The organism is Veillonella parvula (genome assembly GCF_042850485.1).
GTDB classification, from domain to species: Bacteria; Bacillota; Negativicutes; order Veillonellales; family Veillonellaceae; genus Veillonella; species Veillonella parvula_Q.
Genome location: NZ_AP031417.1, coordinates 1,002,741 through 1,118,083, shown reverse-complemented (window position 1 = coordinate 1,118,083; position 115,343 = coordinate 1,002,741). Strand labels below are relative to the sequence as shown.

Sequence of the window (115,343 nt, the reverse complement as noted above, 5' to 3'; positions counted from 1 at the left end):
CTCTAATGGTAAGGTATTGCATCTAAAAGATGTTGCTCGCATTCAAATTGGTGCTAAAGGATATGACTTTATTGCTAAGTCCGCACATAAAGAGGTAGCAGGTTTTGCTATTTCCTTACAAAATGATGCCAATGCATTAGAAACTATTGCGAATGTTAAGAAGGTACTAGATGAACAATCTAAATCCTTCCCACCAGATATGCAATATAACGTAGTTGTAGATAATACTAAATTCGTAAGTGCCTCTATTAATGAGGTAGAGCATACCTTTGTAGAAGCATTACTACTCGTTCTTTTTGTAGTATATGTATTCTTACAATCCTGGCGATCTACAATTATTCCTATGATTGCTGTGCCAGTATCTTTGCTTGGTACATTTGGGGCATTCGTATTATTAGATTTCTCCATCAATACATTAACTCTATTTGCCATGGTATTGGCTATCGGCCTCGTAGTTGACGATGCTATCGTAGTAGTAGAAGCGGTAGAGTACGAATTACAATATAATGGTTTGTCTCCTAAAGAGGCGGCTATTAAAGCGATGGAAAATGTACAAGGCCCTGTAATTGGTATCGCCTTTGTATTGGTAGCGGTATTCGTACCGGTTGCCTTCATGGGTGGTATGACAGGTATCCTTTACAAACAGTTTGCTTTAACAATCGCTGTATCTGTTGTTATTTCTGCGATTGTCGCTCTTGTTTTGACACCAGCCCTATGTGCTACGATGTTAAAACCTCACACACCTAAAGAGCGTGAAGACTGGGTACATCGTCAGTTAAACAAATTTAATGCAGCTTTAGAGCGTTTTAGCAATTGGTATGGTATCCAATTGGCTCGTTTAAGCCATCGTTTGAGCTTAACTGTTATTGCATTATTAATCTTTGCTGGTGGTACAGGTTTAGTATTCCACTTCTTACCAACATCCTTTGTACCTGCAGAGGATAGTGGTTACTACATGATTGCTGTTAATGAGCCACCTGGTGCTACATCAGAACGTACTATGGCTACACTTGAAAAAATCGCATCTTTCTTGGAAGGTAAAAATGATCCTGAAAAGCCTAAGGATGAACAATTATTCCAAGAAGTATTTACTGTAGCAGGCTTTGACCTTTTAGGTGGCGGTCAAAAATCTAGTGCTGGTGTAATTTTTGCAACCATGTCTGACTGGAAGTATCGTACAACACAAGCTACATCCATTAATGCTATGATTGGTCAAACATTTGGCTTTGCTGCACAAGGTGTTCCTGAAGCTACAGTTATTGCATTGAATCCACCATCTATTCCTGGTCTTGGTACTACTGGTGGTTTTAGCATGTACATCATCAACAAAGCTGGTGATAGCCCACAAGTTATGGCGGAACGTGCTAATGAATTCTTAGCAGAAGCTCGTAAGAGCCCTGCCATTCAATCTGTTTACACTACCTTCGATACATCTACACCATCCTTACAATTTGATGTAAACCGCGAAAAAGCGGCCCAAGATGGTGTGGCATTAGCAGATATTTTTACTACATTACAAGGTTTCTATGGTAGTATTCAAGTCAATGACTTTACTACATATGGTAAAAACTACAAAGTAGTAGTTCAAGCTGAAGACGCTTATCGTCAAAATGCAGATCAGCTTAATATGTTAGCTGTTCGTAATAGTAAGGGCCTTATGGTTCCAGTTTCTAACTATATTACGAAGGAACAAACTGGTATGCCATCTAGTATTACACGTTTTGATAATGCTATGGCTGTACAAATCGGCGGTTCTCAAGCACGTGGTTACTCCTCTGGTGATGCTATTAATGCATTGAAAGAGGCGGCAGCTAAAACGTTACCAGCTGGTTATACATATGACTGGGCAGATCAATCTCGTGAAGAATTGAAAGCTGGTTCTCAAACCATCATGATTCTTGGTTTAGGTCTAGTATTTGTATTCTTAATCTTGGCTGCTTTGTATGAATCTTGGAAGGTTCCATTTGCCGTATTGTTCTCTGTACCATCTGGTATGATTGGAGCTTCTTTAGTTCCATTCTTGTTGAATTTTACAGGTAGATATTCCTTAGCTAACGATATTTATATGCAAATCGGTCTTTTGACCCTTGTTGGTTTGGCCGCAAAAAATGCGATCTTAATCATCGAGTACGCTAAGATTCGTGTAGACGAACGTGGTATGAACGTTGTTGATGCCGCTATCGAAGCTGCAAAAATTCGTTTACGTCCAATCTTGATGACATCCTTTGCGTTTATCCTTGGTGTATTGCCATTGGCATTGTCTTCTGGTGCTGGTTCTGGTGCTAGAACAACTATGGGTATTACAGTAGTAGCAGGGATGACAACAGCAACATTGTTTGGTATCTTTATCATTCCAATGTTGTTTATCATCATTGAAACACTTGGGCCTGGTTTATTGACAAACCGCAAAAAAAAGCACGACTAATCATCTACATTAGATAATTTTGTAGAATGATAAAAACACGCCACTACTTAGTAGTGGCGTGTTTTTTTATATAATTTATGATATAATAATAGAGTTAAAAATCGGATTGACGTAAGTCGATATTAAGTGTGAAATTAATATAAAAGAGGTATATTATGAGTGAAGTAAAAACATATGTAGCAGGTCATAAAAGCCCTGATACAGATTCCATTTGTTCTGCTATTTCTTTTGCTAATTTGTTAACTCAAATGGGTACACCAGCAACTCCAGTATGTGCAGGTGAAGCGAACAAAGAAACAACATACATTTTGAACCATTTTGGTTTTGAACATCCACAAATCGTTAAGAACTGGGAAGAATTTGCTCCAGAAGGTGGCAACTTATACCTAACAGACCACAATGAATCTAAACAAATCATTGACGGTTACAAGTCTATGAATATGTGCGGTGTTGTGGATCATCACCGCATTGGTGATTTCGAAACTGATGGTCCTGTATTCATGCGTTTAGAACCAGTAGGTTGCTCTAATACAATCATTACTAAATTATACATAGAAAACAATCAAGAAATTCCTAAAGGTATTGCTGGTTTGATGTTATCTGCTATCATTTCTGATACTGTATTATTCCGTTCTCCAACATGCACAGAAACAGATAAAGAAATGGCTCATAAATTAGCTGAAATCGCTGGTGTTGACATCGAATCTTATGGCCTTGATATGTTAAAAGCTGGTGCAGACATTTCTGATTTGACTAATGATGATATTGTTCGTACTGATATGAAAGAATTTTCTGAAGCAGGTAAAACAATTTCTATCGGCCAAATTTCTGTTATGGATACAACAGATGTATTGGCTAAACAAGGGGAACTTGTAGCGGCTTTAGAAGCTCTTCGCAGTGCTAACAACTACGATGCATCTTACATTATGGTTACAAATATTCTTGATGAAAGCACTACATTGCTATTCAGTGGTGATGTTGAGGCTGTAGTAACAAAAGCATTCGAAAAAGAAGTTAAAGACAATGGTGTATTCTTGCCAAATACTATGTCTCGTAAAAAACAAATCGTACCACCAATTCTTGGTGCTATGAAATAGTATAGTAGTATACAAAGATAAAGAACGTTGCTTGCAACGTTCTTCTTCTCTATTTATATGATTATCAAACTATAGTATTTGTAAGGGCGATAGGGGTGTTCCGATGAATTCATTACTAACAGGTTTAAATAAAGAGCAGCAACAAGCCGTTCAACATACGGAAGGCCCTTTATTGATTTTAGCTGGTGCTGGATCTGGTAAAACAAAGGTGTTAACCGTTCGCATTGCACATTTATTAGCTCAAGGTGTTAATCCATATGAAATCTTGGCGATTACATTTACCAACAAAGCGGCTAAGGAGATGAAAAGCCGTGTAGAAGGTCTTGTTGGTGATGTAGCCAATCGCATTTGGCTCAGCACATTTCATAGCTTCTGTGCGAAATTCTTGCGTTTTGAATTAGATAACTTCTTAGGTTATAACAGTAACTTTACAATCTACGATACATCTGACTCTCAAGCTGTTATTAAGGCTGCTTTAAAAGCATTAAACCTCGACGATAAATACTATCCTGTAGGTGCTATGATTGGTGCCATATCTGATGCAAAAAATAAATTGTTATTTGCCTCAGATTTTAGAAAGCAAGCAAGAGACTTTTACCAAGAAAAGGTTGCTGATGTATATGAGTATTATGAACGGGAATTGCGTAAGAATAATGCTCTAGATTTTGATGATCTTTTATTGGTAGCTGTTAAATTATTACAGTCCAATGAGGCTGTGTTAGATAAATATAGCAAACGTTTTCGTTATGTTATGATCGACGAATATCAAGATACGAACCATGCTCAATATTTATTGGCTAAATTATTAGCCTCTCATTGGAAAAATATTGCCGTTGTAGGTGATGCTGATCAAAGTATTTACGCATGGCGTGGCGCAGATATTCAAAATATCTTGGACTTTGAAAAGGATTATCCGAACTGTACATCCATCAAGTTGGAACAAAACTATCGTTCTACAAAGATTATTCTTGATGCAGCCAATGCGGTAATTGAAAATAATGAAGGCCGTCCTAAGAAAAATTTATGGACAGATAAGACAGAAGGGGCTAAAATTCAGCATTTTACGGCTCAGTCTGAACATGAAGAAGCTGCTTTCATCGGCGATACTATCGCTAAAAAGCACGATATTCATGGTGTGCCTTATGGTGATATGGCTATTTTGTACCGTACAAATGCTCAATCTCGTGTACTTGAAGAAGCGCTGATTAAACGGGCTCTGCCATATACGATGGTAGGGGGCACGAAGTTCTATGATCGTAAAGAAATTAAGGACGTTTTAGCTTACTTACGCGTGTTATATAATCCATTCGATGATTTGAGTTTATTGCGCATCATCAATGTACCTAAGCGTAGTATTGGTGCTACTACAGTGGCAAAACTACAAGATTATGCTCGCGCAAATGGCACGTCCTTGTTTATGACATTAACACAGTTGCATCTAGTAGATACGATTAAAGGTAAGACAAAGGAAAAGTTAGAGGAATTTGGTATCCTTATCTTTACTCTCGTAGCTGAAATGGAAGATAAAACGGTACTTGATATCTTAGAATCTATTCTCGATAGAACCGGTTACTTGGCACAATTAGAAGAGAGTACAGATCCACAAGATCAGGCTCGCGCTGAGAATATCGGTGAACTTTTATCTGTAGCTAAAGACTTCCAAGATACAAATCCAACTGGTACAGTGGAAGACTTCTTGGAACAAGTAGCACTTGTAAATGATGTTGATTCTTTCGAGCAAGAAGAGTCTAAAGTTACATTGATGACATTACATGCTGCGAAAGGTTTGGAATTCCCTATTGTATTCTTAGGTGGCTTGGAGGAAGGTTTATTCCCTCATAGTCGCACCTTGATGAACCCTGAGGAAATTGAAGAGGAACGCCGCCTTGCTTATGTAGGTATTACTCGTGCTGAAAAGGAATTATATATTTCTAATGCCACTACGCGTACCGTATTTGGACGCACTAGCAGCTATTTACCATCTCGTTTTATCGATGAAATTCCAGAAGAGTTAGTAGATGGCTTACGTGCTAAGCGTAAAGTGCCTGATGATATTAAACGTCATGTACCTCAACATATGAGTGTTACTAGCCGCCCCGTGACGAAGCCAATCGTACGCAATGAAGTAATTGCTGACTGGAAGGTGGGCGATACGGCGATTCATAGTAAATGGGGGAATGGCAAAGTAATCAACGTAACTGGTGAAGGTGCTGGTATGAAATTGACTATTGAGTTTCCTACACAAGGTGTGCGCGTTGTAATGGCAAAATTTGCACCAGTTAAAAAGGGATGATTATCCTAATTATGTATATGGTTAAATGGGGAACATATACAATTATTTAAATAACTATATTTCTGTAAAAAAGGATATAAAATGGATCCGAAAGATAGAATTAAAGAGTTGCAACAGGAACTCACTCATGCGCAGTACTTATACTACGTAAAGGATGCTCCTACTATGAGCGACTTTGAATATGATAAAAAATATCGTGAGCTTGTGGAGTTAGAAACAGCTCATCCTGAATATATTGTGCCATCTTCTCCAACACAACGGGTTGGTATGAAGGTGGAAGGCTCCTTTGAAAAGGTCGTTCATGGACGTCCTATGTTAAGCCTTAGTAATGTATTTAATGCTGATGAAGTACGAGCATTTGGAAATCGTGTAGAAAAGGAACTTGGCCATAAGCCTTCTGCGTATGTGGTAGAACTTAAAATCGATGGCTTAGCGGTTAATTTACATTATGAAAATGGTATGTTTGTCCGTGCTGTTACGCGTGGTGATGGTCGCGTTGGCGAAGATGTAACAGCTAATGTACGTACCATTAAATCTATTCCATTATTTTTAGATAATGCACCTGAGTTTATTGAAGTTCGCGGTGAAGCATATATGCCTCATAGTGAATTTAAACGTATTAATGAAGAACGTGATGAAGAAGGTCTCCCAACCTTTGTAAATCCCCGAAATGCTGCAGCAGGTTCCTTACGCCAACAAGACCCAGCTATTACTGCTAACCGGAATTTAGCATTTTTCGCATATGCTATAGGTTCTGAAGTGGGAGCCAATATTCATAGCCAAGAGGAATTGCTTAAGAGCTTAGAGAACTTTAAGTTCTCTGTAAATCCTCATTATCGTGTATGTAAAACAATTGATGAAGTAATTGAAGCCATTAATTATTGGGGAGATAAGCGCCATGAACTTCCATATGATACAGATGGAATGGTTATTAAGGTAAATAGCTTTGATGATCAAGAGGTTCTTGGTAGCACTGCAAAGGATCCTAAATGGGCCACTGCGTACAAGTATCCACCTGAAGAAGTGGAAACAATCCTTAAAGATATTACCATTAATGTAGGTCGCACAGGGGTTCTAACTCCTACTGGTGAGCTTGAATCCGTATTTGTATCTGGTACGAACGTAAGCCGAGTCACATTACACAACCAAGATTTTATCGATGAAAAGGATATTCGTATTGGGGACCACGTTATCATTCACAAGGCGGCGGAAATCATTCCGGAGGTTATCCGTGTTGTTCCTGAAAAGCGAAATGGTTCTGAAATTCCTTTTACAATTCCTAATACATGTCCTGTATGCGAATCTCCTGCAGTTCGTCGTGAAGGAGAAGCGGCAGTTCGATGTACGAATAAACATTGTCCAGCTATTGAAAAGGAACAAATTATCCACTTTGCCTCTCGTGACGCTATGAATATCGATGGCCTTGGTCCTAGTATCGTAGAAAATTTGATCAACAACAAGTTAATTACAAATGTTGTTGATTTATATCATTTAACTGTAGACCAACTTGTTACGATGGACCGTATGGGTAAAAAATCTGCAGAAAATTTGGTGAAAGCTATTAATGATTCTAAATCACGCGGTTTGGATCGAGTCTTATATGGTTTAGGAATCCGTTTAATTGGCTCTAAGGCTGCTACCACTATAGCTAATGTAGTCAAATCTATGGAACGGTTCATGACTATTACTAAGGATGAGCTAGTTGCAGTTGAAGAAATCGGTCCCACAATGGCAGATAGCATTATTGAATATCGTCAAGATCCATCACATGTGGCAATTATTGAAGGCTTAACTCAAGCAGGTCTTAAGATGACTGTAGATGTAGTAGAAGCTGCAGGCAATCAATTGGAAGGCGAAATCGTCGTTCTCACAGGCAAGCTTGAGGTGATGGGACGTACTGAAGCGGGTAAAATCCTTGAAGCTCATGGGGCTAAGGTTACTGGTTCCGTTTCTAAGAAGACAACACTTGTTATAGCTGGTGAAGATAGTGGTAGTAAACTCACTAAAGCAAATGAATTGGGTATTCGTGTGATAAACGAAGAAGAGTTCGTAGAGCTATTAAAAGAACTTGGAAAAGATATTTAATTTTTTATGGGCCCCGTTTTATTAGCATTAATTAGTAAAAAAGGAATTACTATACCTGCTTGCTCCGTCCTACGTAAAGTCGCTGTACAGGTATAGTAATTCCTTTGAAAATAATACATCTATGCTTTATAATAAGTAATTATGAAAGGATGTGTTCCGATGAAAATCAGCCAAGAGGAAATAAAAAAAATCGCCTTGCTTTCACGTTTGGAAGTTAAAGAAGAACATATGGCACATGTAGAAAAAGAGTTGTCCGACATCTTGACCTATGTTGCTGAACTAGATGCATTAGAACTAGATGGTGTTGAACCAATGGCTCATGCTGTACCTTTACACAATGTATTTAGAGAGGATGAAAAGAAACCATCCCTTGATCATGAGTTAGCTTTATCCAATGCTCCAGAAGCAGAAGATGGGTACTTTAAAGTGCCTCGTGTTGTACAAGAATAGGAGATTTTGCTGTGCCGACAATTCATGAATTACATAAAAAACTTGTGAATAAAGAAATCAGTGCCGTTGAATTGACGAATGCTGTTATTGCTCATAAAGCTAAAGTGGAACCGACTGTGCATGCGTACTTGTCCGATTCTCATGACCGTGCTTTAACTATAGCTAAGGTTGTAGATGAAGCAATTGCTAAAGGTGAAGCGATTTCTCCACTAGCTGGTATTCCTGGTGCAATTAAAGATAATATTTGTATCAAAGACGAACCCGCAACTTGTGCGTCTAAAATGTTAGAAAACTTTGTGCCTCCATATAATGCGTCTGTTATCGAGCGATTACAAGACAATCATTATATTAGCCTTGGTAAACTTAATATGGATGAATTTGCTATGGGCGGTTCTACAGAGAATTCTGCATTAGCAAAAACGACTAATCCATGGAATATTGACTGTGTACCGGGTGGTTCTTCTGGTGGTAGTGCAGCTGCTGTTTCCAGTGGTTCTGCAATTTGGGCTCTCGGTTCTGATACAGGTGGATCCATTCGTCAACCAGCCTCTTTCTGCGGTGTAGTTGGATTGAAACCAACCTATGGTAATGTATCCCGTTACGGCCTTATTGCTTTTGCATCTTCTTTAGATCAAATTGGACCTGTTACACGGGATGTAACGGATGCTGCATTGGTATTGAATGCTATTTCTGGTTACGATGCAAAGGATTCCACATCGATTCCAGGGGCTCGCGTAGATTACACTACAGCTCTTGTAAATGATGTACAAAATCTTAAAATCGGTGTGCCAAAAGAATTCTTTGGCGAAGGTCTCAATAGTGAAGTTCGCAAAGCTATAGAAGAGGCTATCGAAACATATAAAAAATTAGGTGCTGAAATCGTTGAGGTTTCCTTGCCTAACTCTAAATATGCATTATCTGCGTATTATATCATCGCATTAGCAGAGGCAAGCTCTAACTTGGCTCGTTATGACGGTGTAAGCTATGGTATGCGCGTACCGGCGGATAATTTAGTAGAAATGTCTACTAAAACTCGTACAGAAGGATTTGGTCCAGAAGTACAACGTCGTATTTTGTTAGGTACATATGTATTGAGTGCTGGTTACTACGATGCTTACTATTTGAAAGCATTAAAAGTTCGCCGCCTCATTAAAAATGAATTTGATGAAGCATTCTCCAAAGTGGATTTGATCTTAACACCAACTGCACCTAATACGTCTTATAAATTTGGTGAAAAAGCAAATGATCCATTGGCAATGTACTTAGAAGATATCTGTACAGTACCAGCAAACCTTGCAGGTATTCCAGGTATTAGCATTCCAGCAGGTATGAGCAGCAGTAATTTTCCAATCGGCTTACAATTGCTTGGCCCTGCTATGGGTGAAGAAACATTGTTACGTGCCGCTTTCACATTTGAACAAGCACGTCCAGACTGTCAATTAGTAGCACCAACTGGGGAGGTTTCTCTATGAGTAGTAAATACGAAACAGTCGTTGGTTTAGAGGTTCATACAGAGCTTAAGACTAAGTCTAAAATCTTCTGTGGTTGTACCACTGAATTCGGCGGTGATCAAAATACACATGTATGCCCAGTGTGCCTTGGCTTACCTGGTGCAATGCCTGTGTTAAATAAACAAGTAGTAGAATTTGCTATTAAAGTAGGTTTAGCATTGAATTGTGAAATCCTTAACTTTAACAAATTTGACCGTAAAAACTACTATTATCCTGATTTGCCTAAAAACTATCAAACATCTCAATATGATTTGCCAATTTGCCTAAATGGTCATTTAGATATTGAGGTTAATGGTGAAACTAAACGCATTGGTATTACCCGTATTCATATGGAAGAAGATGCAGGCAAACTCGTCCATAGTGGCAACACTATTTCCGACTCCAAATCTTCTAATGTTGACTACAATCGTACGGGTGTACCTCTTCTTGAAATCGTATCTGAACCAGATATTCGTTCCGGTGCAGAAGCGAGAGCATACGTTGAAAAATTACGTTCTATTTTACAATATTTAGAAGTATCTGACGGTCGTATGGAAGAAGGTTCTTTGCGTGGTGACTGTAACGTATCCGTACGTTTACGTGGCACTACAGAATTTGGTACACGTACAGAAACTAAAAATGTTAACTCTTTAACTGCAATTCAAAAAGTTGTTGAATATGAAGCGTTGCGTCAAGCTAAGTTAATCGAAGCTGGCGGCAAAGTAGATCAAGAAACACGTACTTGGGATGATGCACAAGGTATCACGCTTGGGATGCGTAAAAAAGACGAAGAAAACGATTACCGTTACTTCCCAGAACCAGATTTGGTACCAATCGTAATTACAGATGAAAAAATCGAAGAAGTACGTCGTGCACTGCCAGAATTACAAGATGCTAAGATTGAACGTTTTGTATCTGAATATGGCTTGTCTCGTGAAGATGCAACTATTCTTACTGTATCCCGTAAAACAGCGGACTTCTTAGATGCTACTGTAAAAGCAGGTGCAGATCCTAAAACTGTGGCTAACTGGATGCTTGGTGACTTGTCCAAGATGATTAATGAAAGCGGTTTAACATTTGCTGAATCCAAGGTAAGTCCTGAAAACTTGGCTGGTATGATTGCCCTAATCGACAAAGGTACAATTTCCGGTAAAATCGCGAAAAAAGTTATCGTATCCATGTGGGAATCCGGCAAGGATGCTGATACTATTGTAAAAGAGGAAGGTTTAGTTCAAATTACAGATACTGGTGCCATTGAAGAAATAGTTAAGCAAGTTATTGCTAATAACCCACAACCAGTGGCAGACTTCAAGAGTGGTAATGGTAAGGCTATAGGCTTCTTAGTTGGTCAAGTTATGAAGGAATCTAAAGGCCGAGCTAATCCGGGAATGGTAAATGAATTACTTAAAAAATTCTTAAATGACTGATATGAGTGTTAACATATATTAGCATTAAGCAATATAAAAAATAATCCCTTCAGATATATGGCTTTATATCTGAAGGGATTTCTATTTGCCATTATGATGGTAAAATATGGTATAATAAATTGTATAAAATCAATTAGTATTTGTTCATATAAAGGAAATACATATGAATGATCAACACAATATAAACAATAATCAAAATACATATAGAAATGGTCAATCAGATGATACTTATAGTCGCAGTACTTATTCTGGTGAACCTAATACACGCGTATTATCCGACGATGAGAGACGAGAATTTGATGGTGTAACTATTGAAGAGGTAGGCGATTCCGTCCATGTAGATTCAACGCCAACTAATATCAATGACGAGCAACAATATTACGATGAAAACAATCAATATGAACCGAAAGTTAAGGTGTATAGCTTTAATAGTACAAGCTGGCTTAGTCGCATCATTTTGATTATCATATTAGCTGTTGTTTTAGCAGCTGTTGTATTCTTCGGTGGCATTATCCTCTCTGTAGTAGGGGTTGTCATTTTAGTGGGTGCTATTGTTTCCTTTATCTTTGGGCTCTTTTAATGGTATAATATGTGTATTATGACTAGACGGTGGCTGAGCCATTCGATGATATAAAGGGGACCTATGAACGTAGTTTTATCCACATTAAACTCAAAATTTATACATTCCTCCCTGGCTTTGCGGTATCTCAAAGCCTACGGGCATGCTCACGGACAGGCATATGATATAGTAGAATATACTATTAATATGCCTGTTTTACATATTCTTAGCGATATTACAGAGCGTAATATAGATGTATTGGGCTTTGCTTGCTATATCTGGAATATTGAGATGACTTTACATGTAGTAGACATGGTGAAAGCTGTGCGACCAGATATTAAAATTATTTTAGGTGGGCCGGAGGTGTCTTTCACAGCCGATGAAATCTTAAATCGTTGTGCTGCTGTGGACTATGTCGTACAAGGTGAGGGGGAAGAAGCTTTTTATCAACTTATTAGTGCACTAATCGCTGGCAAGGATGGCTTAGAAGAGCAGATTCCTGGCGTACGTGGTCGCCACATTTCTGGCCGACTCCTGGGCTCTACTGATACGGTGGAGGTAAAAGATCTTAGTACCATACCATTCCCTTACGTAGAAGAGGATATGGTCGATTTAGAACATAAAATCATCTACTATGAATCCTCTCGAGGGTGCCCATTCTCTTGTCAGTACTGTTTATCTGGCAATAAAAATACAGTTCGCTTTTTCCCGCAGGAAAGAACTTTTAAAGAACTACAGTGGTTTATCGATCATAAGGTAAAACAAGTTAAATTTGTTGATAGAACTTTTAACTGTGCGCCACATCATCATCGACCTATGATGGAATTCATGCGTGATGCTGATACGGAGACGAATTTCCATCTAGAAATGGAACCAGAGCTAATGACGAAATGGGAGACAAATATTCTCTGTGAAACACCACCAGGCCGTATTCAAATTGAGGTAGGGGTTCAAAGTACACATAAGAAAACCTTGGATGCTATTAATCGATATAATGATTGGCCGTATATTCAAAAGGCTATTCGTCCTATCATTGAAGCAGGTCGAACTCATGTACACATGGATTTAATCGTAGGCTTGCCTTATGAGAATAAACAGCGATTTGGTTTATCCTTTAATGATCTTTTTAGTTTACAACCTCATGCGTTACAAATAGGGTTCTTGAAACTTTTAAAAGGATCTGGTGTACGTCGCATGGATGAGTATCAATATATTAGTGATCCCTTAGCGCCATATGAGGTATTAAGTACTCACGTGCTCCCTTATAGAGATATACGTTTCTTAAAACACTTTGAAGATGTCTTTGAACGCTTTTATAATAGTGAACGATTTAGAACTGTGTTTGGCTATATTGGTAGTAAGCTTATAAAAGAACATACTGATACATCTATAACTGGGGAAGATACAGAAACTAATCATGTACCACCTATGAAAAAGTATGATCCTTCTAAAGTGGAGACAAAAAAAGATGCTTTTTCCTATTTTTGTGACATGACACAGGCTTGGCTCGATGCAGGTAATCATAAGATTAATTTGAAAGATATAGATCAAATAGAGTTCTTGTACAATTTTTTCTTGTCTAAAGGTGATACAGTAGCTGCCGAATTATTACAATATGATACACTCGTTAGCTATCGTGGTAAGGTCCGCAGTGAAGCCGTAGGTTTACCAAAACAGACAAAAGAACTTTTACAAGAAGGGGAAGCATTTTGGCGCAATGAAGAAATTGCATCTCAGTATATCCCTAACTATACATTTAAAGAGTGGCGCAAAATTCGTCAACAATATGTAGAAATGCCTATGTCTGAAGATACGGCTAAAGTGTTAGGTATAAAGAATGTACCAAATGTACCTTTTACAGTTGTAATCGACGTAAATAAAGAGGTAAAACCTTTTATACGTCCTGAAATAGAGGCTTGTTAGTAATATAAAAATAGTTTATCTAATTTTTTATAATCAAAAGATTAGAGAATTTATGATAGTTGAAATATTACATAATAAGCGATGATTGGTTAGTTTAATAGGAGTATTATGACCGATACAACGAGATCAAAACGATACCGCATGGTATCTAAATATTATAAAGAAACATATGGGGAAAAGGTTTATAAATTACCTGTAGCACTACCCTTGACCTGTCCTAACAGAGATGGTTCGGCTGGTGTTGGAGGCTGTACCTTTTGTGGTGAAATTGGCGCGGGATACGAAAATCGTCCTGCCTGGATGACGGTGCGCATGCAATTAGAGGAAAATATTGCTCACATAGGCCCTAAATATAAAGCAAAGAAGTTCATCCCTTATTACCAAAACTTTAGTAATACCTACTTGAATCTTGATGATTTTAAAAGCTATATTGAACAAGGTTGTATTGATAAAGCCGTGGGCATTGCTATTGCAACAAGACCCGATTGTATTGCCGATGAATATCTTGAGATATTAGCTGATATTAGGGATCGCTTTCATAAGGATATCTATATTGAGCTAGGTCTTCAAACGGTTAACTATGATACATTAGAGAAAATTAATCGCGGTCATGATTTAGCCCAGTTTATTGATGCCGTATTACGGATTAAGCGATATGGATTTAACATAACTACTCATATGATAGTTAATTTACCATGGGATACAATGAAGGATACAATCGAAGGGGCTCGTATTTTATCTGCACTCGGTGTTGATCAAGTGAAACTACATGCTTTGTATATTGTAAAAAATACATTGATGGCCAAGTGGTATCAAGAGGGTCAGTTTACCCTAATTAGTGCGGAAGAATATGCTGATCGGGTTGTTAATTTTGTACGTCATTTACATCCTGACATTGTTTTACAGCGTCTTGTAGGGAGAGCACCTGAAGATAATACGCTTTTTACAAACTGGTCTATGGGTTGGTGGCGCGTACAAGATTTAATTGATGATAAACTAGACGAACTAGATGCTCATCAAGGTGATCTCTGTGATTACCTAAATGGTAAAGCAGTTCGTAAATTTATAGATTAGGAGGTTGTATGAGCGAACAAGTATTTACATTTCCTACATATGACCTAGCACAATCCATACTAGGTCAACATAATCGATATCTGCATATGATGCTTGAAGTCATCTCTGCAGATGTAGTGGCACGAGGTGATACGGTAGTTATAAAGGGCGATGAAAAACAAGTAGAAGCTCTCTATCGTACCCTTGAAGAATTAGTATTCCTTTACCGTGAAGGTAGTACCATAACTGAGTCTCAAGTGCGTATTGCGGCTAAACTTGTGGCTAATGGTAAAGCTGATGCCGTACATACTATGTTTGAGGATACTTTATCCGTTAATATGCGTGGTAAAAATATTACGCCTAAAACGGAAGGTCAAAAATACTATGTAGATAGTATCCGAAAAAATACTATTACTTTTGGTATTGGTCCTGCTGGTACAGGTAAAACATTCCTAGCAGTAGCTTTAGCTGCATTCTATTTAAAAAACCGCAATGTAGATAAAATTATTTTGACACGCCCTGCTGTAGAGGCAGGTGAACGGTTAGGCTTCCTACCTGGTGAATTACAAGACAAGGTTGATCCTTATTTAAGACCTCTTTATGATGCATTACATGAAATGTTTGGTATCGAGCAAGTACAACGTTTTATGGAACGTGGTACTATCGAGGTAGCACCACTAGCGTATATGCGTGGCCGTACATTGGAAAATGCCTTCGTCATTCTCGATGAGGCTCAAAATACGACGGCAGAACAGATGAAAATGTTCCTAACTCGTCTAGGCAACAACTCTAAAATGGTAGTCAACGGTGATAAGACACAAATTGACTTACCTCCACGTGTTGTGTCTGGCCTCGGCGAGGCTGAAAAGGTATTGCGTCATGTACCTGGTATTAATATGGTTTACTTTAGCGATCAAGACGTTGTTCGTCACGATTTAGTAGGTCGCATTGTAAAAGCTTACGATGCATATCACGAACGTAAGTTAGCTGGTGAGACTACAGAATCTAACGCAGTATCCAAAGAGAATGTAGCGAAAGGATAAGTATGTATATACACATTAGCTATGATGAAGGAATTCAAGAGGATTCCAATATTGAGGCTGTTATACGCAAGGTCTGCGATGAAGTGAGTCGCGTATATGGCCTCGAAGAAGATGAAATGAGTATTTTACTCTGCAATAATGCTAAAATTCACGAGCTTAATAAGGAATATCGAGGCATCGATAGACCAACGGATGTATTGTCCTTTGCCCTCAATGAAGGGGATGATTACGAAGGTAGTAAAGAGGAACATCACTTACTTGGTGATATGATTATTTCCTTAGAGCGTACTCGTGAACAAGCTATTGAATATGGACATAGTTTTGAACGGGAATTAGCATATTTAACGACTCACAGTTGCTTACATATTTTAGGCTATGACCATATGAACGACGAAGATAAAAAAGAGATGCGCACAGAGGAAGAATTTATCCTAGGTAACTTGGGTTATGTGCGGGAGGATGCACCATATAATGAATAAGAACGAACATTTTAAATCAGGCTTTGTTGCCGTTATAGGACGCCCTAATGTAGGTAAATCTACCTTAATCAACGCTCTTATTGGCGATAAGATTGCTATCGTATCCGATAAGGCTCAAACAACGCGTAACCGTATCATCTGCGTATATACGGATGAATCCAAACAAATCGTATTTATGGATACACCTGGTGTGCATAAACCTAAGCACAAGTTAGGCGAATTCATGGTAGATGCTGCTATTGAGTCCTTAAAAGAAACGGAAGCCGTTTTATTTGTCGTAGCAGGCAATGAAAAACGTGGTCCTGGGGATAATTTTATTATTGAACAATTGAAACGTGTAAAGGTTCCTGTATTTTTGGTAGTCAACAAAATTGATACACTCAAAAAAGAAGAGCTTTTAGAAGCAATCGTTTCTTATCAAGATGCATATCCTTTTGCAGGTGTCATTCCTATTTCTGCAAAAGATAAAGAGAACTTATCTGAAATTCTTAAGGTTCTAGAGGAAACCTTGCCGGAAGGTCCACAATATTTTTCGGAGGATATGATTACGGATCAACCGGAACGCCTTATTATTTCCGATATCATTCGTGAAAAAATCTTGTTAGCTACACGAGATGAGATTCCTCATGCTATCGCTGTAGACGTAGATGAAATGAAAACACGTGATGATGGTACTACCTATATCCGCGCTACAATCTACTGTGAAAGAGACTCTCAAAAGGGAATTATCATCGGTAAAAAAGGTGCTTTGTTAAAACAACTTGGCGCTGAAGCGCGCGCAGATATTCAAAAGCTATTAGCTACAAAGGTGTACTTGGACCTTTGGGTTAAAGTAAAAAAAGATTGGAGAAATAAATCTGGTATGTTATCTGAACTTGGTTATAGAAAATAATTTGATATAATAAAAAGAAATAAGTGTTTCCATATTCATATGAAAGGAATAAAGATGGATAGTGTAGATGGCCTGTTACCCATAGGGTTTGGTCTGTTATGTATTTTTTTAATTAACTTTTTTGTGGTTGCAAAGTTCTCCTTTGCACGCCTTCGTAAAGAACATGTAGAGGATATGGACATCCTCTTGGAGAAGGATAGAGAATTTTTATTAAAGCTTTATCAAAATCCTGAGTATTTTTTAAATACTACACAGTTTTTGATTCTATTCTTTATTTTGGCCCTTGCAGGCACAGGTACTTTTGTATTTGATAATATTGTTGATCGTATAGTGGCGGTTCTTAATATTCATAGTACTTGGATGCATTTGGTACTAGATATTATTCTATTACTATTAATTAGTTTAATCGTCCTAATTTTCGGTGAAATTGTACCTAAAGCATTGGGCTTATCCTTCCCTACAAAATACGTAAATACCTATAGCCGTATCGTCGTGGCTGCAGGTAAATTGGTGTATCCATTTATTTGGATTGCTAGTAAAATCTCCAATGTTATTTTAGGCTTTTACAAAACAAAATATTTAACAGAGCTTGATCTTGTGTACTCAGAAGAAGAAATTCGCATGATGATTTCTCGAAGCCACGAGGAAGGGCAACTGGACCAAGTAGAGTCTGAGTTAATCGATAATGTTTTTAACTTCGTAGATCGCATGGCGAAAGAGGTTATGGTGCCTCGTCAAGATGTAGACTGCGTATTCGTTGAAGATGGTTACGATGAAGCGATGAAGGTTATCCGCTCTAAAGTACATACACGTTATCCACTCTGTGTAGAGGATAAGGATCACATTATTGGACTCGTTCATATTAAAGATTTAATGGAACGCCCTAATCAAGCCCGTAAGGATTTGCGCAATATTAAACGAGACATTCTTACTGTTCCAGAGGTAATGAAATTATCTACCTTGTTGCAATATATGAGAACGCGCCGTATATATCTAGCTGTAGTAGTAGATGAATATGGTGGCATGGTTGGTCTAGTAGGCTTAGAAGATATTATCGAAGAGTTGGTTGGGGACATACAAGATGAGCATGAGCCGCATTTACCAGCTACGATGTCCTATGCAGATGGTTCCTTCGAGTTTGATGGCAAGGTCCTCGTAGACGAAGTAGAAGAAATTATGAATATTGAAATTGATAATTCTGATTCTGATACAATAGGTGGCTATGTCTTTGGTTTATTAGAACGTACACCAATCGTAGGTGATACGGTGGATGCTCATGGTTACACCTTTGAAGTTACTCAAATGCAAGGATATCGTATCTCTCGCATTAAAGTAACACCTATACCAGTAGAGGAACCAACGGAAGAAGAAAATGAAGAAGCTTAATGGTGGTTTTAATACGCCAGCCATCGTCATAAGTCGAAAAAAGTATAAGTTGTATTCCGTATTTACGTTTATTACGCCTAGCTTGGGACTTATTAAAGCATCGATTCCACATAAGCGAATGATGACGATGCGCAACAGCTCCTATTTACGTCCATTTAGTGCCATGTATATTACAGTTGTACCGGATGGGGAATATGTAAATGTTACGCAAATTGATGGCTCCTATGTGGTGGAATCCTTAGATGTAAACCTCGATAATATTGCTTATGCAGCAGTAGCGAGTGAGCTCATTCAAGAGTTATTTGCCATGTATGACGTAGATCGCAAGGTCTTTGATACTGTTGTAAACTATTCCAAGCAAATTCGACGTCGCAATGTACAATTGGGAACGATAATGCTCGGATGGCAACTATTATCTCTCGCAGGGGTTGTCCCTAGTGCTAATGCTTTTAACCATCAAGACGGAATTGAGCCATTCTGGATGCAGGTGCGGGAAACTACAAATCTTAGCATTTCTCGTTCTGTGAAAGCTACATTACCTCAGATTCTAGCTTACCAGTGGGGTGAAGATACGCCTTTAGAATTTCCCAAAACAATTTGGAAGGAACTTGAAAAACTACTATTTGCCTACTGTGAGCAAGAAATTGGTAAACCATTACAAAGCGTTAAATTTTTAAATTCCATAATTTAATGACAGTAAAAGGCAGTTTGAGACATCAAACTGCCTTTTATTGAAATGTATTATGAGGTACTATATGGATATAATATTTTCTTCGTTGCCTATAGACAAAATAAATAAAGATAAAACTTTAGATTTACAAGAAATTCAACAAATATATAATTTCCTTTTAACTAATGACTATTATATATTTTCTGATTATGCGTTAGTAAATAAGTTATTTCAAATCATGGTTTTAAACAATCGTTGGGATTCCAAGATAGCACTTAGATACTTTGAATACTTATGTTTTCTAAGTTGGGAATATGAAGCCATCATTGTTAGAGACCTTTTATTAGATAATCATGTTAGTTTAGCTGGTGAATTTTGTTTAGATACAGAATTAGTTAAAGATGGACTAAGTTATTTTAGAGATGATGCCATTTGGAGGGGGAAAGATTATGATAGTGACACTATTCCGGCATGTATGTCTAAATGGGCCATTTACTATGATGAAGAAGAACAAAGGTTTCATAAAGTAAAACCATCAATGATAGAAAATATTATTATTGAGGTAGTTGATGCTGAACAGGGACTCTATATTATTGGAAAAAAATAATTCAAATAGACAAATGTACATCTGTAATTGACACTTTTAATAACAATTATTTATAATATAACAATGTTATATTATGTATTTTTACAGGAGGTCATTATGCAGCTTTTGGGAAATCTCAAAATACATTTTCTAGCGCTCGTACTAACTGTAGTCGCTGAATTTATAGGCATAAAAAAACTAGGTCCTGTTGTATTATTGCCATTATTGTACACATTGATTCTAGGTTTATTAATTTCTATTCCTAAGTTTAAAATTCTTACGATTAAACAGATGGAAAAATCTGCCGATTATATCGGTATCGCCGTTATGATCTTGATGGTAAAAGTAGGACTTGGTATCGGTCCAAATCTTGGTATTCTTACAAGTGCTGGCTGGGCATTGTTATTACAAGAGCTTGGTCACTTCTTCGGTACTATTGTATTTGGTTTACCAGTAGCTTTGCTAGTAGGCATGCGTCGCGAAGCAGTAGGTGCTTGTTACTCTGTAGACCGTGAGCCAAATGTAGCGATTATCATCGATAAATTCGGTTTTAGCTCTCCAGAAGGCCGTGGCGTTATGGGCATGTACATCTGTGGTGTTCTTATCGGCGCTATGTGGTCATCTGTATTGGCAGGTATGTTAGCACAATCTGGCTGGTTTCATCCTTTGGCATTAGCTATGGGCGCTGGCGTAGGTAGTGCTAGTATGATGGCGGCAGCTACAGCTCCAATCATTGCAGTATATCCTGATTACGAACAACAAATTATGGCTCTTGCAGGGGCTGCAAACTTGTTGACTACTGTTCTAGGCGTATACTTTGGTTTATTTGTTTCTTTACCAGTTATGGAGAAAACATACAACTTCTTTACAGGTCGTACCCGGGAACAAGATTTAGCAGAGGAGGCAGCACATCATGAGTAAAAGTGAAAGATTAACACAGTTTGTCATCGTTATCTGTATTGCTGCTATCATCACTGCAGTCGGTAATGTAATGGATGGTAAACTTCTATTTAGCGATAGTTTAGTTGGCGTAGCTATCTTGGCAGCTCTTGCTACAATCGGTGCTTTGATCTCTAACTTGCCATATGCTAATAAATTGCCTATGGTATTCTGGGTGTCTTTAGTTGGTGTTATTGCATCCTTACCAGGTATGCCTGGTCAAGAATGGATTATCGCAAAAACTAGCCAAGTTACATTCTTAGCTACTACAACACCTGTACTTGCCTATGCAGGTTTATCCTTAGGTAAAGACCTTGGTGCATTCCGTCGCTTATCTTGGCGTATTATCCCTGTTGCACTAGCTGTAACAGCAGGTACTTTCATCTGTGCAACAGCATTAGCCCAATTAGTACTTCATTTAGAAGGTTTAATTTAATACTAAATCATAATGTTAGATGTCTAAATTATGTTAAGATATAATTATAGAATTATATTTTAGAAGATATCTATACATCATGATGACATGATCGACCGTATTTTATACGGTCGATTTTATAAAGGAGATAGTATGAGCCGTATGACAAAGGAAGAAGTAAAGCAACGTGTTTGTAAAGCTATTGTTGATGCACAACCGCGTTTACGAGAATTGGCTGAATCTATTATGGCTGAACCAGAATTGGGTTTTAAAGAGGTAAAAACCTCTAAAAAGGTTCAAGCTATGTTTGATGAACTTGGCATTTCTTATACTACTGGCCATGCATTGACAGGTGTAAAAGGTAGAATGAAAGGTCGAGATAGTAAATATACGGTTGCAATGGTGGGGGAATTAGATGCCATTCTCTGTCCTCGCCATCCTCGTGCCGATGATTTAACAGGGGCCGCCCATTGCTGTGGTCATAATGTACAAATTGCGAATATGTTTGCTGTCGCTATGGGTTTACAAGCTGTGGTGGACGAATTAGCTGGCGATGTTGTATTATTTGCTGTTCCGGCAGAGGAAATGATTGAAATTGATTACCGCAATAAATTGCGTGAGCAAGGTAAGCTTAAGTATATGGGTGGTAAGCAACAGCTCATCTATGAAGGAGCTTTCGACGATATTGATATGGCTATGCAAATGCATGTGGAGACAGCCAAAACACCAGCTGGTGAAATGGGGCTTGGTAGTACCTCTAATGGTTTTGTATCTAAACTGATTGAATATCACGGTAAGGTAGCCCATGCAGCACAAGCACCTCATGAAGGCATCAATGCTCTTAATGCTGCTTTGATGGGGGTTATGGGGGTTAACTCCATTCGTGAAACTTTCAAAGAAAGCGATTATTTCAGATTCCACCCAATCATTAATCAAGGTGGTACATTGGTAAATTGTGTGCCTGATTATGTTCAAGTTGAAAGTTACGTGCGTGCCTCTAATATTGAAGCTATTGTAGATGGCAATCATCGTGTAAACCGGGCCTTAAAAGCCGGTGGCGATGCAGTAGGAGCCACATGTGTTATCCATGACCTACCTGGTTATTTACCGATGCGTAATGATGAACGTATGAATGCTCTATTACGAGAAAATTCAAATCCTATCTTTGGTGAAGCCAATATATACCAAGGCCCACATATAACAGCTAGTACAGATATGGGGGACGTATCTCACTTGATGCCGGTCATCCATCCATGGGTTGGTTGTATAAGTGGTGTACTACACAGTGCGGAATATGAAATCTCTGTACCTGATGTAGCGTACATTAAAACAGCACAAGCATTGGCTATGACAATCGTAGACTTACTATACGATGATGCAGCAGGTGCTAAAGATATATTAGACAACTTTACACCAGCCTTAAATAAAGAAAGCTATATTGAACTCTTAGACCGTATTGCTAAGGGTGAATAAAATAAACCGCCTATCGAAGATGAATTGATTTATCTTTGGTAGGTGGTTTTACAGTTTAAACTCTCTATTGACTGTCAAGATAAAAACATAATAAAATATAAAACAGATTTATATTTTATTACAAAAGGAGCAATATGAAAAAGAGAGAGTTATTATTCTGTCTAAGTTTAGTGTGTATGGTACCAATACATATTTTGGGTGCTAAACCTATTGATACTCAAGAACAACTAGATAGATCGAGAGAACAACAACTAGCGAGAGAGGCGCGGCTTGGAGAGGGACGAATTACAGTACAAACAGGTGGAATAGATTTTTCATCTGGTTCTTTAACACCACAAGATGGTTATACAGTACCGGCACAACAGCCAGCACATGTAGAGCCATCTTTTTTTGTATCTCATATCCGTGTTGTTGAAGAACCTATTAGTCAGTCTGTAGAATTAACATATAGTAATATGATAAATACTACTATGGATCAGACGACATTTGTGGATAATAGTTCTGCAGCAAGTGTACGATTAATTAAAGGTCCATTATATTATGAAGCACAAAAAAAGAAGATACAATTAGATGTGCCTAACGAGTTTACGTTTCTACGTAAAACAATTAAACCATTTGTAAATCGCAAACTTACAGTTGAAGATGTAAATAGATTATCTACTAGCTTAAATACTGCACTTATAGAACATGGATACGTCACGTCTCGGATTGGTATTCCATCCCAATCATTAGCTTCAGGTAATCTACAATTTAATTTACAACTCGGTCGCGTAGAGTCTGTCTTATATAAAACGTATGCACAACCATTGCCATGGCAAAATGCATTTCCTATTCGTGAAGGGGATATCCTTAATATTCGAAATATAGAACAGGGGATAGAGCAAATGAAGCGAATTGGTTCTCAAAATGTGTCTGTTGAGCTTGAGCCAGGAACAAAACCGTTAGCTACGAATATTGTACTTGAAACTACTAAAAAACCACCAATTCATGGAATGATATCCATAGATGATTCTGGACTAAAAGATACTGGTAAACTGCAGTGGACGGCTGCAATTGGAGTTGATAGGATATTTAATGCTAATGATTCATTAAACTTAAGTATTAATCGAGATGCTGCTCAAGATGGTGAACGAAAAGGTAGTCGAAACCATACTATTTCTTATTCAATACCTAGAGGGAAGGATACCTTTAGTATTTCCTATAGTGATATGAAATATCATCAAACGATTAATTCTATGTCTACTCCATTTATTAGTTCTAGTCATGCCAAGACTGTAAGAGGTTCGTGGAATCATGTATTTCATCGAGATCGAACGACTAAGCGTAGTTGGGAGATTATTATCAGCAAGCGTAATGCTAAAAATTATATTAATGATGTAGAAATTGCTGTACAACGTGCTAATACAGCTTCTTTAGAAGTAGGTATATCAGAACGAAGATACATAAAGAAAAATACATTATACTCTAGAGCAGCTATTAAACAAGGGGTTGGTTGGTTTGGTTCGCAACCAGAATATGGTAATGGCGCGCCTAGTACTCGATATACTCAACTATTGTTAGATGTCGATTATCAAATTCCACGTATATGGGGACATAGACCAGCAAGTATTACTACATCTTTCTATGGACAATGGACATTAGGGGATAAACGTTTATTCTCTAGAGATATGATTAGCCTTGGGAATCGATATACTGTACAAGGATTTGATGGTGAAAATACACTAATGGCTGAAAGTGGCTGGTATATGCGTAATGAGGTTGCTAGTTACATCCCTAAATGGAAATCAAGTGTTTATGCTAATATTGATTTTGGCGCCGTATATGGTCCAAGTACAGAGGTATTAACAGGAAAATTTATTGCTGGTACTAGTCTTGGGATAAGAGGGCAATTTAAATCTGGATTATTCTATGATGTATTTGTTGGGGCTCCTTTATATAAACCAAGTGGTTACAAAACTGATTCTGTAACCGCAGGTTTCCAAGCAGGTGTGCGGTTCTAATATAGTATACGTATTAATTGAGAGAGTAAATATGAAACAAAAACGATTACAATATAAAATTGCAGTATGGCTTACTATGGGGTTAATAATCGTTGATCCTTTAGTCGTACCGTTTGTATATGCAGAAAATCCTATAGAGGTAGATCGAAATGCGCCACATGAAAGACAAGCCATGATTGGACAAGCTGCTAACGGTGTCACATTAGTAAATGTCGTAGGTCCTAGCGCTGGTGGAGTATCTAGAAATGATTATACTAACTTTAACGTACCACAAAATGGTGTAATTCTTAATAACTCTTACCAAATGTCTAATACCAAGCTTGGTGGATATGTTCCTGGTAATACTAATATGATGCGTGGTTCTGCCAGTGTCATTGTTAACGAGGTTACTTCACACAATCCAACCAATATGAACGGGTTTATTGAGGTAGCAGGTCGTAAAGCTTCAGTAGTTATAGCAAATCCTAATGGTATTACTGTAGATGGTGGTGGATTTATCAATACAGATCGAGCAGTATTAACTACAGGTAAACCTGAATATGATTCATCAGGAAATCTAAACTCATATCGGGTGGAGCGAGGAACTGTTGCTATTAATAGAAATGGTCTTAATGCCAAAGAGGCTAACTCGTTACAAATTTTAACAGAAGCAGCGAGTGTAAATGCTGGAGTCTGGGCAAATTCGATTGAAGCTCGCACTGGTAAGAATAAAATAGTTGCTAATACATTAGACACACAAAAGATTAGTAATTCTAATAATATTGGCTTAGATGTCTCTGCTATTGGTGGTATGTATGCAAACTCTATTACTCTGAAAGGTACCAACACTGGTCTTGGTGTAAATGTTAAAGGTGTAGTAAGTTCTACACAAGCCTCTAGTATTACTAGTGATGGTCAAATTATAGTTGATGGTGGTGTTACAAGTAATGGCAATACTATTTTAGATGGACAAAGTATAGCAATTCATTCAAATGGCGTGGTTCAAGGTGATTCCTCTACAACTGTACATAGTCAAGAAAAGGTAAACAATAATGGTCTTATCAACTCTGGAAATACTACAACTATAAATGCTAAATCTATAGATAATCATGAAGGTGGACGTATTTATGGTGATACAGTAGATATTAAAGCTAATATAGTTACAAATCATACTAATAGTGAAATAGAAGAACGCTATCATAAAGCTGGTAAAGAGCTAGAAAAGGCAAAAAATGAACTTGATGCTGAATGGAATGCTGATATATCTAAATATAAGACCAAGCCTGAGTTAGACGCACATCGTCAACGGATTAATGATTTAACAAAAGCGTATGATGATGTACAAGAGAAAGTTACTGCTCTTAAGGCAGAACTAGATTCTCATAAGTCTGGTGTAATTGCGGGTCGTAATCACGTTAATATAACTTCAAATACAATAGATAATACTGGTAAAGGTCTCATTTATAGTGGTGGAACTATGGACTTTATTGCTAAAGATGGTATACATAATAAAGGGGCGACTATTAAAGCTACAAAGTCTATTAAACTTGATACTCCTACAGTAGAAAATAATAATGTTGCGTTAGGAACCAAGCGTGTTTCAGATGGGATTACTAAAAATCCAGATAAAATAAAAGTTACTCATCCAAATCATAAATTAGAAGGTCAGGTATTTGATAAGTCTGAGTTCCCATATGCTGATGATTCAAGTGGTTATGGTACACCGCATGTAAAACCAGTTAAAACGCCTGAAGATGAAGCTTATAATAAGGAAATGAATAAGAATGAGAACCGAATAAATCAGTTTACAATCATTAGAAGTGAAGCCGAACAAACTCACAAAAAGATTACCAATGATGATCCAGGTATCATTAGTAGTGGTGGTGATTTAGTAACTACTGGTATACTTTATAATGATAATAGCAGCGTGATTTCAGGAGGAACTTTTAAAACAAAGGGCTCTATACAAAACATATCAGATATGATTAGTGATAAAACCTTTATTACTGGAACTACTCAAGAGAGTAGAACCGAAAAGAAAAGGAAACGTCATGGTTATAGAAGTAAACGTATACGTGTTTGGGGCCCTGAAGTCTTTATGACACCGTCGATTACTGAAGAAAATGTAAAACCAATTGGTACTCTAAAAGAGCACGCTGAAGATAAAGTATCCAAAGCTACTATTGCAAAGGTCAATGATAGTTTAGATCCATATGGTCTGGGTGGGGGCAAAGGTAAAGCAAGTCAAACCATAGATGGTTTATCGTTACCAACAGAGGCACTATATGATATTCATCCTGCTATTACGGCTAATGCTTTGATAGAGACTGACCCTGCTTTTACTAATCGAAAGAATTTTTTATCCTCTCAATTTATGATTGATGCGTTGACAAATAATCCTGAAAGAAGATTCAAACGTTTAGGTGATGGATTCTATGAACAGCAACTTATTAATGAGCAAATAGTATCAGCTACAGGTAAACAGTATTTAGAAGGTTATACAGATAATGAAGCTGAATATAAAGCATTATTAGAGGCTGGTGTAGCTTTTGGTAAAGCTTTTAAATTAACACCTGGAATTGCCTTATCTAAAGAACAAATGAAAGCTATAACGACTGATATGGTGTGGTTAGAAACTAAAACAGTTGTAGTAGATGGAAAAGCTCAACAAGTTCTATATCCTAAAGTATATTTAGCGAAACAACCTGCAAAATCTGTTGATGCAATGGGTGGAATCATAAGTGGTAAAGCTATTGTTAGCAACACTAATGCAGATATTCTAAATCAAGGCATTATGACTGCAGATACAATTGTATTAGGGGCTAATGATGTAGAAAATACAGGTCGTATAGATGGACGTAAAGTGACTATTAAGGCATCACAAGATGTAATGAATACAGGCAATATTCATGGTGATAAACAGGTTACTATTAATGCTGGTCGTGATATTAATGTAGGTGCTCATGTAGATAGACTAGAACATCACGATATTGTTAGTCGTCAAGGTACTATTGGTGTAGCAAAAGATGGTGATTTAGTTTTATCTGCTAAACGAGATGTTAACCTTAAAGGTGCTATTGTTCATACTGGAGATCATTCTAAAGCAACCATTGATGCTGGGCACAATATTAATGTAACAACAGAGGCATTGTCTTCTAAAAAGGATATGACTGTTAATAGTGATAATTATAATCGCACTGATCGTCGTACTGAATTAGGTACAGCTATTTTAAGTGATAGTCATGTTAATTTACATGCAGGAAATGATGTAAATATCCGCAATGGTATTGTTAATAGTGAACATGGTGTCACATCTGTTGAAGCCGGAAATGATGTTACTATCACTAATGGGAACAGTTATAGTCGTGATGAATATGGTCTAAAATACAAAGAAAAAAGTTTACTATCACGTACAACTAATATCATACGTACAGATCATGAACATACAGGTGTTTTATCTTCAACAATTGGTGGAGATACAATTAATGTAAAAGCTAATCGCAATGTTTCGGTAACAGGTTCTAATATTTTAGGAACAAAAGATGTATCCGTATCTGCAGGTAATGACGTGCGTACGGATTCAGGTGAAGAATCACAACGTGATGATGTATATCAATATAGTAAAAAATCTGGGTTAATGGGCGCTGGTATAGGATTTACTATTGGTAGTAAGAAAGTGACTGATACAACAGATGGAAGGTATAAAAATCAAGTTGCTACTAATATTTCTTCCTCTAAGGGCGAGATAAATGTTAATGCTGGTAATTCAATCCACAGTACAACAACAAACTATTTTAGTAATAAACCGATAGACTTATCTGCTCGAAATGTAACGGTTGATGGAAAACATAATACTGCACATGTAGTGCAAAGTCACGAGGAGAAGCGTTCCGGTCTTACTGTAAGTGTTGGTGGTCAGATTGTTAATGAATTAAATAATATTCAGCAACTGGGTAAACGTGCTAACTCTAGAAAAAATAGCAACTTATCAACATTAGAGTATCTTGAGGCTGCAAATACTTTAAAACATGCTTATAATGATGGGTCTTCTTATAAAAATGCTAAGATAGAAAAACTTGTAGAAAAAGAAATAGATATACTTGCTAAGGCTGATGAACTTAATAAAGCATATCAGGCTGAACATCCTGAAGAGAGCAATGCTATGCATCCAGATGTAAAATCAGCGATTAATAATGTAAATAATAGAGCTAAAAAAGATCGTTTACTCAATATACAAGTAGGTATTGGTTCAAGCAAATTTAAACAAGTTAGTGAACTTAATCAAGAGAACTATATAGGTAGTTCTATAGGGAGCAAAAATAAAGTAAATATTACTGCAGATAGTGATAATAGTGACAAAGGTAATATTCAGATTACAGGTAGTGTTGTAGAGGCTCCACAGGTTAATTTAAATGCATCAAATAACCTACGTATAGATGCAGGAACAAACTCTTTAGTACAACTCGACACATATACAAGCTCAGGATGGTCTGTTGGTGCTACAGTTAGTCCTCATGGTAATGGTGTTATTGGTTTAGATGCTAATGTGTATAAAGGTAAAGAAAATGCATTAGAGACAACTAAGACGCATACTGGAACTGTTATTCGTGGTAAACAAGTCAATACTGTCTCTGGAAATGATACAGAAATTATTGGTTCTAAGGTCATCGGTGAAAGTGTGACCACAAAAGTTGGACATAATTTGAATATTGAAAGTTTACAAGATACGAATGACTACCATAAAATAAGTAAAAATAAAGGTATATCTGTATCTTATGGAATGAGTGGACCTGTAAGAGTTGGATTTGATAATTCGAGAGGCACTACAGACAGTCACTATGCAAGTGTTACAGATCAGGCTGGTATATACGCAGGTGATGGTGGATATAATGTACAGGTAAATAATGCAACTACACTTACAGGTGGTATAATTAAAGGGAGTCCTGATAAATCCAAGAATAAATTATCCTCTAATTCTTTAAAAATGAATGATATTCAAAATAAAGCATCCTATTCAGCAAAAACTTCTGGATATAGTTTATCTACAACTAAACGCTCTAAAAATAATCCGATAGGTATTACTGGCAGCCCTAAAATGGGGATTCCTGTGAAAGGTAATTCTAAATCAACTACTCATTCTGCCATCAGTGAAGGTATCATTGAAATTGCTGAGAAAGAATCTTTAGAAAAGATTAATCATGATACGGAACAAGCATTAAATAAACTAGCACCGATTTTTGATAAGAAAACAGTAGAAGAAAAACAAATTCTTTTATCTAAAATTTCTGATCATGGATATAAATTAATTGGTGATATTGCTGTTAGCGAACAAAAAAAATATGTAATATTAGCTGAATCTGCTGAAAATGCTAATAATGAAAAATTAGCAAAAGAATACTTGGACAAGGCTAAAAAATGGGATGATGGTGGAATTTATAAAGTTGCTTTACATGGTGCGCTTGGTGCAACTATATCGAAGCTTTCTGGATATGATTCTTTTAATGGATTTAAAATTAGTGCAATAAATGAAGTTACACAACCACTTCTAAGAAAAATCGATAATCCTGACATGCAAAAGTTAGTTAGTATAATTTTAGGGAAAAGTATTAGTGATCAATCAATAGCAGTGCCTTTGATAAATTCAGCCGTTGATAATAATTGGTTGACCCATGACGATCAGCTAAACTTGTTACGTGATTATAGAAGTTTTAAGTATGGAGAAATTAGTTTAGACGAATGGGTTAGAAAACTTGCTTATTATGATACCCTTATGTGGTATGAATACAATCATAATTCAATCTATAAAACTAATAATGAAACATCCATACTTTTAAATGGTGAATTGGAAAGTAGTATACCAGAAGTAATTGGATCGGGTTCATTCCAAGATATTATGAACAATTTAGTATATAAATATGTTACATCAAATGGCCTAGAAGATTCATTTAGTATGTACAAACAAGAGGCTAGTTCTAGAATTGTTTCTTCTAATAAAGCATATGAAGACTCCTTGCTAAATGACTATATTGATAAATATGGTGTAGAAAAAGGGCGTGCATTATATGGATATGAAAAACAGAAACGTGATAGAATCAATAATAATTCTATTAATAATTTAACTTTAAGTGTTGATAAAGATATTTTATATAATAACCACACTAGTACACCCAAAATATTTGACTATAATTTAAATTCTAATAATCCTAATGATACTATAGAAGTTAGTAAACCTACTAATAGTATAAGTACTAGAGATTTAGAAAAGTCGGTTTTAACTAATACTACATCTGAGTTGACCAATCAACCTTTAAAGGGGTATTTATATTATACTGAGAATGCTAAACCTGCTTTTAGAGTAGTTAATAGATTGGGGGGGGGTTTTTAGTATAGGAAGCATGACAAATGATTTTGTGCAAGACTATTATACCTATAGTGGAACCAATTTAGTTAAAGCTTGGGGGACAAATTTAATTCCTCCAATAGGCTCTGCAATAGGAGGTGCTTATGGTACTGCAGAAGGATTCAAACTAGGATATCCTTATGGACCAATTGCGACAGCAGTTTCATCTTATTCTTTAGGAACTTTAGGAAGTATTTCCGGTGGAATAGCAGGAGATATAAAAAAAATGGAGCTACGACAAGATATTCCGACAGATGAAGAGATTAGAAAACGAGGTGAAAATAATAAATGAAATTAGTATATTATTTTGCTACTATATCCTTGTTTTTAGCATTTGCCTATAGTGTAATTCAATATATTCGAAGATCTAATGAGGACATAAATGAAAAATATAGATTAATTAGTTTAGGAATATTTTTAGTTGTATTTTTTGTGGATTTTAAGTTCTTAGATGATATAAATAAACAATTTAAATATCTAGTTGAGTTTTTACTATTATCATTCAGTACCTACTTGTTTTCGCTAATATTTAAAAATAGTAACCATAAATGGATTTACTATTTATTTACTTTCTTTACTATATTGCTATTTTTAATGGCTATCTTATTTTCTATATAATTTTATTCAAGTTATATATTTAGCTAGATATAGGTATTAATTTATTTTTCAACATATATTTGGGGTAAAAGTTTTAGATAATAGTTTGACATTCATCCCTCTCTATTGCTACAATATTGTGTATAATATATGCGATGAAGCAGAGTAGTAAACCTCTCTAGCGAGTGAGGATGGTGTAAGCTCACATTTGGTTGAAGGCGCTGTAGAGCATTGGCAGGAACGCAGGTATCTGTTAGTAAAGGCCAACATAGAAAAAAGAGGGCGCAAGCCAAATAGGGTGGAACCGCGGGTATACTCGTCCCTGTAACGTTTTTCGTTACAGGGACTTTTTTGTTTGTAACGAAATGGTTGATTTTATGTCGGTTGTGTAAAGTGGAGGCAGCAATGACATTTCAAGAGATTATTTTAAATCTACAAAAATTCTGGAGCGATCAAGGTTGTATCGTTCAAAATCCATATGACATCGAAAAGGGCGCAGGCACAATGAACCCTGCTACATTTTTGCATGCTATTGGTCCTGAACCATGGGCTGTATGTTATGTAGAGCCTTCTCGTCGTCCAGCAGACGGTCGTTATGGTGATAACCCTAACCGTTTGTTCCAACATCACCAATTCCAAGTTATCGTGAAACCATCTCCAGATAACATCCAAGAATTGTACTTACAATCCTTGGCTGCATTGGGCATTCACGCTGAAGATCACGATATCCGCTTCGTAGAGGATAACTGGGAATCTCCAACATTGGGTGCTTGGGGTCTTGGTTGGGAAGTATGGCTCGACGGTATGGAGGTAACTCAGTTTACATATTTCCAACAAGTTGGTTCTATCGACTGTAAACCAGTGTCCGTAGAAATTACATACGGTTTAGAACGTTTGGCTATGTACATTCAAGGCGTAGAAAACGTTTATGATCTTAAATGGAATGAAAATGTTACATATGGTGACGTTTGGCATGCTAACGAAGTTGAACAATCCGTTTATAACTTTGAATTAGCTGATACAGATATGCTTTTTAAATTGTTTGATATGTACGAAGCAGAAGCAAAACGCGTTTGTGCAGCCGGTTATGTATTACCAGCTTACGACTATGTATTGAAATGTTCCCACACATTCAACTTGCTTGATTCCCGTGGCGCTATTTCTATCAGTGAACGTACTGCTTTCATCGGCCGCGTACGTGCATTAGCTCGTATTTGTGCACAACAATACCTTGCTAAACGCGAGGAATTAGGTTTCCCACTTTTGAAAGGAGATAAATAAGATGGCAAAGGATTTATTATTTGAAATCGGTGCAGAAGAAATTCCTGCCGGCTTTATGCCACATATCTTAGGTCAATTGAAACAATTGGCTGAAACAAAATTAAATGATGCCCATCTTCCTTTTGAAAGCATCGCGACATACGGCACACCACGTCGTTTGGCTCTTATCGTGAAAGGTCTTGCTGACACATCTGCGGAAATTAGCGAACGTCATAAAGGTCCTTCTGCATCCATTGCATACGATGCTGACGGCAATGCTACAAAAGCAGCTATCGGTTTTGCTCGTGGTAAAGGTCTTGATGTAGCTAACCTAGTTGTAGAAGACGGCTATATTTATGCTGAAACTAAAACTGCTGGTGTACCTGCAAAAGATATCGTAACAGATATGTTACCACAATTAATTACAGGTCTTAATTTCCCTAAATCCATGCATTGGGGCAATTTAGATGCTAAGTTTGTACGTCCTGTACGTTGGCTTGTAGCATTACTTGATGAAGAAGTAATTCCTGTAGAATTTGCTACTGTTAAATCTGGTAATGTAACACGTGGTCATCGATTCTTAGGTGCTGATGAAATCACTATCAAAAATGCATCATCCTATGTAGACACATTAAAAGAAAACTTTGTTATGGTTGATCAAGACGCACGTCGTGAATTGATTTCCAAACAATTACATGACATTGCAGCTTCTAAAAATGCATCTATCGTTTGGGATGATGATTTGTTAGAAGAAATCAACTATCTTGTTGAATGGCCTACAGCATTGTGTGGTGGCTTTGAAGAGTCCTACTTGGCACTTCCAGATGCAGCTATCATTACACCTATGAAAGACCATCAACGTTACTTCCCATTAGTTGACCAAGACGGCAAATTGTTGCCAATGTTCTTAACAGTTCGTAACGGCTCCGATCATTCTATCGAAGTAGTTCAAGCTGGTAATGAACGTGTATTGCGTGCACGTCTTGATGATGCTAAATTTTTCTTTAACGAAGATCGCAAGAAACCTCTTATCGACCGTCAAGATGGTTTGACTAAAATTGTATTCCAAGAAGGTCTTGGTAACTTAGCGGATAAAACTGAACGTTTACTTAAATTGGGCCGTGTATTTGGTGAAGAATGTGGTTTACACGAAGATGCAGCTGTTGTGTTAGAACGTGCTACAGAGCTTGCTAAAACTGATCTTACAACAGGTATGGTTACAGAGTTCACTGAATTACAAGGTGTAATGGGTAAAGAATACGCTTTACTTGATGGTGAATCTCCTGAAGTAGCAGAAGCTATTTTCGAACAATATTTACCACGTTTTGCAGGCGATGTATTGCCTCAAACTGAAGCAGGTAAAGTATTGTCCATCATCGATAAAGTAGATAACATCGTTGCCACTTTCAGCCGTGGCCTAATTCCTACAGGCTCTCAAGATCCATATGCATTGCGCCGTCAAACAATTGGTATTTTGAACATCTTGCTTGGTAGCGAATGGAATATCAGCTTACGTCCAATCTTCAAAGCATCTATGGAATTGCTTAATGTACCAGCTGAAAAACAAGACGAATTGCTTGGCCAAGTAGAAGAGTTCTTCATGCTTCGTTTGAAAAATATCTTCCTTGATCGCGAAGTTCCTCATCATGTAATTGACTTATTGTTATCTAACAACGAATTGTCCGTTGCTGATGCTGAAGGTCTTGTAAATGCATTGTTAGCTAACCGCATCGATGAAAACGTTGAACTTGTTCAAGCGTATACACGTATGTACAATCTTGTAAAAGATGTGGAATATACTGGTGTTAATAATGATTTGTTGAAAGAAGATGCTGAGAAAGCATTGTTTGAAGCTGCTTCTAAAGCATCTGAAATAAGTAGTGCTGCTTGGGAAGCTGGCGATTATGATGCAGTCGTGGCAGTTCCAGCTACTTTAGTTCCAGCCATCAACAAATTCTTTGAAGATGTAATGGTTATGGATAAAGATGAAGCTATTAAAGCTAACCGGTTACAACTCGTTCGTTTAGCGTACAACGTAATGGCTATTATTGGAGATATTAGCGCATTAAAATAACATATTTTAGTAAAAGTTAAATTTTTTACAATGATATACAGGAGAAGAGGTACCGTGCGTACCTCTTTTTTGCTTTTACGAAGAATATGCAAATTTTATGCAGGATTTTTAGAGACTATGGCGAATACTTTATAATATACAAAGTTGTATGAGGAGATAGATGATTATGAATCATGATGAATTATATAAAGCCTTATGTAAGGTGCCAAGCGGCAAAGAAAAGTCTCGTGATAGAATTATTATTGAATTATATATGCGTTCCCAAGGAGCATCACAGAAGCAGTTAGTAGATGCTTTAAATATGCGTCCCGCTACTGTGTCGGAGCAGACAGATATTCTCATTGAATTGGGATATGTTACAAAACATATTGATTATATGGACAAACGTATATCTGTAATAACATTAACAGATGAGGGGAAACGTTTAGGCAAAACTCTTTTACATACATATAACGAATTTCTTAATGTAATGTTCTCTGATTTATCGGATGAAGAACAGGAGAATTTATACCGCTTATTAGGTAAGTTAAAACGACCAATTATACGTAAATAATACGTAAATATTTGGATTATTAAAATAATATAGAAAATACTTGCTAACAGTACGTGATTTATGATACTATATTGCTGTTAATTTGAGACAGTCCGCTGCCTATAAGGTGTAGGTATTGAATGTCTGCAAACAGGAGGAAACAATGAACATTATTAACGTACTTGAACAAGAACAACTTCGTACAGACATCCCTACTTTCCGCGCTGGTGACACAGTTCGCGTACACGTAAAAGTAGTGGAAGGTACTCGTGAACGTATCCAAGTGTTCGAAGGTTTGGTAATCAAACGTCAAAACGGTGGCGTACGTGAAACTTTTACAGTTCGTCGTATTGCATCCGGTGTAGGTGTAGAACGTACATTCCCACTACACAGCCCACGTTTAGCTAAAATCGAAGTTATGCGTCGTGGTGTTGTTCGTCGTGCTAAATTGTACTACTTACGTAACCTTACTGGTAAAGCTGCTCGTATTCGCGAAAAACGCTAATGTTCATAAAAGGCTGCCGTTGGCAGCCTTTTATTTTTGCTAAGATTAGATATGAATAGTTCTATTTTATTATTCTATGAATTAAAGAGTTATAATAGAGGAATATAGAGCTGTAAAAAGATAAATATAAAATATACTAAGTATCTCTATGAGATGTATATAAAGTATGTAGAAAGGATATAAAATGGCAGATTCACCTATCGTACATTGGTTCCCTGGGCATATGGCGAAAGCTACTCGTATGATTACAGAGTATATCAAGAAGGTAGATGTTGTTATCGAGTTATTAGATGCGCGTATTCCTCGCTCTAGTGCGAATCCTGTGATCCTTGAACTCGTTGGTCAAAAACCACATATTGTACTGTTAAATAAAGTTGACTTAGCTGATCCTAAAGCCACAAAGGAATGGACTGAATTCTTTACTAAACAAGGCATTACAGTATTGGCTATCGATTCTAAATCTGGCAAAGGCAATAAAAAATTATTATCTACCGTAGAACGTCTAAGTAAACCTATCATTGATCGTTGGGTAGCGAAAGGTATTCGCAGTCGTTCTGTTAGGACTATCATCTTAGGCATTCCTAATGTTGGTAAATCTACATTGATTAACTCTTTAGCTGGTTCTGCTGCAACGCGTACAGCTAATAAGGCAGGTCATACACGTGGTCAACAGTGGGTTAAAATCGGTAAAAATCTTGAATTGCTTGATACACCAGGTGTATTATGGCCAAAATTAGAGGACCAACGTGCAGCGGCTCGCCTCGCTATGACAGGTGCCATTTCCGATGATGTTTATGATTTAGAGCATGTTATAAAACAGCTATTAAATTACTTATTGACGAACACGCCAAATATTTTGGTAGAGCGTTATAAATTAAAGGAAGAAGAGATGACCGATGTTGATACGATTCTTGAAAGCATCGGACGTCGTCGAGGTTGTCTTGTAAGCGGTGGCATTGTAGATTTTGACAAGGCTCGCCGTATTATCTTGCAAGACTATCGCAATACTAAGTTAGGTACAATTACTCTCGATCAAGTTGATGAAGAACCGTACTACCCTGCAGATGGTGAGGAGAGTCATAATGGATAAGGATATATTTTCTAAGTTAAAAGTAGCAGATATTAAAGCTCTCTTTGAAACTGAACAAGCCTTAGAGATTTTGTCTTTTGCTCAAGAGGATACTCGTAGTTCTGTACAAAAATTGGCTGCTTCTTATATTAAGCGGCAAGAAAAAGAGTTAAAAGAACAGCAACGCCTCATGGGTATGTATGACTATGAAGGCATGTTCTATGATCAAGGTATCTATCATGTGGCTGGCGTTGATGAAGTGGGGCGTGGCCCTATTGCGGGTCCTGTAACGGTAGCTGCTGTTATCTTGCCACCTATGACATTAATTCCAGGCCTTAATGACTCTAAAAAGCTAACGGAAGAAAAGCGTGAAGCGCTCTATGATATCATCATGGACGAAGCTGTTGCTGTTAGCTGTATTTCCTACGGCCCAGAAAAGATTGATGAACTCAATATTTATGAAGCAACGCGACAAGCGATGTATGAGGCTATTCGTACGCTCAGCGTACCAGCTGAAGCAGTAGTGGCTGATGCTATGAAATTGCCTGATTTAACGATTCCTGTTGAATCCATTATTAAGGGCGATAGTAAAAGCGCTAATATTGCTGCTGCATCCATCATTGCAAAGGTTACGCGAGATCGATATATGAAGAGCCTTGATGTTGAGTTCCCTGGTTATGGCTTTGGTATTCATAAAGGTTACTATACGGAATTACATAAAGAAGCTATCGAGCAACAAGGGGTAACACCGCTTCATCGTAAGAGCTTTGAGCCTATTAAATCTATTGTGCGTTGGGTTAAACCTGAGTAAATCTTAGTTATTTATATATGGGTAATAGATTTACTTTATGATTCGACTATTAAGTTAAGTCCTATAGTCGTATTAGTTTTATTCGTTATATCATTATAAATTGCATATAGTTTATAACCGTAAAGAGGTTCCTATTGGTCACTTATGTGACTATTAGGAACCTCTTTTGTATTTACTTTTACATCTTACGTATCTTACTCTACAAGTAAGTATTACCTGTTGAAAGATTAATATAGTGTAGATATTAAAATTCTATGAGTTGTTGTTGCAGATACACCTTATTAGGAGGTATATATGAAAACGATTAGTACTGGTAAAGCATTTAATGAACTCGATTCAAAAGAACTGGGCAAATGGGGAGAACGAGTAGCCACTAACTATATTGAAAAAATAGGACTTACGGTAGTAGATACAAATTATCGAACCCGATTAGGGGAAATCGACATCATTGCTAAACGTGATTTAGTCTATCATTTTATAGAGATTAAAGCTCGCCGAGGTATGCAACATGGACTAGCACGTGAGGCAGTTACCAAGAAAAAACAAAAGCATATTAAACGAGCTGCTATGTTGTTTCTATATGATTTAAATCAAAAAAAGCGCCGTTGGAAGGAAATATCCTTTGATGTAATAGAGGTGTATTTACACGAAGACTTTCAAAGTTCTATTCATTATTTACCACAGTGTTTTTAGTGAGGTCTGTTTATGTACGCAAAATTATATGGAGCCACCTTACACGGCATTGATGGATGCATCATTACTGTAGAGGTCGATATATCACAAGGTTTGCCGGTCTTTGATATCGTTGGACTACCTAATCAATCGGTTAAAGAGGCTCGTGAACGTGTACGAGCGGCCATTAAAAATAGTGGATACGAATTTCCAATGAGACGCATCGTAGTCAATTTAGCTCCGGCTACAATTCGTAAAAGTAGTGCTGGACTCGATTTAGCGATCGCTTTAGGGGTTCTGCTTGCATCAGGACAGATAAAGGGGCGTAAAGCTAAAATTTCGGCTTTATTTGATAAGAGTTTGTTTATGGGAGAATTAGCGTTAGATGGTTCGCTATTACCGACCTTTGGGACTTTAGCTATGTCGTTAGCAGGATTAGATGCTAATTATTCAAAAATTTATACAAGTATTGAAAATGGTAAAGTGCTACAGTCTATTCCTAATTTAACTATATATGGTGGATTATCACTACAAGAAATTATTACTATTTTAGAGGAACAAATTAAGCCAAAGGTAGTTGATAAAAATAAACAAATAAGTATCAAAACAGAACATGTAGATAAACATAATACCAATAAATCAACTCTAGAGTCTATGCCATTAACTGGCAATAATGAAAATGTAGATACAATCAGCAAACCGCAAGTAACTATGATTAGTAATAATTGTGTTGATACGTCTGTTACGGATGAAAGTATAACTATAAAGACTAATCAAACATATACAGTTGATTTTGGTGATGTACAAGGTCAAGAGTTAGGCAAACGAGCCATGCTCATCAGTGCTGCAGGTCATCATCATTGTATTATGATAGGGCCTCCAGGTGGGGGTAAAACGATGATGGCCGAAAGATTGCCGACCATATTGCCTCCTATGACTTGGAATGAAATTGTTGAAGTGAGTCGTATACAAGATGTAATAGGTTTGCTGGGCGATAATGGGCTAGTTACATCTAGACCTTTTAGACATCCTCATCATACGGCTACTTTGGCTAGTATGGTCGGTGGAGGAATTCAGGGACGTCCTGGAGAGGTAACATTAGCTCACGGAGGTGTATTATTTATGGATGAAGCGCCTGAGTTTCAACGCCAAGTAATCGATGCATTACGACAGCCTTTAGAGTCTAGAACGATTACTATAAATCGGTCTCAAGGAAATTATATATATCCAGCTAATTTTATTTGTATTCTTGCGGCCAATCCTTGTCCTTGTGGGTATTACCATGATCCTCATAAGGAATGTGTTTGTACAGAAACGATGGTTAAAAACTATCAGCAACGGTTATCAGGGCCGATTATGGATCGTATTGATTTGCATATTCCCGTTGAGAGACCGACCCTTGAACAGCTGTTAGATACATCATCTTCAAATATGACGAGTGAAAGTATGAGACAACAAGTTATCATGGCCACTGCTATGCAACAGAAACGATATGAAAGTTTTGACTTTAATTCGAATGGAGCAGTTCCTCATAAGGCAATTAGTGAACTATGCAATATTACAGATAAGGCTTGGAGTGTTTTAGGCAATATATTTGACCATTTTCATTTAAGTGGGCGAGCTTTTGATCGCATATTAAAGGTGGCTCGTACAATTGCTGATTTAGAAGAAAATCCAAAAGTAGAACCACATCATATTTCTGAAGCAATGTTATTTAGAACTGGCAAATAAAGTAAGTATCTCATAAATTTAGTAGTTGTTTATTTGCCAAAAGTAGTTGTTTGATTCTATATAAAATTAATGATTATATACTTAGAAAGAATTACTAGGTGTTTATATGATTAGATACGATGACAATATTTATATTGCAGGATTACAAAGCTTATACAATGTTGGAGCCACATATGTAAGGCGATTTATAGAGGATTTTGGATCCCCTTATAATGCGTGGCAAGCTATTAAGAATGTAGAAAACTTAAAATCTTATACACATATTTCTGCATCTGATAAACGTGCCATTTCAGCATCGGCTAAAGATGAAAAATTAGATTATATTATCCATAAAGTAGACGAATACCAGATGGATTTTACTACCTTTTTAGACAAAGACTTTCCGTCTATTTTAAATCATATATATAATCCGCCAGCCATTTTATTTATGAGAGGTAATTGGGCACTCTTAGATGGACGCTTAAATCGTATTGCTATTGTTGGAGCAAGGAGTTGCTCCTTATATGGTCGGAATGTGGCGAGAATGCTCGGCAAGGAATTAGGTAAATATAGTACCATTATTGTTAGTGGTGGGGCGCGTGGTATAGACTCACATGGTCATGAAGGCCTTCTGGCTAGTCAGGGGTATGGAATCATTGTTATGGGATGTGGTTTAGATATTACCTATCCTCGAGAAAATGCAAAATTATTTGATCGTATATTACAAAATAATGGGTTACTTCTCTCCGAATACCCGCCAGGTACACCGCCGTCCGCAAAACATTTCCCAGCACGGAATCGTATCATTAGTGGATTATGCAGAGGTGTTATCGTAGTGGAGGCCAAGTCTAGTAGTGGTTCTTTGATTACGGCAGATATGGCGGTTAGTGAAGGTCGAGATGTATTTGTGGTACCATGTAATCTATTAGACCATACAGCAGATGGAAATAAATTCTTAATGAAAAATGGTGCATATGTACTTACTGGTTATGAGGATATAGTTGAACAATACCATTTAACAATGCGGGAATATTTTTCTAGTGAACATAAACTTTTACCAACAAATAATAAAGGTAATAAAGGCGTAAAAGCTAGCGTTCAAATAGGGAATCATAGTCAAAGTGTTGATAGAAAAGGGTGCTCTATGTTAAGCTTTAATGTGGATAGGAGTGTAATATTGAATGAAATACCTCATGATCGATGTATTACGGTTAGTGATATTTTGAAAGCGACTCGTATTCCATTACAACAACTACAGCCCTTATTACTAACATTAGAAATGGAAGGGGCTATAGAGAATCATCCGCCGAGAGGCTATATTAATATGACTAGGAGTGATATACTTGTCCATTAAACGATCTATCGTTATTGGCGAGCCGAAAGCAGCTAGTACTAGTAAAGATACAGAAAAGAAAAATACTAAGAAAGAGAGTACTACTATAAAGCGTAAGGTTACTAAAGAAGCCCTTACTCCAATGGGGATTGTACGGGATAAATCTGTACTACAAACTTCTGTGCCACCGGAGCAACGGGAACCTCGCGTATATAATCCGAACGGCAAAGTCTTGGTTATTGTAGAATCTCCTGCTAAATCTAAAACAATTGAAAAATTCTTAGGTCCTAACTATGTGGTAAAAGCAAGTATGGGCCATCTACGAGACTTGCCTAAATCTCAAATGGGCATCGATATAGAGCATGGCTTTACACCGCGCTACAGCAATCTTGTAACTCGTAAAAAGGTTATAGATGAACTCGTTTCCTATGCTGATGAAAGCAGTGCCGTATTGCTTGCAACTGACCCTGACCGCGAAGGGGAAGCCATTTCTTGGCACTTAGCGTACATTCTCAATGTAGATCCTAAGTCTACATGTCGTATTACGTTTAATGAAATCACTAAAAATGCCGTAGCAGAGGCTTTGGAGGCTCCACGTACCATCGATATGAATATGGTAGATGCTCAACAAGCGCGCCGTGTATTAGATCGTATCGTAGGCTATAAATTGAGTCCATTACTTTGGAAAAAAGTATGTAAGGGTCTCAGCGCTGGTCGTGTACAATCTGTAGCAGTTCGACTCATCTGTGAACGAGAGCGCGAAATCCAAGCCTTCGAACCACAAGAATATTGGACTATTAAAGGTAATTTTGAAACACCTAAAAAAGAATCTTTCACAGCGGAGTTGACACATATTAAAGGCGAGAAAATCGATATTACTACTGAAAGCGATGCACAAGCGGTGGTTGATGCTATTGGCGGTGAAGATGCAGTAGTGACAAATATTGAAAAGCGCAAACGTTCTCGTAAAGCGGCACCTCCGTTTACAACATCTACGTTGCAACAAGATGGTGTGCGTAAATTGAACTTTGGTGCTAAGCGTACGATGATGATTGCCCAACATTTATATGAAGGTTTAGAAATTGGCTCCTATGGCCACGTAGGTTTGATTACGTACATGCGTACAGACTCTACGCGTATTTCTAAAGAGATGCAAGTTATGGCTAAGGACTTTATTCTTCGTAACTATGGGGAGGAATATTATCCATCTAAACCAAATGTGTACGGTTCTAAAGGTTCTGCACAAGATGCGCATGAGGCGATTCGTCCTACATCTCTCGAGTTAACACCTAAAATGGTGGAACCATTCTTGAGTCGCGATGAACTTAAGCTATATACGTTGATTTGGAATCGTTTTATGGCGAGCCAAATGGCGCCTCAACAAAATGAATCCACAACGATTGAGTTGAATGTTAAAGATGACTATACCTTTAAAGCAACTGGCTCTCGTGTTATCTTCCCAGGTTTCAGTGCCGTTTATGAAGATGTGAAAAAAGAGGATGCACCTCAATTGCCAGCTCTGAAAAAGAATGATGCTGCCCATACGGTAGAGGTATTGCCTGAACAACATTTTACACAACCACCTCCACGTTACTCCGAGGCGAGTCTTATCAAGACATTAGAAGAACTTGGCATTGGTCGCCCTAGTACATACGCACCAATTCTAGATACTATCGTAAGCCGTAACTATGTGGAAAATACGAATAAACAATTCGTGCCTACAGAGTTAGGCTTTGTGGTGGTAGACTTCTTGATTACATATTTTGAAAAAATCATCAATACTGGCTTTACCCGTGATTTAGAAGAAGAACTTGATGCTATCGCATCTGGTAAGGATACGTATGTAAAAGTATTATCTGATTTCTACGAGGTCTTTGCGCAAGAACTAGAAGATGCAAGTGATGTAGACCGCATTGAAATTGCATCTATGGAAAGCGATGAGATATGTGAACTTTGTCATAGTCCAATGGTATATAAATTTGGTCGATACGGTAAGTTCTTAGCATGCTCTAATTTTCCAGAATGTAAAAACACAAAACCTATTACAGTGGGAACTGGGGTAACGTGTCCTAAATGTAAAGAAGGGGAAATCGTAGAACGTAAGTCTCGTCGTGGACGCATTTTCTATGGCTGTAATCGATACCCACAATGTGACTTTACACTATGGGATAAGCCAACCCATGATTTCTGTGAAACATGTGGTTCTATAATGGTTGAAAAGACATATAAAAATGGTACAGTTAAAAAGTTCTGTTCCAATGAAACTTGTCCGACTCGACCACCAAAGAAAACAAGAAAGAAAAAGAGCGAAGCTAGTGAAGAACCTGTAAAAGAATCTAAAAAGTCTAGTAAAGCTAAAAAAGAGGAAACTACAATTGAATAATAAAAATGTTATTGTTATTGGTGCAGGCCTTGCAGGCTCCGAAGCGGCTTGGCAACTCGCTAACCGAGGTATTCATGTAGACTTATATGAAATGCGCCCTGTGAAGAGTTCTCCGGCGCACCAAACAGATCAATTTGCAGAGCTCGTATGTAGTAACTCGTTGCGTGCTGGTAATATTGAAAATGCGGTAGGCCTTTTGAAAGAAGAAATGCGTCGTTTAGGTTCTATCATTATGGAATGTGCCGATGCAACTGCTGTACCTGCCGGTGGTGCATTAGCCGTTGATCGTCATTTATTTAGTGAAATGGTGACTAAGAAGGTAAAGAGCCATCCTAATATTACAGTTCATCACGAAGAGGTAACTGAGATTCCTACAGAGAGAACTGTTATCTTTGCTTCTGGTCCACTTACGTCTGAAGCATTAGGAGATAAGATTAAAGCCTTAACTGGTGAAACAGGCTTTTACTTCTACGATGCTGCTGCACCTATCGTAACGGCTGAATCTTTAAACTACGATAAAGTTTTTGCTGCTTCTCGTTATGACAAAGGCGATGCGGATTATCTTAACTGTCCTATGACAGAAGAGGAATATAAAGCGTTCTGGCATGAGCTTACAACAGCTGAAGCTGTACAGCCAAAGGATTTTGAAAAAGAAATCTACTTTGAAGGCTGTATGCCCGTAGAAATCATGGCAAGCCGTGGTGAAGATACATTACGTTATGGACCATTAAAGCCTGTAGGCTTAGTGGATAAACGTACCAATGAGGAATCTTACGCAGTGGTACAATTGCGTAAGGAAAATAAGGAAGGCACCATGTTTAACTTGGTAGGCTTCCAAACTCATTTAAAATGGGGTGAACAAAAGCGTGTATTCGGTATGATTCCAGGACTCGAAAATGCAGAATTTGTTCGTTATGGTGTTATGCATCGCAATACATATATCAATTCTCCTGAACTATTAAATCACGCATTTCAACTAAAAAAAGAACCACGTCTATTCTTTGCTGGTCAAATGACAGGTGTAGAAGGCTACTTGGAGTCTGCTGCTAGCGGTCTCATGGTAGGTCTTCAAGTAGCTCGCTATTTAGAGGAAAAACCGTTTATTGAATTCCCTAAGACGACGGCTATTGGCTCTCTTAGCCACTATATTTCTAACTACGAAGGCTCTAACTTCCAACCAATGAATGTCAACTTTGGCATTATGGAGTCGTGGCCTCAAAAAGTACGTAAGAAAAAAGAAAAAAATGCACTGATTGCAAATCGTGCTTTAGAAGAACTGGAAGCTCTAAAAGCTAAAGAAAATTTATAAGAAATATCCTTATAGAAAATAGCCTTTTAAGAAATAGTTTTATTTCAAAAAATAGTAAAAGTCCTACGTTCAATGGTAAAACCAATGAATGCAGGACTTTTCTTTTTATATGTAATTTATTTACGTTTTTTAGTTTTTACTGTTGATTCTATATCAACAAGTACCTTTTGATTTTTCTTTTCTAGATAGCCTAGATAGATGAATACACAGATACCGACAATGATAGCTATTAAACTCGTCATTTGAGCAGATTTTAGACCTAGCGTTACGTTTACGTAATCGCCACGTAAGAACTCTAAGAAAAAGCGAGCCGTAGAATAGAGAATGGCATATAGTACGAATACTTGACCCTTAGCATGCTTAAAAGATCCAAATAATAGAAGGGCCACAAAGATAAGAATATCGATTTGACCTTCCCATACTTCGGCAGGCCATAGTGGTTGATTACCGTAGGTGCGGTATGCAAGGGTACTTTCAGGATAAATAATACCATAATTACCGCCCGTAGGATGACCAAAAGCATCACCGTTTAAAAGGTTTGCCATACGACCTACGGATTGAGCCAAAATCAATGCAGGGGCAAATAAATCGGCAAAAGCCCAAAAGTCAATCTTGTTTTTATGAAGATACCAATAGCCCGCAATTGTGCCTAGTACTACGCCACCTTGAATGGCCATGCCTCCTTGCCAAACAAAGGGAATTTCCAATAAATGATTACCGTAATAATCCCAATCAAAGAAAAAGACATCCCATAGGCGAGCACCGATGAGACCAGCTACGGCAACAGTAATGGAAAAGTCGATGATGTGTTCATGCCAACCGCGGCCATCTTTTTTCAAAAGTACATAGGCAACAGAGGCACCACAGATGATAGCCAAAGCCAACATGGTACCATAGGCTCTAATAGGGAAGTCCCCTATGAAAAATAAATATTGATGCATACAAAACTCCTTATGTGATAATTTTTATTAGTACATAGATTAAATTATAAATTACATATATCCTTCGTGCAAGAAAAGAGATGAACTATATATAATATGGTATAATATAGAAATTGGTATTGTATCCCAGTATGGGACCTAGAATTAGGAGAGTACATGATTCGTAAATCTACTATTATAAAATCGTTAACGGCTTTAGTAATGTCCGCATTATCAAGTACATTCGTACATGCAGAGGTATTGGTTCCATTAGATCAATTTTTAGCTAATACTACACGTCATTACGAAGCAAATCAATATAAAACATCATATACCGTGTATGTTCCACAAAGTGAATTACAAGGTGATAAGGTTGTTTTAAATCCTACATCCGTAGGTGAACCTGTTAAATTGCCCATTACCAAAAAAGATGGTCTATCCTATGTAGATATTGAGTCTGAACCAGCTATGCTGGGTGTTAGTTATACAAAAAATAATGGTCAACTTATTTTAGGCCCTGCACCAGAAGCATCTACGGTGAAAGCGCCTTATACATTGCAAACACCATTGGCGTGGGCTTTTGATCCATGGACAGCGGAGGGCGCTCCATATCAGGCAAAACTCAATACGAGTGGTGATAATATCATTTCTCCAAGTTGGTTTAAATTGCATAGCTTAGGTTTAGAAGCAAGTCCAAATATTAATATTGATTATGTGAAAGCGTATAAGAATAAAGGCTATCATATTTGGCCGTTGATTACTAATCGGTTTGACTCTAATTTTACAAGTGGTATTTTGGCGGACCAATCGGTATGGAAGAAATATGCTCATAATCTTGTTCAATATGCCTATATATATGGGTTTGATGGTTATAACTTTGACTTTGAAAACATCGATTATGCTGACCGCAATCGTTTAACAACATTTGTAGCATATTTGTCTAATCATTTACATCAATATAATATTAAAACTTCTATCGATGTGACTGGCTATTCTGATAGTCCAGAATGGTCATTAGTGTATAACCGCAAAGCTTTGGCAGATACTGTCGACTATGTAGTTCTTATGGCATATGACGAAACTTGGGCTAAGAGTACTACTGCAGGTCCTGTTGCAAGTTATCCTTGGGTTCGTAGCCATACAGAAAGAATGCTCTCTGAAGTTCCTTCTCAAAAGCTAATATTAGGGGTACCATTCTATATGCGCTTATGGCATGATACAAATGGTTATGCTAAGGGTGAAACACTGGCTATGAAGAATACAGGGAATTACTTTACTAATTACAGAGATAAAATGACTTGGGACGATCGATTAAAGTTATACTATTTATCTATTCCAACAGCTGCTGGTTCAGATCGTATTTGGTTTGAAGATAATACATCGTTAGGCTTAAAACTTGATCTGGTAAAAGAATTACACCTTGGTGGGTTTGCAGCATGGCGTAAAGGGTTTGAAGATATTTCTACGATTACTATGATTCAAGAAAAAGACTTAGGACGTGGTATTCCTAAATCTCCTACAGCAGTTGTTCCTGAACCTGTAGTTGAAGAAGCTAAACCATTAACTAAGCTTGAACAATACAAATTACGCTTAGAAGAAAAAGAAAAAGAAAAAGCAGCTAAAGCAGAAGCAAAACGGAAAGCTAAAGAAGAGAAAGAGGCTGCTAAACGCAAAGCAAAAGAAGAAGCTGAAAAAGTAAAAGCTGAGAAAAAACGCTTAGAAGAAGAGGCTAAAGCTAAAAAAGAGCATAATAAACAAACAGTTAAAGAGCAAAATGACTTATATACTGGTTATAGTTCGGATCAAAATACAAGCCCTAAAAATGATTTAACAAAAACTATTCAAGTCGTAAAACGCTAGTGTTTGACTGCTTTTACAGTACGTAGTAAAATAAAAACATTAATTATAAAATGGCAACTTATGAGGTTGACCATATGAGGAGGCCCCTACATGAACAAAAAATATGTAGCCCAAGATATTGAAAAAAAGTGGCAACAGTATTGGGAAGATAACCATACGTTTAAAACAGAATATGATGAATCAAAAGAAAAATACTATGTATTAGAAATGTTCCCGTACCCATCTGGTAATTTACACATGGGGCACGTGCGTAACTATTCCATTGGTGACGTAGTAGCTCGCTTCAAGAAAATGAAGGGGTTCAACGTGTTGCATCCAATGGGGTGGGACTCCTTTGGTATGCCTGCAGAAAACGCGGCGATTAAACATGGCATAGCACCTAAAACATGGACTCTTGATAACATCGAGAACATGAAATTGCAACAAAAAGCACTTGGTTTGTCCTATGATTGGGACCGCGAAGTAGCAACATGTAAAGAAGATTACTATAAATGGACTCAATGGTTTTTTGAACAGTTTTATAAAAAAGGCCTAGCCTATAAAAAGGAAGCAAAAGTAAACTGGTGTGAAACTTGTCATACTGTATTGGCAAATGAACAAGTTATCGATGGTGCTTGTTGGCGCTGTGATAACCCTGTTGAGAAAAAAGATTTGTCGCAATGGTTTTTACGCATCACTGAATATGCAGATCGCTTGTTAGCTGATTTAGATACTCTAGATCATTGGCCACAACGCGTTAAGTTGATGCAAAAGAACTGGATTGGTCGTTCTGAAGGTACAGAATTTTCCTTTGAAGTGCCATCCATCAATGAACGCGTATCTGTGTATACTACACGTGTTGATACTATTTACGGCGTAAGCTATGTAGTATTGGCTCCTGAACATCCATATGTGGAACGCCTCATTGAAAATGCTCCTAATAAAGCTGAATTAGAAGCTTTCATTACGCGTATGCGCAATATGAGCGATATCGACCGTACATCTACAGAGGCACCTAAAGAAGGTATGTTCACTGGTTCCTATGCAGTAAACCCAATGTCTGGCGAACAAGTTCCTGTGTGGATTGCAAACTATGTATTGGTAGACTATGGTACTGGTGCTGTAATGGGTTCCCCTGCGCATGATGAACGTGACTGGGAATTTGCTCATAAATATGATTTGCCTATTAAACAAGTTGTAGCTTGTGAAGGTGAAGAATACAGCCTTGATAAATGGCAAGAATGGTATCATGAAGATGGTATCCTCGTTAACTCTGGTGAATATAATGGCCAAACATCTGAAGAGGCTCGTAAAAATATCACGGCAGCTCTTAACGAACGTGGCATTGGTGAAGGTAAAGTAAATTTCCGTCTTCGTGACTGGTTGATTTCTCGTCAACGTTACTGGGGCGTGCCAATTCCTGTAGTATACTGTGAAAAATGTGGGGAACAACTCGTTCCTGAAGAAGAGTTGCCAGTACGCTTGCCAGAGGATATTAAATTTGAATCTGGTGCTGTATCTCCATTAGCTACATCTGAAAACTTCCTACATACTACATGTCCTAAATGTGGCGGTCCTGCACGTCGTGAAACAGATACAATGGACACATTTATCGATTCCTCTTGGTACTTCTTGCGCTATACAGATGCTAAAAATGACCAAGCTCCATTCGATAAAAAAATTGCTAATTACTGGATGAATGTTGACCAATACATCGGCGGTATTGAACATGCTATCTTGCATTTATTGTACTCTCGATTCTTTGTGAAAGTTATTCATGATTTAGGCCTTATCGATGCAAATGAACCATTCCGTGGCTTGTTGACACAAGGTATGGTTCTTAAAGAAGGCAGCAAAATGTCTAAATCTAAAGGTAATGTAGTTTCTCCTGAAGAAATTATCAATACCTATGGTGCTGATACTGCTCGCTTGTTCATTTTATTTGCAGCTCCTGTAGATCGTGACCTTGATTGGTCTAACCAAGGTGTTGAAGGTTCCTATCGTTTCTTAGGCCGTGTATGGCGTATTGTTGATGCGTACAACGAAGAGGCTAAGAAAAATGTAACTGGTGATCTTACAAAAGACGAATTCGGATTGCGTCGTGAATTACACCGTGTTATCAAAAAGGTAACAGAAGACCTCGATAACAACTTCAACTTCAATACTGCTATTTCTGCTATCATGGAACTTGTAAATGCTATGTACGCTCATAAGGATAAAGCAGAAACAATCAATAGCGCATTAGCTAATGAATTGACACATTCCTTATTGCTTCTTTTAGCACCATTTGTTCCTCATATGACAGAAGAGTTGTGGCATGAATTGGGTGAAACTACATCCATCCATACTGAAAAATGGCCTGTATACGAAGAATCTGCTCTCGTTGTAGATGAAGTAGAAGTAGTATTACAAGTAAATGGTAAAGTTCGTGATAAACTTACTGTTTCCGTAAATATTACAAAAGAAGAATTAGAAACATTGGCCAAAGAATCTAGCCGTGTTCAAGAATTTATAGAAGGTAAGAATATCGTAAAAGTTATTTACGTACCTGGTAAACTTGTAAATATCGTTGTTAAATAAGGATATTCTATTTGTTTAATATTGTAAGCCCCCAACTACATAGGTAGAAGGGGGCTTATTTTAAGTGAGGTAATTATGGCAAAACGTAGCGATTATATTTCCTGGGATGAATACTTCATGGGTGTTGCCATTTTGGCAGCACAACGTTCTAAGGATCCAAATACACAAGTTGGTGCATGTATTGTTAGTAATGATAATAAAATCTTGTCCATTGGTTATAATGGTATGCCTTTGAATTGCAGTGATGATGATTTCACATGGGAACGTGATACAGCTGATGATAATAAGTATTTCTATACCGTACATAGTGAACTGAATGCAATTTTGAATTATCGTGGCGGTTCTTTAGAGGGCTCTAAAATATATGTAACGCTTTTCCCATGTAATGAATGTGCGAAAGCCATCATTCAAAGTGGTATTAAAGCCGTTATCTATCGCGATGATCTCTATAAGGATACAAAAGAAGTAAAAGCATCCAAACGGATGTTGAAAACCGCAGGTGTAGACATTATTGAATACAAATCTACAGGCCGCACATTGAATATTACATTGTGATATAATAATTTTTTACCACTAATAAGAGCCCCTATATACGCTTGTATATAGGGGCTCTTTTATATGTAGCTTTCAATTATAAATTGCTATCTAATAGACAAGTTAGATAGGAAGTCCAGTTTTTATGGGAACGTTTCACTTGTTTATACTTGTAAACGGCCATCAATCATAATGTCTACTTCTTGACCGTCACGAGTGTAGCCTTTAATATTCATATGTTCATGACCAATCATAAAGTCTACATGTGTTAAGGAGTAGTTAAGGCCACGTTCTTTTAATTCTTCTTTAGATAAACCATCACTATCTTTGAGGCATGTAGGATAAGATGCACCAATCGCTAAATGGCAGGATGCATTTTCATCAAACAATGTTTCGTAGAAAATTTGGTTAGATTGGCTAATTGGGCTGAAGTGGTCCACCAAAGCAACTTCGCCGAGGTAGAGGGAACCTTCATCGGTTTCTATTAACTCTTTTAATACTTCATAACCTTCTTTTGCAGTATAATCAACGATTTTACCTTCTTTGAAAGTAAAGGAGAAATCAGAAATAGTATTACCCTGGTAAATTAAAGGTTTTGTGCTGTATACAATACCATTAACACCATTATATTGGGGTGCGGAGAAAACTTCCTCTGTAGGAATATTGGCATTAAAAATAGTGCCATCTTTTGAAGATTCTTCACCACCTAGCCATATATGACCTTCTGGTAATTCTAATAAGAGGTCAGTACCATTTTTACAAGTATAACGCAATGCCTTTAAGTCTAATTTATTCAATGCTTCACAGCGGTGACGCAATTTTGCCATGTGATGACGATATGTGTCTTTCGGTTCTACACCTTCAATACGGCAAAGTTTTAATAGGGTAGCCCATAGTTGTTCAATTTTCTCTTCATCTGTACCTTCATAGCCAAGTAAATCTGCCCATAGAACAGTTGGTACAGAAGCAACGCACCATGTAACAGAGGAGTTCATAATCGCTGTATGGTAGAAGGATAAAGCTTTATTTAAGTTACGAGATTGTAGTGAAATACGATTTGTTGGAATACCTTCTAACGCTTTTGGATTCGCACTAATCAAAGATAAGAAAGCGGCCTTATCATCGATGTATTGCTTATAGAATTCAGGAATCCAGTTAGCAGGTTTTTCTAAGACTGTTTCTTTGGCATGCATTAAACGTTGACGTGCAATAGGTGAACAGCGCCAGTTGAGGACAACCTCTTTAGCCCCCAATTGATAGGCTTCTTCTGTAACGATAACTGCAAAGTCTTTATTTTCCACATCAACAGAAATAACTAAAGTTTGATCTTGTTGTAAATTTACGCCGTATTGTAATAATGTACGGGCATATTTTCTTAATGTATCTTGATTCATTGAGTCTCCTTATATTCGACATCAATTATAAAACTCCTGCTTGTGTGACCAATAGAGTCAACGGTAGGAGTTTACTTTTATATTGGAAAATCCTTTAGTAGGAGGTGCATTATGAAAAGTAAATTGAAGCCGTATACGATAATTATATTAATCCTATGTATTTTAGTAGGAATTTATTTCCTATGGCCTATTATAACAGATGAAAGCGATTCTGTCCTAGCTGAAGGGGCAATAGATGGAAATTCTTCTATATCAAATGTAGAACAATTGCCCAATAAACCAATTGCGTATATTACAGGTGCTGTTGTATCACCAGGATTGTATGAATATGAAAATTCAGCTACTTATGGAGATATGGTAAAGCTTGCAGGTGGGCTACTACCTTATGCTGATATAGAATCAGTCAATATGGCAAAACCAGTAAATGCGGGAGATCATATCCATATAGTATTTAACTTCCACGGCAATCCAGAGGTTTTATTGCGCGGTAACAAAATTAATATCAATACAGCTTCTGCAAAAGATCTTGATGCATTACCAGGCATAGGACCCGCTATGGCAAAAAGAATTGAAGAGTATCGTTCACAAAAAGGACCCTTTACATCCGTTGAAGGTATCAAGGGGGTGAAGGGCATCGGTGATGGCGTATTTAAGAAGATTAAAGATAAAATTACAATCTAAATTTAGGAATACAGAACGAGCGTTTGAGGAATCAATCTTCAATACTCAAGTTTTAGTTAATACAAAGCCATTTATAACTTATAGCCAATGGGCACATACTATATTGGGATCTATAATAATTGGCACTATATTAGGATATGGTAAATATTATCCCGTACTTAGTCAAATGCATTATATTTTTGCGATTGCCTTAGCTATTATTGGTGTAACTGTTATTAAAATAATGCAATCTTATTGTAGGTGGCGTTTATATGCCAATTTATTAATATTAGTTTTTGCTGCAATGGGATTATCCTATTATCATACAGACTTACAAATTATTAATTATAGTAGCTATACATCATACTATTTACAGCAAGAAGGAGAATATCTAGGTACTGTTGTATCATCTCCTGAAATAGTAAATCTAGATGGACAGGAATATTACAAATATAATGTAGAGTTACATGGATTACATCCCTATAAAGATTCTGCTAAAAATGACTATATTAAGGCACAGGGTCGATTACAGATTTACTCAAAGGTATCTGCTACAAAGTATACAATACGGCTAGGGGAACAAGCAATAATTGAAGGTACACCAAAAAGCTTATTTCTCATTGAAGAGGAAGGACGCATTAATCTTAGAGGCAGATATATGAGCTCTAATACAAGAGGACGAATCTACGATGGAGTTTATCGACCTGCCAGTGCTAAAGATTTACAAACATTTTCATATAAAAAGAGTATTTATGAAGAAATATATAGGAGAAGTTTATATTTATGTGGTCAAATACGAGAATCTATTGAAAAAAATATTGCTAGTAATCTAGATGGCCCACAAAAGGTATTAGCACAAGCCTTATGCTTGGGTGGTCATTATAGTGAGCTAGGGGAAGAGCGAATAAAAGATTTTGCTTATACGGGTCTCATCCACATTCTTTCTATCTCTGGCTCACATATTGCACTGCTATTAGCCTTAATTTACGGTTTAGGAAGACTCGTTAAATTACGGAAGCGCACATGCTTAATTTTAGGTATATTAGTAGCTTGTACATATTGCTGTATCATTGGTGGAGATGCACCAGTTATACGTGCAACGATGATGAGTATACTCATGTGCATGGCTTATGTAAAAGGACGATTATATCAAGCTAAACAGGCTTTATGTATATGCGCTATTATATGTCTTGTATATGATCCTTTTTCTTTATTTGATGTAAGCTTTCAGTTATCCTTTGGTGCAACCTATGGTTTACTCATATGGGGAAAGGTACTATATGAACGGATACAGTGGTTACCAAGGTGGATAAAAACACCTTTTGTATTATGTGTATCCGCACAGTTACTCATATTGCCATTACAACTCTATTACTTTCACTATATTAGTATTGCTAGTTTGCTAGCAGCCTGTATAGTAGCGCCCCTATTAGATATATCCATAGTTTTAATTTTTGTAAGTACTTTAGTCAGTTACGTATTCCCTATATCGTTAATATGGTCTTTAGTAGATGTACTATTGCGAATATCTTTATATTTAAATCATGTGTTAGGACGTAGTTATAGTCTACTTTGGCTTGGTATGATGCATCTTTATTGTGTTTATATATATTATGCTCTATTAGGTTTATTTACGTATTTTTTGACACATAAGAATAAGTATACTGTATATATAGTGATGTCCTTATTATGTATGGTTGCAACCTTTGGTGCTTCATACTATGTGACTCAGTATCATAAGGACACAATAATCCATTATATTCCTATGAAACAGTGTAATGTGTTACTTTGCATAGACCCAAACCATAGAGGAGCATATCTATTAATCGATGCACCAGATTATATTAAAACTATACCTAATGAAAGACTTATTAATCAGGCCATAAGGGCATATGGTGTAAAGCCTAAAGATGTAAAAGTTGAGTACTTTCACAGTAACGGTTCTGCACAGGTGGTATATAAAAATGGTATGAACCAAATCGTCGTATATAATGGACAAAGTAGAGAAAAAAATCTAAAATTAAATGATAAGACTAATGTGTTATATATAACGAGTCGATCCAGTGTAATGAATGAAATAGGGCGTATTTCACCTCATAGTACAATTCTATTTGGTAGTCCCCACGGTGCGTTACGCGATGTGGATCCATCAACAGAACATATGTATATAATGGGATACGGCTATATCAAAGATATCTATCTGTGAAAGGAGGAAACATGGCACATATTCAACTCATTTATGGCGATGAGCCACAATTAATTGAAGAAGAGAAACGCAAATTTTTAAGTGCCTATCCAGACCTTCCAGTGACCGTATTAGACGATGAGGCGGGCCCACAGAAGATTAGTGAAAAGCTCTGTGAAGATTCACTCTTTGGGGATCAAAAAGTGTTTTGCTTAGTTAACTTGCCCATTATTCGTAAAAGCGGCAAAAATAGTGATGCTTGGGTCCCATTATATGAGCTCATCATGGAATATAATGGGGATAATCCAATTGTTTTGATTTATCATGACATGATAGATAAACGAATCAAGCAGAATAAAGAGCTTTTAAATAAAATACCGAATCTTGAATGCAAGCGCCTTGAAGGGGCAGACCTTGTGATGTGGATTCGTCAATATTGTACATCTCATGGCTTTAACATGACGCCTGATGCACAAGAATACGTAGCTCATCTCATCGATTTGTGGCAAGATGTACCTGTTTCTTTTATGAGAACTGAGTTTGACCGATATTTCTTGCAAATTACTGGGGAAAAAGTAATTACCAAAGAATTCCTAGAGGAAAATGGCAGTGACTATGGTGCTAAAAATATTTTCACCTTTAAAGAGGCTTTGTTGAAACGAGATATTGATACATTGCTTGAATTATTTCCGTTTATGTTCGGCTATAAAGAATTAGATCGTGCTATGAGCTATATTGAGGGGCAGTTACGTTTGCAGCTACTGGTTAGCGAATGTCGCCAAGCGGGAATGTCTGTTCAAGCCATACAAAACTTATGTAAGGACCATGATTCGTCATTTAAACCGTATCCGATTAAGCTAGCTTACGAAGCAAGTCCTAGAATTTCAGTTAAGGCCTTGCGAGCTTTATTAAAAGGGCTCTATGAGATTATTTTAGATAGTCGTAGTAGTAAGGGCGATATTTGGCGATTTAGAGATTTATGTATTACCTATTGTGGGTATAAAGGATAAAAATGAAAGTACGTTATCGTGTTGTACCAAAACGGAATAAGAAATCATCCTTCTATGTGAACTGTCATAGCCAACATGTGACGATTCAAGCAGCAGACTCTGCATTTTCCACATTGCTTAGTCTACGTGAAAGGTTGTCTGCATGGTATAAGGAAAAAAATATCTCTTTTGATGATATTCCAACAAATACAGATACAGCTTGTTGCTTTGCTTGGAAAGTAGATACTGAAACGGGTGAAGGGTTAGATACCTATTATTATGGCGGTGGCTGTGGTGCTGGTGAATGGATTGAAGCGGCTGAAGCACAACGTGAAGCTGAAGAGGCTAAAAATCAAGAACCTAGAGGCAAGTCTTTTGCGGGTTATGACCAACAAGATGAATATGATGATGTAGACGAAGATGATTTTGCCCCATTTGTAGAAGCTATTGAATTAGGCTATTTCAACAATAGTCCAGTTGTTGTGTCTCGTTCTAATCATACGGCTGCCGAATCTAGCAGTAGTGATACTATCGCATCTGTGAGTAGTACACCTAAAGCAAGCAAAGGCTTTGGACCTAAAAAAACTACAAAATCTACGGCTAAAGGAAGTGAAGGGGATGGTAAATATCCTCGTCGTGTACCAAAGGATGCACCTACTGATGAAGGCATGATTTTAGGACCTAAAATTGAAGGGGTCACATCTAAAATCATGGGGACCTTGGATACACCTAGTGTAATTTTTGAAGGTGTCTTTGTTGGTTTAGATAAACGTGATACTAAGACGGGTAAAAGTATCGTTAACGGCAGCATTGTAGATGATACAAATAGCATTAAATTTATCAAGTTTACGAACAGTCCTGAAGAAGGGGATGAATTATTAAAACAACTAAAAGGCTTACAACGGGTTCGCGTACAAGGTAGTGTCAGCTTTGATGATCGTTTTGACAAGGATTATATCCTTTCTATTCGCAGTATTGAAGCAATAGAAACTACTAGTGTGGAACGAACTGAAAATCGTCCGGACTCTCGTGTGGAACTCCACTTACATACTAAGATGAGTGATAAAGATGCTCTCGTATCTGTAAAAGACTTGTTTAAAACAATTAAAAAATGGGGTCATCCTGCGGTGGCTATTACGGACCATGGCGTAGTACAAGCCTTCCCAGAAGCGCAAGCTCTTGGTAAGGAGTTAGGTGTTAAAGTTATCTATGGTGTAGAAGGTTACCTCATCGAAGATGAAACGGTAATAAAAGATGAAGAGCCTGTACTAGATAAAAAGAAAAAGAAAGAAAAAGATAAACGTTACCATATTATTTTATTAGCTAAGAATATGGTTGGTTTGCGTAATTTATATAAAATGATTTCCATTTCTCACCTTGAACATTACAAAGTTCGTCCGCGTTTGCCTCGCTCCGTTATTGAAGAACATCGTGAAGGTATTATCATCGGTTCTGCCTGTGAAGCAGGGGAGCTTATGCAATCCATTGTTCGTGGAGCTACAAAAGAAGAGCTTTTGGAAGTAGCATCCTTCTACGATTATCTTGAGATTCAACCACATACTAACAATACGTTTTTGGTTCGTAAAGGTCTCATGCCCGACGAGCAGGCACTTATTGATATGAATAAGACCGTTATCGAATTAGGAGAAGCCTTAAACAAACCTGTATGTGCTACTTGTGACGTTCACTACCTGACACCAGAAGAAAAAATTTATCGTGAAATCATGTTAACTGCATGTGGTTATCCAGATGCAGACGAACAGCCAGATTTACATTTACGTACTACAGATGAAATGCTTGCGTCCTTCCCTTATTTAAGCGAAGAGAAAGCATACGAAGTAGTCGTTACTAATACACGTGCTATTAATGATAGCATTGAAGATATTAAGCCAGTGCCTGATGGTACATATTCACCTAAGATTGAAGGTGCTGACGAAGCTTTCACAGAAATGTGCTATAGAAATGCGAAGGCTATTTATGGTGATCCATTGCCTCGTGTCGTACAAGAACGTCTCGATTATGAATTAGATTGTATTATTTCCAATGGCTACGGCGTATTGTATTACATCGCTCATAAGTTGGTAAAAAAATCTCTTGATGATGGGTATCTCGTAGGTTCCCGTGGTTCCGTTGGATCTTCCTTTGCAGCAACCATGTCTGAGATTACAGAGGTAAACCCATTACCGCCTCATTATGTATGCCCTAACTGTAAATATTCAGAATTCTTTGAAAAGGGTGAATATGCAGGGGGCTTTGACTTGCCTCGTAAAGATTGTCCTAAGTGTGGTCATCCATTACAAACAAATGGTCACGATATTCCGTTTGCTATCTTCCTTGGTTTTGAAGGTGATAAGGTTCCAGATATTGACCTTAACTTCTCTGGTGATTACCAAGCAAAAGCTCACAAATATACGGAAGAACTATTTGGCCGTGATAATGTATTTAAAGCAGGTACAATTGGTACTATAGCTGATAAAACTGCTTTTGGTTATGTTAAAAAGTACGCCGAAATTAGAGATATTCAAGCTCGTAATGGTTTCTTTGAACATTTAGCAAAGGGCTTTACAAATGTGAAGAATACTACAGGCCAACATCCTGGTGGTATTATGGTATGTCCTCGAGATATGGATGTGCATCACTTTACGCCAATTCAACATCCAGCTAATAAAAAGGAAAGTGGCGTATTAACGACACACTTTGATTATCACTCCATTGAAGGTCGTATGACTAAGCTAGATATTCTGGGCCATGATGATCCGACCATTATTCGTATGTTAGAGGATTTGACTGGTATCGACGCCAAAACAATACCATTTGATGATCCAAAAACATTGAGCTTGTTCTCCTCTACAGAGGGGATTGGTTTAACACCTGAGCAATTGCAAGGTGACCAAGTAGCTAGCTTGGCTGTTCCAGAATGTGGCACGAAATTCGTACGGGGCATGCTTGAAGACTCTCGTCCCCAAACATTCTCTGATTTAGTTCGTATTTCTGGCTTTTCACATGGTACAAACGTATGGCTTGACAATGCGCAAGATCTCATTAAAAATGGTACTTGTAAGTTGAATGAAGCCATTTCAACTCGTGACGACGTAATGAACTTCTTGATTCATCGGGGCATGGATAGAAAGCATAGCTTCTTTGTAATGGAAAACGTGCGTAAAGGTAAGGGTATTGAAAAACGAAATAAACAAGGGCAAGCTACGACGGAATTTGAAGCAGAAATGCGTGAAAACAATATTCCTGAATGGTTTATTGAATCTTGTAAAAAAATTTCCTATCTATTCCCACGGGCCCATGCAGTAGCTTACGTAATGATGGCTTTCCGTATTGCTTGGTTTAAGGTATATCATCCATTGGCATTTTATGCAGCATATTTCTCCATTCGCGCGAAAGCCTTCGACTTACGAATCATGACAGGAGACCTTAAAACACAATTGACCGAGTTTAACCGTATCAAGGCTCTTGATCGTGCTGCCAGCCCTAAAGACAAGGACCTTATGAGTGCCTTGGAAGTATCTATGGAAATGTATCAACGAGGCTATCGTTTTATTAATGTAGATATTCAACATTCTGAAGCTAGACGCTTTAGCATTAAGGATGGAGCTTTATTGCCACCATTCTTAGCTATTGATTCACTTGGTGAAACAGTGGCTGATGCTATCGTCGAGGAAAGAAATGAACGTCCATTTACATCTCTAAAAGACTTACAACGCCGTTGTAAAGTATCAAATACCATCATTGATCTTATGAAAGACCTCAAATGCTGTGGTGAACTACCTGAAGATGAACAAATGTCACTCTTTGGGGCATAATTTAATACAAAAAAAACTACATACAAAGTAAGCACTATACACCTAAAGAGGAATATAGTGCTTATTTTTATATATTTTGTTACAATACAGTTAATATATATCATTGATACTAGGGAGTGTTGGAATATGATAGAGCGACTTCAAAATCAAGTGGATGAAATAGAACTTTGGGATGTTGAGTTAGAGGATATGCCTAATCTAGAAGCATCAGATATTCCAGGAGTATACTTTAACGAATTCCGAGAATATGTTGATGAAGAGGGGAATATACTGTCCCCATCAGAGGTCGATCGATTACGGTATAAAGGTGACTACGAGGACGATTATTATAGATAGAAATAATTAAAATGTCATATTTATATTATTTTTATATTACAGTGAGTGGGTTAGTTATGAGAGTTCCAATATATGAAGCTTTAGCACACTATAAAAGAAATGAAATGTTACCTTATACAGAGTATTTTGGTTTGGGATTTTTTACGGATATTTCATTGGCTGAATCGACAATAGCTGAGTCTAAAAAATTAGTTGGGTTTTCTGATTTAAATGATAATTCTTTTTCTATAACAACTCACTATTTAAATGATTGTGCTCATATAGGTGATGATATTAACTATGAAATAGTAAATAACAAAATTTATGGTGTTTGGTATGATTACGATATAGATTCATATTATTCCAGTTCTGGACACATAGGTTTATTTAGCACTTTAGAATATGCAGAGAAAGCATTAAAGTGGTATAAAACATGGGATATCTTTAAAGTACATGGATTAGAGTATTTAGGAATAGACATAATTACTCTTAATTTAAGAGGGTGGACTGAAGGTTTTATAACAGTATATGATTAAAATTATGTAATAAAAGAGGTATCATCAAATGATGACACCTCTTTTTTGAAAGTTTTGCAGTTTTAAATATTTGGCAGATTTAGTAAAGTTTTAGTATAAGGATTTATATTTCATCCAGTTTGTTTTGGCCATTTCTTTAAGTTCTGTACCACGGCCATCAAGGATTGCATTGATCAAGTATTTGCTGAAGCCTTTAGCTTGTTGGTAAGCAATCTTCGGAGGCATTGCAAGTTCTTGTTTGTCCACGCGAACATTAACGATGACTGGACCATTATGGTTAAGGGCTTCCATGATTTTTTCATCAACTTCGCTAGAGTTATGAATGCTCACACCTTTGATACCAGCAGCTTCAGCAAGTTTACCGAAATCTGGATTTACAAAGTCTGTAGCGTAGTCTAGATAGCCGGAAGCTTTCATTTCCATAGCGATAAAGCTAAGTTCTTCGTTATTGAATACAAAGATTTTAATTGGTAGATTCAATTGTTTTAAAGTCAGCATTTCGCCCATCATCATTGTAAAGCCACCGTCACCAGAGAGGGAGATGACTTGACGATTAGGACATGCATTTTGAGCACCGATGGCGTGCATCATAGCATTAGCCATGGAGCCGTGGCTAAAGGATCCTAAAATACGGCGTTTACCATTTGTTTTTAGATGGCGAGCAGTCCAAATAACTGGAGTACCTACGTCAAAGGTAAAGATCGCGTCTTCTGCTGCTAGTTTATTGAGGCGATTTACGAAGTATTGAGGGTGAATTGCTACACCATCTGGCTCGGCAACGGCATAACTATCTAAATCACCTCTAAATTTAGTGTACGCTTTACGCACTGTGTCGATAAATTCAGTATCACCACGTTGGCCTACAAGAGGTAATAATTCTTTTAACGTATCTTTTACAGTACCAATGATACCTTGTGTAAGAGGTACGCGACGACCTAAAGCGCTAGGATCTCTATCTACTTGTATTACTTTCGCATTTTCTGGATAGAATGGACGGTAAGGGAAGTCTGTACCAAGCATTACCAATGTATCACATTGTTCAATAGCACGGTAGCCAGATGTATAGCCTAATAGGCCAGTCATACCTACATCATATGGATTATCCCATTCAACCCATTCTTTACCTCTGAAAGCATGTACAACCGGTGCTTGTAAGCGTTTTGCTAATTCTACTACTTCGTCATGAGCACCTTCACAGCCAGCACCACAGAATAGGGTAATACGTTTGCCTGTTTCTAAATGAGCCGCCATTTCTTCAATATCTTCTCGTTGTGGAACGATATGAGGTAAACGAGGTGGGTTCCACACAGGTAATTCATCAATTTCCATTTCCATAACTGCAACGTCTCCAGGAAGAACGATAACAGCAACATCTTGGTTACCAACAGCAGCGTTCATAGCACGGAATAGAATTTCCGGCATTTGCTTAGGATTGGATACAAGTTCGCAGAAACAAGAACATTCTTTGAATAGATTTTCTGGATGTGTTTCTTGGAAATAGTTCAAACCTACTTCAGATTGAGGAATGTGAGAAGCAATGGCCAATACTGGAACACGATTGCGATGACAGTCGAAGAGACCATTAATTAAGTGTAAGTTGCCAGGACCAGAGCTACCAGCACATACAGTTAGTTTATGAGTTAGGGATGCTTCTGCACCGGCAGCAAAGGCTGCTGTTTCTTCATGTCGTACATGTTCAAAAGCAATTTTACCATTGCGGCGTAAACTATCATTTACAGAGTTTAGACTATCTCCAGTGATACCGTAAATGCGTTCGATGCCCGCATTGGCTAAGACTTCTATAAGTACATCAGAAATTCGTTTTTTTGCCATATTATCACCTATATTTAATAATTACTATCATTAAAATATGGTTATTCAAACCATATATACTATATTAGACTTGTTTAACTTGTAATTATGTGATAAAAGTTACTATTTACTGTATACATAGTTTATATATGTTTATATTAAAAGTAAATATATATTATTATTTATATTATTCTAGTATTTGTGTTCTAAAAATTATATTTTAATCAAATTATTTAATATTCTTTCTCAATACAAAACTATTATTCTTGCATAACATTAATAAAAGTGTTACTATTAATTCATAAACAAAATAGATAAGTCTTTGGGGATAGGTGAAATTCCTTACCGGCGGTAAAGTCCGCGAACCTTTTTGGTATGAATCGGTGCAATTCCGATACCGACAGTAGAGTCTGGATGAGAAAAGACGAGGCACATTTGTTGTGCGCATTTATGATGACCCAAGGACTATGTAATAGTCCTTTTTTTATTGAGGTGATATGGTGGATGACGTAGTATATATGAAGCGCGCCATTGAACTGGCAAAATTAGCCACAGGTCACACCTCACCAAATCCTTTGGTTGGTGCTGTTGTGGTAAAAGATAATACAATAATCGGTGAAGGTTATCACCATAAAGCTGGTACAGCTCATGCTGAGGTGCATGCACTAAATCAAGCAGGTGATAATGCCAAAGGTGCTACTTTATACGTAACATTAGAGCCATGTTCCCATTATGGAAAAACACCACCTTGTGCGCTTCGTATCATTGAGGCTGGTATAGCTAAAGTAATAGTAGGTAGTACGGATCCAAATCCACTAGTTTCTGGAAAAGGAATGGAGTTACTTCGTGAAGCAGGTATTGAGGTTGTTTGCCCCGTATGTAGTGATGAATGTGCTGAACTAAATGAGCATTTCTTTACCTATATACTGACAGGTAAGCCTTTTGTCACTCTAAAAAGTGCTATGTCACTAGATGGGAAAATTGCTACATCTACTGGACAATCTCAATGGATTACAAATGAGTCCTCTCGTCGTGATGGACATGTGTTGCGTGCCACGCATGATGCCATGCTCGTTGGAATTGGTACAATTTTGGCAGATAATCCACAGTTAAATTGTCGTTTAACGGATAGTGAATTATCAGATGCGTTATTAGATAAAAGCATACTTGATGAACCGATTACGATTCATCAACCAAATGTAATTATCTTGGATAGTCTTGGTAGAACACCTACTACTAGTCGTGTCTTTGAAATAAATAATCGCAAGATTCATATATTCGTATCTAAAGGTTGTCCTAAGGATCGGATACAAGCCTTAGAACAAGTTGGTGCTCAAGTAACCGTAGTAGAATCTATTTCTACTCGTAAAAGCAAGAGCACAGACATTGTCATAGATATTAAGAAATTATCTATCGATGATATTCTTACAAAACTAGGTGAACTAGGTTACACATCTATTCTTGTTGAAGGTGGATCTGCAATTATCAGTTCCTTTGTGGAAACGAAGAACTTTGATAAGGTCGTAACATATATTGGAAATACCATTATTGGTGGTAACGATGCAACACCTGCTGTAGGAGGTCGAGGTTTTGAAAGTTTAGAGGTTTCACCGCAATTAACTTTTACCAAGACTAAAGTATTAGATAATAACATTCGCATTGAAGCGTATCGTCAAGGAAGGAGGGGCACTTATGTTCACGGGAATCGTTGAAGAAATCGGCCGCATCGAGAACATTAAAAAGGGCCCTAAATCCTTAGCCATAACAATTCGAGGAGAAAAAATTTTTAGCGATTTAAAAGTTGGTGATTCCGTAGCTGTTAATGGGGTGTGCTTGACGGCCACAACGATTGGCAATAGTATATTTACAGCGGATGTGATGCCAGAATCCATTAAGATGACTACGTTTACTAATTTGAAAGTCCATCAACCAGTCAACTTAGAGCGAGCTATGCTTGCTAATGGTAGATTTGGTGGTCACATTGTGGCAGGCCATGTAGATGGTACAGGTCGTATTATTAATCGTGAACAAACCGATAATGCCATTATCTTTACTATCGAGGCTCCAAAATCCGTTATGGATTATGTTATCTATAAGGGCTCTATTACCATCGATGGAATTAGCCTCACAATTATGCGACGAACAGAAAGTAGTTTTTCCGTCTCTATCATTCCTCACACTTTGAGTGAAACTATTTTAGGTTTTACTCATATTGGAACAGAGGTCAATTTAGAAACGGATATTGCTGGACGATATATTCGTCATTTTATGAATCTTGGTAGTGAACCTACCGAAGAAAAGCCTAAAAATTCTATGCAATCTCTCTTAGTAGAGAATGGATTTATATAAGTAAGGAGCGTTCCTATGAGCGAACAATTACATTCTATTAATGAAGTCTTACAAGACCTTAAAACTGGTAAACCTGTTATTATCGTTGATGATGAAAGCCGTGAAAACGAAGGTGATCTTATCATTGCTGCAGAGTTTGCGACGCAAGAAAACATTAACTTCATGGTTAAATACGCTCGCGGTATCGTATGTACGCCTATGCGCCGCGAAGCGTTAGAAAAGTTTGGCATTCCTGCAATGGTTACTAAAAATACTGATAACCATGAAACTGCTTTCACTGTTACTGTTGACCATGTAGATACTACAACCGGTGTATCTCCAGCAGAGCGTGCCTATACAATCCAAAAATTATTAGATCCATCTGCAAAACCTCAAGATTTTCGCCGTCCAGGTCATGTGTTCCCACTTGTCTATAAAGAGGGAGGCGTATTGGTACGACAAGGTCATACAGAAGCATCTATTGATCTTTGTCGCCTAGCAGGGTTACAAGAGGCTGCCGTTATTTGTGAAATCACAAAAGATGATGGCGATATGGCACGTTTACCGGATCTTATGGAATTTGCTAAAGAACATGACTTAAAAATAGCTTCTGTGGCGGAACTTATTGAATACCGTAAACAACATGAAGATATGGTTGAACTTGGTGCATGCTCTAAATTACCTACTAAGTTTGGTGATTTTAGTATCTTTGTATTTAAGAATGAATTAGATCATAAAGAGCATTTAGCTATCGTAAAGGGCAATGTTAAAGATTGTAGCGATGTGCTTGTACGTATTCATTCTGAATGTTTAACAGGCGATGTATTTGGTTCTAAGCGCTGTGATTGTGGTGAACAATTAGACAATGCGTTGCGTGCTATTGAAAAAGAAGGCAAAGGCGTTGTAGTATACATGCGTCAAGAGGGCCGAGGTATTGGGCTGACTAATAAAATTAAAGCCTATGCATTACAAGAACAAGGCCTTGATACAGTAGAGGCGAATGAGCAATTAGGTTTCCCTGCAGATATGCGTGAATATTCTTTGGCGGCACAAATTATACGCTTTTTAGGTATTAATAGTATTCGCTTATTAACTAACAATCCAGAAAAACGTCATGGCTTAGAACATTGGGGAATTAATGTGACTAGTCGTGTACCACTTATTATTGCAGCAAATAAATTTAATGCAGGCTATTTGAAAACAAAAGAAGAAAAAATGGGTCATATGTTAGAAGACTAATAATGGTCTATCTTCAATTTAGAATGTTTTTATCACACATAGAAAATCTATGTACGGAATATAGGAGGTCATCATAATGGTAGTTCAAGAAGGTAATTTGTTAGGTTCTGGTAAGAAATTTGCTATTATTGGTTCTCGTTTTAATGAATTCATCACGTCGAAATTAATTGGTGGAGCAGAAGACTGCTTATTGCGTCATGACGTTAAACAAGAGGACATTACAGTAATCTGGGTTCCCGGTGCTTATGAAATTCCATTGATTGCTAAAAAAGCTGCCTTATCTGGTCGTTATGATGCAGTTATTTGTGTAGGTGCAGTTATTCGTGGTTCTACTACTCATTATGATTATGTATGTAATGAAGTAGCAAAAGGCATTGCCCACGTTTCATTAGAAACTGGTATTCCAGTTATGTTTGGTGTAGTGACTACTGAAAACATCGAGCAAGCTATCGAACGCGCTGGTACAAAAGCGGGTAATAAAGGTTATGATTGTGCTATGGGTGCAATCGAAATGGTTAACCTTATCGATCAAATCTAAGAACTGTATATATAACACTCAGTATCTCATGGTACTGGGTGTTTTTATATCATCGAAAATATGTTCTTTTAACTTTAAATCAGACTAGACGAACATATATTCTCTATTATTGAAAGTTAAATATTTGACATGATATACTATATAAGCAATATAAATATAATATCTTATATAAAATAAGTAGAAATAAGGAATGATAGAATGGATTATATAAAACGTTTTACAACCCGAGAAGGGGTTCGTATGTCTTTAGCTGTAACAACCGATACAGTTGAAACAGCTCGTGTACGTCATGATTTATGGCCTGTAGCAACAGCTGCTTTAGGTCGTGCTATGACGGGAGCTATTTTATTGGCTGGTGATTTTAAAAACCATGAAAACGTAAGTCTTCGTATCAAAGGTGATGGTCCACTAGGTGTAGTTCATGTAGATGCATTCTCTGATAATACGGTTCGAGGCTATGTAGACGAGCCACATGTAGATGTACCTTTAAAGCATGCTGGTAAGCTTGATGTTGGTGCTGCCGTAGGTCATAATGGGGAAGTACAAGTTACACGATTTACACAATTGGCGCAAGACTATACTTCTACAAGCCCGATTCAAAGTGGTGAAGTAGCAGAGGATTTGGCATATTATTTATATGCATCTGAACAAGTACCGTCAACGATTAGTTTAGGTGTATTAGTAGATCCAGATTACCATACAGTTGTAGCTGGAGGTTTTATCGTACAAGCCTTACCGGATGCTACAGATGAAGCATTAGCACAAGTAGAAAAGAATATTAATGAACTTGGTCCTATTACAGAATATTTGAAAGCAAATCCAGATGGTAAAGGTCTTATGGAACGCGTTCTCGATGGTTTAACTGTGAATCAAGTATATAATGAACCAATTCATTTCCAATGTCGTTGTGGTCGTGATCGCTTTGCCAGTGTGCTAATGACATTACGTGAAGAAGATAAGAATGCTATTTTGGAAGATGACGTAACAGAGCTTGTTTGCCATTATTGTAATGAAAAATATCATTTCACACGTGAAGAGTTACAAAATATGTTCACTTCAAAAGGTCCAATTCAATAAAAACTTTATAATATGTAGAAAAAATACAGGCTACTAGGTTTTTCCTATAGCCTGTTTTTCTATTCTATGAGAAAATAAAAGATAGAGTTATTAATAATAGGAGGTTACAATGAGTGCAATTGGCGTAATTGGTGGTACTGGTGTTTATGATCCGTCCATCTTTGAAAATATTCATGAAGAATCCTTAGTGACACCATATGGTGAAATAGATTATGTACAAGGTACATACCATGGGAAAACTGTAATCTTTGTAGCTCGTCACGGCAAAGATCATACAATTCCTCCACACAAAATTAACTATCGTGCTAATATTTGGGGCCTCAAAAAACTAGGCGTTACATTTATTATCTCCACGACAGCAGTAGGTTCTTTAAATGAGAACTTTAAGCCAGGTCATTTTGTGTTGACTGACCAATTCTTAGATTTCACAAAGAACCGCATCACTACGTTTTATGAAGGCGGGGACCGTCCAGTGGCACATCTTGATGTAACAAATCCATACTGCCCTGAATTACGTAATATTCTTCAAAAGGTAGGTACGGAACAAGGCCTTACGATACACAATGGAGGTACCTATGTATGTACTGAAGGCCCTCGTTTTGAGACTCCTGCAGAAATCAAAATGTTCCACATGCTCGGTGGCGATACAGTAGGTATGACAAATGTACCGGAAGTAAATTTAGCGAATGAAGCTGAAATGGCATATGCTACGATCTCTATGATTACCAACTATGCAGCAGGTATTTCTGAATCTGCTTTGACACATGCGGAAGTTGTAGAAATGATGGGCAATATGGCGGCTCAACTAAAATCTCTTATCTTAGGAGCTATTGATGCAATCGATGTGGATGCTCGTTATGATGCTCATAATCGCATGCATGAATATGGTGGTTTTAAACTATAATCAACTCATAATGATACACAATAGTTCATCGAAGGAGAAGTTATGATTAATATTGAATGGCGTAAAGATACGCTGGTACTATTAGATCAAACTAAATTGCCTACTGAAATTACATACGTTCACTGTACAGATTGGCGCCAAGTGGCCGAAGCTATTAAAATGCTTCGCGTTCGTGGAGCACCTGCTATTGGCGTAGCTGCTAGTTATGGTCTCATTTTAGCTGCTATGGAAGCAGGACGTTTAGAGGCGCCATTTAGTGAACAACTTACAAACTTATATGAGTTTAGTGAGACCTTAAAAGAAACTCGCCCTACAGCAATCAACTTAGCTTGGGCTGTAGATCGTGTCATTTCTCTTGTGAAAACTAATGTTGACAGTATGTCCTCAATGAGTGAAGTAGTAGATCTCATTACAAAAGAAGCTATTATCATTCACGAAGAAGATGTGTCTTTGAATAGACGTATGGCCGAAGCAGGGGCTACATTATTTGAAGGTAAAAAGAATATTCGCATCTTAACTCATTGTAATGCTGGTGCACTAGCTACAGGTGGCCTAGGAACAGCTCTTGGTGTTGTTCGAAAATTACATGAAAACGGTCAATTAGAACGCGTATATGCTGATGAAACACGTCCATTATTACAAGGTGCTCGACTTACAGCCTTTGAACTTCACGAGGATGGTATTCCTATTACTCTTGAAACTGATAATATGGCAGCCTATGCGATGCAACATGGGTTAATTGATGCTGTTATCGTCGGTGCTGACCGCATCACTACAAAAGGGGATGTAGCCAATAAGATTGGTACCTATGGTGTGGCTGTACTAGCTAAATTCCACAATATTCCGTTTTATGTAGCCGCTCCTTATAGTACATTTGACTTTACTCTGGAAAATGGTGGAGATATTCCTATTGAGATGCGCAATGATGATGAAGTAACAGCTTTACACGGTGTTCAAATAGCCCCTAGTGGTATTGATGTACTTAATCCTGCATTCGATGTAACACCTCATGAACTTGTAACAGCGATTATCACCGAAGAGGGAGTATTGACTCCAAATTATGAAGAGTCAATCGGAAAGCTACGCCAGATTGTAGAATCTAAATAATCTATTATCTTAATGATTATCTTATTAAGAATTCTAAATATAAACAATATATTATCTATATAAGTAAGTATCTACAACGATATTAACAAAATTATATAGTATCAATAAATCTAAGTAGATTTACTATCAATTATTTATTTTATTGTATCTACTTGTATGAGTAAAAGGAGATATTATGCAATCTTTAATTAGAGACATAAATTTAGCAACAGAAGGTCGCAAAAAAATTGATTGGGTTTCTAACTTTATGCCTACATTAAACACATTAGGTGACCGTTTTGAAGCAGAACAAACTTTCAAAGGCCAAACAATTGTTGTTAGTGTTCACTTGGAAGCAAAAACAGCATACCTTGCGACTGTATTAAAACGCGGTGGTGCAGATGTAATTGTAACGGGCTCCAATCCGTTGTCTACACAAGACGATGTAGCTGCAGGTCTTGTAGATATGGGCATTACTGTATATGCTTGGTACGATTGTACTGATGAAGAATATTTTAACTTCCTCCATAAAGCACTTGATCATAAACCACATATTATCATTGATGATGGTGGTGATTTAGTAAATCTATTGCATACTACACGTCAAGATGCGAAAGAACGTTTGTTAGGGGGGAGTGAAGAAACCACAACAGGTGTACATCGTTTATATGCATTAGAGAACGCTAAACAATTAACATTCCCTATGATTGCTGTCAATGACTCTTACTGTAAATATCTTTTCGATAATCGCTATGGTACAGGTCAGTCCGTTTGGGATGGTATCATGCGCACTACGAACTTGACTGTAACAGGTAAGAACGTTGTTGTTGCTGGTTATGGCTGGTGTGGTAAAGGCGTTGCGATGCGCGCAAAAGGCCTTGGAGCACACGTATATGTAACTGAAGTAGATCCAATTAAAGCTATAGAGGCTGTATTTGATGGTTTCAAGGTATTGCCAATGATTGAAGCCGCTAAGGTTGGGGATATCTTCTGTACTGTAACAGGTTGTAAAGATGTTATTGTAAAAGAGCATTACAAAGTGATGAAAGATAAAGCTATCTTATGTAATGCTGGTCACTTTGACTGCGAAGTGAACGTTTCTGATCTTACTGAACTTGCTGTAAGCCACGAACGGGTTCGCCAAAATATCGAAGGCTATACTATGTCTGATGGTCGTAAACTCTATGTATTGGCTGAAGGCCGTCTAGTAAACCTTGCAGCTGGCGATGGTCACCCTGCAGAAATTATGGACTTGTCCTTTGCTATGCAAGCCCTTGCTGCAGAGTATATCTTGAAAAACGGTAAAGAAATGGATCCAAAAGTATACGTATTGCCTCATGAATTAGATGTGGAAATCGCTAAACTTAAATTGAACTCCATGGGCTATGACTTAGATTCTTTAACACAAGAACAAATCGATTATCTAACAAAAGTAAACTAATACTGTATTGAAATATAATGGTTTCTGTAATACATTTTGTATCTAAACTATACTAGCTTTCAAATTAAACAAATATAACCGAGCTATCATGGCTCGGTTATACCTATGAGGGAAGACTATGTCTGATTTATTGATTACTCATGTAGACGTCCTCACCGATGAGGGGGTTCTAAAAAATCATGCCATTGAAATTAATAATGGTTATATTACAGCTATTTTAAACGATAGTGAAGCTGAAAAGGTAAAAGTCTCTGCTAAGGAAGTACTAGACGGTAAAGGTCAATTGGCTACGCCAGGTCTTGTAAATACACATACTCATATTGCGATGGGTCTATTTAGAAACTATGCAGATGATCTTGAGCTTATGGAATGGCTTGAAACGGCTATTTGGCCAACAGAAGCAAAATTAAATGACGATTATGTACGGTACGGCACACAACTCGGTATTGCTGAAATGTTGCGCACTGGTACCACTACATTTAGCGACATGTATTTCTTTATGAATACTACTGCTGAGGTGGTAAAAGAAACAGGTATTCGCTCTGTATTGTCACGTGGCTTAGCCGGTGTATCCCCAACAGCAGATCAAGCATTAGTTGAAAATGCTGACTTATTCAGCACTTGGAACGGCTTTGATAATGACCGCATCAAAGTATTGCTTGGACCACATGCACCATATACTTGCCCTGATGATTATATGGAAAAGGTGATTGCCTTATCTCATGAATTAAATTGTGGTATTCATATGCACTTGTCCGAAACTAAAGGGGAAGTGGAGAATGTTATAAAAGCTACAGGTAAAACTCCTATCGCTCATATGCATGAATTAGGTCTATTCTGGAATACTACATTGGCCGCACACTGTGTTCATGTTACAGACGAAGATATGGCTATTATGGCAGAAAATAATGTATCAGTAGCACATAATCCGCAATCTAACCTTAAATTAGCTAGTGGTATTGCACCTGTTCCTGAAATGATTGCTAAAGGTATTACTGTTGGTCTTGGCACAGATGGTTCCGCTTCTAATAATAATGCTGATATGCTTGAAGAAGTACGCCTTGCAGCTACATTGCATAAAGCACGACTCTATGATCCTAAAGCCATTCCTGCACAAGCAGCTTGGAATATGGGCACTATAGAAGGCGCAAAAGCATTGGGATATACAGATCTTGGTGTATTAGCGAAAGGCTATCGTGCAGATATCGTGTTATATGACGTATCTGGTATGCACTGGATGCCTCGTTACAATGATTTAGCAGCTCTTGTATACTCTGCTAATAGCTCCGATGTAAATACTACAATTGTGGGTGGTAAAGTTCTTATGAAAGACAAAGAACTGCTTACAATTGATGAAGAAAAACTACGGGCAGAGATTGATAAAGCTCAGGTATATTTTAGTAATTAGCAGTCAATCTAAACACAAAACCCACTCATGATAATCATAGAGTGGGTTTTGTGTTATATATTATATAGATTTATTTAATTGCTTTCACCAAGAACATGGGTACAGGAATATAAAACTCGTCTTCCTCATTGTAAATACGCGGACCTACAGTTAGATCAATGGTAACAGAACTAGCACCTAATTTAGTAAGTAGTTCTTTATCCCATTGAGGTCGTGTATAAGACGAAATGTCGAGCATATGATAAATGGTATGACACCGTTCTTTTAATTCGTTGCTTACATGTTCATGGGCATGATGAACAGATTGTGGTACATTATGATGATTACGAGCATGTTCCGCATCATAGTTTAAAATCAAACCGCCTGGGCGAATGACGCGAAACCATTCGGCATAGGCTTTGTCAGGATGGGGTAAATTCCACGTTACATTTCTGGCCACAACGATATCAAAGGTATTAGTATCAAATCCTAGATTCTCTGCATCCATCACAGAAAAGGTTGCATCACAATCGAGGGACTCTGCTAGTTGATTTGCCTCATCTATCATATTAGGTGTAATATCAATGCCATGCACTGTATGACCAAGCTGAGATAGTATAATACTAAAAAAGCCGGCTCCACATCCAATATCCAATATTCGTAAAGATCTATCAGAATCAAATATATGACAAGTTAATTCTTCTCTCCATAATTTTAGTTTGGGACTTTCTAATTCTTTTGCACGTAAAGCGCCAAAATCGTGAGATCGATCTGCCCAATAGGCTGTAATAAATTCTTTATCATCCTTCATAGGATGGTTGCGTTCAAAAGTATCATTCATAATTTAGTTCTCCTCATATTCTATAGTATGTATAGTACCATAAAATAATAATGAACTATACAGCAAAAATCACATTAACTCCATAAATACTTACTATTAGATATGATATAATACTCCTATGTTTTTATTTTACTGAAAGGGCAGGGGCTATGATATTACAGACTGGGCAACGTACAGATATTCCTGCTTTTTATGGGCAATGGCTAATCAATCGTATACGTGAAGGTTTTGTAGATGTTCGTAATCCTTATAATCCCCTACAGGTGACACGGTATCCAATTAATCAAGAAGTGGTAGATGGTATTGCATTCTGTACAAAGAATCCTTTACCGTTTATTCCACTACTAAATGAAATTGTTGATTACAGACAATACTGGCATATGACTATAACGCCTTATGGAACTGATATTGAACCCTATGTGCCAACTTATGCGTCTATTATAGAAGGGTTTAAACATATTTCTAAACAGCTTAATTCTCAATCTATGGTGTGGCGCTATGATCCTATCATTTTAACTAATGAATATACTGTTGATTTTCATTGTGAAAGCTTTTACAAAATGGCTCAAGCCCTTAAAGGTTATACAGATACAGTTGTTGTTAGCTTTTTAGATATATTGGATAAGGTGGCTCAGAATTTTCCAGAAGGATATAGACCAAGTTTAGATGTTCAAACTAAGATCATTAAAGAATTTGTTTCCATAGCTCATTCCAATCATATGAATCTTAAAACCTGTGGAGAAAGGGATATCTTTAAAGAGTTTGGTGCTGATACAGAGGGGTGTTTAACCTTAGATTGTTATGAGAGGGCCTGGAATATAAAATTAAAAGCACCTAAACGCACACCAGCACGATTAGAATGTAATTGTTATTTACATGGTGATATTGGTGCCTATGATAGCTGTAGCCACTTTTGCCGTTATTGTTATGCTAATACTAATCAAGCAGTAGTTCGATATAATCGTTTACATCATGATCCAAATTCTAGTTTACTTATTGGAAGACTTTCAAAAAGAGAAATTATCAAAGAAAGTACGGAAAAGAGCTGGATTGTAAAAGAAACTGTAACACAGGATAGCTTATTTTAGAGAGAATTACGAGGAATTACTAAATTAAATGAATTGACTTATCGTGTAAAATAGATACCAAAGGGGTTGTCAAGCAGGTATCTCAGGAATATAAGAGAGTGTAAATGTATTTTTTGTTTAGTTTAAAAGGAGGTGCATTTATGATAACGTATAAGAAAGATAGTAAAGATAATTTACTATCACCTGACTCGTCTATGCCCGTGTTAGCAATGTGTTATGACTTTGATAAGACATTAACCCCTGACGATATGCAGGCACAAGGTTTTATTCAATCGGTAGGCTATAACGAAGAGCAAATCAAACAATTTTGGCATGAATCAAATCAATTGGCTAAAAAACATGATATGGATAATAACTTAGCCTATATGTACAAAATGATTCAAGAAGCAGTAGGCCATTTCTATGTAACAAAAGATAAGCTCATGGAATACGGCAATCAAGTAGAATTATACGAAGGGGTACGGACTTGGTTTGAACGCATTTGTCAATATGGCTTAGAACAAGGCGTTAAGATTGAACATTATATTATTTCGTCTGGCTTAAAAGAAATGATCGAAGGCACTGAAATGGCAAAAGAGGGGGCTTTCACCAAAATCTATGCCAGTGCATTTATGTTCGATGATAAAGGTGTAGCTGTTTGGCCCGCACAAGCCATTAACTATACGAATAAGACACAATTTTTGTTCCGCATTCAAAAAGGAATTCTCGATATTAATGATACTGGTGTTAATGATTACATTAAGCCTGAAAATCAACGTGTGCCGTTCCGTAACATGATTTATATTGGGGATAGCGATACAGATATTCCTTGTATGAGTCTTGTGAACGCTAATGGAGGTCATTCTATAGGTGTTTATGATCCATTTAAGAAGGATAAAGAAAAGGTATATAAGATGATGCGTCATCATCGTATCCGTTATTATGCACCTGCAGACTATTCTAATGGTTCAAAACTAGATACCTTAGTGAAGCAAATTATTCGTAAAACCGCAGCCTATGAAGTATTAGAAGGCGAATATATTCATTGTAAATACGAAGCCGAGGAGTAATATGGAACAATCTAAATTAACTAGCGAATGGATTCAAACCTTTAACAGATTAGGTTCTGAAGGTAAATTAAAACCTACCGTACCATATCACGATTTATTTAACCGAAAGGAGTTAAAAGGATTTCCGTTACACACATTACCTATGTGGACGGTAAATTTTCCAACAGGTTATATTACGTGTTGTGATCCTCTAGTAACATTGCCAAGCAAACCAGATACATATCTTAGACAGGTAACACCAGGTACGTATTTGTTAGAGACTAAGATAATTGAAATGGAACCAAATGAGTATCGTTATGTAGCTAGTCGAGTTGTTTTTAGTGGCAATGAGCCTGTATACTATGAATTAGCATTAAAAGGGACAGAGGACTTAACCGATTTAGATGATGGAGATACCTATATTGGATTTCCTGTAGATTCGGGTTTAGCTACAATTGTAGATGCACAAACAATTGAAACATATAATAAGTTTTATGAACAATGGCATATAAACTATCCTGAAAAAAATATATACGATGACTATTATAGTGATTTATTCCAATTAAATGCTATGGCCTATCCACAATACCAACGTTCTAAAGGTGATTGGATTAACTTTACAATTCCTGATACAGAATTGACAGTACCGATGATTCAATCTGGATTTGGTGATGGTTTATATCCAGTATACTGGGCATTTGATAAAGATGGTCAAATCTGTCAAATTATTATGGAATACATTGATTGTAGCGAAGCATATGAATAATACACTGGGTGTATAGTTAAGGAACTAATTTTATAAATCAAAATATATAAAAATAAGGCGCTTAGATAACTAAGCGCCTATTAATATGTTTATATTCATCTGAGAAATTAGATACCAAAAACCCAGTTAACTAACACGCGAATAATACTTAAACCAACAACCATTTCAGCAAGAAATCTTAAAGAACTCTCCATGCCATTTCCTAAATGTTTTAAACCGCCAATTTTGGCTTTACTTACAATATCACACCAGCACATAAAATTCCTCCATAAGAGTATGAGTAAATCAGATAATTTATATTACTATTTTACAATCTGATTCTAAAAAATTCAATATAAATTTTATGTAATAATAATACTTTATTGGCATATAGAATAATTAAGAATATGAAAAGTATAGTTTATTTAAAGAATATAAATATGTTAATATGAAATCAACTATTGATGTGTTGTGTAATGGAGTGCTTTATGAGAAAGTTTATATTAAGCTTTGCAATAGCATTGGTTGCATGTAATATAATAGCTGCAAAAGAATATATTACATTAGAATCCCAAACTGGCAATACCATTGTTGATGAAAAAGGACAATGGATATTGGGCCCATATGATAACTTACATGTGGAGTATATAAAAGGATATAATAATAACTATGTATATGGATCATTTTATGAAAATGGTCAAAAACGATATGTAAATTTAGTTGAACTAGCCTATTTACCAGTAGGGTATGAATATGAGTTCTATTATAAATTTGCTAAAGCTTTCACTAATGGGGGCTTTAAATTATTAAACTTAGATGGTACATATGCTATTAATGATGTTATTACTGATTATGATGATTTAAGTGATACTATAATATTAGGTAAAAAAGGAGAATATTGGTATGTATATAATAGAGTAAGCGGCAATCCAATTATTGATAGTCCTATTAGAAGTATCAAAGAGAGTATTACCAAATATTGGTCTAGAAAAGATAAAAAATATCTTTATAAATTATATACTATAGATGATTATACAAAATATCTTACAGAAAATGGTGTTTTACTTAGTGTTGATGAAGCTATAGACCTTATTAACAGTAATGATTATATAGAAATACGTAATAATGATGGTGCGGGAGGTGATTCATATTCTGATGAGAATTTTTATAGTAGAGCTCCATCAGATGTTTATGATTTATTTTCAGAAGTAGATGATAAAGGTAATACTTTATATGGTATGAAGACAAAGGATAATATAATCGTTATTCCTCCTAAATATAAATCTATAAAACATTTAGGTAAAGAGTTTAAGTACTTTGTTGTGACTGATGAAAATAATAGGTATGGTATTGTAGACTCATTAGATCAAACTATAGTTGCTACGAATAACTATTCTTATGAAAGATTAAGTGATCGTAGCTTTATTTTGAAAGATTCATATGGTAATAGTATTTTTAATGCTAGTTCAGGTGTATTTTATGCTGATGTTTTTGATAGTATAGATACATCAAAGCCTAATTATGTATTAAATAAAGTTACTACAGCAACTTATGATAAAATAAAATATGTAATTGATACAAACTCAGGTTATAAATTATTTAAATTACCACATTATGATGACGATATAACATCATTTTATAAAGCTTTATTTGTTTATAAATCTAAAGGGAAATATGGCCTAATGGATTATAACGGTAATATAATTATTGAACCTAAGTTTGATAAAGTTACTATTGATGAACCTGAGTTAGCGGAATATATAAAAGAAATAGATTCATATGATAAATAATTAATTTTTTACTGATTATTTTGATTAACTAAAATAAACTAGCTTATAGACTTATAGGCTAGTTTTTGTTTTGAACACAAATTACTTCCGATAACGATATATTATCGGAAGTAATTTGTATAAGAAAATTGGGCCTAAATGGCCCAATCCCTTATGTTATCAAGTTTTTTGCTTATTTTTGCTTATTTACGTTTAAATGTGTATGGTTCGTATTCTACATCATTATGACGGTTAGTCCACCAGTTCCAACCAATTCTTGCTAACTTCCAGGCAATAAATCCTACGATGATCCCTAATACTAAACCTGTTAATACATCTGTTGGATAATGCGCAAATAAGTAAACTCTAGAGAACGCTACTACTATTGAACCTAACAATGCTAAAATCCCTAAATATCGCTTCTGAGGCGCTATTTGAGTTAAGCCTAGGTAAATGGTCATAGATGATGCAAATGAACCAAAACTATGACCTGATGGGAATGAATAGCTTGTAGCTTTTGGTAGTGCAGATTCTAACGGCACCGTTACATTTGGAAAATCAACAAATGGTCTTAATCTCGCTACATTTGGTTTTAAACCTTGGTCGCCAATTATAAATACAAATCCTAAAGCAATAATAATTGCCACGCCTAAAACGCGATATTTTTTTTGTAGCATTAATAATAAGGCTATTATAATCCATAATGCGCCATTACTTGTGATTTTTGAAATAAATGCCATAATTGGTGTTAAAAAACTATATACAAAATGTTCATGTACATAGAAGATTAAAGAGTGATCAAATTGTAAAATTGTGTCCATAAATTCCTCTTCTATTCTACTCTCATCTAAATGATAATTATTGAGAATATCTTATGCTTTTTATTTTAATAATTAATCTATACTAATTTATTTACGTCTATAATGATTTCTCATTTACAGCCCAAATTATAGCCTAAACTATTTATATCTAATGGTCAATAGTTTAGGCTATATTTCATAAAAACTATAATTATGTTTTCTTTTTGTCACCTTTTTTTACTGCTGCTTCAGATGTAGTAGGCATTGTAATAATTGTATCTACTGGGTCATATACAGACTCAAAGGAATCGGTTTGAGTAACCCAGTTGCCATATGTAATGGTTCTATATGTATTCATTTTCAAGCCTACATGTCCTTCTTGTACCTCTTTTTCTTTTAAAGATGGATCTACCTTAGTTATTGTTTTATTAGGAATCTCACTGTAATCGCCTACAGAGATAGATACATTTTTTGGTTTATCTTGAGCTGTACCAATAATATAAATAGTTAAGGTTCCATTATTCATAACGCTTAAGATATAAATAGAATGCTGATATGGATTTCTAAACTTAAAATCTAAATAGCCCCAAGCTACAGTAGCATCTCTGCCAGCTTGAATATATCCAACTGGTTCAAAGTGAGGAGTTCGTTCAACAATATTCATTCCGGATAATAAAGCTGTATTAAAAATAGTAGAACTTACTTGGCAAATACCGCCACCAATGCCAGGAACTAATTTGCCATCAATCATAACAGGTGCATCATCATAGCCAGCTTCTGCAGTACGTTCGCCTACAACATCGTTAAAGGAGAATTGTGCGCCTGGCTTAATGAGTGTACCATTTATCTTATCAGAAGCTAATTGGATATTATGTGTTCTGCTTTCATTACCTGGATTATACTCCGTTGTGAAAGATGCTAATACAGTATTTAAAGGTTTTAGATCAGTATCGGTAACTTTTACTGTATTCTGCGTAGTAAATACCATAGAAAGTGAATTTATACTATCGCCAGATTGTAAATCATCTTTCAGCTTTTTGAGGGTGGCATCGATATCAATACGTTTACCTTCTTTGGCGGGATGTATTACTACTTGTCCATTTTCAACAGTAAGATATGCATCATGACCAGGTGTATCTATTGTTTTTGCTAACTCAGTGAGATATGTTTTCCCCTTTACTTCGTCTAACTTATATTGTGGTTTAAAATGATGACCATAAAATAATCCATTAAATCTATGTGACAGTACTGTCCACATATCATCCTCATAGCCGTATGTGGAAATAGCTTTTACCAAACCCTCTGTATCGAATTGAATGCCTAAATCATGATATGTAGCTTGTTGTTTTTTATTATTTCCCATATCGATAGATATAGTCTGAGGTATCTTATCGTTCAACTCTTGCAAACGCGCTTGTAATTTGTTCTTTGGTGTATTTGATAGATCTGTATCATTATAATATACACCATAAGAAATGTTTTCTGTTGGAATGTATGAGCAGCCAGTTGTACCTAAAAGAACAAGGACTGTTCCTACTAATATATATTTCTTCGTCATGTATTGGTAAATTCTCCCGAATAAGTTATTATATTCTCTAATTATAGCATATATAGATCTAATCTATGGTACAATTATATTGATATTTTAGGGGTAAGGGTGAATTATGTCAAAGTCTAAGAAACAACAAAAACATTTCTATTTGCGCAATAACGATGCGCTTATGAATAGTACAAAGTTGTCTATGAAAGCAAAACAAAGCATATTGTTATCTAAGGCCGAGAATACTCTTGATGCTTACGAATCGGATTGGGACGATTTTGTAGATTGGTGTACCTATCAAAAGGTATCTTATTTTCCAGCTACACCAGAAACAATAGTAAATTATATTAACGATCTAGCAGATTATGCAAAGGCAAATACAATTTCACGTCGTATAAGTGCTATATCTGAAAATTTTAATGCTTCTGGTCAAAGAAATAATCCATGTATGGCACCTATTGTAAAACAGGCCTTACGTGGCATTAGACGGTTAAAAGGAACGTTTCAACAAGGGAAAACACCAGTTTTATTAGAAGATATTGAAGATATTATAGACTGTATGGCTAAGCTAAATGTTCCGGAACTTCAATTATTGCGTGATAAAGCTATTCTTTTGATTGGCTTTATGGGTGCCTTCCGTCGCAGTGAGATTGCGGCTATTACAGTAGAAAATCTTCAATTTTTACCACAAGGTGTTGAAATCTTTGTAGCATCCTCTAAGGCCGACCAAGAAGGTCAAGGTGCCGTGGTAGCTATCCCACATTTATCTGCTTCTCCGTTAGATGCAGTACGAGCCTTACAACAATGGTTACGTGCTTCTGGTATTACTGAGGGACCTGTATTTAGAGGGTTTACAAAAAATATGTCTTTACGTAAAACAGCTATATCCGATAAGATGATTTCAGAAATCGTAAAAAAATATATTTCTCTTATTGGTCTAGATCCGACTATGTATGGCGCCCATAGTTTACGTCATGGCTTTGCAACGACTGCAGCAGCTTATGGTGTTGAAGAACGTAATATTATGCGACAAACACGTCATCATAGTGTAAATATGGTTCGTCGTTATATTAATGAAGCGAATAAGTTTGTAGATAATCCTATCTCTACAATTTTTGAAAAGCGATTTAGATAACAATCATAAATCAGTTGATTTAGACAATAACTATAAATCGTTTAATAACATACATTAGATAACAAAAAGCAGCTATCTCTGTTAGAGTAGCTGCTTTTTTGCGTGGGATTAACCCATATATATTTAGTTTTGAGCCATATAGTCCAAAGCTCTAACTGGACTATCAGATTTATTTGCTGGTACTTTCAAAACGGTACCAGGTACAAGCGCACCAGAATCGCTAATATTGTTGAGTTCCTTCATAGCATATACCATTTCACGAACATCCATATCTTTATGAGCTGTACGTGCTGCAATATCCCACATTGTATCACCTGCTTGAACCTTTACTTCACGTACATTATGTGTATTTACCTCTGTTGTAGGATTTGACATATTATAACCAAATAATACTGTTAAGCACATTCCTACCATCATCAATATATTTTTCATCTCATACCTCACATTTACATCGAACATAATATCTGAGAACATTTGTTTGTTTACATGCTTATAATACCACACGAACGAATGTTCGGTCAAGCGTTTTAGAACAAATGTTTGCAAAAACTTTTAAAATTGCCTATAATAGGTATATAAGTTAAGTAAATATCTTATATTTTTATTATATAGTACGTTATGTGGTAATTTTTACGCATAGATATATTGACATTATTTTGACATTAGATTGACTTTGGAGGTTTATCGTGAGACGCCCTGCTACAGATATTAATACAAAACAGCGCCGTATATTAGACTTTATAAAAGATTCATTACATAATGAATATCGTTGTCCTACAGTTCGTGAAATCTGTACACATGTAGGGCTAAGTTCCACTTCTACTGTTCAATCTCATTTGAATGCGCTAGAAAAATTTGGCTATATTAAGCGTGATCCAAATAAAAATCGTGCTATTACTGTTTTAGAAGATACTAAACCTTCTATTTCAGTAACTGGTAATGAAACGTCTAGCTCTGATAACTTTGAGTTTTTAGGTGCAGGTCTTAAACAAGTACCTCTTATCGGTACTGTACAAGCAGGTATGCCTATTACTGCGGTGGAAAACTTAGAGTCCACGCTTACATTGCCAGTTCAATTAACTGGTGATTCCGATTGTTTCTTACTTCGTGTTCAAGGCGAATCTATGATGAATATCGGTATGTATGAAGGTGATATGCTCATCGTACGCCATCAAAATACAGCAAATAATGGCGATGTAGTTGTAGCACGTATCGATGATGAAGCTACAGTAAAACGTTTTTACAAAGAAAATGGTCACATTCGTTTGCAGCCTGAAAATGATGATTTTGATCCAATTATTGTAGATGATTGTCATATTGAGGGTCTCGTAATCGGTCTTGTGCGAGATAGAATATAAACAAAAAAACGGCAACATATTGTTGCCGTTTTTTTGTTACATATATAAAGTTTATTTTTAATGTAAACTATTTTCTCTCCGTAGAGTAGCAAAAATAGCACCTGATATATTATGCCATACACTAAAAATAGCCCCTACTAGCGTCGCTAATGGATTTAATGCAAAATTTGTTGCTGCCAATGTTACGGCTAAACCACTATTTTGCATTCCTACCTCTATTGCTAGCGCTGTAGTTTTATCATATCTTAATTTAAGCAGTGCTCCTACACCTAAGCCTAGTAGTAGACCTAGTATATTATGTATACCAACAACAATAAGTGTTTCAAGCCCAGAAACGAATAGTTTATCCTTGTTGATAGCAATAATGGCTGCTATTAATAGTATAATAGCAATCATTGAGAAGATCGGACTAATGCTGGTTAAAGTATTAATATGTGATTTACATACATATTGGATTGCTGCGCCTAATAAAATTGGCACAATAATAACTTTTACCATAGTAATCATCATAGGTAGTACTTGAACATCTACCCATGCGCCACCAATATATAAGATTAATAATGGTGTAACTATGGGAGCTATCAATGTTGAAGTAATAGTCATTCCTACAGATAAAGGGACATCACCATTGGCAATATAGGTTATAACATTACTGGCTGTTCCGCCGGGACAACAACCTACTAATATTACACCAATAACAATATCTGGTGATAATGTGAATATATGGCAAATTCCCCAGGCTAATAGAGGCATTATCGTATATTGTGCAAGTACACCAATACAAATATCTTTTGGATGCCTAAGGATACTACATAAGCTTTCAAACTTAATAGTAAGCCCCATTCCAAACATTGCTATACCAAGTAAAAATGGTGTATAAGCGATTGCCCAAGTAAAGTATTCTGGTACTATATAGGCGATACATGAAAAGCCTAGGATTATAAAAATCAAGTATTTGGAAAGAACGTTGTTGAGTGAAAGTAAATGATTCATAACTTCTCTCCTTATTTTGGATCGTATGAGAAGTTATCGATAAGTCGTGTAGAACCAATATATATAGCCATAGCCACTAATACTGGAGCAGTAACCTCTTGTACAGGTTGCATAGTCTTAGCATCAACAACTGAAATATAATCTATCTTAGCAAGCGGTTCGGTTTGTATAGTGTCTGTCATAGTATCAATGATACATTTAGCAGGACAACCATATTGTATAGTTTGTTTTCCTAATTGAATAGCTTTATACAAGATTGTAGCAGCTTTCCGTTCTTCACTAGACAAATATGTATTACGAGAAGATTTTGCTAAACCATCTTCTTCACGAACAATGGGAACACCAATAATATTGACAGGAAAATTTAAATCAAAGACCATTTTACGTATAATGGCTAATTGCTGTGCATCTTTTTCACCAAAATACGCATTTGTTGGTTGAATAATATTAAAGAATTTTGCCACCACAGTGCAAACGCCTTTAAAGTGAATTGGTCTGCGAATACCACACAATGTATCAGATAAATCCGCAATGTTTACAAATGCCTTTTTATCTTGGTACATTTCCTCCGGATTTGGAGCAAAAATAAGATCAACACCATGTGATTCACATAACTTTTTATCGCTATTAATATCACGAGGGTAAGTACTCAAGTCTTCATTTTCTCCAAATTGAATAGGATTTACAAATATAGAGACAATGATTTTATCGTTATTTTTTCTAGCTTGATCTATTAATGCAGCATGTCCTTCATGTAAGAATCCCATGGTTGGTACAAAACCAATTGTGTAACCATCTTTTCTCCAGCTATTTACTGTATTCCGCACATTTTCGATAGTTGTTATAAATTCCATTATATTCCTCCGTTATATTGTAAATACGAAGATAGTCTCCTATACAGTCTACTGTAATTCGATCAATGACAATTATTTTTGATCAACTAATAAACCATGTTTCTCATAGTTTTTTATATGACTTATCTTGTTATTGTTATCTACAAATACAACGAGAGGATTATGGCTCTCAACTTCGCTTTCATCAAGCTGTGCATAACACATGATAATTATCTTATCATGTACTTGCACATGTCGTGCAGCAGCACCATTTAAACATATAACACCACTACCTGCTTCTCCGGCAATAGTATATGTACTAAAACGTGCTCCATTATTAATATTTACAATTTGAACTTGTTCATATTCTCGTATTCCGGATGCATTCAATAAATCTGTATCAATTGTAATGCTCCCTACATAATCAAGCTCTGCTTGTGTCACAGTAGCTCTGTGAATTTTACCTTTTAACATTGTTAGTATCATGCTAAACTCCTTGTGTTTTAAATGTACCCGCCATATTGGTCGGTTCGAACTTTCACAATTTGTCTGTTTATCATGAATTAACAGTAGACTAGAGTATAGTTAAAAATACTATCTCCAGAGAAATTATACCATAATTATAAATTTTTACATTAAAATACAATTAATTTAATACAAATAATGTCACTCTAATCAAAAATAACAGTAAGATTGCAGTATAAAATAAAAACCAGTAGCTACAATGTAGTCACTGGTTTTTATTTTATACTGATATTTTATTTTAGATATTCTGCTAATGCTTTATCAATATATGCTGCTTCATCGGCCGTTGGTTCACACATTGGTAAATTAAATTTTCCCACAGGTAAGCCAATTTTACGGGCTGCATATTTAACAGGAATCGGATTTGTGGTGATGAACATCGCTTTTATAATTTCTGATAAAGCTTGATGAATACGAATCGCTTCGTAGTTATGGCCAGATTCATAAGCTTGAATCATAGCATTCATATCTTTGCCTGCTACATGAGATACTACAGATACGACTCCACATCCTCCAATAGATAACATCGGTAATGTAAGACCATCGTCCCCACTATATACCATGAAATCATCTCCAGGCATTAAACGCTTAATTTCAGAAGCAATCATTAAATTACCACTTGCCTCTTTGATAGCACAAATATGTGGATATTCGTTATGTAGTTGAACTAAGGTAGTTGGGAAAATACCTGTCCCTACACGACTTGGTACATTATACACCATAATTGGCAATGTAGTAGCTTCTGCAATAGTTTTAAAATGCAAATATTGACCTTGTTGGTTCGGTTTATTGTAATAAGGTACTACAACTAGCAAACCATCGATACCATCGATTTTAGAGACTTCCTTTACAAATTCTGCAGAAGCCATTGTATCGTTACTACCTACATTGGCAATAATCGAACCTTTATGTCCACATTCTTTTGCAATCGCATTAAATAGAGCTAATTTTTCGTCTCTAGACATAGTTGGGTTTTCACCCGTTGTGCCACAAACCACAAGACCATCAGAGCCATTATCTAACAGATGATTGGCGATAGCAACACAATTTTCAATATTTACGGATCCATCACTATTAAAGGATGTCACCATAGCTGTTAACACTCGACCAAAGGTTTTCATATATGTCCCCCCCTTGATAGATTAAAATGCTTGTTTTTCCACCAAGTACTCAGCAATTTGCAACGCGTTAAGAGCTGCACCTTTACGAATTTGATCCCCTACAATCCAGAAGTTCATACCTTTGTCATTATATAAGTCTTTACGAATACGACCAATTTCACAGTTGTTTTGATTAGATGTATACAATGGCATAGGGTAAATTTGTTCAGCAGGATTATCTTTAACTTGTAACCCAGGGAATTTTTCACATGCCACCTTGAAAGCCTCTACAGATACAGGTTCTGCTGTTTCTACCAAGACAGATTCAGAATGGGAGCGATATACAGGAACACGAACTGTAGTTGGGACTACTTGAATAGTTTCGTCATGAAGAATTTTTTGCGTTTCGTAAACCATCTTCATTTCTTCTTTAGTATAATCATTTTCTAAGAACACATCAATTTGTGGCAATAAGTTGAATGCTACAGGATAGTGTTTAGGAGCAGAGCCGGTTGGCAACAGATTTGCTGTCATTTCTTCGCCTGCAGTATATTGTTTTACTTGATTTTCAAGTTCTTCAATACCTTCTTTACCTGCCCCAGATACAGCTTGGTATGTACTTACAACTACACGTTTAATTGGAGAGAGATCATGAAGAGGTTTTAATCCTAAACTCATGATAATTGTAGAGCAGTTAGGATTTGCAATGATACCTTTATGTTTCAAGATATCTTCTGGGTTAACTTCTGGTACTACGAGTGGAACTTCAGGATCCATACGGAATGCACTAGAGTTATCGATTACAATAGCACCGCGTTTAGCGGCTTCTGGCGCTAATGTTTTAGATATAGAGCCACCTGCAAATAGCGCAATATCAATATTATCAAAAGATTCAGGTTTTGCTTCTTCTACAATATATGTTTTACCATTCACAGTAAGTTCTGTACCTGCAGAACGAGCGGAAGCTAATAGTTTTAAGTTTTCATAAGGAAAGTTACGTTCTTCAATAAGTGTAATAAATTCAGCACCTACTGCACCAGTAGCACCTAGAATTGCAATATTAGGTTTTTTCATTGATACATCTCCTTGCACAAATATTATAAATAATGTTCTAAACCGTATGTTAAGCCAGTTTTAGAACTAATTTTTTTACATGCTAATACTACGCCTGGCATAAAAGATAAACGGCTTAAGCTATCATGACGTATGGTTAATGTTTCATCATAACCACCAAATAAAACTTCTTGATGAGCCACATAACCTGGAAGGCGTACACTATGAATTGTTACATCGTCAACCTTAGCACCACGAGCACCTGGTAAGCTTTCACGAGTTAAATCCTCATCAGCAGTTACCTTAGCAGCTTGTTTAGCATCGTTAATCAATTTAGCTGTTAAAATAGCTGTGCCAGAAGGCGCATCGTATTTGTGATTATGATGTAATTCTATAATTTCTACATTAGGGAAATATGGAGCGAGCTCTGCAGACACTTTCATCATCATTACCGCCCCAAGAGAAAAGTTTGGCGCCACTAAGCAATTTGCTTGATTGGAACGACCTATTGTATCAAGTTCATCACGTTGTTCTGCGGTCAATCCTGTAGTACCGATGACTACATGAATACCAGCGGATAACATTTTCTTCGCGTTTTCATAAATAACTGCAGGATTAGTGAAATCTACAATCACATCAGGTTTATTTATATCTAATACCTCATCAATGGAGGCATTCATCTTGATACCTAATTGTTCGATTCCTGCTACAGAGCCTACATCTTCCCCTGCCTTAGTCGGATCAATACCACCAACTAATGTTAAATCAGGATCGTTATGTACTGCTTTGACCACTTCACGACCCATTTTGCCGCCAGCGCCATTTACCATTACTCGAATCATATATACCTCCAAAAAAGCCAGTGGATGCATCCACTGGCCTTATAGATTATATAGCTATATATACTCTTATGAAAAGCTCAATGATAGCACTCCACCAATACAAGATTGATGACAGTTGTCTATCTATTAAATAGACAACCAGAACGATGAGTCGCAATCATCGAACTTCGGCAAGCATCCCTTTTATCATGGATCAATGCATGCCTACTCCTCATGATTACTCTTAATACTCGCACCTCTATCAACATATTCATTTAATACTATTAGTATAAGTAATTATGCGATTTTAGTCAATTAAAATGGTCAATAAGTTCTTTCGCCGCCGCAAGTGCTGTAGCAGACATTCCCTTACCAGACATCATAGACGCGATTTGTGTTACTCGTTCGTCCTCATTTAAGACTACTAATGTAGAGATTGTACGATCATCTTGCTCGATTTTAGATAGATGATAGTGTTGTTTCGCAATACTTGCAGTTTGAGGCAAATGAGTAATACAAAATACTTGATTTGTTCTAGATAAATTAAGTATTTTTTCTGCCACCTTAAGTGCTATATCACCACTGATACCAACGTCAATTTCGTCAAATACCATCGTTTTAAAAGCGTCACTACGGAATACTGATTTAAAGGCTAATGCAATGCGAGCTAACTCACCGCCAGATGCTACTTTATGTAGAGGTAATAACTGTTCCCCTTTATTCGCAGAGAATAGCATTTCAATAGACTTTGCACCTAATGAGGATAACTCAGTCCCCTCTTCAATATGAAATTGAATATCCCCTTTGGGCATCCCTAGATCCACTAATTCTTGATGTAAGGCCGTAGCAATATCTTTTGCATTTTTTTGACGTACCTCGTGTAAAACTGTTAACGCTTCTTCTGCTACCTTTTTTGCTTCTTCAAGACGAGTTTCTAATTCATCTTGAGCAAATACAAGGTCTTCTAGTTCTTCTAAACGAGATTGCGCCTTTTCTTCGTATGCTAGAATATCTTCTACGGTTTCACCATATTTTTTCTTTAAGCTATAAATTGTGGTATCTCTGTCTTGGCAATATTTATAACGCTCTTCATCGTAGCTGATAGTATCCCTGTAACGATCTAAAGATTGTGCAGCTTCTTCTAGTTGGAAATAAGCAGAGTCCACCATTTCTGAGACTTCTTTTAACTCGCTGTCATATTTTACTAGATCATTAACCTCTACCTTAATCGAGTTAATCGTATCAAGTAATGGTTGACGTCCATTATAAAAGGCATCATAACAAGAACCTAATACCTTATCAATATGTTCAAAACTATCTAGACGCTTAAGTTCTTCCGCAATAGAAATATCCTCACCAATGCTTAACCCAGCATCTTCGATTTCGTCGATTTGATATCTTAACATATCGAGCTCTCGAGCGCGCTCAGACATATTTTCTTGTAAATGATCTACATCTTGTTTTGCTTGCTTATAAATTTTATACGCATCAGTATAAGCTTTATAGGCTTCCTTTCCTTCTTTATTAAAAGTATCTAAATATTCATGGTGTGTATCAGCGTTTAGTAAACGTTGGTTGCTATATTGTCCGTGAATATCTGCTAAGTATTGACCAATCTCCTTTAAAGCTTTTAAAGGTATTGGTTGATCATTAGCCAATATACTAGATTTGCCATTACGGTTAAAAGATCTTGATAGAATTAACTGGCCTTCTTCTATCATGATATTTTTAGACTCTAATAGGTCTTGAATACTTTGGTGATTAGCAATATCAAATATTCCATCAATAACAAAACTATCTTTACCGTGACGAATAAACTCGCTACTTGCGCGTTCTCCTAATAGGATACTAAAGGCATCCATAAGAATGGATTTCCCTGCCCCAGTTTCGCCGGTAAAGATAGTAATGCCATCATTAAATGAAATATTCATTTGCTCAATCAACGCAAAGTTGCGAATGCTCATTTGCGTTAACATATTATTAGTCCTTCATTAAATCTTGAATTTTCGCTAAAATTGCTGGAACTTCAGCTTCGGATTTTGCAATTAACAAAATAGTATCGTCCCCTGCTAATGTACCAATAATTTCAGTCCATTTTGCATGGTCGATAGAAAATGCTACAGATTGAGCAGAACCAGGGATTGTATGTAATACAACTTGGTTTAAACTGTGATCAACCTTAATCAAAGAATCTTGGAATAGTCGGTTAATACGACTACGAGATAAAACTACATTTTCCTCTGGAGATAATGCATAACGATAATGTCCATCGCCTGTAGGAATTTTGATTAACATTAATTCCTTAATATCACGAGAAACTGTAGCTTGTGTAACTTCAATACCTTCTTCTAGTAAAGCCGCAGCTAATTCCTCTTGTGTTTCAATCGCCTTGGACTGCACGATCTCTTTAATTTTGTTATAGCGATAGCGTTTCATTTTGAACTCCCTTTTTTAAACCTTGCACATAAAAGAGAATAGTATCTTTCTGATAATATTATACCATATATTCATAATTAATATATGGTATAAATCGCATATATTATACGTCTTATGCATATTATATTAATATTTAAAATATTGTTAATATTCTATATATTGATAACGTGCAAATTCATAGCTCATAAGGTTCATCTATTTATAGGGAATTAATAATTTAAAAATAAAAAAATATACATGTATAATTAAAATCCCCTATAAAGGGGGTTTTACTAACTGAGTATGAGTTTTATTCATAATGAATAAAGATATATTTCGTTTTATCGTTTTTGCAATATAAATAACTCAGGTGGATTATGTATTTGGTTCATCGGATGCCAATGACATACATTATATATTTTCTGATTTAAATCTGATAAATACGATTTAAGAGACTGCATTTCTTCAAATCCCTCTGTTGTTCCAGGGTAAGCAACTATTGTAATAACTCCAGACTTGGAAAGTTTGTGTAAACCTTCATTTATGGCATCAATGGTTTGATGCGGTTTTGTTACAACCTGGTGATCTCCTCCAGGTAAATATCCTAGGTTAAAAATCATTAAATCAATAACTTCATCCTTTAATTGATGAGCTACCGCCAAATCATGAGAGTCATGAATAAATGTTAAACTCACTTCTGGCGCAATATCATTTGATTGTAAAAGCTCCTTGCTAGTTTTAATAGCTTTCATTTGAATATCAATTCCATATAGATGGCATGCTTTTTGTGCCCGTTTAGAAAGGTATAAAAGATCATGGCCATTACCACATGTAGCATCTACTACCACTTTGGCATTTTCCATACATCTATCCCAGATTAAATGTTGGAATTGAACAGCATTGTTAATGTTAATCACAAAACCACCCCACTTGAGATTTGGTTATAACAATTCATCTCGACGAGATGCTAACTTTTTAAATAGTGTACCAAAGAAACATTGATCCTTGAATCGTACAAATAAACAATATACAGGGTTAGAGCTTATATGTAAGGTTTCTTTATTTGTAAAAGTATAGTCAAATGTACCATCAATACAAATATGTAATTGTGGTTCTCTTTCCGGCATTGTAATTTGAATCGTATCATGTTCCTCTAAAACAAGGCTTACACCTTGAATTAAATGTGGTGCTACTGGGGTGACAATGATAGATCGATTATCTGGTTTCATGATTGGACCACCAGCCGATAGATTATAGCCCGTAGAACCTGTAGCAGAGGAAATAATTAAACCATCCGATGGATACATTTGCGTGTGTTGATTATTTATGGACATATTAATTCGAGCCATTTTAGCAGGCTCAGCACGAGTGATAACAATTTCGTTAATGATAGGAACTAGTTCTTCCTCTTTACCCTCATGACGTTCTATATAAGCATATAAATGTCCACGCTTTTCAATATTATAATCACCATTAGCAATACGTTTAATATGACTTTGCATTTGATGAATTTCAATTTGATTTAAAAAACCTAGTTCGCCAAGATTAATACCACAAACAGGTACATTATATGGATAAATTTGTCTTGCAAGATGGATGATGGTACCATCACCACCAAAACTAAAGGCAATATCTATTTGTTTGAAGATTTCTGGGCGACTTAAAATATGAGTTTCAGGAATCTTAAGTACTCGTGCAGGTGCATCTGATTCGAGATCATCTGGCAAAAATACTTCGATACCTTCATCTTTACAAATATGTGCAGCCATTTTTAGAACTGCCATAATATTGCTTTTCCCCATATTGGGGAAGAATCCGATACGCATAGTAATCTCCTATAATGAATGAGCTTCTGCAACCACTGTATCAATCAAAGTATCATCAATGGTTAAGGCCCCTTCTTCGTACTTTTTAAAATAACCTAAAAACTCTATATTACCTTCCATACCTTTAATTGGTGAGAAAGTTAAGCCATGTGTATACAATCCACAATCATACGCAACATGTAGAATACGATGTAATACTTCTTTATGGATTTCACTATCTCGCACTATACCGCCCTTACCAACATTTTCTTTACCAGCCTCAAATTGTGGTTTTATTAAGGCCACAAGTGAGCCCGTATCTTTTAATAAATTAGTAGCTACTGGTAAAACTTTGTCTAAAGAAATAAATGCTACATCAATAGAAATAAAATCAACAAGTTCACCTATTTGTTCAGCAGTAACAGTACGGATATTTTGCTTCTCCATATTAATTACACGTGAATCTTGGCGTAATTTCCAAGCTAATTGATTATATCCTACATCGATGGCAAAGACCTTAGACGCACCGTTTTGTAATGCGCAATCTGTAAAACCACCTGTACTAGCTCCTATATCAATCATCACAGCCCCATGTAAATCGATAGGGTAAGTTTGAATAGCCTTTTCTAATTTAAGTCCTCCACGGCTTACATAAGGTAAAGTATTGCCTTTTACAATAATATTAGCATCCGCAGGAATCTTGGTGCCTGCTTTATCTATGCGCGTAGTATCCATAAATATAAGGCCCGCCATAATAGCTGCTTTTGCTTTTTCTCTACTTTCAAAAAGGCCTCGATTAACGAGGAGTATATCTAATCGTTCTTTATTGTTCATATTACACCATGATAAATACAATAAAACTGAATAAAGGCCACAAGAATACCGAGAATTAAACCACCAAATACTTCGATAGGTGTATGTCCCAACAACTCTTTTAATGCTTCTTTACGTGTAATGACAACAGGTATATTCTTTTTGGTAAAATAATCTACAATTTGATTAAGTATTTGAGCTTGTCGTCCTGCCTCTAATCGTACACCAGACGCATCATACATAACAACAATTGAAAATACTAAGGATAATATAAATAGATCCGTTACACCATTTTTAAGGTAAATCGCTGTTGTTGTAGCAATTACAAATGATGTATGTGAACTTGGAAAACCACCAGATCCAACAAGGCGCTCTGGTCGGAATTTACCATGTCTTAAGAGTTGCCATACAAATTTGATAGCTTGAGCCGTAAACCAGCCCCAAAATGCAGCTTGTGCGATATAATTATGTGCTATTTGTGGTAATATATCAATCATTGTTTATACCTTCTACAGGTAATACCCATTAATTCGTACGTTCTAAAAGATAATCAATTAATGCTGATAGTATAGTTGTATCATAAGAAACCAAGTTTAACGCATCATGAGCTTGGCTACCTACTAGGTAGGCTTGATGTTTTGCTTGCTCTAAACCTAGTAAAGATACATAGGTAGATTTATGTTGGCGAATATCACTACCGGGTGTTTTCCCTAATTCTTCAATAGTACCGGTTACATCTAAAATATCATCAGTAATTTGGAATAATAATCCCAGGCAATTAGAATATTCCATAAGGAATGTTCGCGTGGTATTATTAGCACATCCAAGAATAAGACCTAATTCTACAGAAGCGTTAAATAGTGCACCTGTTTTACCAGTATGTAAAACCTTTAATTCTTCTAAAGGAATATGTTTATCTTCACTGAGCAAATCAAAGGCTTGTCCCCCAACCATACCTTCTGGACCAGCCGCAGTAGCAACACATTGTATAGCATCTAGTTTTTGCTGTGCACTAGCAACTGTATTTGAAGTCATCAATTGAAAGGCATATGTTAATAACCCATCACCGGCTAAAATAGCAAGTCCCTCACCGTATACTTTGTGATTGGTCAAATTACCTCTGCGATAATCATCATTATCCATAGCTGGTAAATCATCATGAACTAATGAATACGTATGGATACACTCCATAGCACATAGAAATTCCTTATAATCAGCTGGCTCTTTATGAAGCATTTCTAACACAGCCTTAGTTAAAATAGGTCGTATTCGTTTGCCACCTTGCATTAAACTATAATTCATAGATTCATAAAGTTGTTCAAATTCTTGATTTGGGCTATTAAGTACTTCGCCTAACCATTGTTCAATATTTTGTTTGCTAGATGCTAAATAATCTTTGAACATAGAATCTCCTTATTCGCTGATGCGGACTTCTTCGATAATTTGTTGTACTTCATTTTCAACAGAATCGAGCATTTCAGCACATTCTTTTACCAAAGTTAAGCCCTTTTTATATTGTGATAAAAGCTCAGAAATGGTCATATCCCCATCATCTAATTGCTTAACAATATCTTCTAAGGCCTTATATTTTTTCTCATAACTTTTTAGTGATGCGGCCATCCTTGTGCGCCTCCTTTACCGTAGCAGTAATATAACCATCAGCTAGTGTAACTCGTATATCGTCATTTGGTTGTAATTGGGCAACCGAAGTAATAGGTTTGTTATCATGCTCAACCTTTGCAAAACCTTTAATCATCATTTGTAATGGATTTAGTGACTCTAACTGTTGTGCCAATAATGCTAAGCTATGTCTCTCTGCATTACATCGTTCTTTAGTTGCATTAGTTAGAGTTTGAGAAAGCTCTTGTAAGTGTGATTTTTGCTTATGTAAAAATTGCAGAGCTGGAATGCCAAGTTTTCGATTAAAGAGCAATGTTAAATCTGTACGTTTTTGTTGTAGTGTATAGCGTATATATTCGTGTAAATACTCTTCTTTTTCTGTCAACTGATCTTGTAATATAGTAATTGGAAGTACTGCCATTTCTGCAGCATGGCTAGGCGTAGCACCACGTACATCAGCTACATAATCACATAAGGTGTAATCTGTTTCATGACCTACCGCCGAAATAATCGGTGTATGAGCATTATAAATTGCCTCTACAACAGCTCTATCATTGAAACACCACAAGTCCTCCATAGATCCACCACCACGACCAACGATGATGACATCAATATCTGGATCAGCATCTGCCGTAGCAATTCCTTTTGCTATAATTGGGCCTGCGGTACTACCTTGTACAGGAACGGAAAACAATTTAAATTGAACTAGTGGATTGCGTTGTTTACTAACATGTAGAATATCATGTAATACAGCACCAGATTGGGATGTAACAATACCAATGCAACTCGCCATATAGGGTAAACCTACTTTATGGCTATCATCAAAGTACCCCAAAGCAGTTAACTCTCGTTTTAGAGCGTCAAATTCGAGCTGTAACGGACTTTTAGCACCTATTTGCATATCTGATGCAATGAGATTTAAACGGCCCATTTTATTGTAAAAGTTAACAGATGCTTTTACAGTTACTAATAAACCATTTTGAATGGCATTAGCTAGTCCCTTTTGCATGACGGTACTAGACCACATTGTCACATCAATAGCAGATTCCTCATCTTTTAAAGAAAAATACATATGACCACTGCTATGACGTTTTGCATTAATAATGGTACCACTTACATATACATTCTTTAATAGATATTCACGATCTAAGGTACGTTTTATGAGATTGTTTAATTGTGTAATGGTTAATACATTCACGATTATCCTCTAGATTCTTGTAAATAAGCAGCACCAAAAGCATTACCTGTGGCATTATCAACAGAGAATTGTGGTTGCGCCACATGTAATTGGAGATGATTTCGTTTACAATAGGTTTCCATCCGCTTACGAAGTAAACTATTACTCATCACACCACCTACAGCAATGAGTGCACGTACAGGTTTCTCTTTAGTATGATAAGTAATCATTTTTTCTAGAGCATTTCCAATGGAAGTAAAAACAGCTCTAGCTAACTTAGATTTATCTATATCACTCATAGCGTTATTTATACGCCGCATAGCAGCACTACAAGGACCGGCAAAGCTAATCCATCCGTCTTTTACAGATGATGGCAATGGTTCATATTCTGTAGTTTGTAATGCTAATGCCTCTAAATGTTTACCTGCAGGAAATGGTAAGCCCAACGCGACACCTATGCGATCAACATATTGTCCCCCTTGTAAATCTCTAGAACCACCAACGATATGAGATTCAAAAATACCGTTTCCTTGATAATGGCAATATAATAGTTCTGTCGTGCCACCTGATAGATGTAATGCCAAAAATGGGTCATTAGGAATATTTTTTAAATCCCTCAAAGCAGCTAATATATGATTCTCTTGATGTGCAAAAATATGTAAAGGCACATTCATAAGATGACTCAAGGTTTGCCCCTGTCCTAACCCGACCATAAAGGCAGGCATATAAGAGCGTTCTTCACGGCGCGGAAAGCCACTAACACCTATGCCGCTAATTGGTACCTGAGGCAACTCTGACATTAACTTAGGCAACGCCTTTGTATGCTGAAAGACCATATTTGATTGTTGTAGTCCTCGCTCACCCAGTTTTACCTCTAAGATTTTACGTGCTTCCCCTACTATGTGAAAGTCGCTATCTACAATGGCACAACTTGTGGTGTAACAACTCGTATCAATGCCTAAGTAATATCGTTTCATTATTTACTCTTATTATATGCGTCTAAGATTGCATTAATTAATTTATAAGATGCATCAGAGCCAAACTCTTTAGCTAATTGAATGGCTTCATTAATAGCAATAGATGGCTCTAAAGGTTCCACTTTATTGTTCATTTCCCAAACTGCAATACGTAAGATAGAACGATCCACCTTATCTAAATTTGCTACTTTACGAGATTTACAGAATGGCTGTAATGTAGCATCAATTGCTTCAACATTTGATAGTACACCCTCTATAATACTATTTGCATATGCCTTATCCATTGCTTTATGAATGTTTCCTTCGGGAAATTGAACATCATTTTGATCAGTATGAAATTCATTGGCATATAACATTTGGAATGCGTATTGACGAGCCTCTCGCCGATTTCGCTTAGTTACCATGTAAAACTGGCTCCTTTTCTTTTACAATACCTTCAATATGCACATCAACCTTAATATGATCAAGATCTAGCATATTTTTTAAGGTTTGTTTGATTTCTAATTGCAATTGTTTCGATAATTCAATGAGATTATATCCATACAATGCTTTAATATAAATATTAATTTCAATAAAACCTTTACGATGCTTTACATTGATACCAGGTAAGCTACGCTGACCAAAAGCATGGGTAATACCCTCTACCAACTCATCGTAAAAGCGTGGGCTTAAAGAATGAATACCAGGAATGGTTCCTAAAGTTTTTGTTGCTACATCAATGATGACAGAATCTGCAATATCAATGGTATCCGTGTCTAAACCATAATTTAATTGATTATCTGAACTCATAGAGATACCTCCTATGGCTGTTGAGGTGTTACTAAATCATCAAAAATAATGTCTTGTACAACTACATCAATAGTTTGAACCTCAATTTCTGTATAAGAGACTAAAGCAGTTTTAATGCGCTCTTGTAGACGTAAAACAACATCAGGAATACGATATCCATACTGAATGCACACATATAGTGTAACTGATATTGCTCCTTCATCGTTAAAGGATATCTTAACACCTTCATGATCGGATTTACGTCTAAAAAAAGTGTTAACGCCATCATTAAAGGTGGAACTCATATGATGAATTCCCTTTGTGTCAAGCGCTGTCATTGTTACAATTGTAGCATATACATCATCGTTAATCTTAATCTTACCCGACTCTAGTTCAGTATTTTTCTTGGTCATACTGGCCTCTTTCAAAAAAAGCACCTGTCCCTATATATAATTACATAGACGACAAGTGCTTACAGTGCAAATGTTACGATATATGGGGAATAAGATTCCTTGAAAAGATCTTGCCCCAATACATATCAATGAGTATTAGGCACGTTCGATGTATTGTCCTGTACGAGTATCAATACGAAGTACATCATCTACTTCAATGAAGAGAGGTACTTTTACAGTGTAGCCTGTTTCTAATACGGCTGGTTTATTACCACCAGTTGCAGTATCGCCACGGATACCAGGATCTGTTTCAACTACGCGAAGTTCAACAGCTACAGGTAAATCAATACCGATTACGATACCTTGGAAGAACATGATGGATACTTCCATATTTTCAAGAAGGAAGTTTTTAGCATCACCTAATTGTTCAAGGGTAAGTTCAACTTGATCATAAGTTTCGTTATCCATGAATGTATAAGAGCCATCAGATTCATATAAGTATTGCATACGACGACGATCAACATGTGCTTTAGGCACTTTTTCACCTGCATTAAATGTACGCTCAACTACAGAACCAGTTTGCAAGTTTTTCATTTTAGTACGTACGAATGCAGCACCTTTACCTGGTTTAACGTGTTGGAAATCAACTACTTGCCATACATTACCGTCAATTTCAACGGTTACACCTGGACGAAAATCATTACTGGAAATCATCTAACTCTTCTCCTTCTAAATACCTATTTCAATTAACTCTTTTGGACTATGTGTCAACACCTCATAGCCGTCAGATTTGACGATGACACTATCCTCTATTCTCAATCCGATAGTACCTGTTATATAAATGCCAGGTTCTACCGTAATGATCATATTTTCTGTAAATACCGTATCGGATTTAGTATTGGCTACTGGTTCTTCGTGAATCTCAAGACCTACGCCATGTCCAGTACCATGATTAAATTCCTTGGTATATCCATGTTCTTTAATATAATCACGACAAACTGCATCAAGTTCTTTACCAGTAATACCAGCCCGAACTGCAGCTACGCCACGTTTTTGTGCTTCTAAAACTATACCATACAGCTTCTTTTGTAATTCAGAGGCAGGCCCCATTACAATAGTTCTAGTCATATCAGAATGATAACCCTTATATACTGCACCAAAGTCAAAGGTAACAAAATCACCTGCTTCAATGACCTTATCACTGGCTACACCATGAGGCATACTAGAACGATTACCAGAAGCAACAATGGTTGCAAAGGAAGGTTCCTCTGATCCACGTTTTAACATTTCTGATTCTAATATAATGCGCGCTTCGTTTTCTGTCATCTCTACCTTTAGTTGTGGTAGCAAGGCAGCAAAAGCATCATCACCAATTTTAGCGGCTTTACGCAATAAGTCTAATTCGTCTTCACGCTTAACCGCACGTAGTTTTGCAAAATTGATAGATGTAAAATTAAAGCGTTCATCTAATGTATCACATAAAGTTTCATACGTATCCACAGGCATTTGTTTGCCTTCTATACCGAATAAACCTTCGTGAATATGATGTTCATTGAATATATCTACAAGAGTATCCATAACAGTTGTTTCATATTGAATAACTGTGTACCCTTCACATTGTTTTGTTGCTTGTTCAGTATATCTGAAATCAGTAATCATAAAGGCTTTATCTTGAGTAATGATAGCAAAGCCTGTAGTACCAGTAAAGCCTGCAAAATAATGTAGATTTATAGGGCTTATTAAAATGACGCCTGTTAATTCTTGCTCTTTAATATACTGTTGTAGCAGATTTAATCCATTCATAATCTTGCTCCTAGTCTATAAAGTACAATTAATCTTACCATAAAATACCTATATTGAATAGAATTTTATGCTATTTTTTAAAGCCCTCTATCTGTTCAACGGTCAATTCCATTGCAGAACCAACCTCTTCAATGCCACTTAAATCAATATGACCAATCGTAAGACGTTTCAAATATGTTACAGTACCACCTGCAGCACCAATCATGCGCTTAACTTGATGATACTTACCTTCTTCAATTGTTACATGTACTGAATGTAACGATACAAATTCAATTTCTGCCGGTTTACATTGCGTACCATCTCCAAGAAGAATTCCCTCTTTAATACGTTGTATACCTTCATCAGATAGCGTTCCTTCAAATTCTACGTAATAAACCTTAGGCACATGTTTATTACCATTGATGATAGAATGTCCCCACACACCATCATTAGTTAATAGTAAAAGTCCTTCTGTATCCTTATCTAATCTGCCTACTGGAACTACTCCCATTTTTATGAATTCTGGAGGGAGTAAATCCATAACAACAGGGTGACTAGAATCTTCTACGGCGGTAACATAGCCCTTTGGCTTATGAAATTTTACATAATATAGTTGAGTAGTACTAACAATCTTACCATCAACAGCAACTATATCAACATCAATATCAATATGAGTATCTTTTTTCGCTGTTATACTACCATTGATGGTAACCCTTCTATCTTTTATGATTTGATGGACTTCTTTTCGACTACCATAAGCTTTATTGGCTAATAATTTATCTAGTCGCATTATGCATGACCTTGTAATACATCTACGTGTGCTGTATCATTGAGCAAGTTTAAAATATTATGATCAAATTCTCCCATGCCATTATAGAATATACGATTTATTGCTGTATTACCTTGACTAAAATTCCAACAATGACTAATGGAAATATCTAATAATTTACACAATAATGTTCGTATAGTTCCACCATGACAAGCAATGAGAAGTGTTTCCTCCTCATTATTAACATTGATGAATTCCTCTAGACCTGCCCATGCACGGTCTTGTAAATTCTTAAAGCTTTCACCATTAGGAACCTTAACTAGATGTGGTCGCAAATACATTTCATCTATCAAACCAGGCCAACGATCTTCGATATCTGAAAATAACATAGCTTCCCAATCACCAAAATTAAGTTCTCGTAAGCGTTTATCTACCGTAATAGGAGTAGTACGTTCACCGCGAATGACTTCAGCTGTAACTAAAGCACGACTCAAATCACTAGATAATATGCGATCAAATTTAACATCTTTAAGAGCCTGACCACATGCCTTTGCTTGATTTAAACCATTTTCATTAAGTGGAACATCTGTGATGCCTTGGTATTTTCCCATTTTGTTCCAATCAGTTTCACCATGGCGCACAATATACAATGTTTTCATAGTCTTCCTATACTTTCAAAATATCTGTTAATTTTTCTACTAACTTAACATTAGTATCATGATCTTTTATTGCAACGCGAACCCATTGATTATTTAATCCCATATAAGAATCACAGTTGCGAACAATCATATTATATTTTTTAAGCGCTTCATTAATCGACTCTGCTGTTATTCCTTCTTGTTCAATGTGGAACAATATAAAATTAGCTGAAGGCGGATATACAGTAATACCATTTATAGTATCTAATGAGTTATACATAAAAAGTTGCTCTTCATGTAATACTTGTTTTGTTCGTTTCACATACTCTACATCATTCAAAGCCGCCTCTGTATAGGATTGAGCTAATGTGTTAACAGACCAAGTTGGAATAAAACTATTTAGTTGCTCAATGATAAGAGGATTGCTGAAAGCAGCACCAATTCGTAGCCCTGGCACGGCATAGAATTTTGTAAAAGAATGAACCACGATAATATTATCAAACTCGTTAACTAGGGAGCGCATGGAGTATTCATTATCTTGTAATGTGTCGTTACCAACAAAATCGATAAAGGACTCATCTATAACAAGTAAACTATTAGCATCTTTCAGCATGCTTGCAATAGTACGAATATGGTTCTTATCAAGTAACGTACCATCTGGATTATTGGGATTACCTAGAAATACAATAATACGACCATCTTGCCCTTTTAACTCGGCTGCAAAAGTTTCTAATGCTAAATAAGGAACCTCAAAATAAGGTTTTCCATGTTCATCTTCCCGTGGTCTATAATAAATATCGCGTACTGGAATTCTACTTGCTTCTAAAGCCGCTTTATATTCAGAAAAACCTGGTGCGGGAACAAAAGCGCCCGTATAGCCAGGTAACCGACAAATTGCATATAATAGCTCTGCCGCTCCATTGCCAACTACAATTTGATTTTTATTCATACCATAGATATCAGCAATGGCATTTAATATATCATCATTTGTAGCATCCGGATAATGTGATATATATCGCAATTGAGGTTCTAATGCAGATAAGCCACGTTGGCTAGGGCCTAGTGGATTGATATTAGCACTAAAGTCAATAACCTCATATGGTTCAATTCGTTGTTCATGGGCAAACTGAAAGATATTGCCCCCATGTATTTTAGACATACTATTCTCTTTCTATGAAATACTTTATCGTTTGATATAAGTTAATCCTTCATTCGTAGTTTCAACCGTATCTACATAGGATAATTGTGGCAACTTACGCAAAATCTCATTCTTACAATCATTAATACGACCATAATCAACGGGGAATAATAGTCCCATAATGGTTCCGCTATGAGCGATGATTGTTCCTACACTATTATAAGAATTACCTACATCGTGAAAGTCATATAAATTAGGTTTATATAAAATACGCTGATTGCCAAAGGCACTCAATGTAGCAGCTTGGCCAATAAGCTTTATATCATGCGTTGTAAGCCCCTGTTTAAACAAATCAAAGGATTCTTGTATAATAGATTCTTTTTCTAAAATTTTATTTTGTAAATCTGCTTGTTTATTAAAGCTAACTGTATCAATGCTACCGCCTTCGTCAAAAACGAGGATTTTTAAAGGTGGGCACATACCTAATGGCTTAGAGATAGTCCCTTTAATATAATCAAACTGAGTTACACCTTGATAAAAAGAGGCATCTGTAGGCTCTACAGATAGACAAATTTGCTCAAGTTCTTTTAATGATAAATCATAGTCCATGGCCAAAGCTGTAGCCATAGCTGTTACAGAAATATCTGCCGAACTTGAAGCCATGCCTTTTCCTTGTAGAATATCAGATCTTACATACACAGGCGGGCAAATTTGATTTTTATTTTTTTGTTGGACCAACTCTTGTACTAATTTACGAGCTTGTGCAGACTTTGGTTGAAGTGCACAAAATTCTTTAGAAAAAGGTTGTATTACATTACTCAATGCATAGGAGTATCGATTAATTGGACATGTCACTAAAAATGACTGACCATCAATAGAACCTTGTAGAAATTCCCCACATGTACCTGGGGCTCTTACATAATAGGTCACATTAAACTCCTTTCACATCAAATAAAGTATACGTTCTAAAAATATTAAAACTTTGAAAATCAAAAATTTAGAGTTAGAACATAGTTGGATTATTAACTACCGTAGCTGATAGTATAGATACAATTATGCTATATACCAATATCAATAATACTTCAGTTACTTCCACAACAAATCCATATGTATCACCAGTAGTGCCACCTAACGCTTTTACAATATAGCGGTTTAATAATCGGTTAATAATATACGTAATAATCATGCTAACAATATTGATTTGGAAAATACCTATAGTAGCATATACTAACACACCTAATCCTACTAAATACCCTACATCAGGTGCTGAAAAAATTGCATAAGCACCATATAAAAGTGTATATAATACTAAACCGATTAATAGTAATAGAATAGGCATAAAGAACGTAGATATGGTGTTATAAGTAATAACATGTTTAGGTGCTAAATTAGCAAATGCTGCCCCCATCCCCTGTTCTCTAGCATATGGATAGGATCGAATACTAAAAACCATAGACCAACGGCTCATTAAAGGCATCATAATGAGTGCCATAGGTATAAATTCAGCCGATGGAATCGAAGCTAATAATTGCCATTTCAAAAGTGTAACAAATACAAAAGCAACAACTCCAAAGGAGCCTATACGACTATCTTTCATGATTTCTAGTTTACGTTCTCTTTCACGGCCGGAAAACAAACCATCGCTTGTATCCATCAAACCATCAGCATGAAGGCCACCAGTTATTAAAAACTCAGCCACAACGATAATTAACATCAATGGCATAATCGGAATAAATGGCGATAATACGCCATATAATATAGCTAATATGAGACCAATAATAAGGCCCACATAAGGAAAGGCTACAACAGATTTACCAAAGTCCTCTACAGACCATTCAGTTTGATTTACAATTTTTAAACGCGTTAAAAATTGTAGTGCTATAAAAAAAGGTGTCATTATACATTCATCCCATAGGTAATGACTGTACTAATGATAACCATTAGTATAGTCGTAACATACATCATATAAATTGTTCGAGTAATATGGTTACGGTTTAGCTTTTCAATAGGATCGCCCATATATTCACGGAAGGTCATTTTTTTGAAATACTGATTGTAACCACCTAAACGGATATGTAAGGCCCCTGCCACAGGTGCTTCTGCATACCCCCCATTAGGACTAGGATGTTTTTTTGCATCACGTAAACCGATTTCTATTGCCTTTTTAGCATCAAAGCGTAAAAAGAATGCAGAAATTACAAATAATACAAAGGTAATTCGGGCAGGAATCCAATTTAATATGTCATCAAAGCGTGCAGCTACGCGACCAAAGTACAAGTACTTTTGATTCTTATAGCCTAACATAGAATCCATAGTATTAGCAGTTCTATAAAGAATAGCCCCCATAGGGCCACCGATAATAAAAAAGAAAAAAGGTGCAATAATACCATCTACCGTATTTTCCGCAATCGTTTCTACTGTAGCCCGAGTGATTTCGCTTTCATCTAAGTCTTCCGTATCTCGTCCCACAATCCATGATAAACGTTTGCGAGCATCTACAATATTACCTTGTTTTATTAACTGACTAATGGTAAAACCTGCGCCAGCCAATGAACGTGGAGAAATGGCAATGTAGAGGATCACTACTTCGAAAGCATAGTATACCCATTCGTCTACTACTCCACCTAGCCATAACAATAAAGATACTATGATATATACCGATATAAGAATTAAACCTACTGCAATACCACCGTACCACAATTTCTTCGTATCATTATCAGTGTCTTTATAAAGAACGGCTTCAAAAAAAGATATTATACGTCCAATAATGGCCACTGGATGATATTTACTATTGGGATCTCCAATAATTAAATCCAATAAAAATGCTAAAACTGGTATGCACACAAAGTTATACTTTGAAAACCAGTGAAAAATTGCTAAATGTTCCATATATCTCCTCTACTATCCCAAGGTAGACATAATATAATCCATATCTAGATGTTCCTCCACAATATCAGCTAAGCGATTATATGCCGCATTTTTATGGTCAAAATAATGGAATACTACATCTAATGGTTGTAATCCCTTGCGTTCACGTAATTGATTGATAATAAAACGTCTAAACTCGTCATTATCAAATACACCGTGAATATATGTACCCATTACTTGATGATTACCATCAATAAAACCATCAATAACATTGACAGCCTCTTCACTGCGACTTGTAATTGTAAAGCAACGAGACACCGAATCTGCTAGTGGCGTAGTATCCCCCATATGAATTTCATAGCCTACTAATTTTTCACCCCTGAAAGTACCATTTAAAAACTGTAAATTAGATACATTGAATTGTACTTGATGGGTAGTTTTTTGAGCCTTCATAGTCGTGGAGGATTCAACAAGGCCAAGTCCTTCAATTTCCTCGATATCACCTTCCATATGATGCGGATCATAAATAGTTTTACCTAACATTTGGTTACCGCCACAAACACCGATAACAGGTGTACCTTGAGCAGCCAATTTTTTGATTTCATCAGCAAAGCCTGTATCACGTAAATATGTTAAGTCAGCCAATGTATTTTTAGAACCAGGTAATATAATTAAATCTGGCGTACCGATAACATCTCCAGGGCCTACAAAACGGACAGATACATCTGGCTCATAATTAAGTGCATCAAAGTCTGTAAAATTAGAGATTTTAGGTGTTTGCATAACTACGACCTGAATATCTTTAGTACCACTATTGCGTTTGTTCTCTAATGCAACAGAATCTTCTTCATCAATATCGAGGTTCTCAATGGCAGGAATAACACCTACCACTTTTTTACCTGTTTTTTCTTCAATAAATGTAAGAGCTGGTTCTAATAGTTTGATATCACCACGGAATTTATTGATAACGATACCTTTAATAAGATCGCGTTCTTCTGGTTCTAATAATTCTAAGGTACCAACAATGGACGCAATAGCACCACCTCGGTCAATATCTGCAATGAGAAAAACTGGAGCTTGAGTCATCTTGGCAATACGCATATTTACAATATCATTTGCTTTTAAGTTAACTTCTGCAGGACTACCGGCACCTTCGATAACCATCATATCAAAATTTGAGTCTAAGAAATCAATAGATTCTTTAACCTTATCTAAAGCGGTTAGTGAATATTTTGTATGATATTCTTTGGCACTATATACGCCAACAGGTTTCCCCATCAATACAACTTGAGACGATTGATTTCCTGTAGGTTTTAATAACACAGGATTCATTTGAACAATTGGATCAATACCAGCGGCTTCGGCTTGAGCGACTTGAGCACGGCCAATTTCATCGCCCCATTTTGTCACATAAGAATTGAGGGCCATATTTTGTGCTTTAAAAGGAACGGTCTTAAAACCTTTTCTATAAAAAATACGGCATAATGCAGTACAAAGAATACTTTTACCTACATTAGAACTCGTTCCTTGAAACATGATTTTCTTAGCCATTTATATGAACCTCCTGTGATTTCAATTCAATGGTAACACCACTAATTGTTAAATAGAGTTTATCTGCAACAGAAGCTACTGCTCGATTCACACGACCAGCAATATCTCTAAAATATCTAGCCAGTTTATTATCCGGCACAATACCTAACCCAATTTCATTGGTCACAAATATAACTGTTTTACCTTCACATGATTGTATCGAGTCTAATAAAGTGTCTAATTCTGAAAGTATTGTCTGTTCTAATCTATTAGCATCTTCTTGACCACGAATGGAGCCATAAGCCATCATGTGATTGGTAGTGAACATGGTTAAACAATCTATAAGAATTACATCTGCTGATTGACTGATATTTTCCCATTCATCAGCTAAATGTAAAGGTACTTCAAAATTATTCCATATTTTTCCTCGTCGCTCTTGATGTTTTTTGATGCGATCCACCATTTCCTCATCAAAAGCTTGGCCCGTAGCTACATAAGCTTTTGGCCCCTTTGTAGCCAATGCTAAACGTTCAGCAAATTCACTTTTTCCACTGCGTGCCCCACCGGAACACAATATAATTTGTGATTTCATAATGCACCTATACAAGAATTTATAATTTCAGTATCATTATAAGTATAACAAAGGAGCGATACTATGGAAATTATGAATATGAAACTAAAAATGATGGCTACGCTATGGGATAATACATATCGTGTTGCCATCGATGACGGACAAGGTAAATATATTGGTACTGCACGAGTAGTAGTGAATGTTCCTCTACCACCAGAAGCTTTACCTGAAAACGCACCGCAAGTTGAAGCACAACTATTAGTATTAGTTGAAGACTTTGATTTCGGCGCTGATAAAATTATAAACTTTGAAACAACATTAGCCAATTTATTAAGAGAAAAATTCCGTTATGAAATTCCTCATATCTTCTTTTACTATCCTAGCCCTCAAGATGTTTTAAACCAAACAATTTCACAATAGGTCTATAACGAGCAAAAAGCTATGTAAAATACATAGCTTTTTTTGTTTATTCAGCCCCAAGTTCTTCCTCTACACGACACAAGATAAAGCAAAGGTCGGATAGACGATTTAAGTATTTTAAATTAGATTCGTGAACACTTTCACCAGCGTCTAATACTCGCCATAAAGCGCGTTCCGCACGTCGAGTAATCGTTCTAGCTACATGTAAATAAGCAGAAGATTGTTTTTCACCGGGAATGACAAAACTAGATAAAGGTTCTAACTTTGCATCAAAGCGATCAATAACTTTTTCTAAATGCTTTACATATTGCTCAGTAATTACCGGAGCAGTATTTAAACTTGCAATATCGGCCATTAATGTCCATAAGTTTCGCTCAATATCGTATAATTCAGCAGCAACACGTGGATTTTCAGCATAAGCGCGAGCCAATCCTAAAAAAGCTTGTAATTCATCGATTGTACCATAAGCTTCTACGCGTAAAGATGATTTCTGTACACGTTCTCCCGTGTATAAACCAGTTGTACCAGCATCACCTGTTTTTGTATAAACACTACTTGCCATATGATTACCTCCTATAGATATACATGGATGTAGAAATAAAAGCTAAATAATACCAACCTTGAGATTATTTGTATTCAGGGAACCAAAGATGAATTTCACGAGCAGCAGCTTCTGGAGAATCAGAAGCATGTACTACGTTAGCATCCATTGTTAGGGCATAGTCACCACGAATACTACCAGGGGCAGCATCTACAGGATTTGTTGCTCCGTTTAAAGCACGTACGGATACAATTGCGTTCTCACCAGCTAACACAAAAGCAAGAACTGGGCCTGATGTAATAAAATCAACTAATTCACCAAAGAATGGCTTTTCCTTATGTTCTGCATAGTGTTCTTCCGCTAATTCACGAGGTACTTGTAAAAGTTTTAATGCTTTAATAACAAGGCCTTTACGTTCATAACGGCTAAGGATTTCACCACTTAATTGACGTTTAACTGCATCTGGTTTAATTAAAACTAATGTTTCTTGCATGATACCCTCCAGTAGATACTAATTATAATATTGCCTTTTCTTTATACTTTGGATTCATAGCTTGTTTCTTTAACTTTTGAATACGTTCTTCCGTGCGAGGATGTGTACTAAAAAGATTGCTCAAGCTTTCACCAATTCCCATCATAGGGTTAATAATAAACATATGGGCTGTAGCATTACTTGCATTAGGCAATGCACCATGTTTAGAGTAGTAGTCAATTTTTGCAAGTGCAGAAGCCAGTGCTAATGGGTTGCGACACATATCTCCGCCTCCCTCATCAGCTAAAAACTCACGAGTACGGGAAATACTCATCTGAATAAGACCAGCTGCGATAGGTGCAATAATGATCGTACCAAGAAGCGCCAAAGGGTTAGTGCCTTCTCGATCATCAGAGCGCCCAAATATGGCAGTGAATTGAAGTATATTGGCTATCATAGAAATAGCACCAGCCATCATAGCTGCAATTGTACTAATCAATGTATCTCGATTCTTAACATGTGTTAATTCATGTGCAAGCACACCTTCTAATTCTTCATCAGTTAATAGACGTTGGATACCTTCTGTAACAGCAACTGCTGCATGACTAGGATTTCTACCTGTTGCAAATGCATTCGGTACTTCACTGGGAATGATATAAACCCTTGGCATTGGTAAATTACCATTTTTAGTCAATTTCTCTACCATTGCATATAGTTTTGGATTAGACTGTGCAGTAACAGGTTGAGCATTGTATTGGGCTAAAACGATTTTATCGCTGTACCAATAAGACATAAAATTCATACCCATGGATATGACAAACATCATAATCATACCGCTTCTGCCGCCAATCATATCACCAATAACCACTAAAATGGCCGTTAGCGTAGCTAACAAAAGTGTTGTTTTTATATTGTTCATAGTTTCCTCCAATTATTGTTATGGACTATGCCTAACACTATAATTATACCATAAACTATATAATTAACGCTCCAGTTGTATCAGCTTCTAAGCAATATATTTTATTTTCAATCTCATTTGCTGTGAATACAGCCCCCATAGCCTTTGCTACCTCTTGTACATGAGCTTTATCAACATATGCAATTAGAGTAGAACCCGATCCACTGATAGTTGCACCGTAAGCTCCAGCAACTTTTGCGGCTTCAAAAACTTCATCACAATGAGGAATCAATGTCTTACGATAAGGTACATGCAAGTTGTCATCTAAGGCAACAGATAAATTACTTAATTGATGCGTAATTAAGCTTGTTACAAATAATGAAGCATGACTTACATTTTGTACAGCTTCTTTGAATGGAATATGATTTGGTAGCACAGAACGAGCATACTCAGTAGATACCATGACTTCTGGTACTACAACAGCAAAATGTAGCTCCGGAGGAATAGAAATGACCGTGTTTAGTACCTTATTTTTTAAACCTGTAGCACAACATAAATTTCCGTAAATAGCTGGCGCTACATTATCTGGATGACCTTCCATACGATTTGCTATAACCAGTAACTCTTCTTTTGAAAGTGGATGCTTTACTAATGCGTTCGCCAGTAAAAGTCCCCCTACTATAGCCGTACTACTACTACCTAGTCCACGAGAGGGAGGAATCAAGGTTTCAGAAGTTATATGACCATATCGAATTGGTTCTTGAGCAGTAGCAAAAACTTGATCCATAGCGAAACCAATTAGATTCTTTTTAGGATCTTCAGCGCGTAAAATATCTGCACCAAAACCTTCAAAACTATATGTATATTCTGTAGCATTTTCATCTGGTGTAAAGCTGAATATATTATAAAGATTTAGTGCTAATCCTAAGCAATCAAAACCTGGGCCACAGTTTGCACTAGTGGCAGGTACTTGTACACGAACAGTATTCATAATTAAGCTTCCATAATACGAATAACACTATTAACAGCCTTAACGGAGCGCAAGCTATTAAAAGAGTCTATAAGATTTAAAATATAAGATCTTGGGCATTTAGATGTAACAATGGCAAGAACTGCAGTTTCTGGATCCATATTTCGTTGAACGATGGATAAAACAGAAATTTTTTGTTCTGCTAATTTTGCAGAGATTTTTGCTAGAACACCTGTTTTATTATCCACTGCTAAACGCAAGTAGTAGCTAGATTGGATTTTACCTGGAGAATAAATATCTTTTTGATCATAATAGAACGGTTTCAAGCGCCCTGTTTCATTATAAGAGACATTCTTTGCCACTTCCATTATGTCAGATACTACAGAACTACCTGTCGGTAAGCTACCTGCACCACGACCATATAGCATGACATCATCGATACCATTGCCCTTAACATAAATTGCATTGTAGGATCCTCGAACAGATGCTAATGGATGTGTCGTAGGAATAAATGCAGGATATACATTTAAAGATAATCCTTGAGCAGTTTCTTTAGCAATACCTAATAATTTAATATTGTAACCAAACTCTTTCCCAAATTTTATATCTTCAGTATCAATACAAGTAATACCTTCTACAGTTACATCTTCAAAGAAAATACGACGGTTAAAGCTAATAGATGCAAGGATTGCCAATTTACGAGCTGCATCAAGGCCTTCTACATCAGCTGTAGGATCTGCCTCTGCATATCCTAAATCTTGTGCTTCTTTTAATACATCTTGGTAGCTTAAACCTTCTTCAGACATTTTAGTCAAAATAAAGTTTGTAGTACCATTCATAATACCAATGATTTCAGTAATACGATTACCGGCTAACGATTCATATAATGTGCGGATTATAGGAATACCACCTAGAACAGATGCTTCAAAACGTAGATCTACCCCATTTTTACTCGCTAAGTCTAATAAGTATGGACCAGCTTCTGCTAATAAGTCTTTATTGGCAGTTACCACATTCTTCTTAGCTTTTAAAGCTCCTTCTACGCAATCCTTAGCAAAGCTTGTACCACCCATCAATTCCACTACCATTTGGATGGAATCGTCTTTTAACACTTCATCAATATCAGTTACATATTTAGCTGTTTCTGGTAATGTAATATGACTATATTTTTCTGGATTTCGTACATAAATTTTTGAAATTTCAACATTGACACCTGTACGATTTTTAATTAATTCAGCATTGTCTTGCAATAAGTTAAAAGTACCTTGTGCAACAGTACCAAAACCTAATAAAGCAATTTTTATAGTGGTCATAATCGTCCTACTCTCTTAATTAGCCTATGCTTGGCCTAAAATTTCTACCTTGATAATACCCTTCATAGAGCGAATATCTAGCAATAAATCTTCTAATGAACCTTGTAAATCCTTGGTTTCAAAAGAAATGCTACTATTCGCAATGCCTTGTAATGGAATATCTTGATTAATCGTTAAAATACTACCGTTACGTTCAGCAATGGCTTTCAAAACGCTTGATAACATACCAGATTCATTTGACATAGAAACATAAATACTAACAATTTTTCCTTGAGCAATTTCAAAAAATGGAAAAACATAATCCTTGTATTTATAATACGCAGATCGACTTAAATCCATTTTTTCAACTGCTTCGTTAATTGTTTTAACCTCACCTAGTTTTAGAATTTCTTTTACTTTTATCGTCTTTTTTATAGCCTCTGGTAAAATATCTTCTTGAACCAGATAAAATTTATCTTTTTTTGGTTTAGACATAGAGCACACTCCCTTATTGTTCTCTTGAAGTTTCTTGGGCAACGAATTGTCGTCCATATAATGTTAATACTGCATACATACCGATGAAGAATGGCATATACTCAGCCACAACACGCCATCCTACAGCGATGATTCCCACTGTTCCATTAGGTACAAAGGCACTAAATAATACTACAAATAGACCTTCTGCAATGCCTGTTCCCCCTGGGGTTGGTGCAAAATACAAAATAAGATTTAATAAAATCATGCGATCTAAAATATCGATAATAGGAATATCTGGTGTGAAAGCATACATTAAGGCGGGTGCAATACAATATAAGCATAATAAACTCAAACCAGATTCAATAAAAACTATTAAAGATTGGACAGGTTGTTTATAAAGTAAACCAAGACCTTGATTTAGTGTTTCTAATTTAGAAAGCCAATCTTTAGTGTTATGTGCTTTAAATCGTTGTGCTAGATTATAGACAAATTGACGCATATACTTAGTCTGTAATATATAAGTTCCCACTAAGGTCGCTATAACAGCAAGCACGGCAAAAATCAAAAGCATATCACGAGAGATATATGGAATTTCAATAGCATCTCGTAAGAATACTAATGGCAGCATAATGACCAAAAACATAATGGAAAATACGGTACGTATTAATACAATCGGTGTACCTTTAGATATAGGTACGCCATAACTTCTCAACACCAGTACTTGCGCGACAGCACCACCGCTAGCTCCAGGTGTCAACATAGCCATAAAATAATTACTAAAAATAACTCGTAGCACTGCTCGTATCGATAACTTGTAACCACCAATTTTTACGAGCCTTTGAAGTCGTAATCCATCAAAATACATACCTGCTACTAAAGCAACTAAAGCTAATAATAAGGAAATACTATTAAAAGATGATATGGCTTTCAATGCATCTAAATCAATAGTATAGTAAATAATACCAATTGATACAGCCAATAACAAGAGAAACATAAAGATGCCTCTCTTCATCATTTTACTCATACCAAGTCTCCATAATTAATGAGCTCTATATCATGTTGACTTATATATAATCGCGTATGACTGGAACAGAGTGCATGCAACTCATCTTCCCAATGATAACCCCAATTATAAAGCTTACTAAGAATACTACTATTACTACCTGGGTGAACCATCAATTCATGTGTACCAGAATGTTTATTTACCGCTTTTAGGATACCCATTAGAGATTTCTGATTTATATGACCTCCATTTACCATGCCCCAAAAATATTGGGTTGTAGTCATACAATTATTTCGTATGATTGGTCGCGCATTAGCCGCAACCGTTGATAAACCAACTTTACCAAGAAATCGAATTGGGGAATACATATAATTCATAAAACCAGTAGACTCATCGGGTATACGTATAGCATGTATACCAAAGGATTTTGCCTGTTCAATCACAATTGGCAATACCGTTGGTAACACATGCAAATGTTGATGTCCATCAATATGAGTTACCCTTAAGCCGGTATCCATTATTTGAGCTATTTGTGCATGAATCTCTTTACGTAATTCACTATAATTGATTTTGCCAGAGTAAATACGTTTAATAAATTCTACATAGTTCTCTGGAAATACACCTTCTGGTGTGAGAAGTGATGAAACTTCTGATGGATCACATACTGGTTTGACCCCACCCACCAAGGTAATATGAATACCAATGCCCAACTTAGGGTTTTGTTTTGCCATACTTACGGCTTCTGTAAAAGCTTCTCCTCCTGCCATTAAAGAGGTACTGGTAATAATACCTCTACGGTGACCATCAATAATACCAGCATTAACTGCACTATGAAGGCCAAAATCGTCTGCATTTACAATTAATTTGGACATAGTTATCTTCCTTTTCATGAAAAAAAGGGAGAACTTTGTTCTCCCACAAAGGATATATGTTATTTTACCAAATACACAACTAAAAAATCAATACAAAAGCCCTCTACTTGTTTACTAGTAGAGGACTTTTTATAAGGTCATAAAATTTTATCATATATATACTAAGGCATTAATTGTTCTTGTACTTTATACATACATAATGCAGCAGCTACGCTTACATTTAAGGATTCCATATCACCATACATAGGAATCATAATACGATTTGTACATAGATTCATAACCCCTGGTGTTACACCATTTCCTTCGTTTCCTAATACTAGCATAGTTCGCTTAGCATAACTTACAGTATGATAAGGATTGGAATGTTCTAAAGCTGTTACATAGCTAGTCATATTAGACTCGGTTACCATATCATGTAACAGAGATAACGTAATGTCTTCATATAAAGGTATTTTATGTAAGGCGCTCATGGTACTGCGGACTGTCTTGTCATTAAAAGGGTCCACAGTTCCTTTCATCAAAAATATCCCTTTAACACCTGCTGCAACAGCAGTACGAATAATGGTACCTAGATTGCCGGGATCTTGAACACCATCTAATGTAATATA

General features: G+C 36.5%; 104 protein-coding genes and 2 riboswitches (2 of these 106 cut by a window edge). Of the genes, 58 read left to right on the top strand and 46 right to left on the bottom strand.

Annotated elements, in window-relative coordinates:
• The 33 genes from ACGHIY_RS04960 to trmFO all read left to right on the top strand — a co-directional run.
• Nucleotides 1-2,425: the 3' portion of an efflux RND transporter permease subunit gene (locus tag ACGHIY_RS04960; protein ID WP_390525320.1), read on the top strand. It extends 758 nt beyond the left edge of the window; only the last 2,425 of its 3,183 coding nucleotides appear in the window; its start codon lies off the left edge, out of view; the stop codon is at nt 2,423-2,425.
• A gap of 155 nt (nt 2,426-2,580) precedes the next feature.
• Entirely contained in the window at nt 2,581-3,522 is a 942-nt protein-coding gene (locus ACGHIY_RS04955; RefSeq protein WP_077708463.1) for a manganese-dependent inorganic pyrophosphatase, read from the top strand.
• 103 nt (nt 3,523-3,625) lie between these two features.
• On the top strand, nt 3,626-5,815 hold the full coding sequence (gene pcrA, locus ACGHIY_RS04950; protein ID WP_270278693.1) for a DNA helicase PcrA: 2,190 nt from the start codon (nt 3,626-3,628) through the stop codon (nt 5,813-5,815).
• 81 nt (nt 5,816-5,896) lie between these two features.
• Complete coding sequence (ligA, locus tag ACGHIY_RS04945) at nt 5,897-7,900, top strand: NAD-dependent DNA ligase LigA (RefSeq protein ID WP_390525319.1); 2,004 nt, start codon at nt 5,897-5,899, stop codon at nt 7,898-7,900.
• A gap of 159 nt (nt 7,901-8,059) precedes the next feature.
• Nucleotides 8,060-8,350: an Asp-tRNA(Asn)/Glu-tRNA(Gln) amidotransferase subunit GatC gene (gatC, locus tag ACGHIY_RS04940; RefSeq protein WP_004695967.1), complete on the top strand. Its 291-nt coding sequence runs from the start codon at nt 8,060-8,062 to the stop codon at nt 8,348-8,350.
• 11 nt (nt 8,351-8,361) lie between these two features.
• On the top strand, nt 8,362-9,822 hold the full coding sequence (gene gatA, locus ACGHIY_RS04935) for an Asp-tRNA(Asn)/Glu-tRNA(Gln) amidotransferase subunit GatA (RefSeq protein WP_329864914.1): 1,461 nt from the start codon (nt 8,362-8,364) through the stop codon (nt 9,820-9,822).
• Complete coding sequence (gene gatB, locus ACGHIY_RS04930; RefSeq protein ID WP_004695962.1) at nt 9,819-11,267, top strand: Asp-tRNA(Asn)/Glu-tRNA(Gln) amidotransferase subunit GatB; 1,449 nt, start codon at nt 9,819-9,821, stop codon at nt 11,265-11,267. Before gatA ends, gatB begins: the two co-directional genes overlap by 4 nt.
• Nucleotides 11,268-11,430: 163 nt before the next feature.
• On the top strand, nt 11,431-11,847 hold the full coding sequence (locus ACGHIY_RS04925) for a DUF4229 domain-containing protein (protein WP_329864916.1): 417 nt from the start codon (nt 11,431-11,433) through the stop codon (nt 11,845-11,847).
• A gap of 63 nt (nt 11,848-11,910) precedes the next feature.
• Nucleotides 11,911-13,749, top strand: a complete 1,839-nt coding sequence (locus ACGHIY_RS04920) for a DUF4080 domain-containing protein (protein ID WP_390525318.1) — start codon at nt 11,911-11,913, stop codon at nt 13,747-13,749.
• 108 nt (nt 13,750-13,857) lie between these two features.
• Nucleotides 13,858-14,823, top strand: a complete 966-nt coding sequence (locus ACGHIY_RS04915) for a TIGR01212 family radical SAM protein (RefSeq protein WP_123137916.1) — start codon at nt 13,858-13,860, stop codon at nt 14,821-14,823.
• Nucleotides 14,824-14,831: 8 nt separating this feature from the next.
• Nucleotides 14,832-15,845, top strand: coding sequence for a PhoH family protein (locus tag ACGHIY_RS04910; RefSeq protein WP_024061834.1), 1,014 nt, complete (start codon nt 14,832-14,834; stop codon nt 15,843-15,845).
• Between the two features lie 2 nt (nt 15,846-15,847).
• On the top strand, nt 15,848-16,324 hold the full coding sequence (gene ybeY, locus ACGHIY_RS04905) for an rRNA maturation RNase YbeY (RefSeq protein WP_021148196.1): 477 nt from the start codon (nt 15,848-15,850) through the stop codon (nt 16,322-16,324).
• A complete protein-coding gene (era, locus tag ACGHIY_RS04900) occupies nt 16,317-17,216 on the top strand; it encodes a GTPase Era (protein ID WP_390525317.1) in 900 nt (299 codons plus the stop codon). The genes ybeY and era overlap by 8 nt, the downstream gene beginning before the upstream one ends.
• 54 nt (nt 17,217-17,270) lie before the next feature.
• Complete coding sequence (locus ACGHIY_RS04895) at nt 17,271-18,602, top strand: hemolysin family protein (RefSeq protein ID WP_004695947.1); 1,332 nt, start codon at nt 17,271-17,273, stop codon at nt 18,600-18,602.
• Nucleotides 18,589-19,293, top strand: coding sequence for a DNA repair protein RecO (locus tag ACGHIY_RS04890; RefSeq protein ID WP_077708455.1), 705 nt, complete (start codon nt 18,589-18,591; stop codon nt 19,291-19,293). Before ACGHIY_RS04895 ends, ACGHIY_RS04890 begins: the two co-directional genes overlap by 14 nt.
• A gap of 64 nt (nt 19,294-19,357) precedes the next feature.
• Nucleotides 19,358-19,879, top strand: coding sequence for a hypothetical protein (locus tag ACGHIY_RS04885; protein WP_077708454.1), 522 nt, complete (start codon nt 19,358-19,360; stop codon nt 19,877-19,879).
• A 96-nt stretch (nt 19,880-19,975) separates the two neighbouring features.
• On the top strand, nt 19,976-20,779 hold the full coding sequence (locus tag ACGHIY_RS04880; RefSeq protein WP_012864410.1) for a DUF3100 domain-containing protein: 804 nt from the start codon (nt 19,976-19,978) through the stop codon (nt 20,777-20,779).
• Entirely contained in the window at nt 20,772-21,233 is a 462-nt protein-coding gene (locus ACGHIY_RS04875) for a hypothetical protein (RefSeq protein WP_077708453.1), read from the top strand. Before ACGHIY_RS04880 ends, ACGHIY_RS04875 begins: the two co-directional genes overlap by 8 nt.
• Before the next feature lie 132 nt (nt 21,234-21,365).
• On the top strand, nt 21,366-22,685 hold the full coding sequence (locus ACGHIY_RS04870) for an amidohydrolase (RefSeq protein ID WP_077708452.1): 1,320 nt from the start codon (nt 21,366-21,368) through the stop codon (nt 22,683-22,685).
• A gap of 134 nt (nt 22,686-22,819) precedes the next feature.
• Nucleotides 22,820-24,685 carry a ShlB/FhaC/HecB family hemolysin secretion/activation protein gene (locus ACGHIY_RS04865; protein WP_390525316.1) on the top strand — a complete coding sequence of 622 codons (1,866 nt, stop codon included), beginning with the start codon at nt 22,820-22,822 and terminating at the stop codon, nt 24,683-24,685.
• Between the two features lie 31 nt (nt 24,686-24,716).
• Nucleotides 24,717-31,049 (top strand): hemagglutinin repeat-containing protein, encoded by a 6,333-nt coding sequence (locus ACGHIY_RS04860; protein WP_390525315.1) that lies wholly within the window; start codon nt 24,717-24,719, stop codon nt 31,047-31,049.
• 10 nt (nt 31,050-31,059) lie between these two features.
• Entirely contained in the window at nt 31,060-31,356 is a 297-nt protein-coding gene (locus tag ACGHIY_RS04855) for a hypothetical protein (protein WP_077708451.1), read from the top strand.
• Between the two features lie 710 nt (nt 31,357-32,066).
• Entirely contained in the window at nt 32,067-32,942 is an 876-nt protein-coding gene (glyQ, locus tag ACGHIY_RS04850; RefSeq protein WP_021148183.1) for a glycine--tRNA ligase subunit alpha, read from the top strand.
• A gap of 1 nt (nt 32,943) precedes the next feature.
• Nucleotides 32,944-34,995 (top strand): glycine--tRNA ligase subunit beta, encoded by a 2,052-nt coding sequence (gene glyS / locus ACGHIY_RS04845; RefSeq protein ID WP_316689412.1) that lies wholly within the window; start codon nt 32,944-32,946, stop codon nt 34,993-34,995.
• 166 nt (nt 34,996-35,161) lie between these two features.
• Nucleotides 35,162-35,548 (top strand): MarR family winged helix-turn-helix transcriptional regulator, encoded by a 387-nt coding sequence (locus ACGHIY_RS04840; protein WP_118091475.1) that lies wholly within the window; start codon nt 35,162-35,164, stop codon nt 35,546-35,548.
• Between the two features lie 142 nt (nt 35,549-35,690).
• Complete coding sequence (gene rplS, locus ACGHIY_RS04835; RefSeq protein WP_004695921.1) at nt 35,691-36,032, top strand: 50S ribosomal protein L19; 342 nt, start codon at nt 35,691-35,693, stop codon at nt 36,030-36,032.
• 184 nt (nt 36,033-36,216) lie between these two features.
• Complete coding sequence (ylqF, locus tag ACGHIY_RS04830; protein ID WP_060919830.1) at nt 36,217-37,122, top strand: ribosome biogenesis GTPase YlqF; 906 nt, start codon at nt 36,217-36,219, stop codon at nt 37,120-37,122.
• Nucleotides 37,115-37,912: a ribonuclease HII gene (locus ACGHIY_RS04825; protein ID WP_287507693.1), complete on the top strand. Its 798-nt coding sequence runs from the start codon at nt 37,115-37,117 to the stop codon at nt 37,910-37,912. The genes ylqF and ACGHIY_RS04825 overlap by 8 nt, the downstream gene beginning before the upstream one ends.
• A 294-nt stretch (nt 37,913-38,206) precedes the next feature.
• On the top strand, nt 38,207-38,605 hold the full coding sequence (locus ACGHIY_RS04820; RefSeq protein ID WP_004695915.1) for a YraN family protein: 399 nt from the start codon (nt 38,207-38,209) through the stop codon (nt 38,603-38,605).
• A gap of 12 nt (nt 38,606-38,617) precedes the next feature.
• Nucleotides 38,618-40,315: a YifB family Mg chelatase-like AAA ATPase gene (locus tag ACGHIY_RS04815; protein WP_316063711.1), complete on the top strand. Its 1,698-nt coding sequence runs from the start codon at nt 38,618-38,620 to the stop codon at nt 40,313-40,315.
• Between the two features lie 106 nt (nt 40,316-40,421).
• Entirely contained in the window at nt 40,422-41,648 is a 1,227-nt protein-coding gene (gene dprA, locus ACGHIY_RS04810; protein WP_390525314.1) for a DNA-processing protein DprA, read from the top strand.
• A complete protein-coding gene (topA, locus tag ACGHIY_RS04805) occupies nt 41,638-44,010 on the top strand; it encodes a type I DNA topoisomerase (RefSeq protein WP_024061638.1) in 2,373 nt (790 codons plus the stop codon). Before dprA ends, topA begins: the two co-directional genes overlap by 11 nt.
• Nucleotides 44,003-45,319: a methylenetetrahydrofolate--tRNA-(uracil(54)-C(5))-methyltransferase (FADH(2)-oxidizing) TrmFO gene (gene trmFO, locus ACGHIY_RS04800; RefSeq protein ID WP_195394813.1), complete on the top strand. Its 1,317-nt coding sequence runs from the start codon at nt 44,003-44,005 to the stop codon at nt 45,317-45,319. Before topA ends, trmFO begins: the two co-directional genes overlap by 8 nt.
• Before the next feature lie 116 nt (nt 45,320-45,435).
• Here trmFO and lgt read toward each other — a convergent pair whose 3' ends face one another.
• Entirely contained in the window at nt 45,436-46,260 is an 825-nt protein-coding gene (gene lgt, locus ACGHIY_RS04795; RefSeq protein ID WP_390525313.1) for a prolipoprotein diacylglyceryl transferase, read from the bottom strand.
• 156 nt (nt 46,261-46,416) lie between these two features.
• On the opposite strand from lgt, the gene ACGHIY_RS04790 reads away from it, so the two are divergent.
• The 3 genes from ACGHIY_RS04790 (at nt 46,417) to ACGHIY_RS04780 (ending at nt 51,213) form a co-directional block, all read left to right on the top strand.
• The gene (locus tag ACGHIY_RS04790) at nt 46,417-48,099 is read left to right on the top strand and encodes a glycosyl hydrolase family 18 protein (protein WP_390525312.1); all 1,683 of its coding nucleotides are present in this window, start codon (nt 46,417-46,419) and stop codon (nt 48,097-48,099) included.
• Between the two features lie 90 nt (nt 48,100-48,189).
• Nucleotides 48,190-50,658: a leucine--tRNA ligase gene (leuS, locus tag ACGHIY_RS04785; RefSeq protein ID WP_390525311.1), complete on the top strand. Its 2,469-nt coding sequence runs from the start codon at nt 48,190-48,192 to the stop codon at nt 50,656-50,658.
• A 75-nt stretch (nt 50,659-50,733) separates the two neighbouring features.
• The gene (locus ACGHIY_RS04780; RefSeq protein ID WP_004695896.1) at nt 50,734-51,213 is read left to right on the top strand and encodes a dCMP deaminase family protein; all 480 of its coding nucleotides are present in this window, start codon (nt 50,734-50,736) and stop codon (nt 51,211-51,213) included.
• 143 nt (nt 51,214-51,356) lie between these two features.
• Here the strand turns inward: ACGHIY_RS04780 and ACGHIY_RS04775 are convergent, their stop codons facing one another.
• Complete coding sequence (locus ACGHIY_RS04775; protein ID WP_390525310.1) at nt 51,357-52,586, bottom strand: aminopeptidase; 1,230 nt, start codon at nt 52,584-52,586, stop codon at nt 51,357-51,359.
• Between the two features lie 111 nt (nt 52,587-52,697).
• Between ACGHIY_RS04775 and ACGHIY_RS04770 the strand changes: the two genes are divergently transcribed.
• The 6 genes from ACGHIY_RS04770 (at nt 52,698) to ACGHIY_RS04745 (ending at nt 61,086) form a co-directional block, all read left to right on the top strand.
• Nucleotides 52,698-53,267: a helix-hairpin-helix domain-containing protein gene (locus ACGHIY_RS04770; protein ID WP_390525309.1), complete on the top strand. Its 570-nt coding sequence runs from the start codon at nt 52,698-52,700 to the stop codon at nt 53,265-53,267.
• Nucleotides 53,224-55,452 (top strand): ComEC/Rec2 family competence protein, encoded by a 2,229-nt coding sequence (locus tag ACGHIY_RS04765; RefSeq protein ID WP_390525308.1) that lies wholly within the window; start codon nt 53,224-53,226, stop codon nt 55,450-55,452. The genes ACGHIY_RS04770 and ACGHIY_RS04765 overlap by 44 nt, the downstream gene beginning before the upstream one ends.
• A gap of 11 nt (nt 55,453-55,463) precedes the next feature.
• Nucleotides 55,464-56,441 (top strand): DNA polymerase III subunit delta, encoded by a 978-nt coding sequence (holA, locus tag ACGHIY_RS04760; RefSeq protein WP_004697054.1) that lies wholly within the window; start codon nt 55,464-55,466, stop codon nt 56,439-56,441.
• A gap of 2 nt (nt 56,442-56,443) precedes the next feature.
• Nucleotides 56,444-60,235, top strand: coding sequence for a PolC-type DNA polymerase III (locus tag ACGHIY_RS04755; protein WP_390525759.1), 3,792 nt, complete (start codon nt 56,444-56,446; stop codon nt 60,233-60,235).
• Between the two features lie 126 nt (nt 60,236-60,361).
• Nucleotides 60,362-60,571, top strand: coding sequence for a hypothetical protein (locus ACGHIY_RS04750; protein ID WP_021148165.1), 210 nt, complete (start codon nt 60,362-60,364; stop codon nt 60,569-60,571).
• A 56-nt stretch (nt 60,572-60,627) separates the two neighbouring features.
• A complete protein-coding gene (locus ACGHIY_RS04745) occupies nt 60,628-61,086 on the top strand; it encodes a hypothetical protein (protein WP_390525758.1) in 459 nt (152 codons plus the stop codon).
• A gap of 90 nt (nt 61,087-61,176) precedes the next feature.
• Here ACGHIY_RS04745 and poxB read toward each other — a convergent pair whose 3' ends face one another.
• Nucleotides 61,177-62,919 carry a ubiquinone-dependent pyruvate dehydrogenase gene (poxB, locus tag ACGHIY_RS04740; protein ID WP_278621926.1) on the bottom strand — a complete coding sequence of 581 codons (1,743 nt, stop codon included), beginning with the start codon at nt 62,917-62,919 and terminating at the stop codon, nt 61,177-61,179.
• A gap of 293 nt (nt 62,920-63,212) precedes the next feature.
• A riboswitch (FMN riboswitch) is annotated at nt 63,213-63,328 on the top strand.
• Between the two features lie 67 nt (nt 63,329-63,395).
• Between poxB and ribD the strand changes: the two genes are divergently transcribed.
• From ribD to ACGHIY_RS04695, 9 genes are all read left to right on the top strand, one after another.
• Nucleotides 63,396-64,610, top strand: a complete 1,215-nt coding sequence (ribD, locus tag ACGHIY_RS04735; RefSeq protein WP_287525468.1) for a bifunctional diaminohydroxyphosphoribosylaminopyrimidine deaminase/5-amino-6-(5-phosphoribosylamino)uracil reductase RibD — start codon at nt 63,396-63,398, stop codon at nt 64,608-64,610.
• On the top strand, nt 64,591-65,247 hold the full coding sequence (locus ACGHIY_RS04730; RefSeq protein WP_390525757.1) for a riboflavin synthase: 657 nt from the start codon (nt 64,591-64,593) through the stop codon (nt 65,245-65,247). Before ribD ends, ACGHIY_RS04730 begins: the two co-directional genes overlap by 20 nt.
• A gap of 15 nt (nt 65,248-65,262) precedes the next feature.
• Entirely contained in the window at nt 65,263-66,465 is a 1,203-nt protein-coding gene (locus ACGHIY_RS04725; RefSeq protein WP_101928288.1) for a bifunctional 3,4-dihydroxy-2-butanone-4-phosphate synthase/GTP cyclohydrolase II, read from the top strand.
• Nucleotides 66,466-66,541: 76 nt separating this feature from the next.
• Nucleotides 66,542-67,003 (top strand): 6,7-dimethyl-8-ribityllumazine synthase, encoded by a 462-nt coding sequence (gene ribE, locus ACGHIY_RS04720; protein ID WP_101928287.1) that lies wholly within the window; start codon nt 66,542-66,544, stop codon nt 67,001-67,003.
• Between the two features lie 198 nt (nt 67,004-67,201).
• Nucleotides 67,202-68,080: an Hsp33 family molecular chaperone HslO gene (gene hslO / locus ACGHIY_RS04715; RefSeq protein WP_012864385.1), complete on the top strand. Its 879-nt coding sequence runs from the start codon at nt 67,202-67,204 to the stop codon at nt 68,078-68,080.
• Nucleotides 68,081-68,189: 109 nt separating this feature from the next.
• Nucleotides 68,190-68,984 (top strand): S-methyl-5'-thioadenosine phosphorylase, encoded by a 795-nt coding sequence (gene mtnP / locus ACGHIY_RS04710; protein ID WP_004695866.1) that lies wholly within the window; start codon nt 68,190-68,192, stop codon nt 68,982-68,984.
• 42 nt (nt 68,985-69,026) lie between these two features.
• Nucleotides 69,027-70,091, top strand: coding sequence for an S-methyl-5-thioribose-1-phosphate isomerase (mtnA, locus tag ACGHIY_RS04705; protein ID WP_101928285.1), 1,065 nt, complete (start codon nt 69,027-69,029; stop codon nt 70,089-70,091).
• Between the two features lie 175 nt (nt 70,092-70,266).
• On the top strand, nt 70,267-71,511 hold the full coding sequence (locus tag ACGHIY_RS04700; RefSeq protein ID WP_004697218.1) for an adenosylhomocysteinase: 1,245 nt from the start codon (nt 70,267-70,269) through the stop codon (nt 71,509-71,511).
• Nucleotides 71,512-71,629: 118 nt separating this feature from the next.
• Complete coding sequence (locus tag ACGHIY_RS04695) at nt 71,630-72,919, top strand: amidohydrolase (protein ID WP_390525756.1); 1,290 nt, start codon at nt 71,630-71,632, stop codon at nt 72,917-72,919.
• Nucleotides 72,920-72,989: 70 nt separating this feature from the next.
• On the opposite strand, the gene ACGHIY_RS04690 is transcribed toward ACGHIY_RS04695, so the two are convergent.
• Nucleotides 72,990-73,739, bottom strand: coding sequence for a class I SAM-dependent methyltransferase (locus tag ACGHIY_RS04690; RefSeq protein WP_004697068.1), 750 nt, complete (start codon nt 73,737-73,739; stop codon nt 72,990-72,992).
• A 149-nt stretch (nt 73,740-73,888) separates the two neighbouring features.
• On the opposite strand from ACGHIY_RS04690, the gene ACGHIY_RS04685 reads away from it, so the two are divergent.
• From ACGHIY_RS04685 to ACGHIY_RS04675, 3 genes are all read left to right on the top strand, one after another.
• Complete coding sequence (locus tag ACGHIY_RS04685) at nt 73,889-74,827, top strand: DUF1848 domain-containing protein (RefSeq protein WP_390525755.1); 939 nt, start codon at nt 73,889-73,891, stop codon at nt 74,825-74,827.
• 140 nt (nt 74,828-74,967) lie between these two features.
• Nucleotides 74,968-75,876: an HAD family hydrolase gene (locus tag ACGHIY_RS04680; protein ID WP_004697132.1), complete on the top strand. Its 909-nt coding sequence runs from the start codon at nt 74,968-74,970 to the stop codon at nt 75,874-75,876.
• A 1-nt stretch (nt 75,877) separates the two neighbouring features.
• Nucleotides 75,878-76,621, top strand: a complete 744-nt coding sequence (locus tag ACGHIY_RS04675; protein ID WP_004697361.1) for a DUF4241 domain-containing protein — start codon at nt 75,878-75,880, stop codon at nt 76,619-76,621.
• 107 nt (nt 76,622-76,728) lie between these two features.
• On the opposite strand, the gene ACGHIY_RS04670 is transcribed toward ACGHIY_RS04675, so the two are convergent.
• Nucleotides 76,729-76,878, bottom strand: a complete 150-nt coding sequence (locus ACGHIY_RS04670) for a hypothetical protein (protein WP_004695850.1) — start codon at nt 76,876-76,878, stop codon at nt 76,729-76,731.
• A gap of 210 nt (nt 76,879-77,088) precedes the next feature.
• Here ACGHIY_RS04670 and ACGHIY_RS04665 point away from each other — a divergent pair, with 210 nt between their 5' ends.
• A complete protein-coding gene (locus tag ACGHIY_RS04665; RefSeq protein WP_004697133.1) occupies nt 77,089-78,390 on the top strand; it encodes a hypothetical protein in 1,302 nt (433 codons plus the stop codon).
• Between the two features lie 182 nt (nt 78,391-78,572).
• On the opposite strand, the gene ACGHIY_RS04660 is transcribed toward ACGHIY_RS04665, so the two are convergent.
• Both ACGHIY_RS04660 and ACGHIY_RS04655 read right to left on the bottom strand, forming a co-directional pair.
• The gene (locus ACGHIY_RS04660; RefSeq protein WP_004695848.1) at nt 78,573-79,190 is read right to left on the bottom strand and encodes a phosphatase PAP2 family protein; all 618 of its coding nucleotides are present in this window, start codon (nt 79,188-79,190) and stop codon (nt 78,573-78,575) included.
• A gap of 190 nt (nt 79,191-79,380) precedes the next feature.
• Nucleotides 79,381-80,727, bottom strand: coding sequence for a VanW family protein (locus tag ACGHIY_RS04655; protein ID WP_004695846.1), 1,347 nt, complete (start codon nt 80,725-80,727; stop codon nt 79,381-79,383).
• A gap of 106 nt (nt 80,728-80,833) precedes the next feature.
• Between ACGHIY_RS04655 and ACGHIY_RS04650 the strand changes: the two genes are divergently transcribed.
• Nucleotides 80,834-81,844, top strand: coding sequence for a site-specific integrase (locus tag ACGHIY_RS04650; protein WP_215675643.1), 1,011 nt, complete (start codon nt 80,834-80,836; stop codon nt 81,842-81,844).
• 123 nt (nt 81,845-81,967) lie between these two features.
• Here the strand turns inward: ACGHIY_RS04650 and ACGHIY_RS04645 are convergent, their stop codons facing one another.
• On the bottom strand, nt 81,968-82,276 hold the full coding sequence (locus ACGHIY_RS04645) for a LysM domain-containing protein (protein ID WP_215675645.1): 309 nt from the start codon (nt 82,274-82,276) through the stop codon (nt 81,968-81,970).
• 254 nt (nt 82,277-82,530) lie between these two features.
• Here ACGHIY_RS04645 and lexA point away from each other — a divergent pair, with 254 nt between their 5' ends.
• Nucleotides 82,531-83,202, top strand: coding sequence for a transcriptional repressor LexA (gene lexA / locus ACGHIY_RS04640; protein WP_012864371.1), 672 nt, complete (start codon nt 82,531-82,533; stop codon nt 83,200-83,202).
• A 57-nt stretch (nt 83,203-83,259) separates the two neighbouring features.
• Here the strand turns inward: lexA and ACGHIY_RS04635 are convergent, their stop codons facing one another.
• The 29 genes from ACGHIY_RS04635 to cobU all read right to left on the bottom strand — a co-directional run bounded on the left by ACGHIY_RS04635 (nt 83,260) and on the right by cobU (nt 107,811).
• On the bottom strand, nt 83,260-84,195 hold the full coding sequence (locus ACGHIY_RS04635; protein ID WP_390525754.1) for a bile acid:sodium symporter family protein: 936 nt from the start codon (nt 84,193-84,195) through the stop codon (nt 83,260-83,262).
• Between the two features lie 11 nt (nt 84,196-84,206).
• The gene (panC, locus tag ACGHIY_RS04630) at nt 84,207-85,049 is read right to left on the bottom strand and encodes a pantoate--beta-alanine ligase (protein WP_278471573.1); all 843 of its coding nucleotides are present in this window, start codon (nt 85,047-85,049) and stop codon (nt 84,207-84,209) included.
• Between the two features lie 72 nt (nt 85,050-85,121).
• Nucleotides 85,122-85,514, bottom strand: a complete 393-nt coding sequence (gene panD, locus ACGHIY_RS04625) for an aspartate 1-decarboxylase (RefSeq protein WP_004695834.1) — start codon at nt 85,512-85,514, stop codon at nt 85,122-85,124.
• Between the two features lie 272 nt (nt 85,515-85,786).
• Entirely contained in the window at nt 85,787-86,674 is an 888-nt protein-coding gene (gene dapA, locus ACGHIY_RS04620; protein ID WP_215675651.1) for a 4-hydroxy-tetrahydrodipicolinate synthase, read from the bottom strand.
• Nucleotides 86,675-86,695: 21 nt separating this feature from the next.
• Nucleotides 86,696-87,727 (bottom strand): aspartate-semialdehyde dehydrogenase, encoded by a 1,032-nt coding sequence (locus ACGHIY_RS04615; protein WP_119562960.1) that lies wholly within the window; start codon nt 87,725-87,727, stop codon nt 86,696-86,698.
• 23 nt (nt 87,728-87,750) lie between these two features.
• Nucleotides 87,751-88,548, bottom strand: coding sequence for a 4-hydroxy-tetrahydrodipicolinate reductase (dapB, locus tag ACGHIY_RS04610; RefSeq protein WP_077708418.1), 798 nt, complete (start codon nt 88,546-88,548; stop codon nt 87,751-87,753).
• A gap of 76 nt (nt 88,549-88,624) precedes the next feature.
• Nucleotides 88,625-88,797: riboswitch (Lysine riboswitch) on the bottom strand.
• Between the two features lie 41 nt (nt 88,798-88,838).
• Nucleotides 88,839-90,503 carry a DNA repair protein RecN gene (gene recN / locus ACGHIY_RS04605; RefSeq protein ID WP_390525753.1) on the bottom strand — a complete coding sequence of 555 codons (1,665 nt, stop codon included), beginning with the start codon at nt 90,501-90,503 and terminating at the stop codon, nt 88,839-88,841.
• Between the two features lie 4 nt (nt 90,504-90,507).
• Complete coding sequence (gene argR / locus ACGHIY_RS04600; RefSeq protein ID WP_004695825.1) at nt 90,508-90,963, bottom strand: arginine repressor; 456 nt, start codon at nt 90,961-90,963, stop codon at nt 90,508-90,510.
• 320 nt (nt 90,964-91,283) lie between these two features.
• Nucleotides 91,284-91,859: a class I SAM-dependent methyltransferase gene (locus ACGHIY_RS04595; RefSeq protein ID WP_008713914.1), complete on the bottom strand. Its 576-nt coding sequence runs from the start codon at nt 91,857-91,859 to the stop codon at nt 91,284-91,286.
• Between the two features lie 24 nt (nt 91,860-91,883).
• Nucleotides 91,884-92,768, bottom strand: a complete 885-nt coding sequence (locus ACGHIY_RS04590) for an NAD(+)/NADH kinase (RefSeq protein WP_024061669.1) — start codon at nt 92,766-92,768, stop codon at nt 91,884-91,886.
• Nucleotides 92,769-92,777: 9 nt separating this feature from the next.
• On the bottom strand, nt 92,778-93,581 hold the full coding sequence (locus ACGHIY_RS04585; protein WP_008713910.1) for a TlyA family RNA methyltransferase: 804 nt from the start codon (nt 93,579-93,581) through the stop codon (nt 92,778-92,780).
• Nucleotides 93,578-94,057: a divergent PAP2 family protein gene (locus tag ACGHIY_RS04580; protein ID WP_004695814.1), complete on the bottom strand. Its 480-nt coding sequence runs from the start codon at nt 94,055-94,057 to the stop codon at nt 93,578-93,580. The genes ACGHIY_RS04585 and ACGHIY_RS04580 overlap by 4 nt, the downstream gene beginning before the upstream one ends.
• A gap of 28 nt (nt 94,058-94,085) precedes the next feature.
• Nucleotides 94,086-94,964 (bottom strand): polyprenyl synthetase family protein, encoded by an 879-nt coding sequence (locus tag ACGHIY_RS04575; protein ID WP_008713907.1) that lies wholly within the window; start codon nt 94,962-94,964, stop codon nt 94,086-94,088.
• A gap of 9 nt (nt 94,965-94,973) precedes the next feature.
• The gene (xseB, locus tag ACGHIY_RS04570) at nt 94,974-95,180 is read right to left on the bottom strand and encodes an exodeoxyribonuclease VII small subunit (RefSeq protein WP_008713906.1); all 207 of its coding nucleotides are present in this window, start codon (nt 95,178-95,180) and stop codon (nt 94,974-94,976) included.
• Nucleotides 95,155-96,378, bottom strand: a complete 1,224-nt coding sequence (xseA, locus tag ACGHIY_RS04565; protein ID WP_008713905.1) for an exodeoxyribonuclease VII large subunit — start codon at nt 96,376-96,378, stop codon at nt 95,155-95,157. The genes xseB and xseA overlap by 26 nt, the downstream gene beginning before the upstream one ends.
• Before the next feature lie 2 nt (nt 96,379-96,380).
• On the bottom strand, nt 96,381-97,334 hold the full coding sequence (locus ACGHIY_RS04560; protein ID WP_008713902.1) for a metallohydrolase: 954 nt from the start codon (nt 97,332-97,334) through the stop codon (nt 96,381-96,383).
• The gene (gene nusB, locus ACGHIY_RS04555; RefSeq protein ID WP_008713900.1) at nt 97,334-97,738 is read right to left on the bottom strand and encodes a transcription antitermination factor NusB; all 405 of its coding nucleotides are present in this window, start codon (nt 97,736-97,738) and stop codon (nt 97,334-97,336) included. Before nusB ends, ACGHIY_RS04560 begins: the two co-directional genes overlap by 1 nt.
• Entirely contained in the window at nt 97,728-98,123 is a 396-nt protein-coding gene (locus ACGHIY_RS04550; protein ID WP_004695803.1) for an Asp23/Gls24 family envelope stress response protein, read from the bottom strand. Before ACGHIY_RS04550 ends, nusB begins: the two co-directional genes overlap by 11 nt.
• A gap of 11 nt (nt 98,124-98,134) precedes the next feature.
• Nucleotides 98,135-98,515 carry an Asp23/Gls24 family envelope stress response protein gene (locus tag ACGHIY_RS04545; RefSeq protein ID WP_004695801.1) on the bottom strand — a complete coding sequence of 127 codons (381 nt, stop codon included), beginning with the start codon at nt 98,513-98,515 and terminating at the stop codon, nt 98,135-98,137.
• A 135-nt stretch (nt 98,516-98,650) separates the two neighbouring features.
• Nucleotides 98,651-99,208: an elongation factor P gene (efp, locus tag ACGHIY_RS04540; RefSeq protein WP_004695799.1), complete on the bottom strand. Its 558-nt coding sequence runs from the start codon at nt 99,206-99,208 to the stop codon at nt 98,651-98,653.
• 15 nt (nt 99,209-99,223) lie between these two features.
• On the bottom strand, nt 99,224-100,297 hold the full coding sequence (locus ACGHIY_RS04535; protein WP_008713897.1) for a Xaa-Pro peptidase family protein: 1,074 nt from the start codon (nt 100,295-100,297) through the stop codon (nt 99,224-99,226).
• Nucleotides 100,298-100,367: 70 nt separating this feature from the next.
• Nucleotides 100,368-101,066 carry a pseudouridine synthase gene (locus tag ACGHIY_RS04530; protein WP_390525752.1) on the bottom strand — a complete coding sequence of 233 codons (699 nt, stop codon included), beginning with the start codon at nt 101,064-101,066 and terminating at the stop codon, nt 100,368-100,370.
• Entirely contained in the window at nt 101,066-101,704 is a 639-nt protein-coding gene (gene cobC / locus ACGHIY_RS04525; RefSeq protein ID WP_004697091.1) for an alpha-ribazole phosphatase, read from the bottom strand. The genes ACGHIY_RS04530 and cobC overlap by 1 nt, the downstream gene beginning before the upstream one ends.
• Before the next feature lie 7 nt (nt 101,705-101,711).
• Nucleotides 101,712-102,842 (bottom strand): histidinol-phosphate transaminase, encoded by a 1,131-nt coding sequence (locus ACGHIY_RS04520; RefSeq protein WP_008713893.1) that lies wholly within the window; start codon nt 102,840-102,842, stop codon nt 101,712-101,714.
• A gap of 24 nt (nt 102,843-102,866) precedes the next feature.
• Nucleotides 102,867-103,751 (bottom strand): GHMP kinase, encoded by an 885-nt coding sequence (locus ACGHIY_RS04515; protein ID WP_008713891.1) that lies wholly within the window; start codon nt 103,749-103,751, stop codon nt 102,867-102,869.
• 73 nt (nt 103,752-103,824) lie between these two features.
• On the bottom strand, nt 103,825-104,718 hold the full coding sequence (cobS, locus tag ACGHIY_RS04510; RefSeq protein ID WP_195394796.1) for an adenosylcobinamide-GDP ribazoletransferase: 894 nt from the start codon (nt 104,716-104,718) through the stop codon (nt 103,825-103,827).
• Nucleotides 104,718-105,710, bottom strand: coding sequence for an adenosylcobinamide-phosphate synthase CbiB (cbiB, locus tag ACGHIY_RS04505; protein WP_004695785.1), 993 nt, complete (start codon nt 105,708-105,710; stop codon nt 104,718-104,720). The genes cobS and cbiB overlap by 1 nt, the downstream gene beginning before the upstream one ends.
• Nucleotides 105,711-105,722: 12 nt before the next feature.
• Nucleotides 105,723-107,240 carry a cobyric acid synthase gene (locus ACGHIY_RS04500; protein ID WP_004697395.1) on the bottom strand — a complete coding sequence of 506 codons (1,518 nt, stop codon included), beginning with the start codon at nt 107,238-107,240 and terminating at the stop codon, nt 105,723-105,725.
• Complete coding sequence (cobU, locus tag ACGHIY_RS04495) at nt 107,233-107,811, bottom strand: bifunctional adenosylcobinamide kinase/adenosylcobinamide-phosphate guanylyltransferase (protein ID WP_004695782.1); 579 nt, start codon at nt 107,809-107,811, stop codon at nt 107,233-107,235. The genes ACGHIY_RS04500 and cobU overlap by 8 nt, the downstream gene beginning before the upstream one ends.
• A gap of 63 nt (nt 107,812-107,874) precedes the next feature.
• Between cobU and ACGHIY_RS04490 the strand changes: the two genes are divergently transcribed.
• Nucleotides 107,875-108,210: a hypothetical protein gene (locus tag ACGHIY_RS04490; protein ID WP_004695781.1), complete on the top strand. Its 336-nt coding sequence runs from the start codon at nt 107,875-107,877 to the stop codon at nt 108,208-108,210.
• Nucleotides 108,211-108,256: 46 nt separating this feature from the next.
• On the opposite strand, the gene ACGHIY_RS04485 is transcribed toward ACGHIY_RS04490, so the two are convergent.
• The 9 genes from ACGHIY_RS04485 to ACGHIY_RS04445 form a co-directional block, all read right to left on the bottom strand.
• Nucleotides 108,257-108,772, bottom strand: a complete 516-nt coding sequence (locus ACGHIY_RS04485; RefSeq protein WP_004695779.1) for a cob(I)yrinic acid a,c-diamide adenosyltransferase — start codon at nt 108,770-108,772, stop codon at nt 108,257-108,259.
• Between the two features lie 64 nt (nt 108,773-108,836).
• Nucleotides 108,837-109,244 (bottom strand): nucleoside-diphosphate kinase, encoded by a 408-nt coding sequence (ndk, locus tag ACGHIY_RS04480; protein ID WP_004695778.1) that lies wholly within the window; start codon nt 109,242-109,244, stop codon nt 108,837-108,839.
• A 22-nt stretch (nt 109,245-109,266) separates the two neighbouring features.
• Nucleotides 109,267-110,142: a zinc metalloprotease HtpX gene (htpX, locus tag ACGHIY_RS04475; protein ID WP_105086512.1), complete on the bottom strand. Its 876-nt coding sequence runs from the start codon at nt 110,140-110,142 to the stop codon at nt 109,267-109,269.
• 55 nt (nt 110,143-110,197) lie between these two features.
• A complete protein-coding gene (thrB, locus tag ACGHIY_RS04470) occupies nt 110,198-111,112 on the bottom strand; it encodes a homoserine kinase (RefSeq protein WP_390525751.1) in 915 nt (304 codons plus the stop codon).
• A gap of 2 nt (nt 111,113-111,114) precedes the next feature.
• Nucleotides 111,115-112,404 (bottom strand): homoserine dehydrogenase, encoded by a 1,290-nt coding sequence (locus ACGHIY_RS04465; RefSeq protein ID WP_004695772.1) that lies wholly within the window; start codon nt 112,402-112,404, stop codon nt 111,115-111,117.
• A 24-nt stretch (nt 112,405-112,428) separates the two neighbouring features.
• The gene (locus tag ACGHIY_RS04460) at nt 112,429-112,878 is read right to left on the bottom strand and encodes an ACT domain-containing protein (RefSeq protein ID WP_004695770.1); all 450 of its coding nucleotides are present in this window, start codon (nt 112,876-112,878) and stop codon (nt 112,429-112,431) included.
• A 13-nt stretch (nt 112,879-112,891) separates the two neighbouring features.
• Nucleotides 112,892-113,884 (bottom strand): lysylphosphatidylglycerol synthase transmembrane domain-containing protein, encoded by a 993-nt coding sequence (locus tag ACGHIY_RS04455; RefSeq protein ID WP_120054765.1) that lies wholly within the window; start codon nt 113,882-113,884, stop codon nt 112,892-112,894.
• Complete coding sequence (locus tag ACGHIY_RS04450; RefSeq protein ID WP_120054764.1) at nt 113,881-114,735, bottom strand: ChbG/HpnK family deacetylase; 855 nt, start codon at nt 114,733-114,735, stop codon at nt 113,881-113,883. The genes ACGHIY_RS04455 and ACGHIY_RS04450 overlap by 4 nt, the downstream gene beginning before the upstream one ends.
• Nucleotides 114,736-114,896: 161 nt before the next feature.
• Nucleotides 114,897-115,343 carry the 3' portion of an RNA methyltransferase gene (locus tag ACGHIY_RS04445; RefSeq protein ID WP_349234007.1) on the bottom strand. 348 nt of this gene lie beyond the right edge of the window, so the window shows 447 of its 795 coding nt (coding positions 349-795); the start codon falls outside the window, past its right edge; its stop codon occupies nt 114,897-114,899.

Coding starts and splice junctions, on each gene's coding strand:
- leuS (WP_390525311.1), top strand. CDS start 48,190: ATGAACAAAAAATATGTAGCCCAAGATATTGAAAAAAAGTGGCAACAG.
- lgt (WP_390525313.1), bottom strand. CDS start 46,260: ATGCATCAATATTTATTTTTCATAGGGGACTTCCCTATTAGAGCCTAT.
- hslO (WP_012864385.1), top strand. CDS start 67,202: ATGGATTATATAAAACGTTTTACAACCCGAGAAGGGGTTCGTATGTCT.
- ACGHIY_RS04825 (WP_287507693.1), top strand. CDS start 37,115: ATGGATAAGGATATATTTTCTAAGTTAAAAGTAGCAGATATTAAAGCT.
- dprA (WP_390525314.1), top strand. CDS start 40,422: ATGATTAGATACGATGACAATATTTATATTGCAGGATTACAAAGCTTA.
- ACGHIY_RS04880 (WP_012864410.1), top strand. CDS start 19,976: ATGCAGCTTTTGGGAAATCTCAAAATACATTTTCTAGCGCTCGTACTA.
- ACGHIY_RS04665 (WP_004697133.1), top strand. CDS start 77,089: ATGAGAAAGTTTATATTAAGCTTTGCAATAGCATTGGTTGCATGTAAT.
- ACGHIY_RS04520 (WP_008713893.1), bottom strand. CDS start 102,842: ATGTCTAAAATACATGGGGGCAATATCTTTCAGTTTGCCCATGAACAA.
- ACGHIY_RS04660 (WP_004695848.1), bottom strand. CDS start 79,190: ATGGACACAATTTTACAATTTGATCACTCTTTAATCTTCTATGTACAT.
- ACGHIY_RS04615 (WP_119562960.1), bottom strand. CDS start 87,727: ATGAAAAAACCTAATATTGCAATTCTAGGTGCTACTGGTGCAGTAGGT.
- mtnA (WP_101928285.1), top strand. CDS start 69,027: ATGATTAATATTGAATGGCGTAAAGATACGCTGGTACTATTAGATCAA.
- ACGHIY_RS04780 (WP_004695896.1), top strand. CDS start 50,734: ATGGCAAAACGTAGCGATTATATTTCCTGGGATGAATACTTCATGGGT.
- cobC (WP_004697091.1), bottom strand. CDS start 101,704: ATGAAAACATTGTATATTGTGCGCCATGGTGAAACTGATTGGAACAAA.
- ACGHIY_RS04545 (WP_004695801.1), bottom strand. CDS start 98,515: ATGACCAAGAAAAATACTGAACTAGAGTCGGGTAAGATTAAGATTAAC.
- cobU (WP_004695782.1), bottom strand. CDS start 107,811: ATGAAATCACAAATTATATTGTGTTCCGGTGGGGCACGCAGTGGAAAA.
- xseB (WP_008713906.1), bottom strand. CDS start 95,180: ATGGCCGCATCACTAAAAAGTTATGAGAAAAAATATAAGGCCTTAGAA.
- ACGHIY_RS04955 (WP_077708463.1), top strand. CDS start 2,581: ATGAGTGAAGTAAAAACATATGTAGCAGGTCATAAAAGCCCTGATACA.
- pcrA (WP_270278693.1), top strand. CDS start 3,626: ATGAATTCATTACTAACAGGTTTAAATAAAGAGCAGCAACAAGCCGTT.
- ACGHIY_RS04890 (WP_077708455.1), top strand. CDS start 18,589: ATGAAGAAGCTTAATGGTGGTTTTAATACGCCAGCCATCGTCATAAGT.
- efp (WP_004695799.1), bottom strand. CDS start 99,208: ATGATTTCCAGTAATGATTTTCGTCCAGGTGTAACCGTTGAAATTGAC.
- argR (WP_004695825.1), bottom strand. CDS start 90,963: ATGAAACGCTATCGCTATAACAAAATTAAAGAGATCGTGCAGTCCAAG.
- ndk (WP_004695778.1), bottom strand. CDS start 109,244: ATGCAAGAAACATTAGTTTTAATTAAACCAGATGCAGTTAAACGTCAA.
- ACGHIY_RS04680 (WP_004697132.1), top strand. CDS start 74,968: ATGATAACGTATAAGAAAGATAGTAAAGATAATTTACTATCACCTGAC.
- ACGHIY_RS04840 (WP_118091475.1), top strand. CDS start 35,162: ATGAATCATGATGAATTATATAAAGCCTTATGTAAGGTGCCAAGCGGC.
- ribE (WP_101928287.1), top strand. CDS start 66,542: ATGGTAGTTCAAGAAGGTAATTTGTTAGGTTCTGGTAAGAAATTTGCT.
- ACGHIY_RS04915 (WP_123137916.1), top strand. CDS start 13,858: ATGACCGATACAACGAGATCAAAACGATACCGCATGGTATCTAAATAT.
- ACGHIY_RS04670 (WP_004695850.1), bottom strand. CDS start 76,878: ATGTGCTGGTGTGATATTGTAAGTAAAGCCAAAATTGGCGGTTTAAAA.
- ACGHIY_RS04465 (WP_004695772.1), bottom strand. CDS start 112,404: ATGACCACTATAAAAATTGCTTTATTAGGTTTTGGTACTGTTGCACAA.
- ACGHIY_RS04690 (WP_004697068.1), bottom strand. CDS start 73,739: ATGAATGATACTTTTGAACGCAACCATCCTATGAAGGATGATAAAGAA.
- ligA (WP_390525319.1), top strand. CDS start 5,897: ATGGATCCGAAAGATAGAATTAAAGAGTTGCAACAGGAACTCACTCAT.
- ACGHIY_RS04655 (WP_004695846.1), bottom strand. CDS start 80,727: ATGACGAAGAAATATATATTAGTAGGAACAGTCCTTGTTCTTTTAGGT.
- ACGHIY_RS04460 (WP_004695770.1), bottom strand. CDS start 112,878: ATGTCTAAACCAAAAAAAGATAAATTTTATCTGGTTCAAGAAGATATT.
- ACGHIY_RS04910 (WP_024061834.1), top strand. CDS start 14,832: ATGAGCGAACAAGTATTTACATTTCCTACATATGACCTAGCACAATCC.
- ACGHIY_RS04885 (WP_077708454.1), top strand. CDS start 19,358: ATGGATATAATATTTTCTTCGTTGCCTATAGACAAAATAAATAAAGAT.
- ACGHIY_RS04700 (WP_004697218.1), top strand. CDS start 70,267: ATGCAATCTTTAATTAGAGACATAAATTTAGCAACAGAAGGTCGCAAA.
- cobS (WP_195394796.1), bottom strand. CDS start 104,718: ATGACACCTTTTTTTATAGCACTACAATTTTTAACGCGTTTAAAAATT.
- era (WP_390525317.1), top strand. CDS start 16,317: ATGAATAAGAACGAACATTTTAAATCAGGCTTTGTTGCCGTTATAGGA.
- ACGHIY_RS04775 (WP_390525310.1), bottom strand. CDS start 52,586: ATGAATCAAGATACATTAAGAAAATATGCCCGTACATTATTACAATAC.
- ACGHIY_RS04500 (WP_004697395.1), bottom strand. CDS start 107,240: ATGGCTAAGAAAATCATGTTTCAAGGAACGAGTTCTAATGTAGGTAAA.
- recN (WP_390525753.1), bottom strand. CDS start 90,503: ATGTTAACGCAAATGAGCATTCGCAACTTTGCGTTGATTGAGCAAATG.
- ACGHIY_RS04855 (WP_077708451.1), top strand. CDS start 31,060: ATGACAAATGATTTTGTGCAAGACTATTATACCTATAGTGGAACCAAT.
- gatC (WP_004695967.1), top strand. CDS start 8,060: ATGAAAATCAGCCAAGAGGAAATAAAAAAAATCGCCTTGCTTTCACGT.
- ACGHIY_RS04875 (WP_077708453.1), top strand. CDS start 20,772: ATGAGTAAAAGTGAAAGATTAACACAGTTTGTCATCGTTATCTGTATT.
- rplS (WP_004695921.1), top strand. CDS start 35,691: ATGAACATTATTAACGTACTTGAACAAGAACAACTTCGTACAGACATC.
- ACGHIY_RS04530 (WP_390525752.1), bottom strand. CDS start 101,066: ATGCGACTAGATAAATTATTAGCCAATAAAGCTTATGGTAGTCGAAAA.
- ACGHIY_RS04755 (WP_390525759.1), top strand. CDS start 56,444: ATGAAAGTACGTTATCGTGTTGTACCAAAACGGAATAAGAAATCATCC.
- ACGHIY_RS04820 (WP_004695915.1), top strand. CDS start 38,207: ATGAAAACGATTAGTACTGGTAAAGCATTTAATGAACTCGATTCAAAA.
- mtnP (WP_004695866.1), top strand. CDS start 68,190: ATGAGTGCAATTGGCGTAATTGGTGGTACTGGTGTTTATGATCCGTCC.
- ACGHIY_RS04590 (WP_024061669.1), bottom strand. CDS start 92,768: ATGCGTATCGGATTCTTCCCCAATATGGGGAAAAGCAATATTATGGCA.
- ACGHIY_RS04745 (WP_390525758.1), top strand. CDS start 60,628: ATGAGAGTTCCAATATATGAAGCTTTAGCACACTATAAAAGAAATGAA.
- ACGHIY_RS04920 (WP_390525318.1), top strand. CDS start 11,911: ATGAACGTAGTTTTATCCACATTAAACTCAAAATTTATACATTCCTCC.
- nusB (WP_008713900.1), bottom strand. CDS start 97,738: ATGGTAACTAAGCGAAATCGGCGAGAGGCTCGTCAATACGCATTCCAA.
- glyS (WP_316689412.1), top strand. CDS start 32,944: ATGGCAAAGGATTTATTATTTGAAATCGGTGCAGAAGAAATTCCTGCC.
- ACGHIY_RS04550 (WP_004695803.1), bottom strand. CDS start 98,123: ATGAGTTCAGATAATCAATTAAATTATGGTTTAGACACGGATACCATT.
- ACGHIY_RS04725 (WP_101928288.1), top strand. CDS start 65,263: ATGAGCGAACAATTACATTCTATTAATGAAGTCTTACAAGACCTTAAA.
- panC (WP_278471573.1), bottom strand. CDS start 85,049: ATGGAATTTATAACAACTATCGAAAATGTGCGGAATACAGTAAATAGC.
- ACGHIY_RS04485 (WP_004695779.1), bottom strand. CDS start 108,772: ATGGCAAGTAGTGTTTATACAAAAACAGGTGATGCTGGTACAACTGGT.
- panD (WP_004695834.1), bottom strand. CDS start 85,514: ATGATACTAACAATGTTAAAAGGTAAAATTCACAGAGCTACTGTGACA.
- ACGHIY_RS04925 (WP_329864916.1), top strand. CDS start 11,431: ATGAATGATCAACACAATATAAACAATAATCAAAATACATATAGAAAT.
- ACGHIY_RS04865 (WP_390525316.1), top strand. CDS start 22,820: ATGAAAAAGAGAGAGTTATTATTCTGTCTAAGTTTAGTGTGTATGGTA.
- ACGHIY_RS04675 (WP_004697361.1), top strand. CDS start 75,878: ATGGAACAATCTAAATTAACTAGCGAATGGATTCAAACCTTTAACAGA.
- ACGHIY_RS04650 (WP_215675643.1), top strand. CDS start 80,834: ATGTCAAAGTCTAAGAAACAACAAAAACATTTCTATTTGCGCAATAAC.
- ACGHIY_RS04535 (WP_008713897.1), bottom strand. CDS start 100,297: ATGAATGGATTAAATCTGCTACAACAGTATATTAAAGAGCAAGAATTA.
- ACGHIY_RS04635 (WP_390525754.1), bottom strand. CDS start 84,195: ATGAATCATTTACTTTCACTCAACAACGTTCTTTCCAAATACTTGATT.
- ribD (WP_287525468.1), top strand. CDS start 63,396: ATGGTGGATGACGTAGTATATATGAAGCGCGCCATTGAACTGGCAAAA.
- ACGHIY_RS04870 (WP_077708452.1), top strand. CDS start 21,366: ATGAGCCGTATGACAAAGGAAGAAGTAAAGCAACGTGTTTGTAAAGCT.
- dapB (WP_077708418.1), bottom strand. CDS start 88,548: ATGATTCGAGTAATGGTAAATGGCGCTGGCGGCAAAATGGGTCGTGAA.
- ylqF (WP_060919830.1), top strand. CDS start 36,217: ATGGCAGATTCACCTATCGTACATTGGTTCCCTGGGCATATGGCGAAA.
- glyQ (WP_021148183.1), top strand. CDS start 32,067: ATGACATTTCAAGAGATTATTTTAAATCTACAAAAATTCTGGAGCGAT.
- ACGHIY_RS04860 (WP_390525315.1), top strand. CDS start 24,717: ATGAAACAAAAACGATTACAATATAAAATTGCAGTATGGCTTACTATG.
- ACGHIY_RS04685 (WP_390525755.1), top strand. CDS start 73,889: ATGATATTACAGACTGGGCAACGTACAGATATTCCTGCTTTTTATGGG.
- ACGHIY_RS04580 (WP_004695814.1), bottom strand. CDS start 94,057: ATGATTGATATATTACCACAAATAGCACATAATTATATCGCACAAGCT.
- ACGHIY_RS04790 (WP_390525312.1), top strand. CDS start 46,417: ATGATTCGTAAATCTACTATTATAAAATCGTTAACGGCTTTAGTAATG.
- ACGHIY_RS04770 (WP_390525309.1), top strand. CDS start 52,698: ATGAAAAGTAAATTGAAGCCGTATACGATAATTATATTAATCCTATGT.
- ybeY (WP_021148196.1), top strand. CDS start 15,848: ATGTATATACACATTAGCTATGATGAAGGAATTCAAGAGGATTCCAAT.
- ACGHIY_RS04585 (WP_008713910.1), bottom strand. CDS start 93,581: ATGAACAATAAAGAACGATTAGATATACTCCTCGTTAATCGAGGCCTT.
- ACGHIY_RS04455 (WP_120054765.1), bottom strand. CDS start 113,884: ATGAGTAAAATGATGAAGAGAGGCATCTTTATGTTTCTCTTGTTATTG.
- gatB (WP_004695962.1), top strand. CDS start 9,819: ATGAGTAGTAAATACGAAACAGTCGTTGGTTTAGAGGTTCATACAGAG.
- htpX (WP_105086512.1), bottom strand. CDS start 110,142: ATGAACAATATAAAAACAACACTTTTGTTAGCTACGCTAACGGCCATT.
- ACGHIY_RS04695 (WP_390525756.1), top strand. CDS start 71,630: ATGTCTGATTTATTGATTACTCATGTAGACGTCCTCACCGATGAGGGG.
- ACGHIY_RS04450 (WP_120054764.1), bottom strand. CDS start 114,735: ATGTCCAAATTAATTGTAAATGCAGACGATTTTGGCCTTCATAGTGCA.
- thrB (WP_390525751.1), bottom strand. CDS start 111,112: ATGAATACTGTTCGTGTACAAGTACCTGCCACTAGTGCAAACTGTGGC.
- dapA (WP_215675651.1), bottom strand. CDS start 86,674: ATGAAAACCTTTGGTCGAGTGTTAACAGCTATGGTGACATCCTTTAAT.
- ACGHIY_RS04490 (WP_004695781.1), top strand. CDS start 107,875: ATGGAAATTATGAATATGAAACTAAAAATGATGGCTACGCTATGGGAT.
- holA (WP_004697054.1), top strand. CDS start 55,464: ATGGCACATATTCAACTCATTTATGGCGATGAGCCACAATTAATTGAA.
- ACGHIY_RS04750 (WP_021148165.1), top strand. CDS start 60,362: ATGATAGAGCGACTTCAAAATCAAGTGGATGAAATAGAACTTTGGGAT.
- ACGHIY_RS04895 (WP_004695947.1), top strand. CDS start 17,271: ATGGATAGTGTAGATGGCCTGTTACCCATAGGGTTTGGTCTGTTATGT.
- ACGHIY_RS04560 (WP_008713902.1), bottom strand. CDS start 97,334: ATGAAACGATATTACTTAGGCATTGATACGAGTTGTTACACCACAAGT.
- ACGHIY_RS04645 (WP_215675645.1), bottom strand. CDS start 82,276: ATGAAAAATATATTGATGATGGTAGGAATGTGCTTAACAGTATTATTT.
- cbiB (WP_004695785.1), bottom strand. CDS start 105,710: ATGGAACATTTAGCAATTTTTCACTGGTTTTCAAAGTATAACTTTGTG.
- ACGHIY_RS04730 (WP_390525757.1), top strand. CDS start 64,591: ATGTTCACGGGAATCGTTGAAGAAATCGGCCGCATCGAGAACATTAAA.
- ACGHIY_RS04815 (WP_316063711.1), top strand. CDS start 38,618: ATGTACGCAAAATTATATGGAGCCACCTTACACGGCATTGATGGATGC.
- ACGHIY_RS04575 (WP_008713907.1), bottom strand. CDS start 94,964: ATGTTCAAAGATTATTTAGCATCTAGCAAACAAAATATTGAACAATGG.
- poxB (WP_278621926.1), bottom strand. CDS start 62,919: ATGGCAAAAAAACGAATTTCTGATGTACTTATAGAAGTCTTAGCCAAT.